General features: G+C 36.5%; 99 protein-coding genes, 3 rRNA genes and 1 riboswitch (2 of these 103 running past the window's edge). Of the genes, 45 read left to right on the top strand and 57 right to left on the bottom strand.

Translation table 11 applies throughout. The features are described 5' to 3' along the window. The 6 genes from glmS to I6760_RS06940 form a co-directional block, all read left to right on the top strand. On the top strand, positions 1-171 hold the final stretch of the coding sequence (glmS, locus tag I6760_RS06965; RefSeq protein ID WP_196593773.1) for a glutamine--fructose-6-phosphate transaminase (isomerizing). Its footprint begins 1,659 nt before the window's first position; the window shows 171 of its 1,830 coding nt (coding positions 1,660-1,830); its start codon lies off the left edge, out of view; the stop codon is at positions 169-171. Between the two features lie 108 nt (positions 172-279). Then, positions 280-918: an HAD family hydrolase gene (locus I6760_RS06960; protein ID WP_196593772.1), complete on the top strand. Its 639-nt coding sequence runs from the start codon at positions 280-282 to the stop codon at positions 916-918. Between the two features lie 290 nt (positions 919-1,208). After that, positions 1,209-3,326, top strand: a complete 2,118-nt coding sequence (locus tag I6760_RS06955) for a BglG family transcription antiterminator (RefSeq protein ID WP_196593771.1) — start codon at positions 1,209-1,211, stop codon at positions 3,324-3,326. Between the two features lie 143 nt (positions 3,327-3,469). Next, positions 3,470-5,359, top strand: coding sequence for a PTS mannitol transporter subunit IICBA (locus tag I6760_RS06950; RefSeq protein ID WP_196593770.1), 1,890 nt, complete (start codon positions 3,470-3,472; stop codon positions 5,357-5,359). A gap of 198 nt (positions 5,360-5,557) precedes the next feature. Next, positions 5,558-6,706, top strand: coding sequence for a mannitol-1-phosphate 5-dehydrogenase (locus I6760_RS12925; RefSeq protein WP_196593769.1), 1,149 nt, complete (start codon positions 5,558-5,560; stop codon positions 6,704-6,706). A 97-nt stretch (positions 6,707-6,803) separates the two neighbouring features. Then, positions 6,804-7,106 carry a hypothetical protein gene (locus tag I6760_RS06940; protein ID WP_196593768.1) on the top strand — a complete coding sequence of 101 codons (303 nt, stop codon included), beginning with the start codon at positions 6,804-6,806 and terminating at the stop codon, positions 7,104-7,106. 65 nt (positions 7,107-7,171) lie between these two features. On the opposite strand, the gene queA is transcribed toward I6760_RS06940, so the two are convergent. From queA to tsaE, 6 genes are all read right to left on the bottom strand, one after another. Continuing rightward, positions 7,172-8,194: a tRNA preQ1(34) S-adenosylmethionine ribosyltransferase-isomerase QueA gene (gene queA / locus I6760_RS06935; RefSeq protein WP_196593767.1), complete on the bottom strand. Its 1,023-nt coding sequence runs from the start codon at positions 8,192-8,194 to the stop codon at positions 7,172-7,174. A 24-nt stretch (positions 8,195-8,218) separates the two neighbouring features. Continuing rightward, entirely contained in the window at positions 8,219-9,511 is a 1,293-nt protein-coding gene (locus tag I6760_RS06930; RefSeq protein WP_196593766.1) for a SpoIID/LytB domain-containing protein, read from the bottom strand. Positions 9,512-9,591: 80 nt separating this feature from the next. Next, a complete protein-coding gene (gene lgt, locus I6760_RS06925; protein WP_196593765.1) occupies positions 9,592-10,419 on the bottom strand; it encodes a prolipoprotein diacylglyceryl transferase in 828 nt (275 codons plus the stop codon). A gap of 69 nt (positions 10,420-10,488) precedes the next feature. After that, positions 10,489-10,950, bottom strand: coding sequence for a ribosomal protein S18-alanine N-acetyltransferase (gene rimI / locus I6760_RS06920; protein ID WP_196593764.1), 462 nt, complete (start codon positions 10,948-10,950; stop codon positions 10,489-10,491). Position 10,951: 1 nt separating this feature from the next. Then, positions 10,952-11,653 (bottom strand): tRNA (adenosine(37)-N6)-threonylcarbamoyltransferase complex dimerization subunit type 1 TsaB, encoded by a 702-nt coding sequence (gene tsaB / locus I6760_RS06915; protein ID WP_196593763.1) that lies wholly within the window; start codon positions 11,651-11,653, stop codon positions 10,952-10,954. Further along, positions 11,635-12,120 (bottom strand): tRNA (adenosine(37)-N6)-threonylcarbamoyltransferase complex ATPase subunit type 1 TsaE, encoded by a 486-nt coding sequence (gene tsaE, locus I6760_RS06910; protein ID WP_196593762.1) that lies wholly within the window; start codon positions 12,118-12,120, stop codon positions 11,635-11,637. The genes tsaB and tsaE overlap by 19 nt, the downstream gene beginning before the upstream one ends. A gap of 376 nt (positions 12,121-12,496) precedes the next feature. Here tsaE and I6760_RS06905 point away from each other — a divergent pair, with 376 nt between their 5' ends. Continuing rightward, complete coding sequence (locus I6760_RS06905; RefSeq protein WP_196593761.1) at positions 12,497-13,741, top strand: pyridoxal phosphate-dependent aminotransferase; 1,245 nt, start codon at positions 12,497-12,499, stop codon at positions 13,739-13,741. A gap of 93 nt (positions 13,742-13,834) precedes the next feature. Here I6760_RS06905 and I6760_RS06900 read toward each other — a convergent pair whose 3' ends face one another. The 5 genes from I6760_RS06900 to pyrF all read right to left on the bottom strand — a co-directional run bounded on the left by I6760_RS06900 (position 13,835) and on the right by pyrF (position 17,953). Further along, complete coding sequence (locus I6760_RS06900; RefSeq protein ID WP_196593760.1) at positions 13,835-14,518, bottom strand: hypothetical protein; 684 nt, start codon at positions 14,516-14,518, stop codon at positions 13,835-13,837. Positions 14,519-14,542: 24 nt separating this feature from the next. Further along, the gene (gene pyrE, locus I6760_RS06895) at positions 14,543-15,118 is read right to left on the bottom strand and encodes an orotate phosphoribosyltransferase (protein ID WP_196593759.1); all 576 of its coding nucleotides are present in this window, start codon (positions 15,116-15,118) and stop codon (positions 14,543-14,545) included. A gap of 74 nt (positions 15,119-15,192) precedes the next feature. Continuing rightward, a complete protein-coding gene (locus tag I6760_RS06890; RefSeq protein WP_231036135.1) occupies positions 15,193-16,515 on the bottom strand; it encodes a PepSY-associated TM helix domain-containing protein in 1,323 nt (440 codons plus the stop codon). A gap of 148 nt (positions 16,516-16,663) precedes the next feature. Further along, positions 16,664-17,221, bottom strand: a complete 558-nt coding sequence (locus I6760_RS06885; protein ID WP_196593757.1) for a Maf family protein — start codon at positions 17,219-17,221, stop codon at positions 16,664-16,666. Between the two features lie 15 nt (positions 17,222-17,236). Then, positions 17,237-17,953 carry an orotidine-5'-phosphate decarboxylase gene (pyrF, locus tag I6760_RS06880; RefSeq protein ID WP_196593756.1) on the bottom strand — a complete coding sequence of 239 codons (717 nt, stop codon included), beginning with the start codon at positions 17,951-17,953 and terminating at the stop codon, positions 17,237-17,239. Positions 17,954-18,195: 242 nt separating this feature from the next. On the opposite strand from pyrF, the gene I6760_RS06875 reads away from it, so the two are divergent. Further along, positions 18,196-19,194 (top strand): NAD(P)-dependent oxidoreductase, encoded by a 999-nt coding sequence (locus tag I6760_RS06875; RefSeq protein ID WP_196593755.1) that lies wholly within the window; start codon positions 18,196-18,198, stop codon positions 19,192-19,194. 87 nt (positions 19,195-19,281) lie between these two features. Here the strand turns inward: I6760_RS06875 and trpA are convergent, their stop codons facing one another. Genes trpA through trpE form a run of 6 tightly spaced genes read right to left on the bottom strand, consistent with a single transcriptional unit; the run spans position 19,282 to position 25,704 of the window. Continuing rightward, complete coding sequence (trpA, locus tag I6760_RS06870; RefSeq protein WP_196593754.1) at positions 19,282-20,064, bottom strand: tryptophan synthase subunit alpha; 783 nt, start codon at positions 20,062-20,064, stop codon at positions 19,282-19,284. Then, entirely contained in the window at positions 20,057-21,244 is a 1,188-nt protein-coding gene (trpB, locus tag I6760_RS06865) for a tryptophan synthase subunit beta (protein WP_196593753.1), read from the bottom strand. Before trpB ends, trpA begins: the two co-directional genes overlap by 8 nt. Beyond that, positions 21,241-22,638 carry a bifunctional indole-3-glycerol-phosphate synthase TrpC/phosphoribosylanthranilate isomerase TrpF gene (trpCF, locus tag I6760_RS06860; protein ID WP_196593752.1) on the bottom strand — a complete coding sequence of 466 codons (1,398 nt, stop codon included), beginning with the start codon at positions 22,636-22,638 and terminating at the stop codon, positions 21,241-21,243. The genes trpB and trpCF overlap by 4 nt, the downstream gene beginning before the upstream one ends. A gap of 5 nt (positions 22,639-22,643) precedes the next feature. Beyond that, on the bottom strand, positions 22,644-23,654 hold the full coding sequence (gene trpD / locus I6760_RS06855; RefSeq protein WP_196593751.1) for an anthranilate phosphoribosyltransferase: 1,011 nt from the start codon (positions 23,652-23,654) through the stop codon (positions 22,644-22,646). Further along, positions 23,654-24,232, bottom strand: a complete 579-nt coding sequence (locus tag I6760_RS06850; RefSeq protein ID WP_196593750.1) for an anthranilate synthase component II — start codon at positions 24,230-24,232, stop codon at positions 23,654-23,656. Before I6760_RS06850 ends, trpD begins: the two co-directional genes overlap by 1 nt. Next, complete coding sequence (gene trpE / locus I6760_RS06845; protein ID WP_196593749.1) at positions 24,232-25,704, bottom strand: anthranilate synthase component I; 1,473 nt, start codon at positions 25,702-25,704, stop codon at positions 24,232-24,234. Before trpE ends, I6760_RS06850 begins: the two co-directional genes overlap by 1 nt. A gap of 706 nt (positions 25,705-26,410) precedes the next feature. Here trpE and I6760_RS06840 point away from each other — a divergent pair. The 3 genes from I6760_RS06840 to I6760_RS06830 all read left to right on the top strand — a co-directional run bounded on the left by I6760_RS06840 (position 26,411) and on the right by I6760_RS06830 (position 28,156). Further along, positions 26,411-26,722, top strand: a complete 312-nt coding sequence (locus tag I6760_RS06840; RefSeq protein WP_407947312.1) for an ArsR/SmtB family transcription factor — start codon at positions 26,411-26,413, stop codon at positions 26,720-26,722. A 20-nt stretch (positions 26,723-26,742) separates the two neighbouring features. Beyond that, positions 26,743-27,585: a C40 family peptidase gene (locus I6760_RS06835; protein WP_196593747.1), complete on the top strand. Its 843-nt coding sequence runs from the start codon at positions 26,743-26,745 to the stop codon at positions 27,583-27,585. A gap of 94 nt (positions 27,586-27,679) precedes the next feature. After that, the gene (locus I6760_RS06830; RefSeq protein ID WP_196593746.1) at positions 27,680-28,156 is read left to right on the top strand and encodes a hypothetical protein; all 477 of its coding nucleotides are present in this window, start codon (positions 27,680-27,682) and stop codon (positions 28,154-28,156) included. A 148-nt stretch (positions 28,157-28,304) separates the two neighbouring features. On the opposite strand, the gene I6760_RS06825 is transcribed toward I6760_RS06830, so the two are convergent. The 4 genes from I6760_RS06825 to I6760_RS06810 form a co-directional block, all read right to left on the bottom strand. Next, positions 28,305-29,486, bottom strand: coding sequence for an iron-containing alcohol dehydrogenase (locus tag I6760_RS06825; RefSeq protein WP_196593745.1), 1,182 nt, complete (start codon positions 29,484-29,486; stop codon positions 28,305-28,307). 273 nt (positions 29,487-29,759) lie between these two features. Then, positions 29,760-30,635 carry a CHAT domain-containing protein gene (locus I6760_RS12710; RefSeq protein WP_196593744.1) on the bottom strand — a complete coding sequence of 292 codons (876 nt, stop codon included), beginning with the start codon at positions 30,633-30,635 and terminating at the stop codon, positions 29,760-29,762. A gap of 13 nt (positions 30,636-30,648) precedes the next feature. Further along, positions 30,649-31,170 (bottom strand): hypothetical protein, encoded by a 522-nt coding sequence (locus I6760_RS06815; RefSeq protein ID WP_196593743.1) that lies wholly within the window; start codon positions 31,168-31,170, stop codon positions 30,649-30,651. A gap of 440 nt (positions 31,171-31,610) precedes the next feature. Continuing rightward, the gene (locus tag I6760_RS06810; protein ID WP_196593742.1) at positions 31,611-32,480 is read right to left on the bottom strand and encodes a LysR family transcriptional regulator; all 870 of its coding nucleotides are present in this window, start codon (positions 32,478-32,480) and stop codon (positions 31,611-31,613) included. 134 nt (positions 32,481-32,614) lie between these two features. Between I6760_RS06810 and I6760_RS06805 the strand changes: the two genes are divergently transcribed. From I6760_RS06805 to accC, 7 genes are all read left to right on the top strand, one after another. Next, complete coding sequence (locus tag I6760_RS06805; protein ID WP_196593741.1) at positions 32,615-33,832, top strand: MFS transporter; 1,218 nt, start codon at positions 32,615-32,617, stop codon at positions 33,830-33,832. 332 nt (positions 33,833-34,164) lie between these two features. Continuing rightward, positions 34,165-34,929: a LamB/YcsF family protein gene (locus I6760_RS06800; RefSeq protein WP_196593740.1), complete on the top strand. Its 765-nt coding sequence runs from the start codon at positions 34,165-34,167 to the stop codon at positions 34,927-34,929. A 369-nt stretch (positions 34,930-35,298) separates the two neighbouring features. Then, positions 35,299-36,483 carry an NRAMP family divalent metal transporter gene (locus tag I6760_RS06795; RefSeq protein ID WP_196593739.1) on the top strand — a complete coding sequence of 395 codons (1,185 nt, stop codon included), beginning with the start codon at positions 35,299-35,301 and terminating at the stop codon, positions 36,481-36,483. Positions 36,484-36,513: 30 nt separating this feature from the next. Further along, entirely contained in the window at positions 36,514-37,254 is a 741-nt protein-coding gene (gene pxpB, locus I6760_RS06790) for a 5-oxoprolinase subunit PxpB (protein ID WP_196593738.1), read from the top strand. Continuing rightward, positions 37,254-38,255 carry a 5-oxoprolinase subunit C family protein gene (locus tag I6760_RS06785; RefSeq protein WP_196593737.1) on the top strand — a complete coding sequence of 334 codons (1,002 nt, stop codon included), beginning with the start codon at positions 37,254-37,256 and terminating at the stop codon, positions 38,253-38,255. Before pxpB ends, I6760_RS06785 begins: the two co-directional genes overlap by 1 nt. A gap of 15 nt (positions 38,256-38,270) precedes the next feature. Beyond that, positions 38,271-38,699, top strand: coding sequence for an acetyl-CoA carboxylase biotin carboxyl carrier protein (gene accB / locus I6760_RS06780; protein WP_231036134.1), 429 nt, complete (start codon positions 38,271-38,273; stop codon positions 38,697-38,699). Between the two features lie 15 nt (positions 38,700-38,714). After that, positions 38,715-40,076 carry an acetyl-CoA carboxylase biotin carboxylase subunit gene (accC, locus tag I6760_RS06775; RefSeq protein ID WP_196593736.1) on the top strand — a complete coding sequence of 454 codons (1,362 nt, stop codon included), beginning with the start codon at positions 38,715-38,717 and terminating at the stop codon, positions 40,074-40,076. Positions 40,077-40,099: 23 nt separating this feature from the next. On the opposite strand, the gene I6760_RS12850 is transcribed toward accC, so the two are convergent. The 11 genes from I6760_RS12850 to I6760_RS06725 form a co-directional block, all read right to left on the bottom strand. After that, on the bottom strand, positions 40,100-40,222 hold the full coding sequence (locus I6760_RS12850; RefSeq protein WP_269140275.1) for a hypothetical protein: 123 nt from the start codon (positions 40,220-40,222) through the stop codon (positions 40,100-40,102). Positions 40,223-40,346: 124 nt separating this feature from the next. Next, positions 40,347-41,726 carry a radical SAM protein gene (locus I6760_RS06770; RefSeq protein WP_196593735.1) on the bottom strand — a complete coding sequence of 460 codons (1,380 nt, stop codon included), beginning with the start codon at positions 41,724-41,726 and terminating at the stop codon, positions 40,347-40,349. Between the two features lie 180 nt (positions 41,727-41,906). After that, the gene (locus tag I6760_RS12920; RefSeq protein WP_196593734.1) at positions 41,907-42,494 is read right to left on the bottom strand and encodes a TetR/AcrR family transcriptional regulator; all 588 of its coding nucleotides are present in this window, start codon (positions 42,492-42,494) and stop codon (positions 41,907-41,909) included. Between the two features lie 64 nt (positions 42,495-42,558). Continuing rightward, on the bottom strand, positions 42,559-43,935 hold the full coding sequence (locus I6760_RS06760) for a B12-binding domain-containing radical SAM protein (RefSeq protein ID WP_196593733.1): 1,377 nt from the start codon (positions 43,933-43,935) through the stop codon (positions 42,559-42,561). A 322-nt stretch (positions 43,936-44,257) separates the two neighbouring features. Beyond that, positions 44,258-45,196: an NAD(P)-dependent oxidoreductase gene (locus I6760_RS06755; protein WP_196593732.1), complete on the bottom strand. Its 939-nt coding sequence runs from the start codon at positions 45,194-45,196 to the stop codon at positions 44,258-44,260. Between the two features lie 296 nt (positions 45,197-45,492). Continuing rightward, positions 45,493-46,836: an adenosylmethionine--8-amino-7-oxononanoate transaminase gene (bioA, locus tag I6760_RS06750; protein ID WP_196593731.1), complete on the bottom strand. Its 1,344-nt coding sequence runs from the start codon at positions 46,834-46,836 to the stop codon at positions 45,493-45,495. A 22-nt stretch (positions 46,837-46,858) separates the two neighbouring features. Next, positions 46,859-47,536: a dethiobiotin synthase gene (bioD, locus tag I6760_RS06745; RefSeq protein ID WP_196593730.1), complete on the bottom strand. Its 678-nt coding sequence runs from the start codon at positions 47,534-47,536 to the stop codon at positions 46,859-46,861. After that, positions 47,529-48,506 carry a biotin synthase BioB gene (gene bioB, locus I6760_RS06740; RefSeq protein WP_196593729.1) on the bottom strand — a complete coding sequence of 326 codons (978 nt, stop codon included), beginning with the start codon at positions 48,504-48,506 and terminating at the stop codon, positions 47,529-47,531. Before bioB ends, bioD begins: the two co-directional genes overlap by 8 nt. 113 nt (positions 48,507-48,619) lie before the next feature. After that, positions 48,620-49,171, bottom strand: coding sequence for a biotin transporter BioY (locus I6760_RS06735; RefSeq protein WP_196593728.1), 552 nt, complete (start codon positions 49,169-49,171; stop codon positions 48,620-48,622). Between the two features lie 324 nt (positions 49,172-49,495). Then, the gene (locus tag I6760_RS06730) at positions 49,496-50,608 is read right to left on the bottom strand and encodes an aminopeptidase (RefSeq protein WP_196593727.1); all 1,113 of its coding nucleotides are present in this window, start codon (positions 50,606-50,608) and stop codon (positions 49,496-49,498) included. Between the two features lie 196 nt (positions 50,609-50,804). Next, positions 50,805-52,040, bottom strand: coding sequence for a dicarboxylate/amino acid:cation symporter (locus tag I6760_RS06725; protein ID WP_196593726.1), 1,236 nt, complete (start codon positions 52,038-52,040; stop codon positions 50,805-50,807). 240 nt (positions 52,041-52,280) lie between these two features. On the opposite strand from I6760_RS06725, the gene murA reads away from it, so the two are divergent. Both murA and I6760_RS06715 read left to right on the top strand, forming a co-directional pair. Then, positions 52,281-53,546: a UDP-N-acetylglucosamine 1-carboxyvinyltransferase gene (murA, locus tag I6760_RS06720; protein ID WP_196593725.1), complete on the top strand. Its 1,266-nt coding sequence runs from the start codon at positions 52,281-52,283 to the stop codon at positions 53,544-53,546. Between the two features lie 164 nt (positions 53,547-53,710). Beyond that, positions 53,711-54,781 (top strand): NADH:flavin oxidoreductase, encoded by a 1,071-nt coding sequence (locus I6760_RS06715; RefSeq protein ID WP_196593724.1) that lies wholly within the window; start codon positions 53,711-53,713, stop codon positions 54,779-54,781. Between the two features lie 78 nt (positions 54,782-54,859). On the opposite strand, the gene I6760_RS06710 is transcribed toward I6760_RS06715, so the two are convergent. Next, complete coding sequence (locus tag I6760_RS06710; protein ID WP_196593723.1) at positions 54,860-55,960, bottom strand: pyridoxal-phosphate dependent enzyme; 1,101 nt, start codon at positions 55,958-55,960, stop codon at positions 54,860-54,862. 141 nt (positions 55,961-56,101) lie between these two features. Between I6760_RS06710 and I6760_RS06705 the strand changes: the two genes are divergently transcribed. After that, the gene (locus tag I6760_RS06705; protein ID WP_196593722.1) at positions 56,102-56,752 is read left to right on the top strand and encodes a DUF3298 domain-containing protein; all 651 of its coding nucleotides are present in this window, start codon (positions 56,102-56,104) and stop codon (positions 56,750-56,752) included. Between the two features lie 220 nt (positions 56,753-56,972). On the opposite strand, the gene rrf is transcribed toward I6760_RS06705, so the two are convergent. The 3 genes from rrf to I6760_RS06690 all read right to left on the bottom strand — a co-directional run bounded on the left by rrf (position 56,973) and on the right by I6760_RS06690 (position 62,235). After that, positions 56,973-57,089 (bottom strand): 5S ribosomal RNA (gene rrf / locus I6760_RS06700). Between the two features lie 253 nt (positions 57,090-57,342). Continuing rightward, positions 57,343-60,262, bottom strand: a 23S ribosomal RNA gene (locus I6760_RS06695). A gap of 424 nt (positions 60,263-60,686) precedes the next feature. Further along, positions 60,687-62,235 (bottom strand): 16S ribosomal RNA (locus tag I6760_RS06690). Together the 16S, 23S and 5S rRNA genes form the textbook arrangement of a ribosomal RNA operon. 504 nt (positions 62,236-62,739) lie before the next feature. On the opposite strand from I6760_RS06690, the gene ybaK reads away from it, so the two are divergent. Beyond that, the gene (ybaK, locus tag I6760_RS06685; protein WP_196593721.1) at positions 62,740-63,222 is read left to right on the top strand and encodes a Cys-tRNA(Pro) deacylase; all 483 of its coding nucleotides are present in this window, start codon (positions 62,740-62,742) and stop codon (positions 63,220-63,222) included. Positions 63,223-63,393: 171 nt separating this feature from the next. Here the strand turns inward: ybaK and I6760_RS06680 are convergent, their stop codons facing one another. Together I6760_RS06680 and I6760_RS06675 are read right to left on the bottom strand one after the other, a co-directional pair. Beyond that, a complete protein-coding gene (locus I6760_RS06680) occupies positions 63,394-64,080 on the bottom strand; it encodes an MgtC/SapB family protein (RefSeq protein ID WP_407947299.1) in 687 nt (228 codons plus the stop codon). A 195-nt stretch (positions 64,081-64,275) separates the two neighbouring features. Continuing rightward, complete coding sequence (locus I6760_RS06675) at positions 64,276-65,538, bottom strand: Nramp family divalent metal transporter (protein WP_196593720.1); 1,263 nt, start codon at positions 65,536-65,538, stop codon at positions 64,276-64,278. A gap of 174 nt (positions 65,539-65,712) precedes the next feature. On the opposite strand from I6760_RS06675, the gene I6760_RS06670 reads away from it, so the two are divergent. Next, complete coding sequence (locus I6760_RS06670; RefSeq protein WP_196593719.1) at positions 65,713-66,348, top strand: HAD family hydrolase; 636 nt, start codon at positions 65,713-65,715, stop codon at positions 66,346-66,348. Between the two features lie 204 nt (positions 66,349-66,552). Continuing rightward, a complete protein-coding gene (locus I6760_RS06665; protein ID WP_196593718.1) occupies positions 66,553-66,984 on the top strand; it encodes an acyl-CoA thioesterase in 432 nt (143 codons plus the stop codon). 281 nt (positions 66,985-67,265) lie between these two features. Here I6760_RS06665 and I6760_RS06660 read toward each other — a convergent pair whose 3' ends face one another. The 6 genes from I6760_RS06660 to I6760_RS06635 all read right to left on the bottom strand — a co-directional run bounded on the left by I6760_RS06660 (position 67,266) and on the right by I6760_RS06635 (position 73,331). Further along, positions 67,266-68,063 (bottom strand): ABC transporter ATP-binding protein, encoded by a 798-nt coding sequence (locus tag I6760_RS06660; RefSeq protein WP_196593717.1) that lies wholly within the window; start codon positions 68,061-68,063, stop codon positions 67,266-67,268. Further along, positions 68,064-69,071, bottom strand: a complete 1,008-nt coding sequence (locus tag I6760_RS06655; RefSeq protein WP_196593716.1) for a FecCD family ABC transporter permease — start codon at positions 69,069-69,071, stop codon at positions 68,064-68,066. 158 nt (positions 69,072-69,229) lie between these two features. Then, positions 69,230-70,189, bottom strand: a complete 960-nt coding sequence (locus I6760_RS06650; protein WP_196593715.1) for an ABC transporter substrate-binding protein — start codon at positions 70,187-70,189, stop codon at positions 69,230-69,232. A gap of 13 nt (positions 70,190-70,202) precedes the next feature. Continuing rightward, entirely contained in the window at positions 70,203-70,901 is a 699-nt protein-coding gene (gene cobI / locus I6760_RS06645) for a precorrin-2 C(20)-methyltransferase (RefSeq protein ID WP_196593714.1), read from the bottom strand. A 267-nt stretch (positions 70,902-71,168) separates the two neighbouring features. After that, positions 71,169-72,167, bottom strand: a complete 999-nt coding sequence (locus tag I6760_RS06640) for a sirohydrochlorin cobaltochelatase (protein ID WP_196593713.1) — start codon at positions 72,165-72,167, stop codon at positions 71,169-71,171. A gap of 265 nt (positions 72,168-72,432) precedes the next feature. Then, positions 72,433-72,617, bottom strand: a riboswitch (cobalamin riboswitch). A gap of 267 nt (positions 72,618-72,884) precedes the next feature. Continuing rightward, positions 72,885-73,331, bottom strand: coding sequence for a hypothetical protein (locus I6760_RS06635; RefSeq protein ID WP_196593712.1), 447 nt, complete (start codon positions 73,329-73,331; stop codon positions 72,885-72,887). 183 nt (positions 73,332-73,514) lie between these two features. On the opposite strand from I6760_RS06635, the gene I6760_RS06630 reads away from it, so the two are divergent. Next, entirely contained in the window at positions 73,515-74,108 is a 594-nt protein-coding gene (locus I6760_RS06630; RefSeq protein WP_196593711.1) for a DedA family protein, read from the top strand. 29 nt (positions 74,109-74,137) lie between these two features. Then, positions 74,138-75,325, top strand: coding sequence for a nickel pincer cofactor biosynthesis protein LarC (larC, locus tag I6760_RS06625; protein WP_196593710.1), 1,188 nt, complete (start codon positions 74,138-74,140; stop codon positions 75,323-75,325). A 140-nt stretch (positions 75,326-75,465) separates the two neighbouring features. On the opposite strand, the gene I6760_RS06620 is transcribed toward larC, so the two are convergent. Next, entirely contained in the window at positions 75,466-75,924 is a 459-nt protein-coding gene (locus I6760_RS06620; RefSeq protein WP_196593709.1) for a hypothetical protein, read from the bottom strand. A gap of 101 nt (positions 75,925-76,025) precedes the next feature. On the opposite strand from I6760_RS06620, the gene I6760_RS06615 reads away from it, so the two are divergent. The 8 genes from I6760_RS06615 to I6760_RS06580 all read left to right on the top strand — a co-directional run bounded on the left by I6760_RS06615 (position 76,026) and on the right by I6760_RS06580 (position 83,397). Then, positions 76,026-76,256, top strand: a complete 231-nt coding sequence (locus I6760_RS06615) for an AtpZ/AtpI family protein (protein WP_196593708.1) — start codon at positions 76,026-76,028, stop codon at positions 76,254-76,256. Next, positions 76,253-77,116: an RluA family pseudouridine synthase gene (locus tag I6760_RS06610; RefSeq protein ID WP_196593707.1), complete on the top strand. Its 864-nt coding sequence runs from the start codon at positions 76,253-76,255 to the stop codon at positions 77,114-77,116. The genes I6760_RS06615 and I6760_RS06610 overlap by 4 nt, the downstream gene beginning before the upstream one ends. Positions 77,117-77,440: 324 nt before the next feature. Beyond that, positions 77,441-78,319: a Rossmann-like and DUF2520 domain-containing protein gene (locus I6760_RS12915; protein WP_330997949.1), complete on the top strand. Its 879-nt coding sequence runs from the start codon at positions 77,441-77,443 to the stop codon at positions 78,317-78,319. After that, positions 78,316-79,152, top strand: a complete 837-nt coding sequence (gene panB, locus I6760_RS06600; protein ID WP_196593705.1) for a 3-methyl-2-oxobutanoate hydroxymethyltransferase — start codon at positions 78,316-78,318, stop codon at positions 79,150-79,152. The genes I6760_RS12915 and panB overlap by 4 nt, the downstream gene beginning before the upstream one ends. A gap of 440 nt (positions 79,153-79,592) precedes the next feature. Continuing rightward, positions 79,593-80,402 carry an HlyD family secretion protein gene (locus I6760_RS06595; protein WP_231036133.1) on the top strand — a complete coding sequence of 270 codons (810 nt, stop codon included), beginning with the start codon at positions 79,593-79,595 and terminating at the stop codon, positions 80,400-80,402. Between the two features lie 295 nt (positions 80,403-80,697). Beyond that, a complete protein-coding gene (locus tag I6760_RS06590; protein ID WP_196593703.1) occupies positions 80,698-81,699 on the top strand; it encodes an ABC transporter substrate-binding protein in 1,002 nt (333 codons plus the stop codon). Positions 81,700-81,722: 23 nt separating this feature from the next. Beyond that, complete coding sequence (locus I6760_RS06585; RefSeq protein WP_196593702.1) at positions 81,723-82,610, top strand: ABC transporter permease; 888 nt, start codon at positions 81,723-81,725, stop codon at positions 82,608-82,610. Continuing rightward, positions 82,603-83,397 carry an ABC transporter ATP-binding protein gene (locus I6760_RS06580; protein ID WP_196593701.1) on the top strand — a complete coding sequence of 265 codons (795 nt, stop codon included), beginning with the start codon at positions 82,603-82,605 and terminating at the stop codon, positions 83,395-83,397. The genes I6760_RS06585 and I6760_RS06580 overlap by 8 nt, the downstream gene beginning before the upstream one ends. A 14-nt stretch (positions 83,398-83,411) precedes the next feature. Here the strand turns inward: I6760_RS06580 and I6760_RS06575 are convergent, their stop codons facing one another. The 5 genes from I6760_RS06575 to I6760_RS06555 all read right to left on the bottom strand — a co-directional run bounded on the left by I6760_RS06575 (position 83,412) and on the right by I6760_RS06555 (position 90,405). Further along, the gene (locus tag I6760_RS06575; protein ID WP_196593700.1) at positions 83,412-84,578 is read right to left on the bottom strand and encodes a DNA polymerase IV; all 1,167 of its coding nucleotides are present in this window, start codon (positions 84,576-84,578) and stop codon (positions 83,412-83,414) included. 55 nt (positions 84,579-84,633) lie between these two features. Continuing rightward, entirely contained in the window at positions 84,634-87,024 is a 2,391-nt protein-coding gene (locus I6760_RS06570; protein WP_196593699.1) for a transglutaminase-like domain-containing protein, read from the bottom strand. Continuing rightward, positions 87,021-88,172, bottom strand: coding sequence for a DUF58 domain-containing protein (locus I6760_RS06565; RefSeq protein WP_196593698.1), 1,152 nt, complete (start codon positions 88,170-88,172; stop codon positions 87,021-87,023). Before I6760_RS06565 ends, I6760_RS06570 begins: the two co-directional genes overlap by 4 nt. After that, the gene (locus I6760_RS06560; RefSeq protein WP_196593697.1) at positions 88,169-89,119 is read right to left on the bottom strand and encodes an AAA family ATPase; all 951 of its coding nucleotides are present in this window, start codon (positions 89,117-89,119) and stop codon (positions 88,169-88,171) included. Before I6760_RS06560 ends, I6760_RS06565 begins: the two co-directional genes overlap by 4 nt. 284 nt (positions 89,120-89,403) lie before the next feature. Further along, positions 89,404-90,405: a hypothetical protein gene (locus tag I6760_RS06555; RefSeq protein WP_196593696.1), complete on the bottom strand. Its 1,002-nt coding sequence runs from the start codon at positions 90,403-90,405 to the stop codon at positions 89,404-89,406. 320 nt (positions 90,406-90,725) lie between these two features. Between I6760_RS06555 and I6760_RS06550 the strand changes: the two genes are divergently transcribed. The 3 genes from I6760_RS06550 (at position 90,726) to I6760_RS06540 (ending at position 93,512) form a co-directional block, all read left to right on the top strand. Continuing rightward, complete coding sequence (locus I6760_RS06550) at positions 90,726-92,447, top strand: HAMP domain-containing methyl-accepting chemotaxis protein (RefSeq protein ID WP_196593695.1); 1,722 nt, start codon at positions 90,726-90,728, stop codon at positions 92,445-92,447. A 228-nt stretch (positions 92,448-92,675) separates the two neighbouring features. Then, positions 92,676-92,978 carry a hypothetical protein gene (locus I6760_RS06545; protein ID WP_196593694.1) on the top strand — a complete coding sequence of 101 codons (303 nt, stop codon included), beginning with the start codon at positions 92,676-92,678 and terminating at the stop codon, positions 92,976-92,978. A gap of 45 nt (positions 92,979-93,023) precedes the next feature. After that, complete coding sequence (locus tag I6760_RS06540; RefSeq protein WP_196593693.1) at positions 93,024-93,512, top strand: hypothetical protein; 489 nt, start codon at positions 93,024-93,026, stop codon at positions 93,510-93,512. Here I6760_RS06540 and I6760_RS06535 read toward each other — a convergent pair. From I6760_RS06535 to I6760_RS06520, 4 genes are all read right to left on the bottom strand, one after another. Beyond that, positions 93,488-93,781, bottom strand: coding sequence for a hypothetical protein (locus I6760_RS06535; RefSeq protein ID WP_196593692.1), 294 nt, complete (start codon positions 93,779-93,781; stop codon positions 93,488-93,490). The genes I6760_RS06540 and I6760_RS06535 overlap by 25 nt on opposite strands. A gap of 111 nt (positions 93,782-93,892) precedes the next feature. Then, on the bottom strand, positions 93,893-94,753 hold the full coding sequence (locus I6760_RS06530; RefSeq protein WP_196593691.1) for a menaquinone biosynthesis protein: 861 nt from the start codon (positions 94,751-94,753) through the stop codon (positions 93,893-93,895). Between the two features lie 55 nt (positions 94,754-94,808). After that, positions 94,809-94,964 carry an aminoglycoside phosphotransferase gene (locus I6760_RS06525; RefSeq protein WP_196593690.1) on the bottom strand — a complete coding sequence of 52 codons (156 nt, stop codon included), beginning with the start codon at positions 94,962-94,964 and terminating at the stop codon, positions 94,809-94,811. 526 nt (positions 94,965-95,490) lie between these two features. Further along, a complete protein-coding gene (locus tag I6760_RS06520; protein WP_196593689.1) occupies positions 95,491-96,783 on the bottom strand; it encodes a DAK2 domain-containing protein in 1,293 nt (430 codons plus the stop codon). A gap of 424 nt (positions 96,784-97,207) precedes the next feature. Between I6760_RS06520 and I6760_RS06515 the strand changes: the two genes are divergently transcribed. Next, on the top strand, positions 97,208-99,400 hold the full coding sequence (locus I6760_RS06515; RefSeq protein ID WP_196593688.1) for a cell division protein FtsA: 2,193 nt from the start codon (positions 97,208-97,210) through the stop codon (positions 99,398-99,400). A 200-nt stretch (positions 99,401-99,600) separates the two neighbouring features. On the opposite strand, the gene addA is transcribed toward I6760_RS06515, so the two are convergent. Continuing rightward, positions 99,601-103,254 carry a helicase-exonuclease AddAB subunit AddA gene (gene addA, locus I6760_RS06510; protein ID WP_196593687.1) on the bottom strand — a complete coding sequence of 1,218 codons (3,654 nt, stop codon included), beginning with the start codon at positions 103,252-103,254 and terminating at the stop codon, positions 99,601-99,603. Positions 103,255-103,477: 223 nt separating this feature from the next. Here addA and I6760_RS06505 point away from each other — a divergent pair, with 223 nt between their 5' ends. Both I6760_RS06505 and I6760_RS06500 read left to right on the top strand, forming a co-directional pair. Beyond that, positions 103,478-104,473 (top strand): Gfo/Idh/MocA family protein, encoded by a 996-nt coding sequence (locus I6760_RS06505; RefSeq protein ID WP_196593686.1) that lies wholly within the window; start codon positions 103,478-103,480, stop codon positions 104,471-104,473. A 439-nt stretch (positions 104,474-104,912) separates the two neighbouring features. Further along, positions 104,913-106,412 carry an acetyl-CoA carboxylase biotin carboxylase subunit gene (locus I6760_RS06500; protein WP_196593685.1) on the top strand — a complete coding sequence of 500 codons (1,500 nt, stop codon included), beginning with the start codon at positions 104,913-104,915 and terminating at the stop codon, positions 106,410-106,412. Between the two features lie 77 nt (positions 106,413-106,489). On the opposite strand, the gene I6760_RS06495 is transcribed toward I6760_RS06500, so the two are convergent. Both I6760_RS06495 and I6760_RS06490 read right to left on the bottom strand, forming a co-directional pair. Continuing rightward, positions 106,490-107,371, bottom strand: a complete 882-nt coding sequence (locus I6760_RS06495; RefSeq protein ID WP_196593684.1) for a diacylglycerol/lipid kinase family protein — start codon at positions 107,369-107,371, stop codon at positions 106,490-106,492. Between the two features lie 6 nt (positions 107,372-107,377). Further along, positions 107,378-109,054, bottom strand: a complete 1,677-nt coding sequence (locus I6760_RS06490) for a putative polysaccharide biosynthesis protein (RefSeq protein WP_196594789.1) — start codon at positions 109,052-109,054, stop codon at positions 107,378-107,380. Positions 109,055-109,244: 190 nt separating this feature from the next. Between I6760_RS06490 and I6760_RS06485 the strand changes: the two genes are divergently transcribed. From I6760_RS06485 to mqnE, 5 genes are all read left to right on the top strand, one after another. Continuing rightward, entirely contained in the window at positions 109,245-110,012 is a 768-nt protein-coding gene (locus tag I6760_RS06485) for a DUF4931 domain-containing protein (protein WP_196593683.1), read from the top strand. A 267-nt stretch (positions 110,013-110,279) separates the two neighbouring features. Then, positions 110,280-110,834, top strand: coding sequence for a ComEA family DNA-binding protein (locus I6760_RS06480; protein ID WP_231036131.1), 555 nt, complete (start codon positions 110,280-110,282; stop codon positions 110,832-110,834). Between the two features lie 50 nt (positions 110,835-110,884). After that, a complete protein-coding gene (locus I6760_RS06475) occupies positions 110,885-113,191 on the top strand; it encodes a DNA internalization-related competence protein ComEC/Rec2 (RefSeq protein WP_231036130.1) in 2,307 nt (768 codons plus the stop codon). A 15-nt stretch (positions 113,192-113,206) separates the two neighbouring features. Continuing rightward, entirely contained in the window at positions 113,207-114,235 is a 1,029-nt protein-coding gene (gene holA, locus I6760_RS06470; RefSeq protein ID WP_196593680.1) for a DNA polymerase III subunit delta, read from the top strand. Between the two features lie 302 nt (positions 114,236-114,537). Then, positions 114,538-115,343, top strand: the 5' portion of a protein-coding gene (gene mqnE, locus I6760_RS06465; protein ID WP_196593679.1) for an aminofutalosine synthase MqnE. Its footprint extends 280 nt past the window's final position; 806 of the gene's 1,086 nt are visible here — the first part of the coding sequence; its start codon is at positions 114,538-114,540; its stop codon lies beyond the right edge, outside the window.

Here is a 115,343-nt window from a genome sequence, read left to right as displayed (position 1 = left end):
GATCTTATCAAATATGTAGATCATGTTATAAAAGTACCTTATACCGATGAATTGTTAATTCCACTTTTAACTGTTGTACCTTTACAGTTGCTAGCTTATTATGCAGCAATAACACGCGGCTGTGATGTTGATAAACCTCGTAACCTGGCAAAATCAGTAACAGTTGAATAAATAATATTGTTGATTATCTGTTAAGACTGCCATCCCATTGTGGCAGTCTTTTCTTGTTCTGACCCATATATTCAGCTCATAACACCAAATTTTTAGGAGGATTCTCATATGAAGGCTTTCATTTTTGACATGGATGGAGTAATAATAAACAGCGAACCCTTTCATAATAAAATTATTTCAGAAGTGCTTGCCAAATATAATATCTACCCAGCTGATGACTATTTAGCATCCCTATGCGGACTTACTATAAATAATATTTTTACTAAAATAAAACAAGATTTTACCCTTGACATCTCTATAAAAGATGCTGTCAAAATTTACGACAACCGCTTGTTGGAAGGTATACGAACTACGCCGTTAAAACCTATAGATGGTATTCCAGAATTACTCATAAATCTGTACAATGCCAATATTCCCGCAGCTGTTGCCTCATCTTCTCCCATTGAATTTATAAAAGCGAGTATTTCCAACCTTCATTTAAATAATTATTTCAGTTTCCTTTTGAGCGGCAATGAGGTAAAACATGGTAAACCAGCTCCTGATATATACATTGCTGCCGCTCAAAGACTTTCACTTAAACCTGCTGACTGTGTTGTTTTAGAAGATTCTAATAATGGTGCTGCTGCTGCAAAAGCCGCCGGCATGATATGCATTGGCTTTCAAAATCCCAGTAGTGGCAAGCAAGATTTAAGTATTACTGACATGATTGTCACTAATATTCAAGATATTGATATAAACAAATTATAATATACATTATTAATAAAAAGACTGCTGTACACCCTACATTAATTTCATAAGCACATATTCCACCACTTTTCTTAAAAAATAAGAAAAGTGGTGGAACATTGCACTTTATGAAGGCGAAGGGATTATATACAACAGTCTTTTTTTATTATTCAGTTTTGTCCTAAACAGATACATACTTATCTATATGACTTTCAATTGTATCTATGCAACTTATACCTTATAATAAAAATAACTTATAAGTTATTCGTTGACGATTGATTTGCTTCTAACTGATCATTAGGAGGCTGAAATTGAATAATACCATATTAAGTTCGCGAATAAAAAATATTATCCTTATTTTATGTGAACAAAAAAGTTTTATAACTATCAGGGAAATTGCCGAAAAATTAAATGTAAGTACAAAAACAATTACACGTGAGCTCATGAAAATAGATAAACTATTATCCAGTTATAACGTTGCATTGGATAAAAAACAGGGTGTAGGCATAGCTTTAAAATGCAGCAAAAAAACTATTGCCAAAATAAAAACTGCTTTTATCTCTGCACCAGAGCAGCTTATTTATCAACCACAAGAAAGATACTCTTTTCTGACAGCACGCTTATTGCAAAATCAACAGCCCATAAAATTATTTGAGCTGGCCTCAGAACTAAATGTTGCAGAAAGCACAATAAGTACCGACCTGGATAAATTGGAAAAATGGTTTATAAGCCATGAGTTATCACTCATTCGCAAACCTGGATTAGGTGTTTATGTAAGCGGTTCAGAAAAAAATATCCGCAAAGCCATTTTGCATTATATTTACGAAAATATAAACGAAACTGACTTAATAGAAATTCTACATGATACCCTGTCCAATGGCCCAACAGAAAAAAGTTCCCTTATCACGTCTTCCCAGCGGCTGCTGCATCTTGTAGATACTCAAATTATATACAAACTGGAAACTGTTATTCATCATGTAGAAGCTGCTGCTAGATTTAAACTATCAGATAATGCTTATGCTGGACTTTTAATTCATCTGGCTTTAGCCATTCAACGAATGCGACAAAATGAGAAAATTACTTTTGATGATAAATTTTTCAAAGAAATCTCTAATAAACATGAATTTTCTATCAGTAAGCAACTTGCCCAGGAAATTGAAAAAGTATTTGACATCAATATACCCGATGCCGAAATTGGTTATATTGCTATGCATCTCATGGGTACACGAAATCAATATTATACAGGCAGCACCACATTTATTCCCAATTTCCAGCTTGTACAGATAGCAAAAAAAATAATAAAAATTGCTCAAATCGAAACAGGCCAATTGCTCGATAATAATGAAAAATTATTGATAGGTCTTGTTAATCACTTAGGGCCATCCATAAGTAGGCTGCAAATGGGTATGGAAATAAGAAATCCTCTTCTAAATGACATAAAAAAAGAATATGCGTCTTTAATGGACGTAAGCAAAATTTGCTGCAATGTTTTACATTCTATAGTAAAAGGCCCCATCCCAGAGTCAGAAATAGCTTATATTGCTATGCATCTGGGTGCTGCATTAGAAAATATAACACTGAAGCCAAATGATAAATATCATGCAGCAATTGCTTGTCCCACTGGTCTTGGCTCTTCAAAACTTTTAGCCTCGCGTATAAAACATGAATTTCCTAATATCCAAATTATTGATATAATTTCAGCATTGCGTCTTACTTCAAATGCTGAGGTTAATACCCAAATTGATTTCATCATTTCTACTGTTCCCATTCCCAATGCAGAAATCCCAGTAATTACTGTTAATCCTTTATTAAAGAATACTGATATTACAACGATAAATACTTTTTTAACTAATTTCAAGCGAAAAACCAAAAAGAAACTCACAGTAGCAAAAAAAAGTCTTTCTTTTAAAGAACAACTTTTACATTTAATTTATTATCAAAAAGCTATCTTAAACATATTAGATAATTTCATATTCCTAAATATTAACAATATTACCTCAATAAATGACATTATAAATGTAATAAGCACAAATATCCATGATGTAAAAGCTTCTCCTAATATCATAACAAAGGATCTTACTGCAAGAGAAGATTATGGGCATACTGTTTTACAGAAACAAAAAATCATTCTTCTGCACTGCCGCAGCAGTGTTGAATCTGCCCATTTTGCTATTATCCGTTTCAATGATAGCACACTTGAACTTGAGTCTGATTGTCACACTAAATTCATCGCTGCTGTAGTCATGATAATTCCCCATCATTGTACACCAGAACTTCCCGAAACAATGGGTAGTATTACAGAAGCTCTTATTGAAAACTGGTTATTATCTTCAACTATAGCCAACAATAATAAAACAGAAATAAAATATACTTTAGAAAATATTCTAAAAAATTTTTTAAAAGAAAAAATTAATACATTGATAAACTAAAATTAATTTTCAGTTTATCATGAAGAATACTGTATTTAATGGGAAACTTTTTATTTATCTTATAATCACTATTCTTACAATTAATTTGCAGGTTTTTACAGGAAAGTTTTAATAATTATATAATTTTATGGAGGTACGACACTATGAATGAAAACACAAATGCCAGTAACATTCAGGAAAAAGTCCAGGTATTCGGTCGTTTTCTAAGCGGTATGGTAATGCCCAACATAGGTGCATTCATTGCCTGGGGGCTTTTAACCGCCTTATTTATTCCTACCGGCTGGCTACCAAATGCCTATCTAGCTAAAGCTAGCGGTCCAATGGTTCAATGGCTGATTCCTCTTTTGATAGCCTATAGCGGAGGCCGGGCTGTCTATGGGCACCGCGGCGGCGTTGTCGGAGCAATCTCTACTGCTGGTGTTATAGCTGGTGCTAGTATTCCAATGTTTCTGGGAGCTATGATAATGGGTCCGTTTGGCGGCTGGTGTATCAAAAAGTTTGATGATGCATTTCAAAAGAGTATCCCCGCTGGTTTTGAAATGCTGGTAAATAACTTTTCCGCTGGTATCTTAGGCGCTATTCTGGCTGTACTGGCTTACGTAGTCATTGGGCCCGTAGTTATTGGTCTTAATAACATTCTGCGTTCGGCTGTTGAATTTCTTGTAAAAGTCGATTTAATTCCACTCGTATCAATACTCGTCGAACCGGGCAAAATTCTCTTCTTAAATAATGCCATTAATCATGGTATATTTACACCTATTGGAATCCAAGAATCACAACATTTCGGTAAATCATTGTTTTTCCTTATTGAAGCAAATCCTGGCCCAGGACTCGGTGTACTGCTCGCTTTCTGTCTATTTGGTAAAGGTGCTGCCAAGGGTTCTGCACCCGGTGCCGTGATCATACATTTTCTAGGCGGCATACATGAAATTTATTTTCCATATATTTTAATGAAACCATTGCTCCTTTTAGCCTTGATTCCCGCTGGAATGTGCGGTGTATTTACCCTTCATCTTTTACATGGCGGTCTCATCGCCCCTGCTTCTCCAGGGAGTATATTTGCCGTATTGGCAATGACTCCTAAAGGAGCTTTTGCAGCTAATATTGCCGCTGTAACCATTGCCGCAATTGTTTCCTTTGTAATAGCTTCTATAATATTAAAAGCTTCCAAAAATGATGATAGTGATGAATCACTAAAAGCAGCTCAATCTGATATGAAATCAATGAAAAATCTTGGTAAAACTACTTCTGGTAATGTAGTATCTGGTTCTGAAATAAGAAAAATCATCTATGCCTGTGACGCTGGAATGGGATCATCAGCTATGGGAGCCAGTGCTCTGCGTAATAAATTTAAAAAAGCTGGCTTCAGCAATATTGCTATAACCAATTGTGCTATCGAAGATATCCCGGCTGATGCCCAGATCGTCGTATCACATGAAAAATTAGCTGAACGTGCTGAAAAAGCATCACCACAAGCTGAGCATATTTTTGTTACAGATTTTTTGCAAAATAATGTTTTTGATATTTTAGCTGAACGCATCAAAAAAAGTTCCCATAATAAAATTTTAGATACTCCAGTAGAAGAACCAGCTAATTTTACATTTAACAAAAATATCCTAAAAATTTCTAACATCAAAACTGGTCTTAAAAGCATCTCTAAAGAAACTGCTATAAAAATGGCCGGACAAATTCTTGTTGACGGTAATTACGTAAATAAAAATTATATAGATGCCATGCTGCGGCGTGAACAGCAGGTAAGCACCTATATTGGCAAAGGTGTTGCCATCCCTCATGGTGACAATGCTGCTAAAAGTGATATAAAAGCATCTGGCTTGTGCATATTGCAATTTCCTGATGGCATAAAATTTGCTGATAAAACAGCTTATATTCTCATCGGTATTGCCGGTATTGGTAATGAACACTTAACTATATTATCAAATATTGCTACGATGCTTGATGAAAATGAAAATGCTGTTGAAATCTTAAAAAATGCTAAAACAGCACAGGAAATTTACGATTTATTTATAAAATAATCAACGAGGCTGCCGTATATAACCATTTTTATTTATAAATATGTATTTTTACCTTTTGTCATCCTAAAAAGGTAAAAGCGTATTAATATGCCTTGCATTTTTATCAACTTAAACTACTGTTTATGCGGCAGTCCCATCTAAGCTAACAGCAGATAATAATACAAATAATCTGCATTAATATTTTAGGAGGAATTTATAGTGAAAGCTGTACATTTTGGTGCTGGTAATATCGGCCGTGGATTCATAGGTGAATTATTGCATAATTCAGGATTTGAAATTACATTTATCGAAGTTGACAAACACACCGTAGATTATATCAACAAAAATAACAATTATACCATTTATATAATAAATGATAATTATCGCAAAGAACTCATTGACAATGTATGTGCTGTTTCTCCTATAACCGATGAACCTAAGGCCATTGAAGCTATCGTCAACGCTGATATAATTACAACATCTGTTTGTGTAGATAATCTGCCCAAAATAGCTTCTACTTTAGCCAAAGGACTCAAACAGCGTCTTTCCCAAAACAAGGAAAAAGTAAATATCCTATCTTGTGAAAATGCATTTTATGCTACTGATATGCTGAAAAAAGCCTTAATGGAATGTAAATCATCTCTTACAGAAAAAGAACTTGACTCTATTGGCTGCTTTCCCAATGTTGCCGTTGATCGCATTGCATTAAGTACCGAACAAGATGGCATCCGCATTCCTCAGATCGAAACATCATTTGAATTAGTCATTGAAAAAAATAAGCTCAAAGATCCTGCCAGCCAGCCGATAAAAGGTGCTGAATATGCTGAAAATCTGGGAATGTATCTTGAAAGAAAACTCTATGTATTTAATTGCGGCCATGCCACTGCCGCCTACCTTGGTTACTACAAAAAACTGCCAACCATTTATGATGCCTTAAATGACAAAGATATTTATGCCAGTGTCATAAATACTATGCGTGAATCAGCTGCTATGATGACTAAAAAATTCACCTTCACTATGGATGAATTAGAAACATTTATCCAAAAAATTCTAAAACGTATTTCTTTAAAAGAACTACATGACGAAGTAGTACGTGTTGGCCGCTCTCCTATAAGAAAACTTGGGCGCAGGGATCGCCTAGTAGGTCCCGCCGTATTAGCACAAGAATATGGTCTAAAAAATGATTACCTGGCAAAAGCTATCGCTTCCGGTTATCATTTTGACTATGAAAAAGATGAACAGGCTGTAGAAATACAATTATTTATTAAAAATAATGGCATAGAAAAAGCTGTAGAAAAATATTCTGCTATTACTTCCAATGACCCTTTATTTGCTAAAATAATAACAAATTACAAAAACATGCAGTAACTACTAATAATAAGCAATTTAACTACATCTTGCATATAACAAGACTGCGCTGTATAATTAAAATTATATTTATAGTGCGAAGGGATTTGATATTGTTATGATGAGTGATTCTATGCGTGAAATGCTTGACTTAAAGGCAACTGCTCAAATAGTAAATGGTGTCCATAATGATAATGCTGATGCTTATCGGATACGTCTGCAAAAGGAAATGGCTGCCATTCCTGAATATGCATATTTGAATTCATTGTGTATGGAAGATTTTAAAACATTAGATGATTTATATGCTGCTATAGCCACAATAAAAACAAAGGATGAATTAGAAGCTAAAATCATTCGTACTCCAGAAGTACAAAAAGGCACCTTTCGTCGTATTTGGGAGCAATTTCCCAAAACTGCTTAATAAGGTTAATATAGTAAAAGCCCTGCAATTAATTAAATTGCAGGGCTTTTACTATATTAACCTTATTACAAAATAAGCATTGCATCACCAAAACTAAAAAATCTATACCGTTCCTGTACAGCAATATTATACGCCTTCAAAACAAATTCTCTGCCCGCAAAAGCACTTATAAGCATAATAAGTGTGGACTTCGGTAAATGAAAGTTTGTTATAATACCATCTACTATCTTAAATTTATATCCAGGATATATAAAAATTCCTGTTTCGCCGCTTTTTGCCGGTAAAGTCCCATCTTCAAACGCTGCTGATTCCAAAGTACGTATAGACGTTGTCCCGACAGCAATTATTCTGCTGCCCCGTTTCTTAGCCGCTGTTATCCGCTGGGCAGTCTGTTCATCTATATGAAAATATTCCGTATGCATGACATGATCTTCAATATTTTTTTCATTTACCGGTCTGAAAGTTCCCAGTCCCACATGCAGTGTAATAAACTCCAGATTAACACCCCTATCTTTTAGTTCCTGCAACAATTCCTTCGTAAAATGCAATCCCGCTGTAGGAGCAGCAGCCGAGCCATTTTCTTTAGCATATACTGTCTGATATCGTTCCTTATCCTTGAGTTTTTCGTGTATATACGGTGGTAGTGGTGTCTGACCCAATCGGTCAAGAATTTCTTCCCAAATACCTTTATAGAAAAACTCTACTACTCTTCCTCCGAAATCTGTATGTTCCTTTATCGTACAAGTAAGTTCATCCCCAAACTTTATACAATCGCCAATACGCGCTTTTTTCCCTGGTTTTACAAGTGTTTCCCATCTATTTCCATTTAGGCGGCGCAATAGAAAGACTTCCACCTTTCCGCCGGTTTCAGCACGATGACCTATCAATCGTGCCGGTATCACACGTGTATTATTAAAAACTAGTGTATCTCCTGGTTTTAATAAACTTTTTATATTAAAAAAATGTTCATGCCCAATTGATTGTTCCTGCCGATTTAATACCATTAAACGTGAATGATCACGTTTTTCTGCCGGAGTCTGGGCAATAAGCTCTTCTGGTAAATCATAATCAAAATCCGTCAATAACATAAATTTCTCTTCAATCTCCTTTTATTATTTATACATATTCCCAATAGAAACATCTGTATAATAAGTATATATTATCTTTTGGTAATCATATCCTTTATCAGCAAGGGCTTTAGCCCCCCACTGTGACATACCCACACGATGACCCGCACCATATCCATCAATAAGCACCAGTTCCCCTCCATGGCCTGTTATACGGTGAATACTTTTAGGCCCTGTTATTGAATTAGGCACTTGATAGTCCGGCAGAGCAACAGCTATATCCTTACCATAACCCGAATACTTATCAATAGTAACTTTTAACTTCTTTGGTGACTGCACTATTACTGATATAGCAAATTTACTGCTTTTTAAGCCCAAAAGGTGTCGAACCTCGCGGCCTGTCAATTTAACAGTATCCTTATCTCCGGTAAATATTACAGTTTTAACCGCTCCTGCCGGGCTTCTATCTTCACTCCCACTGCCAAAAGCAGACAAAGTGACTGATTTTATTTTGCCTATATCGTAACCGTTTCTAGCCAATTTTTCTGATAAATTTTCTGGTGTCATTTTTATTTGCCAATGATAATCAGGTGATTTCTGATCATAATCCGTAACTGACTTTAAATAAGGAACAGGTGTCCCCCAAATATCTCTGCTGCTTTCCGTTTTTCCCCCAGAACTTGCATGAAAAGCTGCGAAAATAGGTTTATGTTCATAAAAAATAACTTTTCCTCTTGTTTCATCAACAGCTTGTTTTGCAATTTCATTTTCTACACCGCTGCCACCATAAATCTGGCAATGTATCATAGCACATACATCAAAGCCTTCATTTTCATGGCGATGCATACTGTATAGAGCATATGTTCTCGCTGCTACAGCTTGTGCCTTCAAAGCCGCCATTGGCCAGGAAGATGGCATTTCCTGCGGTACTACACTATATAAATACTGCTCCAATGGTAGATAATTTATCACTGTCATTCCCTTAACTGCTCTTTTTATTAGAATTATCCCACGATATGTTTTTCCATTAACCTGCGTACGGGATTCCTTTTCAACAGAAGATATACTAATTACCATACTTTTAACAGGCAGCTTATTGATATATAAACGATTATTTTTTTGCGTGATCAATACTTTATCACCCGCATCAAATTTGCCATACACATCATTAGTTCCCGGATCTTTTATTGTAAACACTGCATTATTCGAAACCAGTACACTAGATTGGTTAATCCAAATTCCCACCCGAATATTAGGTTCTGCTGCCGATACTGTTAAACTACTGGCAGCGGTTATCACAAAAGCCACCACCATTACAACATATTTTCTATAATCCATGTTTTAGTCCCCTTTATCATACTCCCCATCAAAACCTTTTAATTCTTATACTATGTATTTACTGAATCACATCATTATACCTATTTTTTCCCATGTCTAACAAATTTATTATTTCTATTCTGTTCAGACTCTGCCCCCTTATTCCTATCCCGCCAACCAAAATATATATACGCAAAAAATGCTATTATAAACGCAATTATGCTTGTCATTTGCGCCGAAGTACACAATCCAAAAACAGGTTCACTATAATCACCACGAAGGAATTCCAGAAAAAATCTAGCTACCGAATAAAGCATTACATAAAGGGTAAATGCTTGTCCTCTGCCATGTTTGAATGAGCGATAAATCAAAAGCAGCGCAAAAATAACAATATCCAACTGCCCTTCCCATACTTCAGCCGGCCATAAAGGCTGATTGCCATATACCTGATGAGCCAATGTTGTTACCGGATAAATCAAGCCAAACCCTGTACCGGTAGGCGCTCCAAATGCATCACCATTTAAGAGGTTGGCACATCTTCCTATAGCCTGACCTAAAATTATTGCCGGAGCCAGGATATCAGCTAATGCCAGCACATCTATTTTATGCTTTTTAGCATACAATATTCCAACAATAGTACCTAAAAAAACACCGCCTTGTATTGCCATACCACCCTGCCATACATTAAATATCTGTGTAATATGATGTCCGTAATAATCCCAGTCAAAAAAGAAAACATCCCATAATCTTGCCCCTAGAATACCCGCCAGACCGCAATATATTCCCATATCAACAATATACATATGCCATCTGCCATCTTGTTTAGCTAAAAAATAACCAACACCAACTGCGAGAATTATACTCAACGATAAAACTAACCCATATGATCTTATCGGAAAGCTGCCAATATAAAATAAATATTGGTGCATCTATTATCATCTCCATTCATATTTCCAATGACATTCATTACTGATATTGTGTACAGACTTCTTATGGTATTAAATATCATTGAAAATCAGCCACATAATCTCAGCATCTTCATTATTATTAAGATAATAATGCGGACGCCGTCCCACACTTTTAAAACCAAACTTTTTATATAAACTTATTGCTTTTTCATTAGAAGGTCTAACTTCCAAAGTCATAGAGTCTATAGCCCTTTTTTTTACTACAGAAATAATGTTCTTTATCATTAAGGAAGCTATACCCTTGCCTCTATACTCAGGTATTAAGGCTACATTTGTTATATGTCCCTCATTAAATATAAGCCAGACACCCACATAGCCAACAACTTTTTCGCGATCCATACTCTTGTCCACAGCCAATAAATAATATGCATCTTTTTTAGCCGCTTCCTCCCAAAAAGCTTTCCGCGACCACGGCATTGCAAAACATGCCTTTTCCACCAATTCTACCGCCCCGGCATCTGACGGCTGCATTTGCCTGAATATCATGTTCATATTATTCTTCTCTATGATGTTTCTCCCACAGTTCTTCCGCTTCCGAGCGTCTTATATACAGCGGTTCCATGTTCATTACATTACTCACCTCTCCCCTTTTCAGCTTTTCCAAGCCGGCAAAGGCAGTATTTGCAGCACATGGCATCACACGATACGGTGGAGCAACAACTGTATTACTACAATTAAGAAAAACATCCTGTTTTTTTTGTACTATATCTCCCATTGCGATTACCTGCTTATCTCTGCTTTCGCACTTTTGTACAGCTTCAGGCAGAGAAAGTACCTGCATATTTTCTACACATTGCAGTATTCCGCTACACCAATTATAAATAGCGAAATAAACATTGTTCTTCTGTGCATCAATGAATACCGCACTGTACAGATTATCCACAGGATAATGATAAGCCAGCACTTCTCCAATATCCACACCAATTATCGGGATTTTCAACGTATAAGCCATCATTTTCGCCGCTGCTAATCCGATTCTAAGTCCTGTAAAAGAACCCGGTCCCACATTCACAGCAATAGCGGTCAATTGTGTTTTATCTACATGCGCAATTTTCAGCGCACTTATTATATGGCCCATCAATACTTCCGATTGTGGTTTTTTCAGCTGCATAGTAACCTCTGACAACAATCTGTTTTCCACGGCCACAGCCGCACTTGACACCATTGTTGCTGCATCTATCGCAAGAATTGGCATAATTTTCTCAGCTCCTCATAAGCAGTAAAATACTTTTTCCCATTCAGCGTTATTATTATTTTCCGTCTGTTATTTTCCTGAGCATATATCTTTATATATAAATTATCTTCGGGCATTGCAGTTAAAAACCTATCCGGCCATTCGATAATTATTATATCCCCATCTTCCTGTGTATATTCATAAAAACCAATTTCCTCAAGATCTTCCTCACTATTTAAGCGATACAAATCAAAATGATATATAATTTTATCTCCCTCATATACATTCATAAGATTAAAGGTAGGACTTGCAGCATCAGTAATATGCAGAAAACCTGCCAATCCTTGTGTAAGAGTAGTCTTACCTGTTCCTAAATCGCCCTCCATACATATGACAATACCATTTCGTCCCGCTTTTGCCAGTAAAGCACCCAGCTGCTTGGTCTGTGCTGCTGAAGCCGTATATAAACTAAAATTTTTTTCTTCCATAAAGCACCTATCACTATTAAATTTATTGCAGATAACGCCGCTTTATCTTAAAACAACTATTATCCTTACTATAAAGTTATTCTGATTACAACCCTTAGTTTACTAATTATATCATAATATAAATAGAATTTCATAACATCACCAACACAGTAAATATATGATTTATAATAAATTATACAAAGTATACATGAATACACTTTGTATAATGGCAGGAATAAAAAGAAATATCCCGAAGTTAATAATTTCACAATTAGTTTAGAGCTATATCCTGAAAATAAAACTGCTTATAATTATAATTGTGTTTATGCTAATGCAGTTATATCTATTATTTATATGATAACTAATACTATATTTATTAAATTTGGGGGTAATTATTTTGACTACAAGTATGGCTGCTTCTCACTCAGTAGGAAAAGTAGCAAAAGATGTTATTTTCGGCGCAAGTGCCGCTTGTAAAGAGGCTGTTGCCAAATACGGCAGCGAAAAAGTAACCAATGCCACAATTGGAGCAATAATGGATGATAATGGGAACCTGGCATGTATTCCTATCGTTGAAAAAGTTTTACGGACCTTGCCAATAAATGATCTCATCTCTTATGCTCCCATTTCTGGTGTCCCGGAATATCTAGATATGACTACCGCACTTTCTTTTGGGGATCATCGGCCTGATGGATATACTGCAGCAGTTGCTACAGCAGGCGGGACAGGTGGCATACACCATACCATTTGGAATTATACAGAAGCAGGTGACAGCGTCCTGACTTCCGACTGGTTCTGGGGAACATATAACATGCTGTGCCGTGAAGCAGGCAGAAAACTCGTAACATATCCCCTGTTTGATGAAAAACAAAATTTCAACATAGCCGGTTTTACCGATAAAGTAGACCATCTTATGTCCAAGCAGGATTCACTGCTGATCATAATTAACACTCCGGCCCATAATCCAACCGGCTACAGTCTAAGCGAAACAGACTGGGAAAATGTTCTTGCTGTATGTAAAAGACATGCCAAGACTACTGGCAAAAAAATCACCATTATGGTCGATATCGCTTATATTGATTATGCTGGTGAAAAAAATGAAACCCGCCGTTTTATGGAACAGTTTTCTAACCTGCCTGATAATATACTGACTATTTTTACTTTTAGTATGTCAAAAGGTTATACAGTATATGGACAGAGATGCGGCTCAATGATCGGCTTATCCTCTTCCAAAGAAATAATTACTGAATTCGCTAACATAAATAAATATAGCAGCCGGGCTACATGGTCAAACATTAATCATGGTGCCATGGCACTTCTTGTCGCTATTAACAAGGATAAAACTCTGCAGAAAGAATTTGAAAAAGAACGGGATGCTCTTTATCAGATGACTCGCTGCCGTGGTGCCATCTTCATGGAAGAAGCAAATGCCTGCCGACTGAATGCTTTACCTTATAAGGCAGGATTTTTCTTATCTATACCAGCAAAAGATTCTGCTGCTGTATGCAATAAAATGCATGACGATCTCATTTTTGCCGTTCCGTTAAAAGCAGGCGTACGCATTGCCGTATGTTCCGTTCCTACCACCAAAATGAAAGGAATGGCTCAAAAAGTATTAAATGCTGTAAATGCTGTAGAATAATATCAGTTAAATTTCTCTTAATATAAAACACCTCGAAATTCCCACTGTTTTAATACGGACAGGAAGTTTGAGGTGTTTTATTTATATTTATGTTTATTTTTCTTCTATTCTTCTGCGCAGCTTTTCTAAGTGCGGAAGAAGCTTTATGTCCAGCTTATCAATTAATTCTTCCAACTCATGTGAATCAAAATCATAACTTACCTCAGGTATGTCAAAAACACGACTTTCCCCAAAAAATTCATCACGAAATACATTATAATAAATTATAAAATTACTTTTATTTAAGAAATCACTATAGTCAAAGATAATATACGAGCCATTTATCACCCGTACCGGTTCATTGGGTTTTATAAACAACTCAAAACCTTTCGACACAGCTGGCAGCTTTTTTCGGTAATCCCACTGCATAACTTTCTTGTCATGTACAATAGACGAAATATGTTTCGGATTAAAAACTGCCATGTCAAGTAATAAATTATTACAACGGCTTTCTAATATTTTCTGAAAATCCTCTAATCGGGCATATATGTATTCAATCACACAAAACTCCGTAAGGCCTATACGCATACGTAATTTATATTCACTCGTTTCCTCATGGTAATAAATTGTTATACTGCGATGCGCCTCATCATTTTCATAGCGATATAAATCCAACATATCTCCTTTTTCCCGCATAAGACGTACCAGCCTAAATCCATGGCATTCTTCCGGAAGTTCCTTCATATATTCCCAATTTTCCACTTCGGCAGTGATTTTGTCTTTTATTTCTTTCTTCATCTTATCACCGCTATAACTCTAAATTTATTTTCCCGTACGACCGCGCTTCGTCATCGGTACATTATTCTTGCAGAGCGGGCAGTCTTCCGGTTTATAAGTTTTTACATCCAAACTAAGCAGGGCCTTATGTGGTACTTCACCAAAATCAGCTTTACCCCCACTTCTATCAACAAGCAGGCCTATTCCCACCGGTATTGCACCTTCACTCTTTACAACGTCAACTACCTCTTTAACTGAGCCGCCCGTGGTAACTATATCTTCCACTATAAGGACTCTTTCTCCCTTTGACAGCGCAAAACCACGGCGAAAAGCCATTTTCCCATCAACACGTTCAGTAAAAATAGCCCGCGTTCCCAAAGCTTTTCCCACTTCATGTGCCAGCAAAATACCACCTGTCATTGGTCCCACTACAGTATTAATATTCTTATCAGCAAAATATTTTGCCAATTCTTTGCACAGTGCTTCTGTATATTCAGGATGCTGCAATACATTAAATTTTTCCACATACATAGGACTATGCAGACCAGACGTCAATAAAAAATGCCCTTCCATTATTGCCTTTGTTTTTATCAATAATTCTTTTACTTCCTGCTCAGTCATTATCTTATCTCCCCCACATTGTTTGTTCTAAATTATATCATTCACCAATATTTTTGTCATGCTGTAATCCCAATTTATCTGTTGCCATTATACCAATGCCATATACAAAGGAACACTATTATTATCCATACCACACTTCCTGCTACTATTCCCCCAGTTCCTAGCAAAGGAAGTACCATTCCCAATAAGCTCAAAATAAATATCACTATCGGCAGCTGCCATATTTCATGTTGTGATAAAACATTAATAGAAATCGTGGAAAAATTCACCGTATTCATTATAGATGCCGACCGTTTCCACCAGGCAATAAAGCCTGACAAAATAACGACTATCGTTGCAATATCTAAAGTAGCCCAAATCATTTTCAATACCAGTGAATTATGATTATGCACATGTAGATCAATTATATACGCTGCAAAAGAAAGATATGAAGGAAGCGATTGTGTAAAGTCTTTTATTTTTCCATTGTTATCAGTCCCGAGCAAAACTACCTGCCCTACAAAAGAATGATTGCTATCTTTTGCCTGCGTCAGATAAAAAACATATTTATTATCATTAAATGATTTATCTGGCATGTCCACTGATAAAATATTTTTCTGTGGATACTTCTTATCTATAAAATCTACTGCCTGTGGTAAAGGAAGTACAGCTGCATGCAAATTATGCGGCATATTCTCAGCCGCAGCCTGTTTAGTATCCTTAATATAGTATCCATATCCCATTGTAAATACTATTATCATTATGCCGCTCAAACATAATACCGCCGCCCATACAGCTGTTGCAATACCCAAAAACTTATGCCAGCCGAACCAACTGGCAGCACTAGTTCTTTTATCTATTTGCGCAAAATTGGTTCTTTTCATAAAAGGCGCGTACAGCACAATCCCAGAAATTATACAAATTAAACTTAATAAGCACATAATTCCCAAAAATATCATCCCATCGTGTCCCAGCCCCATACGCACATGCAGTACATGCATGTCATGCATAAAACCAGACAGAGCGGGATATTTTACCTTTTCCTTATGCCAATGATAAATTGTATGATCCTGCGGATAAAAAGAAATCTGGTTTCCGCCCATACTCAACCGGGCTTCAGGATTATTCCTGCTGTTTCTGCCTTGTATCCGGTAAAGTATCCTGCCATCTTCCGGTTGCACTGACACAGATCTTAAACGCTGCTTAGGATATTGTGTCATTATCATTTTTTCGCCCTCAGGTACCTGCTGCCAAACAGCTTTATAAGTCATTGCCGCATGAGCATAGTCAGCCTGTCCTAAATTATAATTATGTATTTCCTTCTTAAATATTAATGGTAGTCCCGTTATACATAAAAGCAAAAAAAATATCAAACAAATACAGCTTATCCATTTATGGATTTTATACCAATATACCAAATATATCCACTCCTTATAAATGATGACTATTTATTGAGTTTTCCATGCTGCCTTATAATCTTTTCAGCAGCTTTCATCTATAACTGAACCTACCACGACTAAAGTCGCAGGGCTCCTGCTTCGCGGATAGTTGCGCCAAAAGCACATCTTACATCAAAGAAAATCCCGCCTGCTGGCTCAGTTCATACAATTTATGCAATGGTAATCCCACTACATTAGAATAAGATCCATTTATCGCTTTTATAAAAACCGCACTCTTACCTTGTACCGCGTAGGCCCCAGCCTTATCCATCGGCTCACCTGTCTTAATGTATGATTTTATTTCCATATCAGTCATATCTGCCATACTTACTTCAGTAACAACAAAATCCTGCCACATTTTACCATTACAGACCAAGGACAGTCCCGTATAAACAAGATGCTTTTTTCCTGCTAATGTTCTAATCATCCTAAAAGCATCATCTTCATCCTGCGGTTTGCCATAAATAACACCATTGACTGCTACAATAGTATCTGCTCCTATTATCAGCGCATCTTTGTGCTTGACTGCTATATCCTGTGCCTTTATTAAAGAGTTCTTCAGGACTACCTTTTCAGGTAGTCCTGCTTTTACTTCTTCAACATGCGCTGTTTCACAGCAGAATTTGCAGTCTATCTGCTCTAACAATTCCCTACGGCGTGGTGAACCTGAAGCTAATATAATCATCGTAGATTACTCCTGTTATCCTATATCTTTAATTTCCTTCAATATATTGTCAGCAGCTTCCTTTGGGTCAGCAGCGGCATAGATAGGCCGACCGACAACTAGCTGACTGGCACCATTTCTCAAGGCCTGCGCTGGTGTAGCAATACGGCTTTGATCATCAGCTGCAGTTCCTGCCGGGCGAACCCCAGGTGTCACTATCATAAAATCATTCCCGCAAACTTCACGTATTAATCCTGCCTCCCCGGGAGAAGCCACCACACCATCAAGTCCGGCTTTTTGGGCTAATTTGGCCAAGCGCACCACTTGTTCTTTTATTGATGCAGTCATTCCCAATCCCAGCCAATCTGCTTCATTAATACTGGTCAATACTGTTACACCTATCAACTTGGGTGCAATAATTCCCATTTTTTCTGCTTCCTCATGAATACGGACGGCTGCTTTATGCATCATAGTAAAGCCGCCTGACGTATGCACATTAAAAATATCCACACCCAATTTCATCAGTGAAACCAAACCTTCTGCTACCGTATTGGGTATATCATGCAATTTTAAATCAAGAAATATTTTCTTGTTTTTTTCTTTTAAATAGACAATTATCTGCGGTCCAACAGCATAAAACAGCTCCATACCCACTTTATAAAAGACTACGCTATCTTCTAACTTTTCTATCAAGGTCTTTGCTTCATTAAATGTTCCCACGTCAAGTGCTGCAATGAGTCTATCATCAATCATCCAAAAATCTCCTTATAATAATATTGAATAAACTTTATCTTAACAAAAATCTTAATTATTTTCCTACTCATTATAACATAGGGCACATTACTCTGCACCCAGCTTTACACTTAAACCTTTAAGAACTATAATTACTGATATATTATATACAAAGATAATATAATAATTATTAATACCCGCCCTTGATTCTCCGGTAACAAAATACCTATATAATAATATACAATTTTAAGGAGCTGACTTATATGTCAAAAGAAAAAGTATGCGTTTTCAGTTATCGTGATTTCGATGAAGCTGAATATTTTCAAAAATTAAGCCGTGAATTAAATATTGAGCTTATCATTTGCCGCGACGGCCTGACACTCGAAAACATTGATATAGTCAAGGGTTGCCGGTATATAAGTATTATAACCACACCAATTGACAATGTATTAATGAAGGAGCTTCATGACCGCGGAGTAAAAATGGTTTCCACTCGTTCTATTGGATTTGACCACATAAATCTAAAATCTGCTGCTCAATATAATATGCACATATGCCATGCCTCATATTCAACCAACGGTGTAGCCGATTATGCCATAATGCTTATGATGATGGCTTCTCGTAATATGAAACGTATTTTGCAGCGTGCTGATATCCAGGATTTCTCTCTTCCCGGCCTGCAAGGACGGGAATTTCCAAAGCTAACAATCGGCATTATTGGTGCCGGGCGCATAGGTCAAACAGTAATAAAACACTTATCAGGATTTGGCAATCCAATATTGGTCTACGATAAATATCAAGTCGATGAAGTAAAAAAACATGCCCATTATGTTGATTATGATGAACTTATTTCCCAGAGTGATATTATCAGCTTGCATGCTCCGCTCAATGAAGAAAATTATCATATGATAAATGAACATACGCTTGCCCGAATGAAAGATAAAGTCATTATTGTAAACACTGCCCGTGGTGGTCTTATTGATTCCACTGCCTTAATCAATGCCATTGAAAGCGGTAAAATAGGTGCTGCCGCTCTTGATGTTGTCGAAGATGAATTTGGCCTTTATTATAATGATTTAAAATCGCAACCACTTACCAACCGCCATCTAGCCATACTGCGCAATTATCCTAATGTCATTGTAACCCCTCATATGGCTTTTTATACTGACCAGGATGTTCATGATATGGTTTATTCCAGCCTGAAAAGCTGTCTTTTAGAAGCTTCCGGCGAAAAAAACCCCTGGCGTGTATATCCACGGTAAATACTTCTATATTCATACTTATAAAAATGCCTGTATCATAAAATGTTAATCTTTTTATGATACAGGCATTTCTATACCAGTGAAATATTAATCAGCTGCCTTCATTACTGCTGCTTTCATTTTTTTAACATATTCTCCTACCGGGCCTGATGCATCTCGCCCGTACTCTCCGACCATTTTTACGATAGCACTGCCAACAATAGCGCCATCGGCTGATATAGCTGCCTTCTGTGCCTGTTCCGGCTTGGAAATGCCAAACCCGATAGCAACGGGGATATTCGTGTTGGCCCTGATTATTTTCACAATACTATCTAAATCAGTTTTTATCTCCGTTCTGACTCCTGTAACTCCTAAAGAAGAAACAAGATAGATAAAACCCTGGGCTTCTTTTGCTATCATCCCGATTCGCTGTGCAGAAGTCGGCGCTATCAAGGAAATTACATCAACATTTTCTGCCTTGGCATACTCTAGCAATTCATCTTTTTCTTCATAAGGAACATCCGGAATGATAACCGCATTTATATCAACTTCCCGGCACTTAGCAAAAAATTTCTGTTTTCCATAAACGAATAACAAATTTACATATGTCATAAATGCCATAGGAATGTGTACCGTTCGACGGACTTTTCTAACCATTTCAAAAATATTATCCGTCGTTGTCCCATTATCCAATGCACGTTTACTTGCCGCTTGAATTACCGGACCTTCTGCCACCGGGTCAGAAAAAGGGATACCTATTTCGACCAGATCTGCTCCATTTTCAGCCATCGCCGTAATAATTTTCCCTGTTGTTTCCAGATCAGGGTCCCCCGCAGTTATAAAAGGAATAAACGCCTTCTTATTTTTAAATGCTTCCTGTACTTTAGTCATGTATATCAATCCCCCTGTAACGTGCCATCGCGGCTACATCTTTATCACCGCGGCCTGATAAACATATAATTATAATTGCATCTTTTTTCATTTTTGGTGCTATCTTCATCGCATGTGCTACTGCGTGCGCACTTTCTATTGCCGGTATTATTCCTTCGATCTGTGATAAATACTCAAAAGCCGTCACTGCTTCCCCATCCGTAACGGGTACATATTCAGCCCGTCCAATATCATGTAGATGAGCATGTTCCGGTCCTATCCCCGGATAATCCAACCCGGCTGAAATTGAATATACCGGCGCTATCTGACCATACTTATCCTGGCAGAAATAGGATTTCATTCCGTGAAATATGCCTTCTGTTCCCGTTGACAATGTTGCTGCATGTTTGCCCGTTTCTATACCGCGCCCCGCCGCTTCACAACCTATAAGACGCACATCTTTATCACTGATAAAATTATAAAACATCCCCATTGCATTGCTACCGCCGCCTACACAGGCCATAACTGCATCAGGCAGTTTTCCTTCTGCTTCGAGTATCTGCATCCTGGCTTCTTTACTGATGACACTTTGGAAATCCCTGACTATCGTGGGAAATGGATGCGGTCCCATAACCGATCCCAGTACATAATGCGTATCATCTATACGTCTGGTCCATTCACGCAGTGTTTCATTAACAGCATCCTTCAGTGTCTGGGTTCCGCTCTTCACAACATGTACCTTCGCTCCCAAAAGTTCCATACGATAAACATTGAGTCTTTGTCTGTCCGTATCTTCCTTTCCCATAAATATCTCACATTCCATGCCCATCAATGCGGCTACTGTAGCCGTGGCTACTCCATGCTGACCGGCACCTGTTTCCGCTATTACGCGTTTCTTTCCCATCCTTTTAGCCAGCAAGACCTGCCCCAGTACATTGTTTATTTTATGTGAACCGGTATGATTCAAGTCTTCTCGTTTTATATATATTTTGGCTCCGCCCAAATCCTTAGTCATCCTGTCGGCATAATACAGCAATGATGGGCGTCCTGCATAATTTTTTAACAAATCATTAAGTTCATTAGTAAATTCTGTATCATTTTTATACTTATTATACGCTTCTTCCAATTCTATCACGGCATTCATCAATGTTTCCGGTATGTATTGCCCACCGTGAATTCCAAACCTGCCCTTTTTATTCATGCTAAACTCCTTACTATTGCCATTATTTCATTTACTTTTATACTATCTTTTCTGCCATTTGTTTCCACCGCGCTGTTTATATCAACACCCCACGGTTTAACAGACCTTACCGCTCTGGCGATATTCCGACTGGATACTCCGCCCGCCAGAACAAATGGCCGCTTAAATTTATCCAGCAACGTCCAATCAAAAATTCTACCTGTCCCACCAGCCTGACCTGAAGAAAAAGTATCAAACAATATCATATCCGCACAGGAATCCTGCCATTGCATTATCGTAGTTTCATCCTTTGCCCGAACAGCCTTCCATAAATCGCACTGCATATTTTTTTTCATTTTCTGCAAAAATGTTTCCGGCTCACTGCCATGTAGTTGTACCGCATCAAGCTGCACATATTCTACAATTTCCTTGATGTTTTCTATTGTTTCATCTACAAAAACACCTACTGTCCCTATCTGTGGATTCAGCATTTGTCTTAGTTCCCGCGCAGCTTTCCGGCTTACCTGCCTGCTGCTTGGAGCAAATATAAAGCCACAATAATCCGGCATTACTTCATTGATTATTTTAATATCTTCTACACAATGCATACCGCATATTTTTATTTTCGGCCGGGGTATTGTTCCATTTAATTTTGTAATAGCATCTGCCTTATTTTCGCTTTTCATAAAAGTCTCGCCAATAAGTGCCGCCTGGATATTATCCTGTCTGAGCAAATCTATATCCTGTACTGTTTTTATCCCACTTTCCGATACAAAAATAACATTTTCTGGTACATAGCGGCGAAGTTCCAGACTGTTTTTTATATTTACTGAAAAATCACGCAGGTCGCGATTATTAACTCCTATTACCCGTGCATCAGCCGCCAACGCCTTTTCTATCTCAGCGCTGTCATGAGCTTCCACCAGGCAAGACATCCCCAATGCATCAGCGGTCCTGCGAAAATAAACCAATTCATCAACCGAAAGCAACGCACATATGAGTAATACTGCATCTGCTCCCAATAAATACGCTTCATATATCTGGTATTCATCTATCGTAAAATCTTTCCGCAGCACCGGAATATCTACTGCTTGTGCTATCTCACGCAGATATTCATCATTACCTAAAAAGAACTCTGGTTCCGTTAAAACTGATATTGCCGCCGCTCCTGCCTTCTCATAATCCACTGCTATCTGTAAATAAGGGAATTCCGCTGCTATTATTCCTTTTGAAGGAGATGCTTTTTTTACTTCACATATAAAAGACATTTCCCTGCCACGCAGTGCCTGTTCAAATAAAAAAGCCGTTTTACTTTTCTTTTCCTGTATTTCCTGTTTCAATACTGCCAGCGGTTTTTTTTGCTTGCATTGCTCCACCCTGACTCGTGTACTAGCAGCAAGCTTATCCAATATCATGCCTATCACACCTCATTCGTAAATCTTATAAATTCTTCCATTTTTCTATAAGCATCACCATTATCTATCAAAGCCGCCGCCCGATTTATTCCCCTTGCAAAATCAGCTGTCCGGCCTGCAAGATAAAGAGCCATTCCTGCATTCAGCAAAACAGCATCTCTCTTAGGGCTTTTTTCTCCCTGCAGAATTTTTTTCGTTATTTCAGCATTTTCTGTACCGTCACCACCTATTAAATCATCTAGTGCCGCATATTTCATTCCATAATCATGTGGATCTATTTCATACTCAGAAAATTTTCCATCGTTCACTTCACATACTGTTGTTTTTCCGCAAGCTGTAATCTCATCAAGTCCGTCCCCATAAACAACGGCTCCTCTTATTACACCAAGATTAGCCAGCACCTGGGCCATCGGCTGCAGCAGCTTCTTATCATAAACTCCCATAAGCTGCATATTAGCTGCCGCTGGATTAGTTAAAGGTCCCAATATATTAAAGATAGTCCTTACCCCAAGTTCCCTTCTCACTGGAGCCGCATATTTCATAGATGCATGGTAAACCGGAGCATACATAAAACACATGCCCATATCGTCAAGCATTTTTTCATTCTGCCCAGCATCAAGCTCCAGTTTAGCCCCTAATGATTCCAGGCAATCTGCCGCACCACACTTACTTGATACACTTCTATTACCATGTTTTGCTACGACTGCTCCATCAGACGCCGCAACAAAAGAAGCTGTAGTTGAAATATTAAAAGTATTGGCTTCATCACCACCAGTTCCCACAATTTCCAGTAAATTCACATTATGGTGTTTTACTGGTACACATTTATCACGCATTGCCGCCGCACATGCCGTTATTTCATCAACAGTTTCACCTTTTAAACGAAGAGCTGTCAAAAAGCCACCTATCTGCGCATTAGTAGCTTTTCCCCCCATTATTTCCAACATAGCTTCCTTTGCCATGTCATAAGCAAGATTATTACCATTTATAATTTCGTAAATTGCTTCCTTTATCATTATGCTGCACCGCCTATCTGTAAAAAGTTCTGCAAAATTATTTTTCCGTTAGAAGTTAGAATTGATTCTGGATGGAACTGCAGACCAAATATCGGATACTTGTTGTGTTTTATCGCCATTACCTCACCATCGTCAGTTTCTGCCGTCACGACAAGTTCTGGCGGTATACTTTTCCTGATAACTGCCAGCGAGTGATATCTAGCCGCCGCAAATCTTACCGGAAGACCCTTGAATATCGGCATGTCACCAATAACATTTATCATACTTTTTTTCCCATGCATAATTTTTTTCGCATAACCAACTTCAGCGTTGAATACTTCCCCAATAGCCTGGTGTCCCAAGCAGACACCCAATATGGGTATTCTATTCCCCAAACATCTTACTATATCCTCGCAAATACCTGCATCTCTCGGCTTTCCGGGGCCTGGCGATAAAATAATATGTGACGGATTAAGCTGTTGTATTTCTTGCACACTCATAGCATCATTTCTTATCACTTTCACATCCGCACCTATTTCTCCCAAAAACTGATAAAGATTATATGAAAAGCTATCATAATTATCTATTAATAACAACATTAATCTTCTACCTCCTGTGCCTTTTCAATAGCTTCCATCATAGCTCCTGCTTTATTCTGTGTTTCCATATACTCATTACGGGGCACGCTATCATATACAATTCCACCACCTGAACGCACATAGACTTTGTTATCATGTGCCACTGCCATGCGTATACCTATGCATACATCCATATTACCCGTGAAATCAATATACCCTATTGCCCCTCCGTATATTCCCCGCATGCTCTTTTCCAGCTCATGCAATATTTCCACTGCTCTTACCTTAGGTGCTCCTGACAAAGTACCTGCCGGCAATGTCGCCTCAATAGCATCTAAAGCATCCTTATCTTTCCTAATATGCCCCGTTACCGTGGAAGCTATATGCATCACATGTGAAAAACGCTCAATTTTATGAAAATCTGTTACTTTTACAGTACCAAACTCACTAACTTTGCCTAAGTCATTTCGTCCCAGGTCAACAAGCATATTATGTTCTGCCAGTTCTTTTTCATCATGTGACAACTTTTCCTCAAGTTTTTTGTCCTCATCAAGCGTCTTCCCGCGAGGCATAGTCCCTGCAATAGGAAAAGTAGATAACCGCCCATCTTTCAACTTAACCAGTGTTTCCGGCGAAGCACCAGTAAGCTCTATCTCCCTGCCGCTGAAATAAAACATATACGGTGATGGATTTGTTGTCCTCAGCATTCTGTAAGCATTTAACAGGCTTCCCGTAAACGCTGCTTCCCGCCGGTTGGATGGTACCGCCTGGAATATATCACCTTCTTTTATATATTCCTTAGTTTTTCTCACCAGAGTTTCATATTCCATTTCCGATAATTCACTCTTAAACGGACTCATAAGTCTGCCTGATTTTTCCCGGCAGATCTTTCCATGCAATACCAAATCAGCTAGTTCGTCAATATCCTTCCGTGCCTGCTCATAATTTTTTTCAAGATCATCCGTTCGGATATTAACAATTAAAAATATTTTCTGCTTTAAATTATCAAAAGCAATTATTTTATCAAACAGCATCAGGTCAACATCATTAAGTTCTTGTTTTTTACCGGCAAAATCGAGCTTCTTTTCACTATAACGGATATATTCATAAGCGAAGTATCCTATAAGACCGCCCGTTAGCGGTGGCAGAAAATCAAATCGCGGACTTTTATAATCCTTTAATATCTGCCGCAATTCCATAGAAGGTTCATCCGTATGAAAAGTCTTTATCCCATCATTATTTTTTATCGTCATTTGATGATTCTTGCATTTTACTTCCAGTGACGGATTAAAACCAAGAAAAGAATACCTTCCCCATTGTGCCCCACCTTCCACACTTTCCAACAAAAAGCAGCAGTCACTTACAGACTTTACCGCCCGCAGGATCTCTATAGGTGTCTTCATATCAGAAAAAAGTTCCCTGCTTACAGGCAGTATCTTATATTCATTCGTCATCTTTTCTAATGTTTTCAAATCCGGCTTATATGTGACCATATCAAACACCCCTTAAAAATAAATAAAAAAATACCCGCCCTAAGACAAAATCATTTTGTCAAGGACGAGTATATTAATTCATTACTCGCGGTGCCACCTTGCTTGGAATAAAATTCCCTCTCACGCAGAATACCAACATATTCTTCACTGTTAACGCCTGTGCCGCGTCATAGAGTACTAAGCAAATAAACTCTGCTTTTAGCTATGCCCTCTGTGGTCCATTTAATACTCTGCGTTCTGCCACATCCCAGCAACCGTGGCTCTCTGTAAGTGCACGATGTATTTTTATCTCCACATCAATGGTTTAAATTAAGGCTGATATTTAATTTAGCTATAATCTTACTATTTACATGTAACATTGTCAAGTTTTTTTCACAAATTCTTTGTAGCTGTTTGCCAATTCTGATATACTATATATATAATTATGTTGTGTCCGTTTATACTGTTCCAAATTTTATTTTTATTCCATGATAATTTTAGTGAACTTATTTCCATTAATCATACTAGCAGCACTACTACTAAGCAGTAATGTTTCAACCAGCAAAATATAATTATTGTTTATCAGGACAACAGTCTTTTTTCTTATTGAAGACCAACAGCAGCCCGGTTGTCCTTTAACTATCTTTAGCAGTGAGGGAAAATAATGTCAAAAGAATTTTTAACTAAAGATTGTGATATGTGTGAAATTTACCACGTTCATCAGGATATGGTAAAAAAATCCCAATTACATTTATTAGATAACAATACTACCAATCATTTAGCCGATACCTTTAAAATATTAGGAGATCCCACCCGCATAAAAATTCTGACACTATTATCCAGCAATGAAATGTGTGTATGTGATATAGCAGCAACACTGCAAATGGGGCAGTCAGCAATTTCTCATCAGCTGAGGATTCTGCGGGGTGCCCGTCTGGTCAAATTTCGTCGTGAAGGAAAAGAAGCATGGTATTCCCTTGATGATGACCACGTCGTAACGTTGATGAATCAGGGACTCCAGCATATACTTCACGCCTGAATCAGAAAGGATTTTCTGCCATGAACAAACCTCCTAAACTAATTCATATACTCTTCATCTTTACCATCATATTTTATCTAGGCGGCACAGCGGCAGCTGCTCCTATACTAAGCCTTCATTCAGAAGGGCGCGAAGTAATACTTTTACAACAAATGTTAAAAGAACATCACTATGATATTAAAATCACTGGTATTTTTGACAACTCCACACAAGCAGCTGTTAAAGCTTTTCAAAAAAACAATGCCCTTGAAGTCACTGGTGTAACGAACCGCAAAACATGGTGGACCCTTACAGGCAAAAAACTTTCCCCAGGCTTTCCAACTCCCCATATAACTCCACCGCCGACAGCCATAAAGCCTGTTATTAAGCCAAGGATATTAGTACCAACTATTAACAAACACCGTTCTCCATCTCAGCCTCAACAAAATCCTGCTACTATTATCGCCGGAATACGCACACAAAAAGTAAGTCAGACTCCGCCTTTTGTTCCCTCGCAAAAAGTTTCGCAAATAATTTCTACCGCCAAAAAATACATGGGAGTTCCTTATGTCTATGGTGGAGAAACACCCAAAGGTTTTGACTGCTCCGGCTACTTACAATATGTTTTCAAAAAAAATAATATAATACTTCCTCGCACTGCCGATAAACAATATGAATTAGGTAAAACTGTTCCCGTTAAAAAACTGGAACGCGGTGACTTAGTTTTCTTTGCTACTGACCTAAAAGAAATCAGCCATTGCGGTATTTATTTGGGCAATGATGAATTTATCCATGCTTCAAGTAGTCATGGTGTAAGGATTGATCGTCTTGATAACAGTTATTGGCAAACATATTTTGTTGGTGGCAAACACATCGTCCACTAAACAACCACTGTACTTTCTATAAGCCTTGTTCAAATTCGGAAAAATGACATCAAAAATTATTATAAATTTGTCTTAACGAAAGGATTGCATTTAATTGGATAGCCTTGAGTATATCTGGCATCATACTGCTAACACTGGTTACGTAAAACGCTTTTTCCCCGCTGATACCAATAAAGACATTTATGCCATATTGACGAAAATATTTAAAAATAGTGTTGTCAATAACGATACAACCTTTAATTTCAATGGCAATACTTATCTACTTGACACAGTCTTAGATAATAAAGGTCTAATGGGGCGATTATCACAGTTAAGGGAAAACAGAGAAATCCCACTTGTAGAAATTGCCTGCAGCGATGTTGACCATACTGCCTTTAACCAGCTGAAATCTCTTGCCAAACATCTTAATATAGAGCATACCTTCGGACGTCCCAATCTGCCTTATATCTCCGAACTGCTCCTGCCACCAGTACTTGCAGATAAAAAAACGATCGATTGGATACATAAAGTTACCTGCTGTCTGGGATTAATGGGTATCATGGGTAATGATTTTTTGCTTAATTACAAATAAACAGCCTGTAAAAAAGCCGCTAAAATTGTTGTAACAATTTTAGCGGCTTTTTATCTTCCATATATTTTCCTACATTATCCAAAGAAAGTCTATCCCAGACAAGCTATATAAACTGCAAACTTGTACCACTCTTAACTCCCCGGCTTTTTTAAAAATTGATTTCCATACCATAATATACTGCATTCAACAGTCTTTTCATTTGTTCTTTATTAATCTGACGTGGATTACTCAGTGTACAGGCATCGCTTACCGCTGCTCCTGCTATATAATCAAGCTTTTGCAAAAATTCTTCCTCTCTGATACCGAATTCTTTTAAAGTATGCGGTATGCTGAGTTTTTCATTATATACATACAGTTTTTTACAAAAAGCTTTTACGTCAGCACGGACACTACCTTCATTTATTCCCAGCCGTCCGGCAATTGCTGCGTAACGTACAGCAGCGGATTTTTCCCTGGCATTATACGCAATAACATATGGCAGATAAATAGCATTCGCACAGCCATGCGGAATATGCCCCGTACTATAAGCTGGTCCTGTCTTATGAGCCATAGAATGAGTAATACCCAGCAGCGCATTACTAAAAGCCATGCCCGCCATGCATTGGGCATAATGCATTTGTTCCCGCGCCGCCTTATTTCCCGCATAAGATACTTCCAAATATTTATCCACCATTTCAATGGCCTGCATCGCTAATGGATCAGTAAATGGTCCGTTCATAGATGATACATATGCTTCAACAGCATGCGTCAATGCATCCATTCCCGTATAGGCAGTGAGTTTAGGCGGCATTGTTTCAGCCAGGGCCGGATCTACTATAGCCACGTCAGGTGTAATATTAAAATCAGCCAGCGGATATTTTATGCCTTTTTTATTATCAGTGATAACTGAAAAAGCCGTAACTTCAGTACCAGTTCCTGAAGTAGAAGGAATAGCAAGAAACTTAGCTTTTTTACGCAACTCAGGAAAAGAAAATGGCTGAATGATATCTTCAAATTTAATATCAGGATATTCATAGAATACCCACATTGCCTTTGCCGCATCAATAGGTGAACCACCGCCCATCGCAATGATCCAGTCTGGACCAAAATCCAGCATCTTTTTAGCTCCGTTCAGTACAGTTTCTACAGATGGATCTGGTTCTATTTTTTCTATAAGTTCTGTTTCTATATCTGCCTGTTTCAAATAAGCAAGAACCTTATCAACAAAGCCAAAGCGTCGCATTGAACCGCCGCCTAAAACCAGCACAGCTTTTTTCCCTTTAAGTTTTTTCAATTCTGCCAGAGAATCTTTTCCCCAGTAAATATCTCTTGGCAATGTAAATCTTTTCATGGCTACCCTTCCTTTACTAAAAAATCATTGTATTATATTGTGAAATTTTGCACATTCTTGTTTACATTGATTATTATACAATTTTTTTCGTTTATCAACAAGATATTTTCTTACTTTTCATATAAAAATAATTTATCTGATAATTTTTATGCCACCATGATAATCATTGCTGACACTATATTTCACTGTTCTTATACAGATACTTTTCTTTTGCCAAAAAGCAGCTAAAAAATAGCATATTACAAACTTAGTAAAAAACATATAGATTTTTTCTTATTTACCGCTTTTTTTATTTAACTGATCAATCATTACAATGTCTGAAGCTTTCATTCCTTCTTTTACATAAAGTACTGGTGTAGCTTCCTCTACTATACCACGCAATAAAAGGGCTGCTTTAGCCTGGTTGAAAGCAGTAGCAAGATCCTTGCCAAATCCGATAGAAGAATAAAACTGGGCAGCAAAAACTATTGCTGCTTCATCCGGGATCTCTTTGCGCATACCGATAGCAGCTTCAGTGTATTTTACAACAGCTTGTGCTTCCTGTTCAGAAAAGCAGGCATTGAAAAATATCAATCTGACATGCCCAGACATAGTAGCAATCGCTGCTGCCATTGCCTCCTTGCTGACTGGCTGGACGTTGCCAGAAGGATCATTAAGAAGAAGATTCCCATTCTCCATGCCATGCCCAGAAAAATGGATAATCTCTGGATCAAGTTCATTGATCATCTGCAGTATATCTGCCGCCTGTGTCGCCCAGCGGGTAAAAAATTCCATAGAGTCCCGATCTGCTGACATACGTATAGAATCCGTTATCGCATGAACTTCTTTATTCAGTGCCAGCTGTGGCATCTCGTTCGTATTAGCAGCAAGAAATAAAATGGTCAGTTTTTCCACAGGTTTCTGTGGAAAAGTCGTTTTGACGTTATTAGAAAAATCCTGTGTATGTTTCAGTAACAACTGCGATTCCCTATCCATAAGTCCCGCCAGCTGTTCTTCCAGCTCCAGCAGCTCTTTTTCTGCCGTAACTATTTTTTCTTCCACATCCGCAAGATTTTTATACATCCCGGCATGATCAGTTATCAAACACGCCAGCTGTTTCTTTTGACCCAGAATAGCCTTCCATATATTTTTTATATCATCCTTGCACACAGATAGCACCTCTTTATGATAATAATCCATTCCGCATATGGTTCCGGCATATCACATATACTGTATCCACTAATGTCTTTATCGGCACAGGAGAAAATTTTTCCGTTAATTTTTTATCGGCCAGCAAAACACCCTTTTTATTATAAATCTTCTCTTCTTCGATAGTATATTGACTTTTGTTAATTTTAAAGGCCATATAGATCTCACTATAAGCCACGTGATCGTTAGCAGTTAATTTCGCCTTATAAATTTTATCAAGTTTTTTTAATAATGCTTTATCTGTATATACTGCCTTTATCTCAGCTCTTACAATATCTTTATCCACTTTGTCCTGCTTCAAAGAAGTTGTATCCAAAAAGTATTCTGCTATATCATTTGTAAATAAGACCGTCCAGCGCATTGCCTCTGTTTCACTGGCCGATGGTTTTGGTACCGCAGATATTTCCCATATAGGCTGCGATGTTGCTGTTGCTGCCACTGCCTGACCGGAAAAACAGCCTAGCAGTAAGCAAATTATCACTACGTATTTTTTCATGTTACACCCTTCACAAACTGACAATCACTTCAGAGCATCTGACTACACAGGTAACTGTCATACTTATTTTATAAAATTATATCTATTAATTTTTTCTTTTTTCTGTTAATTTATATTATTTATACTGTAGTAAGTAAATAAAAAAACCGCATCTGCAATTATTCATAGCTATACATCATACACTTATGTGATTTCACAAATCATGAATTATTTTAGTTGAATAATTTTAATTTTATTTTTTCCATATTTAGTATAGCATTGACAAATATAAAGTTCAATAGCAATTACTTATCCCCCCATAATAGATATATATAATAATTACTGATGATCGGCATACTTTTTTTGTTTATTATAATTTCAGCTGCAATCGGATCATATCAATACATTAAATCCCATTTTCTATAATTTTTCTTTATATACATTTGTAAAAAAATTCTTTACTATTTTTCATTTATTATCCGCTGCGCACATTTTATAAATTTTTTCGCCGCTGGTGATGCATTTTTCAAAGAGGGCAGCCCTATCCCCAGCGTTATATAATAAGGAGGATCAAGCGGCTTTATCGCAACCCGCCCTGACCAGTTTATTGACATGAGCCGTTTATTGAGACTTATCCCCAGTCCGGCTTCTACCATGGAATAGGTAGTATAATTATCTATAGTAGTAAATCGAATATCAGGTGAAAGCTTTTTTTTGTGCAAAAATCTTTCTACATCAGTATTACGTTCAGGTAACGTTTTTATAAAAGGTTCTCCATCTATATCTTTTATAGGAAATACTGGCAGAGATGCTTTAGGGTGATTTTGTGGCAGCCATGCAACTAATTCATCACGCTTTAAAGGGATCCAGTCACCTTCTATTGGATACTCACTAAAAAAACAGCAGTCAATCCGGTGTTCTTCCAGCCAGCATGTCAGATCACTGTTTGCTCCCTCCATAGTGTGAACATATATTTGGGGATAATCCGACTGAAATTCTCTGATTATTTTAGGCAGCCAGCACGCTGCAATACTATAATAAGTTCCAATAGTAAGATTCCCTATGTCGAGGCCACGGATCTGCGCACTCAGCTGCAGTGTCTGCTCCTGAACATGTACCAACTTACGAAACAGCGGCAGCATTTTTTTACCATCCTTTGTAACTTTCACGCCTTTATAGTTTCTTGCCAGTATAGCAAAACCTATTTCTTCTTCCAATGAATTTATCATTCTTGTTACACCAGAAGGAGTATAACCCAGTTGAACAGCAGCAGCTGACAAACTGCCCATATCAATTGCTGTAAGCATTACCCTACATTTATTTATATCCATATAAAATATCCCCTATGCTCTTTTATCATAATCCATATGAAATTTTGCTGCTTCCTGCATATCTGTATCTATAGTATACTAACTTTATTGCTCATATAGCAATAATAATTATTCAAGAAAGGATTGTATATCTCGTGCCATCTGCTCATTTTATAAAAAAAGGTGACAAACAATACTGGCCCACTATTGCAGCCCTATTTTTTGGTAGTTTTGTCACTTTTGCTCTTTTATATTGTTTCCAACCTCTAATTCCGGTTTTTTCTTCCGAATACAAGATTTCTCCGTCTATCGCCAGCCTTTCAATTTCTATGGCTACTGGAAGTTTAGCCATAGCCATGCTGCTTACACCATCTCTATCTGATCATTTCGGCCGAAAGTTAATAATGTGCAGTTCTATTTTAGGTTCTACTATACTAATAGGCATTATTGCTTTTATTGATAATTTTTATGTGATTCTGCCCATTCGTATTGTTGAAGGAATATTTCTTGCAGGCTATCCTGCTATTGCCATGACTTACATCCAGGAGGAATTTGACCCTGGTATTACGGGAATAGTCATGGGTATTTTTATAAGCGGCAACTCTGTGGGCGGTCTTTTAGGACGGCTTCTTGTAAGCACTTTAACTGACCTTTTTTCCTGGCATGTTGCTATTGGCACGCTGAGTATTTTAAGTTTTTTTATAAGTATCTGGTTTTACAAAAATTTGCCCGTCTCGCAAAACTTTCAGCCGTGTAAACTCAGTTTGTATGATGTTGCACAACGCTTTACTATTAATTTGAAAGTTGGCAAACTAGTCGTTATATATATGATTGGGTTTTTAATCATGGGTAGTTTTGTCGCTCTTTATAATTATGCCGAATATCCTTTGCTCGCACCGCCTTATTCATTAAGCCAAACACTAGTAGGTTTTATTTTTATAATATACCTGGTAGGTACTTTCAGTTCTACCTTTATGAGCAGACTTGCCAGTCTGCACGGTGAGTTAAAGGTTCTTGACATGGGTCTTATGTGTATGCTTCTAGGAATAATAATCACTATATTACTACCATTATGGTTGAAAATACTCGGCATAGCATTATTTACCTTCGGTTTTTTTGGTAGCCATTCTATAGCCAGTAGTATGGTCGTAAAATACAGTCCCGTCGGCAAAGCCCAATCATCAGCTTTATACCTGCTATTCTATTATGCTGGTTCCAGTTTTATTGGTACCTGGGGTGGAAATTTCTTAATCTGGAAGGGATGGTCTGGCATAGTCATCCTTTTGAGTGGTTCTATATGTCTGGCTCTTGTTCTCTCAAATACTCTTCTAGTAAAAAACTACCATTCTTCAGTACGTAAACTACATGTATGATTATTACGCTATTATAAACCTGAATATAACTGGTATTTTATCCGCTTTTAAAAAATAGCTAAAATATCAGTTACATAATATATGACATAATTTAAACAACATAAGGCAAATTATACATTTTATTACCAACTTATTATTTTTATCATACATAACACTTAAATTATAATAAAAAATAAGTTTTTATTCTTTATTATTTGCTTTTTAAAATTTCATATGCTAAAATTATTTTGTAATTTTGTAAATTTAAAAAGTGTCATTAGTAATTTATAATCAATTTACTAGGTTTTTTTAATATTATTCACTAAAAAACTCATAGAAAGGACCGAGCTTATATGTTGTCGGTAGATTTAAATAGTGATTTAGGGGAAAGTTTTGGTATTTATACAGTCGGTAATGATGAGGCTATTTTAAAATATGTTTCTTCAGCTAATATTGCCTGTGGTTTTCACGCAGGAGATCCCCATGTCATGCATAAAACCGTCTTGATGGCTATAAAAAACAATACTGCTATTGGCGCCCATCCCGGTCTTATGGATCTGAATGGATTTGGCCGCCGCAACATGAATATAACAGCAGCACAAGCTTATGATATTACGATTTATCAAACAGGTGCACTGGCAGCTTTTGTCACTGCCTGCGGCGGCCATATGCAGCATGTGAAGCCCCATGGAGCTCTATATAATATGGCTGCTAAGGACACCATGCTGGCTGAAGCCATTGCTCAAGCTGTAGCAGATATCGATAAAAAATTAATTCTCTTCGGACTGGCGGGCAGTGAACTGATTAAAGCAGGAGAAAAAGCTGGCTTAAAAACAGCCAGTGAAGTTTTCGCGGATAGAGCTTACTTATCCGATGGTTCATTAATGCCACGCAGTGAACCTGGAGCTGTTTTATCCGATGATAAAGCTGCTATCAGACAGGCTCTGCAGATGATAAAAACAGGAACAGTAACAGCTTCAGACGGAAAATCTCTGACAGTACGTGCTGACACGATGTGTATTCACGGCGATAATGCTAAGGCACTTATTTTCGCGCAAAAAATAAATGCGGCACTGCATGAAGCCGATATTAAAATTAGCCCCTTCCAACGTCAATGACTTATAGTAAAAAACATATTATGTATTATTACAAATGCTATATTATTTTAGTAAAATTTATCTAATAAAATATTTTATAGTATGCTTCTAGCCAGTATAATGCAAGCTTATATACTATTCTACCAATTATTTTCTCTCTAAATACTTAGACATAATTAATATAGTAATACAAAAATAGTTTTTTATCCCTCATAGTTTGCTTTTTAAAATTCCATATGCTAAAATTATTTTATAGTCTTGTAATTTGTAGCAATGGTGCTAGTAAATTTATAATCAATTTACTAGCTTTTTTAATACCATTATTCATTAAAAATGACTAAAAATTATGGTATAATTGGAAATTTGACTAATAGTAAAGGGGCAGTAAGCATGAATACAAAAAAAGAAAGTACCTTTAGCATTCTCATGGGCGCGGCTTTTTTGATGGCAACATCATCAGTTGGACCCGGTTTTTTGACACAGACTACCGTATTTACACAATCATTGATGGCCAGTTTTGGATTTGTAATTTTATTGTCAATCATTCTTGATATTGGCACACAACTCAACATTTGGCGCATTATAGGAGTATCAGGCAAACGCGGACAGGATATTGCCAATATGGTATTTCCAGGATTAGGCTATTTAGTATCTTTTCTTATTATTATCGGGGGACTTGCCTTTAATATCGGTAATATCGCTGGTGCCGGTCTTGGTTTTAACGTTCTGTTTGGGCTAAGTCCTGTTACAGGAGCTATAATAAGCTGTATAATAGCTGTATCCATATTTTTAGTTAAAGAAGCGGGAAAATTAATGGACCGTTTTACACAGATTGCCGGATTTATTATGATACTTCTGACCTTATATGTAGCTGTTTCTTCATCTCCACCAGTTGGCCAGGCAATAACAAAAACTTTTATGCCAGACCATATTGATATGCTCTCCATCATAACACTGGTCGGCGGCACAGTCGGTGGATATATAACATTTTCCGGCGGACATCGTCTTATTGATGCTGGTATATGCGGGAAAAAAGCTGTCGGGCAAATTACCCGCAGCTCCGTAACCGGTGTATGTGTCACTGGAATAATGCGTATATTATTATTTTTAGCTACACTTGGTGTCGTAACTGGAGGTTTTGTTCTTGATAAATCTAATCCACCAGCATCAGTATTCCATTTTGCAGCGGGCATTATCGGCTATAAGATATTTGGTATTGTAATGTGGTCCGCAGCTATATCTTCTGTTATTGGTGCAGCATATACATCTGTATCTTTTATCAGAACTTACAGTAAAAAACTTGACACACATTACCGCTGGCTAGTCATTGCTTTTATAATTTTTTCTACTTTTGTTTTTGCTGTGATCGGTAAGCCTGTAACTATCCTAATATTAGTTGGTACCTTGAACGGTTTTATTCTTCCTATAACCTTAGGTGTTATGCTAATTGCTGCTTACAACAGTAAGATTGTCGGCGATTACAGGCATCCTGTATGGATGACCGTATTCGGAATAATAGTTGTATTAATGACCGCTTATATGAGTATTGTAGCAGCCATAAAACTTTTATCATAACTATTAATAATTATCTAGCGGAGGAAAATTTTGTCTAAATATCTTTATAATATAAAACCACTTGGTGAATCTGGAATTATTGTTACTTTTGGTTCAGAAATAAATCCGCAAATCCATAAAAAAGTTAAAAGTCTTGCTGATTATATCGAAGGACATCCTTTTAATGGTTTTTGTGAATATGTTATTTCTTACACCAGTGTAGCCGTTTTTTATAATCCTTTTATTATAAAAGCGGACTACAAACATATTAATACTGCTGCTGAAAATAAAACTGTATTCAAGCTCATTAAAGGCATACTAGAAAATTATATTTCTGCTGCTGACAAATTGCCTTCTTCTACTACCATGACTGTAGAAATTCCAGTATGTTATGGAGGAGAATACGGCCCTGATATAGACTACGTCGCCAAACATAATAATTTATCCATCGATGATATCATCGCCATACACTCACAGCCTGATTATCTTGTATATATGATAGGCTTTTGTCCTGGTTTCCCCTACCTTGGCGGCATGGATGAAAGAATCGCAGCCCCGCGTAAAAGTGAACCTCGTCTATCTATTCCTGCTGGCAGTATCGGCATTGCTGGCAGACAGACAGGGTGCTATCCTATAAGTACACCAGGCGGCTGGCAGATAATCGGGCGTACCCCTTTGAACTTGTTTCATGCTGACCGGCCAAATCCCAGTTTACTCAACGCCGGTGATTCAGTAAAATTTATTCCCATATCTCCAGAAAAATTCCAGGAAATAAAGGTGATGAATACGTAATGAGTTTAAAAATAATTCGTCCCGGTCTTCTTACAAGTATCCAGGACAGTGGACGACACGGTTATCAAAAGATTGGTGTACTTGTTTCCGGCGCTATGGATATTTACTCCATGCGCTTATCTAATATGCTGGTCGGTAATAATGAAAATGAAGGAACCATTGAAATAACCCTTTTGGGCCCGACTATAGAATTTACCGCAGATACGTTAATCGCAGTTACAGGTGGCAATTTTAATCCTATAATAGATGGTATGCCTGTCCCTTATATGCGCCCTGTAGCTGTAAAAGCAGGCGCCGTCATGAAGTTCAGCAGCAGCCAGCCCGGCTGCCGTGCTTATCTTGCTGCAGCAGGCGGCTTTGATGTGCCTGTAGTTATGGGCAGTAAAAGCACCTATCTGCGAGCTGGTATTGGTGGATTCAAAGGCCGTTCCCTGCAAAAAAATGATATACTTCATACCGGTAACCCCAATTCTTTCAGTCAACAAATTCTTACAACATTATTGTCACGTGGTGCTCAATCATTTGCTGAAGCCCGCTGGTTTATCGGCAGACCATTTTCTGCCGATAATCTGCACAAACCGATCCGTGTTACTTCTGGCATGCATTATAAATATTTTGACCAGCAATCAAAATATGATTTTTTCTCTTCTGATTATTTAATAACTAACAATGCCGATAGAATGGGCTATCGTCTGCAAGGACATCCCTTGAATACAGAAAAACCAATGGAAATAATCTCTGAAGCCGTAGGACTTGGCACTATCCAGGTTCCACCACAGGGAAATCCAATAATCCTGATGGCTGACCATCAGTCAGTTGCCGGCTATCCAGTAATTGCCCAGGCAATTACTGCTGATACAGCCCGCATAGCACAGCTAAAACCTAATGATCATATTCGCTTTAAGTTGATCAGCCATGAAGAAGCTGAGCAAATTTTCATTGAAAAAGAAAAAACCATGGAAAATATAAAAATAGCTATAAAAGCCAAACTACAAAATTAACAGGAGGAATCTATCTTGCTGCAATTAGAAGAAATAAAGGAATTAATAAATACCCTAGACCACTCTGCTTTGAATAAACTGAATTTAAAATTCAGCGACGGTGAAATAACATTAGAAAAAAGTTCTTCACTGCCTGCTGTGTCTTCCATCGATGATAAAAAGGCTTCTATTCCTGCTCCCCCTCCATTTACTGCTAATGAGAAAATAGAAGAAATCACCGCTCCTATGGTAGGTACATTTTACAGCTCACCTGAACCAGATATTCCTTCATTTGTGGAAAAAGGCAGCAAGGTTCATCCCAATACAGTTGTCTGTATCCTAGAAGCTATGAAACTTTTTTCTGAAATTGAGGCACAGACTGAAGGAGAAATAATTGAAGTTCTCGTAAAAGACGGCGATTTTGTGGAATACGGCCAGCCATTATTTAAAGTAAAAACTTATTGAGGATGAAATATTATTATGTTTAGAAAAATTTTGATTGCTAATCGCGGTGAAATTGCCGTACGCATAATTAAAGCCTGTCGTGAAATGGGAATATTATCTACTGCTGTCTACTCTGAAGCAGATAAAAACTCGCTGCATGTAAAACTGGCCGATGAATCATATTGCATAGGCGCTTCTCAAGCGAAAAAAAGTTATCTTGACATAACACGCATTATTACTACTGCCCAGCATGCGAAAGCTGATGCCATTCACCCCGGATATGGCTTTTTAGCGGAAAACCCTTCTTTTGCCAAAGCCTGTGTAAACGCCAATATAACCTTTATTGGTCCTTCAAGCACTGCTATGTCCAGCATGGGTGATAAGGCTATTGCCCGCCAAACAATGAAAAAAGCCCTCGTCCCCATTGTTCCGGGAACAGAAGGCTTGATAACCGATATTGGTGAAGCTAAAAAAATTGCTGGCGATATAGGCTACCCTGTGCTGATAAAAGCAACGGCCGGGGGCGGAGGAAAAGGGATGCGCGTTGTTGATAACGGCAACGAATTAGAAAAAGCACTTCACCAAGCATCACAAGAAGCTGAACGATCATTTGGAAACTCCGGTGTATATTTAGAAAAATATCTCACTCATTCTCGCCATGTAGAAATACAAATAATGGCCGACAATTACGGCAATGCTGTTTACCTTGGCGAACGGGACTGCTCTGTACAACGCCGTCATCAAAAACTGCTGGAAGAAGCTCCCTCCCCTGTAATTGATGAAACACTACGCAGTAAAATGGGGCTAGCTGCTGTTGCTGCCGCCAAGGCCGTTAAATACAGCGGTGCTGGTACTATTGAATTTATTGTTGATAAACAAAAAAACTTTTATTTTATGGAAATGAATACCAGAATACAAGTAGAACATCCTGTTACGGAAATGATTACTGGTACAGATCTCATAAAAGCTCAACTTCTTGTGGCTGCCGGAGAAATTCTTCCCTGGACGCAGGATGATATTCACATAAATGGCTGGGCTGTAGAATGTCGGATAAACGCTGAGGATCCTTATAATAATTTTATGCCCTGCCCTGGTACTATCGATATTTATCGCCCACCGGCGGGAAATGGTATCCGTGTTGACAGTGCTATGTACAGCGGTAATACTATCACGCCTTTTTATGATTCCATGATCGCCAAAGTTATTGTCTGGGCTCCTACACGTGATAAGGCTATAAAAAAAATGGCTGATGCACTGAAAAATTTCACTATAACCGGGGTAAAAACCACTATCAGCATGCATCGTAAATTGCTCGCCAGTAAAGATTTTATTGCAGCTAAAATAGATACCAATTATTTGGAGGAACATTTAGAAAAAATTTTAAACAAACCATTATAATATTAATCAGGCCATCAAAATATTCATTTTCCAGTAATTCCCCTAATAATTGAACCGGCAGTTTTTACATTTGTTACCTTCAAATACTCATTTATGTTAATACCTGCACTAAAATAATATGGGATTGTCACAAATAGCTTCATCATACCGAGTACAGTTGACTTCTATTTTACCAGAAATATATAAAATACTATGACTAATTTATTGTTGAAGCTATTGACAACCCCACTATTTATAGTACACTTCAATACGCTTTCCTAGCTTATCTGATTAACCCTTTGATAACCAATAATTACCCTTATCATGAAAATATTTTTGCCATGCCTTATCAGCTGCCGGACGATAATTCTGCGCCAATTCATCCAGTTCTCGCATAAACTGGGGATCATTAATCATTTTTGCTGCACTTTCATCCGTAGGATGTGCATGATCACGTTTTACTATATCACGTATTACATCTGTATTATCAATCATCATGCATGGCAGTAAAAGATTTTTATTATATGGTTGTTCCTGACGTAAATCTTTAAAAAACTGAGAACGAAAAATACTAAGCAATGGTTTTCCTTTAAGATTATCACAGGCATAATGCGCAAAGATGCATGGCTCAACTTCTTCTTTAGAGTTAATATGACAGTAATACTTTCCAGCAATACAGCCACCTATATAAGGAGCATCATTGAAAAAGTCAATGGCAAAATATGGTTTATCCGTACGAATATGACGGATACGCCGCCCCAGTTCCACGCGTTCTTCCGGCCTAAGCATCATTTTAATATCAGGTGATATACCTACCGGCATATAAATAAAGTAAAAACTCATTTTGGCGCCTTTTTCAATTAAAAAATCCACAAATTTATCTGAGCTTACAACCTCAAAATTTGCTCTGGTCGCAGCAGAAGAAACACCAAACAGCATACCTCTTTCTTTTAACAAGTCCATAGCATGAACTACTTTTTTGAAAACACCCTTACCTCTCCTAGCATCTGTTTGTTCTTCAAAACCTTCCAGAGAAAACATCGGTACAACATTTCCCAGTTTCTGCAGTTTATCTGCCAATTCCTCATTGAAAAGCGTTCCATTTGTAAAGGGAGTAAATAATACATCATTATATTTTTCATAAATTTTCAGCATATAATCTACGGCAAACGGTTCACCACCAAGAATTATAAAATAATATATTCCCAGTTCTCTAGCCTCTCCAATGATCCGATCTATCTCTTCAAAGGGTATATCATCTTTCTTACTATATTTAGCAGCATAACAGCCTGTACAACGCAAATTACAGCGCATCGATGGGCTTAATAAAATCACAAAAGGAATCTTTGTATTTTCTTCTTCCAAAAATTTTTCCCGCTTGGAAACACCAAACCATGTTGCATTAGCAAAAAAATTGATAAAAAATTTTTCCAAACTTTTTTTATTAGTAGTCTGCAAGAAATTCTGCATGTATTTCCGCGTCGCTGGATTATATTTATATAATTTATATAATCCATTAAGACCATCCTGCGATATTTTATTTCTCATAAATTTCTGCGCTAATTTAAAACCCCGATCTATATTTTTTTCGGGATTTTTATTTAGTAATTTCATTCCTTCATTGACAAATGTGTCTTTTATTTCTTTTTCTACCGTTTCAAATAATTTCATGCCGTACACTTCCATTTTAAAATAGAGTTTTTGATAAAAATTCGTCTTAAGTTATGATCCGGCTGATAAAAATCATACTAATCTAATCTGCTTTTTATAATAAAAAGCTCCATTTTTATTCAGTCTTGTCAACCGAATCTATTTATCACTGCTCCTTCCCTTATTTCAGTTATTTCAGCATTATCTTTTTTTCTGCAGAGAATTTACAAGAAAGGCTTTCCATATTATAGATAATGCTTTATCATAATCAAATTTGGGATGACACATCATACGAACAAGATATCCATCCAGCATACACCAATAAGCATGTGATAATTCTAAAGAAGATTCGTTAACAAAAATCCCTTCGTTAATTCCATCCTGAAATATATTAGCAATTCTGGAAATAAGTTTCCTGTTTGTATCCTGCATAAGGCGAAGAATATCTTCATTGCAGGCTGTCGGCGGAAACATCCACATACGCATCCAAAAATACATTTCATCACGATGATGAAAAAAATAATTTCCTACTAATAAAAATATGTTTCTTAGTTTTTCATTAGCTGACAACCCTGCCGTTTCACGAACGGCCTTTTCCCAGCATTGTAAATAATCTATCCTGACATCATGTAATACTGTAAGAAAAATTTCCATTTTACTTGTGTAATGTGCATAAATAGATGGTTTTTTTATTCCTATTACTTTTGCAATGTCTGCTAACGTAGTAGCATCATAACCCTTTTCTGCAAAAAGCTTTAATGCTGCTCTACTAATATCCTGTGCGGACATTTTTTTACCCCCATTATTAAATATACGCTGCAAAAAACATCAGCTTTAATATCATAAAACTCCATCATTCAGTCAAAGTCTTATTGTTCGAGCAAAATTTTTTTAAATTTGTATAATAATTATGTTTGCCAAACCATATATAAAAATAAGAAAAGGCAATACCTATTCTACTTATAAACCATAATCCCAAACGTCTTATACCCGAATCAAAACCAAAAAGCCTCATAATTTTAAAGGATGAAGTAAAATTGTAAAATTTTCGCACAGAATGAAAAAATTCTTTTTGCAGCTGCCATGCTGACATATTACGCGGTTTAAACGTAACATTCATCATATCAAAATACCTCCAGTTATCTGTAATCATTCTCTTTTCCTTAATAAATTTTTTGTAAACTGGTGTTCCAGGAAATGGTGTCAATACAGCCGGTTGCAATTGGTAAGCATTGATATGCCTGCAAAACTTTACTCCCCGCCGAATGTCTTCTATACTATCATCATCCAGGCCCAATACTAAACTAGCTATAAGTCTTATCTTATACTGTGCTAGACGTTTAGCACATTTTTCAATATCCACTATTTTTTGTTTTTTATTGATTGCATTTAATGATTTCTGATTTAATGATTCAATGCCCACAAGAACACGATTTAAATGTGCTTTTTGCAGTAGTTGCAGCAGTTCTTCGTCTTCAGCTAAGTCTGTGCGCCCAAAAAAGAAAGTTTCTTTAAAGACCAGATTTTCTTCGATCATCCTACGAAGCAATTTCTTAGTCCGTTTCTTATTAGCAGTAAAATTATCATCCTCAAAATTCATACACTTGAACCCCAACGATTTATAATAGCGCAATTCCTCTATGACATTTTCTACACTGCGTTCCCTATATGGATGAAACATACGAGAAGTCGTACAAAAGCTGCAGGAAAATGGACAACCTCTTGTCGTTATCACATTAGCGGCACTACATGATGTTTTCAATAATGAATAATCAGGAAAGGGAATTTCATCTAAATTATAAATAATCGGTGCTTTAATTATTTTATCTGTTATTTTTTTCTCCACAACATCCTTAATAACACTTTCGGCCTCACCAACAATTACCTGATCAGCATGCTTAATTGCTTCTTCGGGGACAGCACTGGCATGCATCCCACCAAGGATTACACGACAGTTATGCTGCCTAAACATATCCGCAATGTTATAGGCCCGCGGCGCACAGGAAGTCATCGTATAAATACCAATAACATCTGCATCCATACACTGAGAAAAATCTACATCTTCATTTAGTTCTTCATAAACTTCAACCTGATGTCCGGCATTTTTCAAAATATGTCCTAATACCAATGGCCCAGTGATGACATTTGAATATCCATAAATACTTCCTCCCAGGCGATAAACTGGTGTCCGCCGTATGGCATCAGTTGGTACAATAAATATCACCTTCACATTATTATCTCCTTAAAATTAATTAATCTGTTTTCCTACCTAACGTTAGTTTACTTTTTTTGTGCAGATTTGTCAAGGTGTTTTTTATATAGACAAAATTTTCTGTAACTTGTATTTTAAAAAATTATACTAAAATAAAACTACAGCTTATAATTAACTTCACAAGATGCAACCTGTTATGCTATACAGCTTAACAATATACATCACATCTTTATGAAGAAAATATTTATCTACTGCAGTTTCATTTTAATACAGATATTTTTTTATTTTATCAAACCAGTAGGCACATTATCCAATATTGCCTCATATAATCATAAAACTGTTACATCACATTCTGTGGCATCCCTTCAAGCCATTTAGCTACATTAGTAAACGCTGTTACTGCTCTCTTTTCTATAGCCTCTCTTGTGTTAAAACCAATATGAGGCGTTAAGATAACATTAGGAACATTAAGCAGCGGTTCATCTTTTGCTAATGGTGGTTCAGTATCAAATACATCTATACCAGCTCCAGCTATCCGATGTTCCTTAAGAGCTTGAGCTAAGGCATGCGCATCCACTACAGGCCCTCTTGCCGTATTTATTAAAATAGCATTTTTTTTCATTAATTTTATCTTATTAACATCAATTAATCCCCTTGTTTCTTCATTGAGCGGCGTATGCAGTGAAATAATATCACAAGTTTTCAGTATAGTATCCATATCGACAAACATATAATCACTTTTTCCTGATAAATGCCTTCTATAACAATATACCTCACACCCAAAAGCTTTTGCCAGTGCTGCGGTTTTTAATCCTATGGCACCTGCCCCGATAACCCCAAATTTTTTACCGGCAAGCTCACTGCCCAGAAAATTTTCATTGGTCTTTCCGTTGCGGACAGCTTCATTACTGGCAGCTATATTTCTATATAATGATATACACATACCTATTACTAGTTCACTCACAGCTTCATTAGCATAACCTGAACAATTGGAAACCACTATTTTATTTTTGCGGCAATATTCCATCCCTACATGATCAACACCAGTAAAAGCCACTGATATCATTTTTAGTTCGGGGCATTGCGATAGAATATTATCTTTATAAGGATTATTGGCTATCATTACTGCCTGTGCCCCTTGTGAACGCTTTATTTTCTCTTTATAATCTGCCGGACTATTATAATAACTAACTTCAATTTTATTCTTTAATATTGTTTCTGCCAATTCATGGCATTTTGCCTTATCAATTCCTATAGGTTCTACAATTGCTAATCTCATAAGCTGCCTCCCAATAAAATTATATCTGTTTACCCGTTTATAAAATACGGAATTTTCTATAAATTTATAACAATATCAATTCGAGTTTATTATACCACTATTTACTCATTTTATAAATATTTGTTGTAATGTCTAATAATTTTTATGGAAAACAAAAATTATAACTTTCTCTATTATTTATGACAGATATTTACTATAAAAATATCTGTCATAAATAATATTTTCCTCATAAAACTACTATACAACACTATATGAGGGAAGTTTCTACATATGATAAACCTACTTTTTACAATAATCTATTTTAATATTTCATCCATGGATGCCAAGCACCTGTCGATAGCTGTGTCCAGTGTACTTTCTTTAATGTTCAGTGCTGGATTAAAATATAATACATCTCCTAGAGGTCTGAGCAATAAACCTTTCTTGAGTGCTCTCTTGTAAATTTCATAGCCAATACGCAGTTTAGGGTCAAATGCCTCTTTACTATCCTTGTTCTTAACTAACTCAATAGCATTAATAAGCCCTATATGGCGTATTTCTCCTACATTTTTATGTTCATTAAGTTTTTCGCAGAGTTTTGTATTAAGATATTTTGCTGTTCCTTGTGCTCTTTCCAAAACTTTATCTTCCTGCAGTATTTTTTGTACAGCTAAAGCTGCACTACAGCCAAGAGGATTACCACTATAGGTATGGCTGTGCATAAAAGCACGGCCCTCATTATAATCAGCATAAAAAGCATCATAAATCTTTTGTGTTGTCAATGTCATTGACATTGGCATGTAGCCGCCAGTAAGCCCCTTGGAAATACACATTATATCTGGTGAAATCTTGGCATGATCACAAGCAAACATTTTCCCTGTACGACCAAATCCTGTTGCTATTTCATCAGCAATCAGTAATACGCCAGTTTTATTACAAAGCTCACGCAATTTTTTCAGATAAAGTGCCGGATATATGCGCATACCGGCACTTCCCTGTAATAATGGTTCTATTATGATAGCCGCTGTTTTTTCCCCATATCTGGCAAAATCTTTTTCCGCATTTTCAAAGCATTCACACTTACAGTTATCCCGAGTACAGCCATAAGGACAACGATAACAGTCAGGTGCCTGTATATGAATGGTATCCATCAGCATAGGTTTGTAAATTTTAGCATAAAGATCCATACTGCCGACGGATAAAGCTCCTATTGTTTCCCCGTGATAACCTTCACTCAAGCACATAAAACGCGTACGTTCAGTATTACCTGTCTGTGAATGATACTGGAATGCCATTTTCAATGCACATTCCACTGCTGATGAACCATTATCAGCAAAATTGAACTTAACTAATCCCTTGGGAATAACTTTTATGAGCTGCTGACATAATTCAATAGCCGGTTTATGTGATAGGTTAGCAAAAATAACATGTTCCAGCGTATCAAGCTGCTTTTTTATCGCTGCATTTATCACTGGATTGCAATGTCCCAGCAGATTGCACCACCATGAACTTATAATATCAATATATTCATTACCATCGATATCATATAAATACGAACCCTTTGCGTGGTCAATAACGATTGGAGGTAATGTTTCATAATCTTTCATTTGCGAACACGGATGCCATATGTATTTCAGATCTTCTTCAACTAATTTATTCATTTACAATAACGCCTCTTAACTTTTATTCGTAAAGTGCTGCCAGTTTCTCTACTGAAATATTGAGTTCTTTATCATCTTTTTTTACCAATGCAATAATTTCCATACCGGTCATATTTTCTATCATTTTTATATTATCATCCTGCATAACTCCGCCTGAGTAGTTATTCAGAATAATCCCTTTTATTATCAGTGAATGAGTTTTCATATACTCCACCGTAAGAACCACTTCATTTATTGTCCCTAGCCCTGCGTCAGCAACTATTAAACATGGTAATGACAATTCTCTTATGATGTCTTTCAAAAACATTTTTGCTTTTGCATCATAGCGAATAGGACATACTATCCCACCACTTCCCTCCATGGTTAAGTAAGAAAATTTTTGTGCATTTTTATAAAAACCGTCTTTCACCACGGACATTTCAACTGGATTTTTTTCCAGTTTAGACGCTAAATGTGGTGATACTGCTTCTTTATAAAGATATGGTACTAAGCTGTCGTCACTTTGACCTATCCCAGCAAACTGATTGACATATCCTGCGTCACTTTCTTTTACACTGTCGGCTCCGCTTATAGCTGCTTTATAATAACCGCAATTGAAGCCTGCATCACGCATTTTTTTTACGATCAATCCTGTAACATACGTTTTTCCTATGTCTGTCCCTGTAGCCGTAATAAAAAGACCTTTTGTTTTATTATTCATTCCATAGCCCCACTTTAAATCCTAATTCTTTTATCATATTCATATCTGTATCAATCGTTATCCCGGAAGTTGTCAGCATATCGCCTGATATTGCTGCATTGGCACCAGACTGAAAACACTTCTTACCTTTATCAGGCAGTAACCCACGTCCACCTGCCAGTCTGATAGATACATCGGGAAGAATAAACCTGTATATGGCAACAATACGTGCCATTTCATCATTTGTTAATACCTTATTATGTTCAAACGGTGTATACGGTATTGGATTAAGCATGTTTACCGGTACAGATTTCACCTTTAATTTTCTAAGTGATAATGCCATATCTATACGATCTGACATCGTTTCGCCCAGCCCCATTATCCCTCCGCTGCATACATTCATGCCCGCTCGCTGTGCAGCTTTTATTGCTTTAACTTTATCCTGAAAACTATGTGTTGTGCATATATTGGGAAAATAGTGTTCTGATGCTTCTAAATTATTATGTACCCGTCTTACACCAGCATCATACATTTTTTTATATTGTTCTTCATTCAATAATCCAAAGGACACACAAACATTTATTTTCCCCTGCTTATTAATAGCTTTTACAGTATTACACATTTCAGCAATTTCTTTATCATTCAAACTTTTACCGGCAGTAACTATTGAATACCGCAGCACACCTTTATCCTCATTATAACGGGCACCAGCAACAATTTCCTGAGTATCAAGTACTCCATAAGTATCCACTTTTGTTTTATAAAAAACAGATTGTGCGCAATATTTGCAATTTTCTGAGCACCTGCCACTTTTTCCATTTATGATCGTGCAAATATCAAAAATATTGCCACAAAAATGTTTCCTTATTTCATTGGCTGCCGCACAAAGTTCATCGAGTGGTACTTCTATAAGCATTTCTGCTTCTTCACGGTCTATCATTATTCCCTGCAGCACAGTAGCTTTAAGTTCTTTTATTATTCCTGTATTCATTTTTTATATCATCCCTTTATTATTTTTCTGGCATTGCTAAGAATAGTCCCTTGTTGCATCACTGCGCATTAAAATATACCTTCTTTTAAAATCCATTTCTAAATCTATTTATCTTATCTACTGTGTACAATAGGGATTACCTTCTTGCTTATAACCGCTGCTGCTATACATAAAAATATGTCTCCCGGCACAGCTAAAATAAATCCATACAGAAAAACGACCCACGCTGTTACCGCTTTTCCCAGATAAAAATTGCTAATAAAATAACAATATACCAATCCAAAAGTATAAACAATGACTAATCCAATAAAATCTGCTGCTAACAGTCTTTTATATGAAGGTTTTGCCACTTTATTAGCCAGTGAGCCAGTTACTCCGCTGGCGATTATGAAACCAATAAGATAACCAAAAGTAGGCTGAAATACATATCCTGGGCCACCGCCATCAGTAAAAATAGGCAGTCCTATCAAGCCTAATATCACATACGCTCCTACACTTATAGCCCCCAATCTCCCGCCAAGTAAAAGTCCCGCCAGCATTGTAAATAAAAATTGCAATGTGAACGGCACAACTGGGACAGGTATTCTGATAAAAGCACCTATAGCTATAAGTGCTGTAAATAGCCCGCACAAAACAATATCCCTTACTGTTAATTTTCTTGACATATCTTTAACATATCACCAGTCTTTCTTCAAAAATAGTAATTACAGGAGAAACCCAGATATTTTTAAAGCTGCAACCATGCTAATATAAGACTTTATACTGCTGAATAATTGCTGTTATCTGGTAAAATAATATATTTTCCTGTTTTAAATAAGTTATTACACCATTTAAAACCCAAAAACAATTTTATTTTACTTTTCCTGTTTTAAAATTTAACTAAAAAATCTATAGCAGATATTATTTTATCTTTTACTATTAAAGCACAAAAAACATCAATCGTCAACTTTATAATATATAAAGTTGACGATTGATGACATGTATAATATTTATTTTAAATTAACCGGATTAAGACATTGCAGATCCTTTGCAACAAACAAACCATTTTTTCTTATTAATTCATCATCAAGGAAAATTTCTCCTCCGCCATATTCTTCTGTCTGGATCAATACCAAATCCCAATGGATAGAAGAACGATTACTGTTATCAGCATCATCATATGCGCAACCTGGTGTAAAATGAATGCTCCCACTTATTTTTTCATCGAATAATGTATCCTTCATTGGCTTATTTATATATGGATTCAACCCAAAGGAAAATTCACCAACATAACGTGCACCTTCATCAGTATCCAATATTTTATTCAGCATTTCATTATTGTTAGCTGTTGCTTTTACTATCTTTCCATTTTTAAATGTCAGTGAAATATGTTCAAAAGTAACACCCTGATAAACTGCCGGTGTATTATAAGTTATTGTCCCATTTATAGAATCTTTTACAGGTGCTGTATATAATTCCCCATCAGGAATATTACATTCGCCTGAACATTTTACTGCCGGCAACCCCTTTATTGAAAAAACAATATCTGTGTCAGGTCCTTTTATATGTACTTTATCAGTATTTTCCATACGTTTTTTCAGCGGTGTCATTGCTTCACGCATTTTTTGATAATCAAGATTGCATACATTAAAATAATAATCTGTAAACTGTTCTGTACTCATATTGGCAAGCTGTGCCATCGCCCCATTGGGATAACGCAATACACACCATTTAGTATATGGCACTCTTATGTCACTATGAACCGGTTTTAACCAATCTTGTTGATATAACTTCATTTTTTCAGGTGGCACATCACTCATTTCACTTACATTATCGCTACCACGCACTGCAATATATGCATCCATTTGTTTCATGCGCATACTTTCATATTCAGCAATAATCTGCATTTGCTGCTTACTTGCACCTATAAGCAGTTCTCGCTGTAATCTTTGCTGTTTTACTGCAAGGAATGGAATTCCTCCAATCTTATACGTTTCTTTTACTAAAGCCCCTGCCAATTCCATTCCTGTGTCAAATATTTCAATGAGTATTTTTTCCCCTTTCTTTATATGTGTAGAATAAGTAATAAGATTATGCGCCAATAGTTCTATTCTTTTATCCATAAATATACCTCCAAATAATAAATTTTTTATACTGTTTATACTGTTCGTTAATTAAGTTTATTCCAATATAAAAATTTTTTCAATACAGTATAAAAATACTCTGCCTAAAATAAGAGGACCATTGCCAAGGTATTTTATAAATACACTTTAGCAATGATCCTATAATTTCAAAAAATGTCCATTTTATGAGTTGAACTTAACCCACCTCTTCATCACTGCGCAGACGGTCAACAATCGTAGCGCATGCTGCATCCCCCGTAACATTAATAGATGTACGCAGCATATCAAAAATACGGTCTACCCCAAATAAAATAGGTAACGCTGTAATTGGTATATTGGCTGCCATCAGCACAGCTACAACCAATAATGTAGGTCCTGGCACACCTGCCTGTCCAACAGCCCCTACCGTTGCGGTGAAACAAATAGCAATATATTGTGATATAGTGAGATCTATGCCAAACATCTGGGCAAAAAAACTGGCTGCAATAGCATAATAAGCAGCATTTCCATTCATGTTTATCGTGGCTCCCAACGGCAGCGCAAAAGCAGTAGTTTCTTTTGATACTTTTAATTCATCCACTGTTGTCCGCATATTGAGTGGCAAAGTTGCCATTGAAGAAGCCGTAGAAAAAGCAAACAACTGCACTTTATATATGCTCTTGAAAAATTGTTTGTATGAAGTACATTTAGAAAATAGTGCTACACTGCCTCCAATAACAGCATAATTCTGTATCATCAATACTACAATATATAATCCCAGTAAATATAACAATTTTATTAAAACATCAGAGCCAAAGGTTCCAATAGAACCTGCCATTAAACCAAATACACCAATTGGCGCAAAACACATAATAATATTCATAATTCCAACAATAGCTTCTGTAAGTGTATTAAATAAGTTTAAAAGATATGTGCGTTTTTTATCATCCATCGCAGAGATAGCAAAACCAAGAAACAATGCAAATACTATTATCTGCAATATGTTTCCACTAACTAATGCTTGAAACGGATTTGCCGGTACAAAACCAATAATTGTATCCCAAAATCCTGGGATATGCCCTTTATCCGCATATTTAGCAGCATCTGCTGCTCCTCCCAAGGATGCAATACTTATACCTGCTCCTGGTTTAAAAAATTCTCCAAAAAATAATCCTATTACTGTAGCTATAAGAGTGGTAACTGCATAATAAACAAATGTTACCAGCCCAATCTTTCCTGCCGATTTAGAGCCACCTAAGGATGCTGCCCCACCAACAATAGAAAAAAGAATCATTGGCATAACAACCATTTTAATAAGTTGCATGAACAGATCACCTACTGGAGCAAAGACTTTTGCTCCATCACCCATAGTTAAACCAGCTATAATGCCAAGAATCATTGCGACAAAAATATATTTGCCTAAGTTTTGCATGATATTAAATTTTTTTATCATTCGGTCCAGCCTTTCTTTAAAATATTTTATCTCTTTGAAATTATACATTCCCAAAAGACAATTTGCAATAAAATTTAATCTTTTACTAAAAAGCTTATTCTTAACTTCATTTTTTACCTATACATCAGATTAATTTACCATTCTTTTATTTTCTTTCCCAATAGGCTTAATATAACGCTTGCCAGATAGATTTTTAAATGGTAAACTATATGACATACAAGCATTTTCGGGGGATAAAAATTGGAAAAACTAGTTATAAACGGCGGCGTAAAACTCAAGGGCCGTGTAAAAATAAGCGGCGCTAAAAATGCTGTTTTACCTATAATTGCCGCTACACTATTAGGACAGGATTGTCCTTGTATACTGGAAGAGGTCCCTTGTTTGGACGATGTTGAAACAATCTCTGAAGTTTTATCAAAACTTGGAGTTAATGTACAGTTTGATAAAGGGAAAAATATTTTTACAGCTGACAGTACGAATATTAATTCCTGCGAAGCACCATATGAATTAATACGTAAAATGCGGGCTTCATTTCTCATTATGGGCCCGCTTCTTTCACGCTGCGGCCACTCTAAAATTTCACTGCCAGGTGGCTGTGCCATTGGTACTCGTCCTATTGACCTTCATTTGAAAGGTTTTGAGGCACTTGGCGCACAAATAGAAATTGGGCATGGTTTTATTAATGCCACTGTTCCAGATAAATTAAAAGGAGCTAAAATTTATCTGGATTTTCCCAGTGTTGGCGCCACTGAAAATATCATGATGGCTGCCTGTATGGCTGAAGGACAGACTATTCTGGAAAACCCAGCTCAGGAACCGGAAATTATTGATTTAGCAAATTTTCTTAATATGATGGGAGCAAAAATCCGTGGTGCTGGTACTAATGTCATAAAAATTGATGGCGTAAGGAAATTAACAGGCTGCAATTATACTATTATTCCTGACCGCATCGAAGCAGGTACCTATATGGTAGCTGCTGCTATGACAAGAGGTGATATTTATATTGAGAACGCGATCAGTGAACATCTTAAACCTATTATTGCCAAATTATCTGAAGCAGGTGCTGAAATCATCGAAGATGTAAAGGGCATTCGTGTAAGAAATAATAAAAAACTTAAGGCTGTCGACATAAAAACAATGCCTTATCCTGGTTTTCCCACTGATATGCAGGCACAATTCATGGCTATGCTTACCATATCTGAAGGAACTGGTCTTGTTACAGAAACTGTTTTTGAAAACAGATTTATGCATGTTGATGAATTAAAGCGTATGGGTGCCAACATTAAAATAGAGGGCCGTACTTCAGTGGTCGAGGGTGTAGATCATCTTTTAGGTTGTCAAGTTAAGGCTACTGATCTCCGGGCAGGGGCCGCAATGGTTTTAGCGGGCCTAGTTGCTGAAGGTGAAACACAAATAGGCTATATTCACCATATTGACCGAGGTTATGATAATCTTGTTGGTAAATTATGTAGTTTAGGTGCTCAAATTTCCCGTACAAAAAATTGAATTTATTATAATAATATACTAAAATAAAACCGTGAGACACACGGGGTTAGCCCGTCATACCACACCAGATACCATGATCTCTTTGTGACGACGAGAAACTTCTATTATATATTATTTATAGATAGAAGTATGCCACTAATTATTTTTTACAAAGGATATGAACTATGTTTCCTCTAAATACACCTATTCAATTATCACATATAAAATTAAAAAATCCTTTTATTCGCTCAGCTGTTCATAGTTTTTTAGGAACTGAAGATGGTTTTATGACTAATGAAGAATATACAATGTATGATACTCTTAGCCGTAACCATCTTGCCCTTATCATAAGCGGTCACTGTTGTGTTCTTTCAGGTGGACTCGCAAACAAAGAACAAATCCGTATTGATAATGATAATTATATTGCCCAATTTTCTAAAGCTGCTGATTTGATCCACAAAAATAATTGCTTATTTATTCCTCAAATCAGTCATGCTGGTCCTCGGGCTGTTGATACTGATGATCTTTATGATGTTACTGAATGTGAAATCAAAAAAAATCGTTATGCCAAGCGTCTTTCCATAGAACAAATTCAAATTATAAAAAAAGCTTTTATTGATGCAGCCTACCGCCTGAAACAGGCTAAGGTTGATGGTATCCAGCTACATGCTGCCCACAGTTACTTATTATCACGTTTTATTGATGAATCATTCAATACCAGGACAGATGAATATGGTGGAAGTATCGAAAATCGTTTTCGTCTCTGCACTGAAATAATAAAAGGCATAAAAAAAACTTGCGGTAAAGATTTTGCTGTTGCAATCAAAATAAATAATGATACTAATGCCGATAATCAAAAATATGCTGCTGACATGCAATATGTCATAAAAAAATGCCAACAGCTCGATGTTGAATTTATTGAATGGAGCGGTGTGGACTTTATCAATCAGCCCCGTACCAGTTCTCTGTATTATTTCGATAGAATAAACTCTTTTGCCAAGCTAAGTCACCTTCCTATGAGTATTGTCGGCGGAATAAAAAGCATGGCTGATATAGAAAAAGTATTATCCAGCAATATCAAATTAATATCACTAGGGCGCAGCTTAATATGTGAACCAGATATTTTAACAAAATTTGCCCAAGGCAAAACAACAAAGTCTTCGTGTCTTGCTTGTAATCGTTGTTTTGCCATTCCACATTTACACAAAAATATACGCTGCATACTTCACTGGAAAAAATTGCGTAAACAACAATAAAATTAACTATATTATTTTATTATTGTAAAAAAAATGCTGGGATCATAATGATCCCAGCATTTTTTACAAATAAAACTTTCACCATGGTTCAGATTTTAAACCCGCCCCACACATAGGAATAAGACAGTCTGACAGCTTGCCATATTTTTTGCTATATAGCAAGTATGCTGCATAATTTGCAGCTGTTGTATGTTCACAAAAGATTCCTTTAGCTGCTAATTTCCCCCGCGTTGGTAAAATCATTTCCTCTGGCACAGCAATTACTTTTATATTATACTTATAAATATATTCCAAAATTTCTTTACCACGCATAGGAATGCCAATTGCTATTCCCTCTGCCAATGTCGGTTTTATTTCAACTTTAGGCGGTACTTTTAATTTATTTTCTACTGCTTTAACAAAAGGATCACAATGTTCACTCTGTACTGCAATAATCTGCGGCATTTTAGAAATAATTCCCGCTGATAAAAATTCTTCTAATGCCTTTATAACACCTAAAAATAATGTTCCGTTACCTAATGGTATTATAATATTCTTAGGAATTTTCCCTAGTTGTTCATAAACTTCATATATATATGTCTTCGTACCCTCGTAAAAAAGTGGATTATATACATGATTAGCATAATATACTCCTTCTCTTTTTACTTTAGTACGACAAACTTCTGCACAATCATCACGTGATCCCTGTATCACATTACAAGTTGCTCCATGAGCACGAATCATTCCTATTTTCTTAGGAGAAGTATTTTTAGGAACGAATACTTCACATTTTATACCAGCCCGCCCGCAGTATGCTGCTACACTATCACCAGCATTACCGCTGGAATCCTGAACTACACTTTTCACACCAATGCTCTTACAATGCGATATTAACATTGCTGCACCTCTGTCTTTAAATGATAAGGTTGGCATGTAATAATCCATTTTAAATAAAATACCATCATCAAAATTGATAATTGGAGTCATACCTTCTCCTAATGAAATAGACTTCCATACATCTCCTTCAATTGGCATAAAATATCTATAACGAAAGATATTCCACAATTTTTTATCAACTTTACCTAAATCAAATTTAGGTGCCGTAAAATCTAGTTTCCATAAACCACCACATTTATCACATTTAGCTTTATAAGTATCTACGCTTTCACGATGTCCACAACTAGAACAAACAAAGTCCATATAAACTCCCCCATTATAATCCGCTCATTTTATTCTATTATATCACAAAACCCCAGATATAAATTAGTTCATGCTTAGTTGTAATACTTACTATGATTTTCTTGCATAATAAAAACTAAATTTTATAAGGAAGGATATCCCATGTATAAACATAAGTATACCTTATTACTGCTCTGTTCTATTATCTTCCTATTAACATTTACCCCAATTTTAACAGCTGCTGCTTCCATTCCTCCAAGTAATGTAATCAAAGGAATATTTTATATAGGCAGCGAAAAATCTGAATATCCTATTATACGCACTGACAACAGTGATGTAAACTATAAAATCAATCGCGATATTCAAAATTATATTGCCGACATGAGAGCTGCTGTAGACAGCACAAAAAATCCGACAACCAGTATCATGCAATATAAAATATATTACGAAACAAACACAATAATCTCTATAGTATTCAAAGAATATCGTTATTATTATCATGCTGCTCATGGTATGTATTTTATCCACGGTATAGTTTATAATAAATCTACCGGTGCAAAAATTCCTATAACCCATTATCTGAATATGACACCAGATGATTTACAAAATGCAATTAATAATCATACTGCAAAGGTTTTTGGTGGTAATGGAAATACTCCTATAAAATGCAATGACATATATAAAATTAAATATATATCTAAAAATTATTCATTATTAAAAAAAGATGGCCGACTCTATATCAGCTTAATTTATCCGCCATATGAACTGGCACCTTATGTCGTAGGAATAGTGCGCATAAATATTCCTCTATAAATCTGTTTCTTAATTATTTTTATAAAAATCACTGATACTGGAACTTTTATAAAACTGACTCCGCTGGGTATGAAATACGGCAATATTGTTTTTGAGGGTTTTCTCCTATAAAAAAAGCGCCGCTGACGGCGCTTTTTATCGTTTGACAAATTAATAATTCTAAAAAACAACATAAAAAAACGTCTATGACAATAGTTTAACTAAAATCATAGACGCTTTTAACCGGCAGCAACCTATCCTCCCAGGGGGCTGCCCCCCAAGTACTTTCGGCCTGTGGATGCTTAACTGCTGTGTTCGGAATGGGAACAGGTGGATCCATCCAGGTATCGCCACCAGATGCTTTAGCTCTTAGTGCTTTAGCAGTTAGAGATAAAGTACGCAGAGTGAGCAGCGCAAATGCGCTTCTTATTAATAAATCTTATCTTCCAGTACCCAGAAATAAACCACGTAAAAAGAACTGTGCGAACATGTTTTTTCTACCATACTTTCAATATCCTTTATATAATCTCTACTCTTTTGTATCTTTTTTAAGTGTTTGCACACTCAAAACTTCACAGAAGAAAATTAGACCAAGCAGTCAAATTGTTTTTTAAGTTAAGTTCTCGGCTTATTAGTATCGGTCTGCTTCATATTTCACAATACTTCTACTCCCGACCTATCTACCTCGTGTTATTCAAGGTGCCTTCCTAGCTTGCGCTATGGGAAACCTCATCTTAAGGCAGGTTTCACGCTTAGATGCTTTCAGCGTTTATCCTTTCCGAACGTAGCTACCCAACTGTACCCCTGGCGGGATAATTGGTACACCATTGGTTCGTCCACTCCGGTCCTCTCGTACTAGGAGCAGCCCCCTTCAAGTTTCTTTCGCCCGCGATGGATATGGACCGAACTGTCTCACGACGTTCTGAACCCAGCTCACGTACCACTTTAATGGGCGAACAGCCCAACCCTTGGGACCTGCTCCAGCCCCAGGATGTGATGAGCCGACATCGAGGTGCCAAACCTCCCCGTCGATATGGACTCTTGGGAGAGATTAGCCTGTTATCCCCAGGGTAGCTTTTATCCGTTGAGCGATGGCCCTTCCACTCGGTACCACCGGATCACTAAGCCCTGCTTTCGCACCTGCTCGACTTGTTGGTCTCGCAGTCAAGCTCCCTTCTGCCTTTGCACTCTTTGCGCGATTTCTGGCCGCGCTGAGGGAACCTTTGGGCGCCTCCGTTACTCTTTCGGAGGCGACCGCCCCAGTCAAACTGCCCACCTGGCACTGTCTTGAAGATCGTTACTCTTCCAGTTAGATGCCCGTTAAATAAAGGGTGGTATCCCAACAATGACTCCTTACATACTTGCGCATGTATCTCTAAGTCTCCCACCTATCCTGTACGTCATTTACCGAATATCAATGCCAAGCTGCAGTAAAGCTCCATGGGGTCTTTCTGTCCAGTCGCGGGTAACCTGCATCTTCACAGGTATTTCAATTTCACCGGGTCCCTCGTTGAGACAGTGCCCAAGTCGTTACACCTTTCGTGCGGGTCGGAACTTACCCGACAAGGAATTTCGCTACCTTAGGACCGTTATAGTTACGGCCGCCGTTTACCGGGGCTTCAATTCAAAGCTTCGGATTGCTCCTAACCTCTCTTCTTAACCTTCCGGCACCGGGCAGGTGTCAGCACCTATACGTCAGATTTCTCTTTCGCAGGCACCTGTGTTTGTGCTAAACAGTCGCTTGGGCCTCTCTTGTGCCACCGCCTGCTGCTCCATCCGTTCGGACTTCACTGCCTGCGGCTATCCTTTTCCCGAAGTTACGGATATATTTTGCCGAGTTCCTTAACGAGGGTTGTCCCGCGCACCTTAGGATTCTCTCCGTGCCTACCTGTGTCGGTTTTGGTACGGGCGCTTTATTTCTCACTAGAAGCTTTTCTCGACAGTGTAGCTCATTTGAATTCGGCTCATCCGTAGATTTACCTATCTATCACTTCTCGGCTCTTATGCAGCGGATTTGCCTGCTGCACAGCCTACCGGCTTCGACGTACTCTTCCATCCGTACGCTCAAACTGCTTGCTGTGTCACTCCATCATTCAAACAAAATAAAACGGTACAGGAATTTTTGCCTGTTGTCCATCGCCTATGCTTTTCGCCTCGGCTTAGGTCCCGACTTACCCTGGGTCGACGAGCGTTGCCCAGGAATCCTTAGGCTTTCGGTGGAACAGATTCTCACTGTTCTTGTCGTTACTCATACCGGCATTCTCTCTGCTGTACACTCCAATGCTCCTTACGGTACATCTTCAGTCGCATACAGTATGCTCCCCTACCCAGAATGTACTGCTACATCCTGCCACGGCTTCGGTTCTGTGCTTGAGCCCCGGATATTTTCGGCGCAGAGCCTCTCGACCAGTGAGCTATTACGCACTCTTTTAATGATGGCTGCTTCTGAGCCAACATCCTGGTTGTTTATGAAGTCCTACATCCTTTTCCACTTAGCACAGCATTTGGGACCTTAGCCGGTGGTCTGGGCTGTTTCCCTTTCGACTATGGGTCTTATCACTCACAGTCTGACTCCCAAGTATTTTATTACAGCCATTCGTAGTTTGACTAGGGTCGGCAGGCTTTACGCCCCCTTGCCTGATCAGTGCTCTACCGTCTGTAATCTTCCCTTGAGGCTAGCCCTAAAGCTATTTCGGGGAGTACCAGCTATCTCCGCGTTCGATTGGCATTTCACCCCTATGCACACCTCATCCCAAAGTTTTTCAACACTCACGGGTTCGGTCCTCCACGCATTTTTACCTGCGTTTCAACCTGGGCATGCATAGATCACTGCGGTTTCGGGTCTACACCATATTACTTGCCGCCCTATTAAGACTCGCTTTCGCTTCGGCTCCATGTTTTCCATTTAACCTCGCAATATAATGTAACTCGCCGGTTCATTCTTCAATAGGCACGCCGTCGCTCTCTTACGGAGCTTCGACTGCTTGTAGACATACGGTTTCAGGTTCTATTTCACTCCCCTTCCGGGGTTCTTTTCACCTTTCCCTCACGGTACTATGCGCTATCGGTCGCCAGGTAGTATTTTGCCTTGGAGGGTGGTCCCCCCAGCTTCTCGCAAGGTTTCTCGTGCCCCGCGATACTCTGGATACTGACCATGCTGCCCCACTTTTTGCCTACCGGGGTTTTACCTTCTATGCCTGACCTTTCCAAGTCATTTGGCTAAATGTTTCAGCATTTTTGTCAGTCCTCAACCCCATATTACCGAAGTAATATGGTTTGGGCTTTTACCCATTTCGCTCGCCGCTACTTTGGGTATCTCGTTTGATTTCTTTTCCTCCGGGTACTTAGATGTTTCAGTTCCCCGGGTTTGTCTTCCTTTCGGATGATAGAACTTTTTCTATCGGGTTGCCCCATTCGGATATGTACGGATCAATAGATGCTTGCTCTTCCCCGTACCTTTTCGCAGCTTACCGCGTCCTTCTTCGACTCCTGGCGCCAAGGCATCCACCATATGCCCTTGTTCACTTAACTTATCAGTATTGCTTGGTTATTATTATCCCTGCTAGTGCTTTAAGCTCTGCCTGGTATCATAATAACTGCCGCAATCTGTTTTTGCATTTCATAATCTTACTTATAAAATGCCACCTTTGCTATAAGTTCATACGTTTTATCTTGGCGTATTTCTTTATAATCCTTTGTGCTTGGTCCAACTATTCCCTCGCCATTCTCATTTTCACAAGTTTGGCATTGGTGATAATTGTTCTTTGCTTTTCTTCTGTGTAGTTTTCAATGTGCAAGATTAATTTATTTTAAACATTACTGTTTTATAAATCAATTATTCTGAGGGAAGAAACCCTCAAAACTAAACAATACATCAAGCTTCCCAGTTGCAGCTACCTGCCCCTGATATGCTTGTTTCCAGATGCACTCGACAGATTTTATTAAAAATCCTTAGAAAGGAGGTGATCCAGCCGCACCTTCCGATACGGCTACCTTGTTACGACTTCACCCCAATCATCGCCCCCACCTTAGACGGTCGGTTCCATAAGGCCCTTTCCCGGCTTCGGGTGTGAATGACTTTCGTGGTGTGACGGGCGGTGTGTACAAGGCCCGGGAACGTATTCACCGCAGTATGCTGACCTGCGATTACTAGCGATTCCAACTTCATGCAGGCGAGTTGCAGCCTGCAATCCGAACTGGGGGATATTTTTTGGGTTCCGCTCCAGATCGCTCCTTCGCTTCCCTCTGTGTATCCCATTGTAGTACGTGTGTAGCCCAGGACGTAAGGGGCATGATGACTTGACGTCATCCCCGCCTTCCTCCGCGTTGTCCGCGGCAGTCTCATCTGAGTTCCCACCTTGACGTGCTGGCAACAGATAATAGGGGTTGCGCTCGTTGCGGGACTTAACCCAACATCTCACGACACGAGCTGACGACAGCCATGCACCACCTGTTTTCTTGTCTTCCGAAGAAGAAATATCCATCTCTGGATACGTCAATCAATGTCAAGCCCTGGTAAGGTTCTTCGCGTTGCGTCGAATTAAACCACATACTCCACCGCTTGTGCGGGCCCCCGTCAATTCCTTTGAGTTTCAACCTTGCGGTCGTACTCCCCAGGCGGGATACTTATTGCGTTAACTCCGGCACAGAGGGGGTCGATACCCTCTACACCTAGTATCCATCGTTTACGGCTAGGACTACCGGGGTATCTAATCCCGTTCGCTACCCTAGCTTTCGAGCCTCAGCGTCAGTTACAGTCCAGAAAGCCGCCTTCGCCACTGGTGTTCTTCCCAATATCTACGCATTTCACCGCTACACTGGGAATTCCGCTTTCCTCTCCTGCACTCAAGATTGCCAGTTTGGACCCCATCACGGGGTTGAGCCCCGCACTTTTAAGATCCACTTAACTATCCGCCTGCGCTCCCTTTACGCCCAATGATTCCGGACAACGCTTGCCGCCTACGTATTACCGCGGCTGCTGGCACGTAGTTAGCCGTGGCTTTCTAACAAGGTACCGTCATGCATTACCGATATTAGCGATATTGCCATTCGTCCCTTGCAACAGAACTTTACGATCCGAAGACCTTCCTCGTTCACGCGGCGTTGCTCCGTCAGGCTTTCGCCCATTGCGGAAGATTCCCCACTGCTGCCTCCCGTAGGAGTCTGGGCCGTGTCTCAGTCCCAATGTGGCCGTCCATCCTCTCAGACCGGCTACTGATCGTCGCCTTGGTGCGCCGTTACCGTCACCAACTAGCTAATCAGACGCAGGCCCATCTCCAAGTAATAGCCAAAGCCATCTTTGATAAAAGCTTCATGCAAAGCTTTTATAACATTCGGTATTAGCACCCCTTTCGGAATGTTGTCCCCATCTTGAAGGTAGGTTGCCTACGCGTTACTCACCCGTTTGCCACTAGGCTCTTACCGAAATAAAAGCCCCGTTCGACTTGCATGTGTTAAGCACGCCGCCAGCGTTCGTCCTGAGCCAGGATCAAACTCTCCATTAAATTTATCGGAGAGCCAATTTGGCTCTTTCATTTGTTGTTTAAAGAATTGTTTCAGGTTTATATTTAAACCGCACATCTGGTATATTTTAGAAAACATATAATGATGTATTGTTCAGTTTTCAAGGTGCCTGCCTCAACGAGTCAGCTTTTATATTCTATCAAAAACCTTTTCGTTTGTCAAGAACTTTTTTAAGTTAAATTTCTTTAGCCCTCTAAGTCCCGGCCGCTCTCTCGAGCGCAGAAATTATTATATCTAATCCTGTATATTTTGTCAATACTTTTTCTTATCTTTTTTCTTCCTTTTTTATCTTTTTCCCTGTTCTATTTATCATAACACTGCCGCCAAGCTTTATTTTACAGCCTTGTAAACCAATTTTATCTGTTCATTATATGCACTAATTATAAAAGAATGTAATTATAAATCCTTATTTTGACACTTTTAAGTTTGCGAAATACAATATAATTGTATTGATTTATCAATAATTACAAAGGAGCCTTGTTTATATGAAAAAAACTAATGCTGCACGTATTCTGGATGGTTTGGATATAAGTTATGAAATAAAAGGATATCCAGTTGATCTTTCCGATCTCAGTGCTGTACATGTTGCTGCTGAAACAGGAATGAATATAAAAACTATATTTAAAACATTGGTGGTCCGTGGCGATAAGACAGGAATTTTAATGGGCTGTATACCAGGTGATGATGAACTCGATATGAAAAAACTAGCTGCAATAAGTACTAATAAAAAAGTGGAAATGGTTCATCTCAAAGATGTACAGGCTCTAACCGGTTATGTGAGAGGCGGCTGTTCTCCCTTAGGTACAAAAAAAAAGTATCCTGTATTCATAGACCAATCAGCTTTAAAATGGACACAGATTGCTGTCAGTGCCGGTAAACGTGGTGAACAGTTGCTATTATCTCCTGCTGACTTAATAAAAGCCGTAGCTGCCACACCTGCTGATATTATAAAAGTCCATAATTCTTAATAATAATTAGATAGCGACCACCATTATTGTTAATTTTTTTATATAAAAATTAAAATTTACTCAAATACACTACGGGCTTAATAAGCATGATTTATTTAAGCCACTTCTATATATTGCTATTGACTATAGGAAAATAATATTTTCTCAGTTAAAACAGTCTATTTTGTCAGCTCAGCTAACTTCTACATTAATGACATTTTCCAGCTCAGCCAATTCACAATCTAACTTATCCATTGTAATATTTTTTTGCGTATGAATAATCAGTTCCAGCCTGAGCAAATTATTGGGAAGTGCTATGATCTGTATGCTTTTTATAACTATGTGATTATCATGTAGATATGTATATACTTTCATAACTTGCCCAGGAATATCCTGCATAGTTATTACTATACTAAGTTTATCATGATCCATCCATCGATCCATACGTGATAATGTTACCAGTACTATGAATACTATCACCGATGTAATACCAGCGCCACTATAATACCCGGCCCCAACAGCAAGTCCTACACCAGAAACTACCCAAATGCAGGCGGCCGTTGTCAGCCCAATAATATTTACACCTTCTTTTATTATGGCTCCTGCCCCTAAAAATCCTATACCACTAACAACCTGCGCTGCCAGTCTCGCTGGATCAGCATTTGTCCGACCTTCTACATTACTATATAAAAGCTGTGATAAAAGCATAATGAGGCATGATCCAACACAAACTAAAATATTTGTCCTAAGTCCTGCTGATTTATGTTTATACTGTCTTTCATAACCAATAAGACCTCCTAAAACAGCTGATAAAACAAGTCTCATGCAAGCTTCCCATTCTGGCGGCATAAATTCATCATCCTTCAGCAAATGTATCATTTTTTACTACATTCATTACATTTTATTATCTGCATTGTATAGACAGCAGCTATCTTTCCTGTGGTCATGTATAAAAGTTATCCACATTTTTGTATATTATGTTGATAAATATGTGGATAACTTTTTTTTTACAAAAATGACTATCATTAATACTTTTTTATTGGTTTACACTATTATATTGCTCTGTTTTTTTTATCACCAAATACCGAACATTTCACCAAGAAGCATTATATTGAGCACTGCAACTATAGCGGCAATTATTCCTAATAAAATTTTCTGTCTTAGATTATTGGCATATTTCCCCATTATTTTCTTGGATGATGTAAGATAAATCTGCAAAAATATAGTAAATGGCAGCTGCATACTAAGTGCCATCTGGGAATATATTAATCCATCAAAAGGATTCGTTATAAAAAACAATATGACTAATGCAATTGCATAAGTTATAACTACGCCATGCCAGGAATGACGATCTTTTATATCATATGGTTCTTTAAACAAACCTGCATATATGCTGCCGCCGGCCATTCCAGCCGTTGTTGTTGAAGACAACCCCGAAAATAAAAGTGCTACCGCAAACAAAACAGCTGCATGAGAACCTAATAACGGCTTTAAAATATAAACAGCCTGTGCTAAATCATCTACGATAATATTATGGGTGAAAAATACACTAGCAGCAATTAAAATCATGGCACTGTTTATAGCCCAGCCTATTATCATAGAAAAAAAAGTATCCATAAATTCATATTTCAGCTGTCTTTCAATAATTTTTTCATTTTCCAGATTCCATTGCCGGCTTTGAATTATCTCTGAATGTAAGAAAAGATTATGCGGCATTACTACTGCCCCTAATACGCTCATCACCACTACCAACGATCCATGCGGCAGCGCGGGATATACCCATCCTATCGCTGCTTTAGTCCATTCTATAGGAACTATGTATAGTTCAGCAATAAATGACAATCCGATAAGTGACACAAAGGCAATAATAATTTTTTCCATTTTTCGATATGAGTTTGAACGCAATAAAAAAGCACAGAAGATTGCCATAAAAATCGATCCATACATTATTGGGATCCTGAATAAAAGTTGTAAAGCTATTGCCCCTCCTAATATTTCTGCTAAAGCAGTCGATACGGCAGCAGCCATTGCCGAGAACAGCAACCCCCCAGACAACCACTTAGGCAGATAATATACGGCAGCCTCAGAAATGCATAGTCCGCTGGCTATTCCCAAATGGGCTGCATTATGCTGCAAAATAATTAGCATAATGGTAGAAAGTGTTACCATCCACAACAGGTCATAACCATATTGAGATCCGGCTGCTAAATTGGAAGCCCAATTACCAGGATCTATAAATCCAACTGTGATCAATATTCCCGGGCCAATATATCGTAAAAAATCCCGCGCACTTTTTCGGGTTATTTCGGTCTCGAAATATTTACGTAAATTTACCATTCAAATGCCTCCAATATGATATTTTAAAAGAATCATATATAAAGTATAACAAATTAATTGTGCAAATATAATATCTCGCTTATAATAATTTTAGAGTTTTCAATATATGCTCATTATAAAATTAACACAGAAAGGAAAATATGATATTATTTCAACTATCATATAAAACATATTATGGAATATAAGACATATCTTTTCGACTTTGATTACACACTTGCCAATTCTGAGGCAGGCATAGTAATGTGTTTCCAAAAATTACTGGCAAATCACGATTATCCTCCACAAAACAATTTTTCTATAAAAAAAACTATTGGTCTTTTTATGCCTGAAGCAATTACCATTCTAACGGGAGAAAAAGATACCAAATTTGTAAAAAAATTACAGGAAGAATACAGTTTATATGCTGATGAATATATGACTGAAAATACATACTTATATCCTGAAACTATTCCCTTGCTGAGAAAATTGAAAGCTGCGCATTATAATCTGGGTATTATTTCCAATAAAACAAAACATCGCATTCTGGAAACTTTAGCCAATGAAAATATAACCTCCCTCATTGATATTATTATCGGCACAGAAAATGCCAAGCAGCCTAAGCCTTCTGCCACACCTTTATTACAAGCTTTGGCTTTTCTACAGGCAGACCCTAAGTCCGCTATGTATATTGGTGATAGCTTAACTGATGCTCAGACAGCTCAAAATGCTTCTGTAGATTTTACGGCTGTTCTCACTGGACAAACCTCTTATGAAGAATTTATCAAACATCCTCATGTAAAAATTGTCCATACACTAGCCCAAATATATTAATTACTTGACATCAATTTAAAACATTGTAAAATATATCTATGTTATATTTATATCAATTATGTTTTTACTAATTCCAATTGTTTTTATTTATATTAAAGACTTGGCAAACCGCTTGTATATAACACCCAATTGATATAATTTAACAAATAAAATGTAAAGGAGTGTAAAACTTTGCAGGAAAAAAATTTAATTATCTCAGAAATAATGATGCCCAGCCAAGCCAATGTTGAAGGTAATATTCATGGCGGAGAAATAATGAAAATCATGGATTCGTGTGCTTATGCTGTAACACGCCGCTACGCCCGGACTAATGTAGTAACCGCAAGAGTTGATGAACTCCAGTTCCACCAGCCGATAAAAGTAGGCGATCTGGTGATCTGTTCTGCCAAAATAGTTTTTGCCGGTAATACGTCTATGGAAGTCTATGTCAATGTTCAAGTAGAGGATTTACGCTCTCATACACCACCGCTCCCTGCTCTATCTGCCTATTTCACTATGGTTGCTTTAGATCGTAATTCTAAGCCTGCCCATATTCCACCTTTGGAAATTAACACTAATGAGGAAAAGAAAGATTTTGAAGCGGGAAAGGCACGTTATGCTTCATACAAAGCTAAACGACAGCACGAAAAAAAATAAAGAAATTATTATAATGGTTTTTATTTAATATAGAACTAATAAAAATTGCTGATGTTTTCACACATCAGCAATTTTTATTTTCTCCAGTGTATTGCGAATACAGAAAATCTGACATTATTATACAAAAGCGGCCCAAAACTTATGCCCTATTATACCACATAAAAACTTTTATTCGTATGAAGTATTTTCCTATTTTTAGAATACCAAAGGGCCTTATAAAAGTTATGGACTGTTTTATAATCTAGTAAAAATTATTAATTTTTACTTGTACAAACTCAATTTTATTTATCATGCGATAAAGCAATAGGAAAAATTATTTCTTGGTTTATTTCATTTTCTTTATTCTGATAAAGCATGGCTTTTACGTTAAAAACCCTGTCAAGAAGTTCAACAGATAATATCTTATAAGGATCTCCCTGTGCAGCAATAGTATGTTTATCTATAATTACAACTTTATCAGCATACATACGGGCATGATTTATGTCATGCAAAACCATTACCACTGTTATCTGCTGTTTTTCATTGAGCATTTTTATTATTTGCATTATTTCCAGCTGATGTTCTATATCCAGATACGTGGTAGGCTCATCAAGAATAAGTATTTCTGGCTGCTGGCAAAGAGCCATCGTAATCCACGCTCTTTGTCTTTCGCCGCCAGACAGAGTTGTAAGCTGTCTTTGTTCTAAGTTTACTATACTGGTTTGCTGCATTGCCCAGTTAATTATTTTATTATCATCAGCATTATTATTGCTAAATAAATTTTTATAGGGAAACCGTCCATAAGCAACAAGCTGCCTGACTGTTAAATCAGGGGGAACACTAACTGTTTGAGGTAGCACGGCTATCTTTCTGGCAATAGTTTTCGCCGATAAATCACGTAATAATTTATCATCTAAAGTTACCTGTCCTTGATAATCATGCGAAAAGCCCGTGGCAATTCTTAACAATGTTGATTTTCCGCACCCATTAGGTCCTAGAATAGCAGTTATTTTTCCTTCCGGAAAAGAAAGACTTATATCTTGTAATATATTTTTATGCTGTATAGTAACAGAAATATTTTTCATTGATAATCGTGCCATTTATAACTGCCTCCTTAACAAAAAGAGGAAAAAAGGTGCCCCCAGAGCTGCCATAAAAATGCCTACAGGAAGTTCTAATGGTGCAAAAGCGCATCTAGCTACAGTATCACTTAATATTACAACAATACTGCCGAGAAGTATTGATGCAGGCAGCAAAAAACGATAGTCACTGCCAATTATAAGTCTGGCTGTATGAGGGATTATCAATCCTACAAATCCCAGTAGGCCGGCAACTGCAACTGCGCTAGCTGCTAATAAAGCCGCTATAGCTGTAAGCAGTATTCTGATAACTTCTACATTCATCCCCAATCCTTTAGCAATTTCATCTCCCAGCTGCAGCACGTTAAGATGCCGGGTAAACATCAATGCAGCTATTATGCCTACAATTGTGTATGGTAATATTAATTGCACATGTATCCATGACCTGGCAGCAAAACCACCAACCATCCACATTAATGCTCCATGAACTCTATCACTATACAAAATCAATAATGCAGATATCCCCGCCCCAATAAACGAAGCTACTGCTACTCCTGCCAGAATAATACGTAATGGTTTTATGCCATTTTTCCACGCCAAAATATAGATACATATAGCGGCTGCCATTGCACCGATAAACGCTGCTGGTGTTATCAAAAAACTATACTGTGGCAATACTATCATTATAAAAATACCCGCTATCCCCGCCCCTGATGAAATACCTATTATATGCGGATCGGCCAGCGGATTCCTCATAACAGCCTGTAAAATTGCCCCCGAAACAGCAAGATTCATTCCTACAAGTGCTGTTAATATTGTACGTGGCAATCTGATGTTCATCATTATTTGCTGGTCAACACTAGCTCCTGAACTAAACATTCGCATAATTTCTCTAAAAGGAATATTTACTGCCCCTTGTGATATACTTATAAAAAAACTTACTAGCACTAGTATCGCTAACATCACTAAAATAAATATTCTCCAGACAAAAATATTCATCCCCCATTTTTTATTTTTCCCGGTTTCCATTGCTTCCCCCCTGCACGAAAAAATTAGAGCCGCTGTACATGCCATCCTAAAGCAAATCCCCTAGCTAATCACGACTTTATTAGAGACGAATAAGTTTTAGGTATATGCATTAATTCAAACGATGCTATGTACAACAAGCCCTTATATTTTAACAACTATTATTTATCCTTTTTAGGAAATATTTCAGGATAAATTTTCTGTGCCATTATCTTTACCGCTTCCGGATAATGCAGTCCCGGATTCAGCAGAAATAAATGTTGCGGCAAATAATATATATGTCCTTCTTTTACTGCGCGCAATGTATGCCATGCAGCATTATTTTCCACATTGTCTTTCATTGCTTTTTTTATCGTCTTAAGATCTCCCATGCTGGTAACAAAAATAACATCAGGATCTTTTTTCACTAAAACTTCTAAACTATATGGTGCCGATTCATTGCCGCCATCAGGTGACTTTATATCTGAAGCTACATTGGTAAAACCAAGCATTTTTGCTACTGATCCTGCTATGGAACCATCAAGTTGGACTGTAACATCCTGCGCTGTGCTATGCAGTATGGCTACTTTTTTCGTTTCTTTAGGCAGTTTATCTTTAATCAGCTTTATTTCCCGATCCATTTTCTGATTCACTGCTGTGCCTTTTTCTTTTTCTCCTGTTATCTGAGCAAAAAGAGCTACACAATGTTTTACCTGATCATAACTTTTCATGTCCAGCACAATCACTGGAATGTTATTACTTTCCAGGGTAGAAACAAATTTGTCATTCATCCCCTTCATAGCTATAACCAAATCAGGTTTCAAACCAACAACTTTTTCTATATTTATGTTATATACGGCCCCAACTTTAGGAAGATCCTTATAATATGCCGGCACTCCCATTTTTGATGACGGACAGCCCACAACTGGTGCCTTTACTGCATGCAGTGGTTCTAAAAAAGAAGTGGATAATGCCACTATCCGTTCAGGTTTTTTGTTAAGTGTAACTGTGCGATTAGCATCATCAGTTATTGTTAAATATGACGATGTTTTTGCATTTTGCGAATTATTATTCGCACAGCCGGAAAAAATCCCTGCCATAATAAACACACACGTAAATAGAAATACTATTTTTCTATTCATTCAAAATCCTCTCCTATTTTCTACGGCGCGTTAAAATCGTCGATAAATAATTAGGAACTTTTTTTACTTTTTCAATATCATCAATGCATTCTTCATCCGGGAGTCCGCATCTGCTTACCATTACAGCATTTTTTACCAGATTTTTATCTTTCAGCGTAGTCACTATATCATCAAAGTTCTTATAAACCTTCATAATAACTGCATTATCTGAAACAGATAATACCTTATCGATTTTTTTTGGTTCTGCTGTAGCGGGAATGATGCTTATTATATCATTTCCTTCTACCAGAGGATATTCTAGTCTTCCTGCAATAGCACAAAATGCGGGAATTCCCGGAATAGTTTCTATTTTCGGCCATTCTGCTTTTAATAATCTATAAACATAAATATATGTACTGTAGAACATTGGATCTCCTAATGTTAAAAAGGCTACATTTTTACCCTTGTTCAACAATGCTAATATTTCCGTCTTATTTTTATGCCAGCTTTGAGGAGATTCTTCAAAATGTGTAACCATAGGAAAAACCTGATAAACAATTTCAACATCTTCTTTTAAATATGGTCCAGCTATCGATAAAGCTACACTACCATCTTTTTTTTCTGTTTTTGGCGCAATTATAACGTCAACTTTTTCTAATGTTTTTATTGCCTTCATTGTAAGCAAATCAGGATCGCCTGGTCCAACACCTATACCATAAAAAATACCTGTCATTAATAACTCTCCTCAAATATAATAATTTATACACACAATATAGAATTATACAAAATTTTTCTCTTAAAGGCAAAAACTTTTTTAGCACAATGAGGCTGTCGTACGAACAATATCAGCTTTATAAAGATGCAGTTACCTCCATGTATTCCTACTGTTTTAAGCCCAGATAGGAAAACGGGATATTGCAATATTATAATCGAAAATGTTTACGTACTACAGCCCCATTATAAAGTTATCATATATATTTATGAGCAGACGGTTTTTTTATTATTTTGCTTCTAATGCATTCCATGCTTCATTAGCACGTTCTACAAATATATTGCGTACTGCTGCATTTTCGCCTAATCCATGAATATAAGTCTTTACTTCAAATCCTTCTTTTTCCAAAATCGATTTATGAGATTCAGCAGTATTACCCGCCATATCATTATGAGCATGATCACCTGCTACCATCATCATCGGCATAAGGGTTACTTTTTTAATTCCTTTTGCCTTTAACTGAGGAATAATGGTTTCCAAGCTAGGCCATCCTTCTACTGTGTAAATATATACATTGTGCATGTTCAACATGTTCATATGATTCTGGATAACGGAATAATATGCATTATTAGGATTCGGAGTTCCATGGCCCATTACTAATACAGCTTCATCAGCAGCTATATTTTTAGGGAACTGCGTCGAAAATGCTTTCAAGAATTCTGTTACATCATCACGCTGATGTTCCTGTCCCATCCAATACATTGCAGGTACACCAATAGTCATTTTTTTGAAATCTTTTTTATACAGATCATATACTGCTGTGTCATATGAATATTCCATCCCGGGAATAACATCCAAAGAAGCTATAGCTATACGGGTATAACCTTCTTTCTTCAGTTCTTTAAGAGCTTTTTCCGGATCTGGAATTGTAATTCCTTCATGTGCCTTTATTCTATCTATAATGATATGTGACGTAAATGATAAAATAACTTTGGTATTAGGATGAGCTGCCTGAATTGCCTGTACAGTTCTTTCAATCGTCTTCTTACGTGAATCTTTGTATGTAGTCCCAAAGCTCATTACCAAAATAGCATCCTTGTTTTTTACATTTACCATCTGTGGGTTGTTATAAGTACGCACTCCAATTTCAGCAGCTTCTTTCAATGCTGGTGTAGCATCTTTAACTTCTGGATTCAATTTGTAGCTAGCGTAAGAAGTAGCCATGAATCCTGTCATCGCCATGCAGGCCACTGAAGTAACTAACATTTTTTTCCAACTAAACTTCATTTTACAACACTCTCCTAAAAATTTTGTTAATTAACAAATTTTTCAGTGCTCAATCACGTACTCAGGCAATGAATATCCATCAACCGTCTGAAAAAAATGCCTTCTATTGTAGTAACAATCACAACAGAAAGCATTTACTGACAAATATCAAAAATATTGTCCGAAAATACCACCTACCTATCTCTCGCAGGTACTACATAATTGCTTATATAGACAGCTTACCCTAAAACAAACAGTAAGTCTGCCTTATAGATAAAATTATGTAACGGTGATCGACAAACAGGCAGTTCTCCTGGCTCTGAGTCATAGCTATCTGTGCCTTCCCATGCAGTTATAACTGTCACAGTGACATTCGTACAGATTTGCTCGTCATTACAGTGGCGGGACCGCGTTGGCTTTAAACCTACTTCTCTTTTAAGTCTCTAGGACACCTGTTTCACTGATATTAAATTTTGTCTTGGCATATTCTCACAACTAAAGTCAAAGAATTTTGAGATATTACCGAACTATGCCTGCTAAAATAACAGGTCTTGCAAATTCTCTCTACAATGGACAATGCCCTGCCCATAAACCATCCACACTTGAACTATAAATCCGGTGAATGTCTCGTAAAAATATATGCCCAAAAGCAACAGTTTTACGGTTTATTCTAGTAACTTATGATACAATTAATTAGCTGTATTGTCAATAAAAGTACCTTATATTTTTATTTACTTATTATATCTTAACATCTATTTGGGCAGAAACACCGACTCCCTGCACCCGAGAAACGTTTGTTATCCTTTTAGCATTTATGGGGATAAGACCTTTTATCCTGAATCTGCTATCAGCAAAATCGCCTTCAACTTGTAAAACTGCTTTTGTTTTATCAATAGCATCCTGTGGTCCAGTAACCTGTGCTGCCCCAACATATGAACCATTGCCAACTGAAATTATTGGCACCACTTTGGTAGCATATGAAGTTCCCATACCATTTTGAGATAGCAGCTTATTTATCCCTGTATTTAAAGGAACTGCAAATCTATCTACCAATATTGATATTCCACTAATTTTTAAAGCACTGCCTAACAAACTGCCCAAATTAAACGCCTGTGTTGTCTGCACAACGGTAGTCAATGTTCCCATGACAATTGCTGCTACAATTATCGTTTTCTTTATTTTCATTCTAATCCCTTCTTCATATAAATTACATTTTTTTATTATATCATAATCCCTAACTAGTATATTAACTAGATTAGATACTTAAGCCATATAAATCTAAATAAACTTATACACTAGAGCTATAGAATAAAATATTGTATAATCAATATTATAATACTATTTAAAAAAAGAAAAGAGAACTATTACATGGAACAATATTCAACTTTATTTTTACAGTTCATCACTTCCTGGGGATATTTAGCCATAGCTCTATTGATGGCATTGGAAAATGCATGTATTCCTATTCCTAGCGAACTTATCCTGGGTTTTGCCGGATATCTTGTTTTTGCTGGAAAAATGAATTTTGCTGAAGCTGTAATTGCTGGTATAATTGGTGGCATGATTGGCTCAATAATAACATATTACATCGGTTTTTTAGGTGGCCGGCCTTTTGTGGAGAAATATGGCAAATATTTTTTTATGAAGAAAGACCATGTTGCTGCCGCTCAAAAGTGGTTTGACAATTACGGTTTAAAAGCCGTTTTTTTCAGCCGTATGCTCCCTGTCGTTCGCACATTTATTTCTTTGCCAGCAGGCTTTGCTAAAATTAATATTAAAAAATTTATTGCCTGTACTTTTGCCGGCTCCCTACCCTGGACTATCTTAATTATATATATAGGTAATTTTCTCGGTGAAAACTGGAAAAAAATGCTTGCCGTTGGACACGATTTCAGCCTGTTAATATGTGTTATTATTATTGCCGTTATTATTATTATTTATATACATCAGCATAAAAAATAACATAAATTTCTAATATGGAGCGTGGTTTTATGAAAAATATATATCTTGATTGTTTCTCTGGTATAAGTGGTAATATGTTTATCGGTTCATTTCTCGATGCAGGCGTACCAGAAGAATATCTTAGACAGGAATTACAAAAGCTCAACTTAAACAATGAATATACTTTAACTATAGATAAGGTAGATAAGCAAGGTCTGCACGCTGTTTATTTCAATGTTAATTTAATAAATAAATCGCATTCCCACCGCTGTCTAGATAATATAAAGGACATAATAAAAAAATCCTCCCTAGATCCTATAGTGAAAAAAACAGCTCTTACTGTATTTACTAAACTAGCTAGTGCAGAGGCAAAAGTTCACGATGCTGATATAAATAAAATACATTTTCATGAAGTAGGCGCTGTTGATGCTATCATAGACATAGTTGGTACTGCCATCTGTATGAAATATCTTGATGTAAAAAACATTTTTGTTTTTAACCTACATACTGGAACAGGCTTTGTTGACTGTGATCATGGTAAAATGCCAATTCCTGCTCCTGCCACTGCCCAATTATTACAGGGATTTAAAATAATGACCGGAACTACTGCCAAAGAGTTGGTCACTCCAACTGGAGCTGCTCTTATAGCTGCTCTGGCACAAAAGCAGTATTTAAAACAAACTGATTTCTCTTTCAATAATATTGCTTATGGTGCGGGAACATGGGATCTGGACTATCCCAATGTGCTTAGAATGTATATAGAAAATGTCACGGAAACGCCCCTGGAAGAAGACCTGCTACTTATACATGTCAATATAGATGACATGAATCCGCAGATATTTAATTATGTCAGCGAGTCATTATTTACTGCGGGAGCATTAGATGTCTGGGTAACTCCTATAATAATGAAAAAGAATCGTCCGGCTCAAATGCTCTGTGTACTGATAAATAAAAATATCTGTAAAACCTGCTGTGATATTATTTTCAAAGAAACCACCACCTTAGGCATACGAATAAACCATACTACACGTGTTTCTCTGCAAAGAAAAACAAAACTTGTTTCTACAGTTTATGGACAGGTACACTGTAAAATAAGCCAATATCATGGCAGTGTAAACAATATTTCTGCGGAATACGATGACTGTTATCGTTTAGCAAAGAAAAAAAATGTTCCACTAAAAGAAATCCAGCATGAAGCACTGCGTCTTGCCTATTATCTAATTGATAACAATAAATAAAGCTATTGCTGATAACATTGACCTCATAAAAATGCTCCTGTAATTCATAGAAAACCTCCAGGGAAAATGTTCTACTGCATATTTATGAATGAAAATATTAATGTGCAACAGCTTCTTTTTACTACAAAGGATATTTTATATTACTTTACTTTTTCCGGATTATTTTTTACATAATCAGCTACAGCATTATACCGTGTTTCTCCTATGGTTCCTGGCTTTACTACATACCACACAAGGTATAGAGGTTTTTCACTCCACCGCTTTTCTCCATCTTTTTTATAAAAAGTTTCCTCTCCCAACATCAGAGATTTATCTGTCAAATTTATTTTACATTGCGTAATACTATAAAAGCCTTCACTTAGTGTTGCCGTATTCCGATTAATCTTTTTCTCCTCATAAACAATGACATTTTTATGTATTTTACCATTTTCATCAACATCATAATGTAACGAATTAACATTAAAAAAGTAGACGTTATCGTTTCCATTACCAAGTTTTATTGCTACCCAATCAGCCGTTTCCTGATGGGATCTTGCTAAGACAGCACCAGAAAAAAATACTGTCATTACACATAACAGCAAAATTATTTTTTTAGTCATAAGACACCTCTTTTCCTTATTCATCTACAAAATATTCAATAATACTAACGACATTATATCATATATATATTAAGTATGCTAAAATTGTAATTGGTGATCAAATGAAAAAAAATAATTTTGCCAACAAACAAAAAACAACCTTACAGCTTTTTGGCCGTGTGAGTGGTTTGGGCATTACTTTTGCAATTATTATCTGCATGGGTACTTTTGCCGGCTATAAAGCTGATATTTTTTTTTCCTCCAAGCCTGTGTTGACTTGTATAGGTACTATATCGGGTTTTATTATCGCACTTATCAGTATATATAAAATAATAGAGAAAGATATTTTATGATAACTTTTACTGTTCCCCCTGATTATCCAGAACAAAAAGTCCGTTATTTTTTAGCTTCTCAGGGGAGGGTTTCTTCTACTTTATGGAAGAAAATAAAATGGCACGGGCAGCTTTTCATTAACGGACAATATATAAACAATGCTGCTAAGGCAATTGTCAGAGGCAATGACATAATAAGTTATGAATTAGCCGCAGATTCCAAACTTATTCCTTGCAATAAACCGCTTAACATTATTTATGAGGATGATTGGCTTTTAATAATAAACAAACCTGCTGCACAAATAATTCACCCCACTAATAAAGCTTGCTGTGATACTACGGTAAATATTATTGCCGGTTATTATATAAAAACAGCACAAAAGACAGGCTGCCACCCCGTCTATCGTCTTGACCGCAATACAACAGGCCTTATTATTGTCGCTAAACAGCCTCAAATCCAATATTATCTTACAAAAAGTCATGATAAAATATGTCGTTTTTATAAAGCTTTCGTATCAGGTCATATGCATCCTAAAGAAGCTATGTTTTGTGAACCCATTGCCCGAAAAAATACCAGTATTATAGAACAAATGGTCAGTCAAACGGGAAAACCGGCCCTTACCCGCTATAATGTATTGAGTGAAAAGGACAATTATTCTCTGTTGAATATAAGATTATACAGTGGCCGTACACACCAAATACGCGTTCATTTATCGCATGCCCATCATCCCCTCCTGGGCGATGATTTATACGGCGGAGACTGCACCTTGATAAAACGGCAGGCTTTGCATGCTTATCGCATAATTTTCATACATCCTATTACTAAGAAAAAATTTGACATATCAATTCCTTTGCCTGAAGATATGCTACAATTGCTATAAATCACTCAATTGCAAAACAACATTTATTTCTGTATATTTCCTTGCAAATGACTTGATTATATCATATACTTTTAACATATATGATATCTAATGACAACATCCTCGTGAGTTGTACATAAAATAGTATCTAACAAACTGCACTACTATATCATATATAAAATCATTTTATTACAATTTGCTTTGATCCGTGGTGACAAAGACTATCATATTCAGCATTATAAATAATAATGCCTTTTTCCTCTGCAAAAATGTCTTGCCCTTTGGTCAAAGTCGTATATGCGCAGATGAAACGGGCATTTTTTTGTGTATATACAAACATGGGAGGTGTACATTATAAAAATAGGTTTTATCGGTGCTGGGAAAGTTGGTACCACACTCGGCTTGTATTTCCAAAAGCATGCTCTTCCCCTCGCTGGTTATTACAGCAGATCACAGCATTCCCGCTGTAATGCTGCTGCTATAACCGCTTCAGCTCATTTTTCTTCAATTAAGCCTTTAGTTTCTGTATGTGATGTCATATTTATAACTACACCTGACAATGTTCTGCCTGACATTGATAATGAGCTGCCCTGTCTTGTCCCGGTAAAAAATAAGACATGGCTGCATACAAGTGGTGCCCATTCTTCGAGTATACTAGCACAAATTGCTGCACATGGGGGAAATATAGGCAGTATTCACCCGCTGCAAAGTTTTGGTGAACCACATACAAGCGCAAAACAGCTTGAAAAAACATTTTTTACTATTGAAGGAATGCCTGAAGCAATAACAGTCTTAACGGAAATAATGCATTTTACAAATGGTACTTATTGCACGATACCAGCAGCCAACAAGGCTCTATACCATGCAGGAGCATCTATACTTTCTAATTACCTGACAACATTAATTAATTTTGGGATTGAATGCCTGCAGACAGCCGGAATAAACAAAAAAACCCTTTTAAATGCTGTGCTGCCTTTAATAACAGGGACGTTGGCTAATATAAAGGAAGAATCTCCTGTCAATGCACTGACAGGTCCGATAGTACGCAATGATATCAATACTATAACAGCCCATATAAATGCTATTAATGCTAGTATTCCTGACAAAAACAACTTTTACCAGTGCCTTGCTTTGGAAACAATTTCCATGATCGAAGGAAAAAGATTAACACATGTCCAAGCAGACAAACTTCGTAAATTATTTGGAAAGAAGATAACACCATGAACAATACAAAATTTACTACACAGTCATTTTTTATGGCTAAACAAAATAAAGAAAAAATAACCATGCTCACTGCTTATGATTATTCCATGGCCCAACTAGTTGACGCCAGTGGCATAAATGCTATTCTGGTAGGTGATTCACTAGGCATGGTCGTACAAGGCCACGACTCTACTTTAAAAGTCACCGTTGACGATATGGTATACCACTGTAGCTGTGTATCACGTGGGATAAAAAAAACCATGCTTGTTGGTGACATGCCATTTCTATCTTACCATATCAGCCCGCAGGAAGCAGTACGCAATGCCGGCAGACTTATCCAAGAAGGAAATGCTGATGCCGTAAAACTCGAAGGTGGAAAAAATATGGCGGACGTAGTAAAAGCCATTACCAATGCTCAAATTCCTGTAATGGGACATATCGGCTTAACCCCACAATCGATAAATATTTTTGGCGGCTTTAAAGTACAGGGCAAGGAAGAAAAAACAGCCCATAAGCTAATTGAAGATGCCCTGGCTCTTGAAGATGCTGGTGTTTTTAGTATTGTATTGGAAGCAGTACCAGAAGATCTCGCCAAAATAATCACAGAAAAAATTCATATTCCTACCATCGGAATTGGTGCTGGCCGCTATTGCGATGGACAAATTCTTGTAATAAATGATATATTAGGAATGTATTCTAATTTCACCCCTAAATTTGTTAAACAATATGCAAACTTAAAAGATATTATTGAAAAATCAATAACCTCATATGCTGAAGACGTTAAATCAGGACAATTTCCTGAAAAAAAACATACTTTTACTATTAACGAATCTGTCTTAAAAAAATTATATTAAAAAAGACTGCGACCGCTTCTACTAAGAAACGGTCGCAGTCTTTTTCCTTACAATAAATTTAACAAAGGATCTGGATAGTACGGCGACTATATCTTGCCCGATAATGTCAACGGGAGGGGGTATAACATGTGATATTCCAAAACATTATCTATCGCCTTAATAAAATAAACTTTCCTTGAACAAAATCAGGTTGATTATTTTATTAATACATTGCTATCAACATTATAAGTATTATAAAACAAGAAAAAGCCGCTAATCTATCCATATCTATTATAACATTTATATACTATTTTGTGAATAATATAATAAATGAGTATTTTAATTTTATAATGAATTTTATAAGTAATTTATTTTTTATCAGATTATTGTCCCATATTGGCGTTAATGTTAATATTTATGTAATTATACTTTATAAACTGGAGTAAAATTATATGCCAACTATGAAAATCTACCCAAATATTATGCATAATAAAAAATTTTTAGTTCTAAGTATAATCATATTTCTACTTATAGCATTAGCAGTAAGCTGCCTGCATTGTTTCTTTAATTATATATTTCCCCCTGGTACTCATCACCATATTCAAACGATTTCTGTAAGATCAACAATGAAAGCCCGTCTTATCGAGATAAATGTTAAAAATGGTACTATTGTAAAAAAAGGAATGATCCTTGCCCGGCTTGATTCTACAAAACTCCGTTCAGAATTGGCAACTGAACAAAATAATTTTTCTACTATACAAAGAAAACTTGTTGCTGCAAAGCAGAGTAACAGTATCTCCAAAATCACTCAGACAGAAAAGGCACTTGACCTAGCAACAGTTAACTTAATTAATGCACAGAAAAACTATAGCAACGCCAATAATCTTTTTTTGCATAACTATATTTCCAAGAGGAAATTTACTGTTGCCAAGAACAATCTTGCAACAGCTCAATCAGTGCATCATACTGCAGAGGAAGCCTATATTTTAGTCACTGCCGGCAGCCGGCCTGCTGATGTTTTATACTATGAAAAACAGCTTACTGACACCACTATACTTATGCAAAAAATCAATAAAAAAATAGCTGAAACTGTCATACGTGCTCCTTCTAACGGCACTGTAACCACAATATTAGTTAAAACGGGGCATATTACGATCCCTGGGGAAAACCTCTTCAATATAAGTCTAAATATGAGTTCAAGTTCTTCACCGGCACGCAGCAACAGAGCAAAATTTATCTGCTCTATAAAAGACCTTATCAGTTTATTATAAATATGCATATAAGCGTATTATTCATTATCTTCAATAATATTTTAGCAAAACTTTTATGCTATTTTTTTACTATTTCACTTTATTAATATCAATGTTAATAATATGAAAGAATCAAAATATTATTTATTTATTATATATATCCTATATGTGCAGTAGATTTTTTTTTGTTAATCTTGTATAATGTATTGATATTAATAGTTTGTAACTATGTGATTCATTGATAAGTTTCGCATGCATCGCAAAGTTATCTGTATTTATAATGTTTAACATTAATTTAGAAAGGTGCTGCTCTCATATGTTTATAATGAAAAACTGGAAATTCACTGTATTAGCTCTCGCTGCTGTTTTTGCCAGCAGCCTTATTGCCGGATGTGGTTCCCAATCAGCCAACAACAGCCAAAAAAAATCTTTTAAAATAGGAGTAATCCAATTAGTAGAACATAACGCGCTTGATGCTGCTAATAAAGGATTTATCCAGGGACTTAAAGATCGCGGTTATGTGGAAGGAAAAAACATCACAGTCGACCAGCAAAACGCGCAGGCAGATCAGTCCAACCTGCAGAATATTGCCCAGCGTTTTGTTTCCAATAATGATGATTTGATCTGTGCTATTGCTACTCCTGCTGCTCAAACAATGGCTAATGCTACAAAAAAAATTCCCATTGTAGGTACAGCCATAACTGATTACAAGGCAGCCCGTCTCGTCACTTCTGATGAAAAACCGGGCGGCAATGTAACAGGAACCAGTGATATGAGTCCGATAAAAAAACAAATCGATCTTTTAATAAAGTTATTTCCCAACGCTAAAACAATAGGTACTGTATATTCTTCCAGCGAAATTAATTCAGAAATTCAAGTAAAAGCAATGACTCAATATGCCGAATCAAAAGGCCTGACCGTAAAAACTGCCACTGTTTCGACTGTCAATGATATCCAGCAGGCTGCCCAGAGTCTCGTAGGCAGTGTTGATGTATTTTATGAACCAACTGATAATATTATTGCCTCTGCAATGCCTACACTCACTGCTATAACTGATGCTGCTAAGATTCCTGTTATATGTGCAGAACCAAATATGGTAAAAAAAGGTGGACTGGCTACATATGGCATCGACTATTATAAACTGGGGATACAGACAGGCCACATGGCAGCAGACATCCTGGACGGAAAATCAAAACCCGCTGATATGCCTATCGAAACGGCCAAGGATCTAAAAATAACTATAAATAAAAAAGACGCCGCTACTCTTGGTATTACTATTCCAGCTGATCTGGAAAAAAATGCGGATATCATTGAATAATATCTAACCTTAGGAGAATTAATTTGGACTTAATAATTTCTACTATTTCACAGGGACTTTTATGGGCCGTAATGGCTATTGGCGTTTATCTGACATTTCGTGTTCTTGATATCGCCGATCTTACAGTTGAAGGCAGCTTTCCTTTAGGAGCTGCCACTGCTGCCTCATTGCTGACAGCCGGTTACAATCCTGTGTTGGCAATAATTATTGCTTGCATCGCTGGCATGCTCAGTGGTGTTATAACTGGAGTTTTACATACAAAACTAAAAATCCCCGCTCTTTTGGCAGGAATTTTGACGATGATTGCTCTTTATTCTGTCAATCTCCGCATAATGGGCAAAGCTAACATTTCTCTGCTGCAGATTGATACTATTTTTACTATTTTTCCCTCATCATTAAGCAGACAAATGACGATTTTAATTATTGGTTTTATAATCGTGCTTGTCGTCAGCATTATAAACTACTGGTTTTTCGGCACGGAAATAGGCGCTGCTGTACGCGCTACTGGATTTAACCAAAATATGATACGTGCCAATGGTATTAATACAGATCTCACAATAGTATTAGGATTATTATTAAGCAATGGCTTGGTAGCAATTTCCGGCGCACTGGTAGCCCAAAGCAACGGCTTTGCTGATGTGGGTATGGGAGTAGGCACTATCGTTATTGGTCTTGCTTCTGTCATTATTGGTGAAGTTTTATTTGGCACAAAAAGTTTCAGAAACTGCCTCATTTCCGTTATTTTAGGCTCTATTGTTTATCGCATAGTCATTGCCATAGTATTGCAACTTGGTATGCCTCCGAATGATCTAAAGCTTTTTACTGCTATTTTAGTTACTCTTGCTCTCTCGTTACCGTTATTCCAAGCTAAAATCAATGAAAGAAAAAGGAAGGCGGCAAATCATGCTTGAAGTAAAAAATATATCAAAAACTTTTAATCCCGGGACTATTACCGAAAAAATTGCTTTAAGTGGGCTATCGCTTCATCTGTATCCCGGTGATTTCGTCACTATTATCGGTGGTAATGGTGCTGGTAAATCAACATTAATGAATTCTATTGCTGGTACTTTTCCTATAGATGAAGGAAAAATAATTATTGCTAATACTGATATCACAAAATGGGCAGAACATAAACGAGCTCGATATATTGGCCGTGTTTTTCAAGATCCCATGATGGGAACAGCTGCTGGTATGATGATAGAAGAAAATCTTGCTATTGCTTCCAGACGCGGCAAAACACCATCCCTGCGCTGGAGTGCCCGTAAAAGTGAACGTAATAAATTTAAGGAATTACTTCAAACTTTAAACCTGGGACTAGAAGATCGACTAGAAAGCAAGGTGGGACTTTTATCTGGTGGACAAAGACAAGCCTTAACCTTATTAATGGCAACCATGGGTGATCCTAAGCTGTTGCTTTTAGATGAACATACAGCTGCTCTTGATCCCAAAACAGCTGAAAAAGTTCTTTCCATGACTGATAACATCATTACCAGCAGACACCTTACTACCTTGATGATCACTCATAACATGCGCGATGCACTCCGCTTTGGAAACCGCCTGATTATGATGTTCAATGGAAAAATCATCATTGATGTAAAAGGCAAAGATAAAAAAGACCTTACTGTAAATGATCTTTTATCTATGTTCGAACAAGCTTCGGGCAGTAAAATGGATAATGACCGCATGCTGCTCAGCTAGTTCCAGGGAAGTATTTATTGTTTATTTTTTTGTTTTTCCTCTAGTAATTGTGCTTTGGTTATTGAGTTTATCCCAAATCGTTTTTTTATTTGATCAATTGTTTTGTACAATTGGTCTTTTTTTTCATCATTTACAAACAATGACTGCTCTTCAAATGCTGATAAATTACTACCAGTCAACCCCAGTAGCCGAATGCGCCCCTTGAAACTTAATCCCGCAAACAGCCGCTGCGCGGCATGATATAAAGTTTCGTCAAAATTAGTAGATTTACTCAATGTAACACTGCGTGTATAAGTAATAAAAGAATCTGTGCGAACCTTAATACTTATTGTTTTCGCTTTGACTTTTTTCTGGCGCAACCGCCAGCCGACTTTTTCTGCTAATTCCAAAAATTTTTTATTGATAATTGATCTCTCCACTATATCTTCATCGAAAGTCTGTTCATTCCCTATTGATTTTACTTCTCGCCCAGTTTTTACTTCACGCTCGTCAATACCGTTGGCCAGCTGCCATAAATGTACTGCCGTTTTTTCACCAAAAGTATTTTTCAGCAATTGCCGATCCACCTGTAAAATATTCTTTACTTTGCTACATCCCATATTATACAATTTATCTGCTGTTTTGCTACCAACACCCCATAATTTTGTAATAGGAAGATTGGCAATAAAATTTTTTTCCTGTCCATGATCAATTATAACTAATCCATCAGGTTTATCTAGATCAGACGCTATTTTTGCCAAAAATTTATTAGGTGCTATCCCTACAGAAGCATATATACCCGTCTGTGCTAAAATACGCTGTTTAAGATCAGCAGCGTATTTTTTCAGGTTCCCATATATTCCTTCCATTCCAGTAATATCAAGAAAAGCTTCATCTATGGATAAGGGTTCTACTATTGGAGAAAATTCCTGAAACAATAAAAAAATCTGTTGTGATATTTCATGATACCGCTCATGCCTAACTGGTAGAAAAATCCCCTGAGGACACAGTTTATGGGCCTTTACCGATGACATTGCTGAATGAACACCATACTTCCGTGCTTCATAAGATGCTGTACTAACTACGCCGCGTTCTTTATTACCACCTACAATAACTGGTTTTCCTTTTAGCTCAGGATTATCCACTTGTTCCACTGAAGCAAAAAACGCGTCCATATCAACATGCATTACATATCGTTCCATTATCTTCCCTCCTTATCAAACCAGAATGTATATTATTATACGAGCCCATACGATCCTATAATCCGTAAATATATTTAAATAAAACTTTCTGCCATATATTCAACTTATCGTAAATGGTCATACGCATATTTTTTACAACAGTAACAGCCGTATCCCATTCTTCATATGATATTTCATCTTCACTAAACCGGGCTTTTAACACAATAACCATAAAATCTTTTATAGGAATATTACACCATTGTATTTCTTTTTCAGACAAATATGACGCATATTTTAAATATTCCATATCAGGTACATGTATAATTTTTCGGTAATAAACCAATTTTTCCATATAATCATACAGCTTTAGTATATGCTGGTGCCTTTTTATTGTAATATTATCTGGATAAAATATTTGTTTTATTATCATATTATACTTTTTTATCCTATACACCAGCAATAATAAAATACATACTAACAATATTCCTACTACTGATTTTATATTTACTTCCATATGGCTTCCATCTGTCTTATCAATTTTCTTTACTACCTGTTTTTGTTCATTTTTTACTCTATTTTCACCATTATTCTGCTGCCCCACTGACGGTTTATGCACAGAAGTGTGATTTTGAGTTACTGACGAAGATTGTTTTCTTACAACATCCGCCGGCGTAAAGTCTACCGGTCGCCAACCCCAACCATCCTGATATATTTCTACCCAGGCATGAGCTTGTTTATCAATTACAGTAAACGAATGTATATTATCATTACTACTGTCTATCCCTACAATTTCAGCTCGAGCAATAATTTTATTGGGAACTGCATATCCAACAACATACCTGGCTGGAATTCCTGCCTTGCGCAATATCAGCACCGCTGCTGAAGCAAAGTAAGTACAATAACCTTCATGGGATTTATTCAAAAAATAGCTGACAAAATCCTGACCCGGCGGCAATTTCCCCGGTGCTGTCGTATATTTATAATTTTTTTGGAAATATGCCTGCAATGCAGCAATAAACGCATCTTTTTGTTTTGGCGTAACAGCCTCAGGTATAGGGAACTTTTCAGCAAATTTATCTAAAATTCCCGGTGGCACCTGCCTGTAATATTCATAAACAAATTTTCTATATTCCCTTTCGGTATGATAATAATAGTTGATAAATTTATTGCTGCCGCTATACTGCTGCAGGAATAAATCAACTCCACTATAATCTGATGGCATATTATATGCGGTAACCTGATAAATTCCCTTATTATTTCTGACAGACAGCTTATCATATTTAAAAATACTGCTGGATACATCAGCATTATATGGTAAAAAAATTTGCCTGACACCATCATACAATCTTGTTATCTTAAATTGGTGTGCTAGAAAAATGTTGCCATTAGTGTCTGTCCCCTGTATGTATTTTTGCAGCAGATCCTGTCCATGCTGATCATTTTGCAATGCACTAAAAATAATTACACTCTGATCATACCATGCACCAGCTGAATAAGTATCAAAGATATGACTGTTCCACTCATAATCTTTCTCTGGCAAATCATACCATGAATTATTTTTATATATTGCCCCTGAGTAATTTCTCAAGTATAAATTTCCCTGCACTGCCTGCAAAGACGTTTCAACCTGCATCATTTTACGTCCAGTTTGGGTCAGACTGTCCATGTCTCCAAGCTGCCCCCGCCCATTGATACCATGGAGTATATCATCCATAGCTGTAGCCCTGCCACTAGGTGATAGATATTCATTAAGCAGATTTGTTATACTCTGTGGTATATATTGTGCAAAATTTGGATGTTTATACTCACTTTGTGGTATTGTTCTCTGAATTACCGCTCCGGCAGCAAATATCATTATTACAGCAAAAACTGCATATATATATGTTTTTGATGTAAAATTTCCATTTATATATATTCCCATTGCTGTCCAAAATGAAACCATTCCTGCTATACCGCTCATGCTAGGAAATACATCAAAATATAGACCCATCATATATAACGGTGCTGTTATCAGTAAGAGTAGTATACAACCTCTTTTACTGGACATAAATACTCGAAAAAATATTGCCATGATAGCCAAAAGCAAGAATGCTGCCTGTATCTGTGCGATATGTTCCACATTATATGGCACTTTTAAGCAAATGAGATTAAGATGATACGGTTCTTTAAAAGAATTTATAAAAGCATTAGCTGTATACAGCAGACTTATATATAACTGCTGATTATATCTATAAATAAAATATATTCCTATCCCCAGTAATATAATACATGTTATAAATTTTCTTGACTTGTTATCAATAAAGTTTAGTAAATATAAAACCAGGCAAATTATTAATGAAAAAGTAATTTCTTTAATCGTCAGCGAAAATCCCGCATACGAGTAAAGGCAGTTTAATATAGTAATCAAACCCCACCACAATAAAAAAGTCTGTCCTATTCTACTGTAATATGATTTTTCCTTTTTCATAGTGTCCATACCCCTGCTATATCTTCCGACAGATAATTTTTATTTATATATATAATATCAGCTTCATGCGATCTAACAGATGTCTTTTGTCCATCGTTGATAATAACTAATTTTATATTATTACAATAATTGCTCTCATTTAAAGAACTTCTAATCTTTTCTTCTTCTGCCGAAACATAAACAGCTTTATATCTATAAGTTGTTTTTTTAGCTATAAATAAACGCCAATTGACCATATTTTTTTGAAAACAACTGTTTTCCATATATTCAACCATTGAAACATCCAGCATCTTTTTATTTGTTATTTTACGTATAAGGAACCTGCTGTTTTGTCCCAAGTAGGCCAAAAAGAAATTTCCATATTGTTCTATAAAGTGCAGTCCTATATTATATACACTGGTAAAAACAGCGTTATTTGCTGCTGTATCACTATCATCAGAAAGGTCAAACAATAATATCCTTTCTTCTTCATCATTTAAAAATTCATGTTCCTTTACATAAAACTCATCATGAGCCAATGATGCTTTCCAGTGAATAAATCGGCTGTTATCGCCAATTTTATACAGTCTAATACCAGATACATTACCTAAGCTATTATATGAAGTATGTCTATATACCTTATTATCAGCTGTAGTTAATGAATCATTACTTTTTTCATATATCAACGGCATAACAAATACCATCCATTGTCTATCTATATTTTTAGTATAAGTAAAAAGATTTAATAATGCATAAAATTTTATACTCCGTATATTGATTTCTGTTTTTCCACAACACTCTGCATCGTATATATAATTTCTTTGTTTCTTGTTAAAAATAATTTCATTGTTATTTATAACTTTTCTGACAAGAATTTCTCCCCAGCCATTTTTTTCCTCTGCAATGATACAAAAATCTGCTAATGGCAGTAATGACTTATATTTAATCATATATGGCAATTTTAGCTTTTCTCCATTATTTATGGTAAAAGTTTCATTATGAAAATATACCTTCACCGTTTTTACTCCTATCAACAGACTAATAAAAGAAAGCAACGGAATTGCCGCAATCAGTGCAAACAGCATAAACGCCTGATACTGAGAATACATTACATATATAATAAATGAATACAACAACGCAAAAAAATATATTATCCATCTTATTATCATTTATCCTGCTCCGTTATCTGTGGTAATGGTATCGCCTGTACTATTTTGTTTAATATAATCTCAGTTGATAGATGTTCCAATCCCGCTTTGCCGTTAATTAGCAACCTGTGACTGAAAACAGATTGAATACTTGACAGGACATCTCCCGGTTGCACATAAGATCGCGCAAAAAACATAGCTCTGGCCTTAGCCATATTTATCAAAGCAATACTTCCCCGCGGACTTACTCCCAATGAAATATATTTAGATTCCCGTGTGGCTTTTGCCAATTTTGCAATATACTCATAAATACTGTCATCTACATGTATTTTTTTTGTTTCCTGCTGCAACTCAAGTAATTCCCTTACTGTTAAAATACCTTTTAGCTGTTCTTCTGTATCATTATATGTTCCCTTTAATATTTCTATTTCTTCACTAATACTAGGATAGCCTAGTGTTAATTTTATTAAAAATCTATCTATCTGCGATTCTGGTAATTCCTGCGTTCCTGCAAAACCCAATGGGTTTTGTGTTGCTATTGTAATAAATGGTTCAGGTACCCTTCTTGTAACAGAATCAACGGTAACAGTACCTTCTTCCATTACTTCAAGAAGTGCCGACTGTGTCCGTGGAGATGTCCTGTTGATCTCATCAGCTAACAATATATTAGTCATTGCCGCTCCGGGCATATAGTGAAATTCGCCGGTTTTTTTATCATACATAGAAAATCCCGTTATGTCAGATGGCAAAATATCCGGCGTGAACTGTATGCGTTTTTGTGATAAGCCCAGGACTTTAGCCAAAGTACGCGATATAGTAGTTTTACCCACACCTGGTATATCATCTATCAAGATATGTCCACCTGCTAATACAGCCATTAATATTTTTTCTAATACTTCGTCTTTGCCTACCACTGCTTTTTTCATTTCGTCTATTATCTCACGCATTTTTATATTATTAACTTTCATTATTTTCACCTTTACTTTAAAATTATGTGCTGATATATAAACATCAGGCAGTTTTTTATTTATCATAAAAAAGGGAGCTGTCACAAGTAACCTTTGTATCTATAAATATGCACAATTCCTTCCCCTTATTTCCTTTCTTAACAGAAAGAGCCGCACAGCGGCAGTGGATTGCATCTTTATAAGGTCAATGGCATTCATGCGACAGCCCCTTTAGTTTTATCACGGCAGGCATAAAACTTTTTAAGCTAAATTATACATCATTTTATTCACAATGCAGGATTTGGCTATTTCATTAAATCTACTTTTTTTGCCATTTTGCGAATACTATTAGGAATAGCCAGTTCCATTATATTATTAACAGGTTTTACTTTTACTGATATTTCTGCTGTTACTGACTCCATCATTTGTTTAAAAGCTTCCTGATCAGCCTGTGTTCCCACTAATGACTTGTTTTTATCCATATCCATAGTATTTATCATTTTTAAGGCAGAATTGGCTAATGCTCTTATCTGTGGAGTTACATCAACATTCATCGCCGTTATCCTATGAGTCTGTTTATCTATAACAATAGTTCCTTTAATATTCCCGCTATCCTGCAAGGCTTCAAACATTTGCATCATTATAGTCCAGATCTGCTGCTTCTGATCAGATGGTAAATTCATCATGAAAGATCTTGCCTTAATCATATTTGCATAGCTGAATAATTTTTTACTATCAAAGATCACTTGTAATTTTTGAGTATTTTCATCCTCACCTGTTATATATATCTCTCTAACAGACTCCATTATTTTTTGTGTTTGTTCTCTGTATTTTTGGTCCGGTGCGGCAACATCACGCAAATACATTTCTAAATCATTTGACATAGGCACTTCGTTAACAATCCAGTGTCCGTATTTACCGTCTGCCCCTTTCAACGCAACAAAACTTCTTAAATTATTTCCATCTGTTTCTGTATATTGCAACATAGATAAAATATTACGAGGAACTTGTTGATTCATCATATTCAGCAGAATACTTATATCTTGCTTCATTAAAAACGGACTTTGCTGATATTTTATATCATCAACAATATTTATTTCCCCCATTTTATTATTTACATTTATATTCACCAAATAATCAGCACTTGATGTATTCATATTGGAAAGAGCCTCTTCATAGAGCAACTTGGCTTTTGGATCATCAATATGCCCACTATTTATATCTAATGACTGGGCATAGCCCCTTATGCCTAAAAATCCCAAAAATATAAAAACAGCAAATATTATCTTTAGCAGTTTTTCCTTCAAAATTTATTCCCCCATATTATTTCATTAATTATATATAGTTCCATATAATATAATTAATATTTTATATTAATCCTTATTATACTCAATAATATCCTTTACAACAATATAATATTTTTAAAATTAATTTCATCATCTACCCATATACTAAGTAAATTTAGCCAAATTTTGACCGCCTGTTACAAAACGCTTTACATTAATTGATCAAACAATCATCCTGCAATAAATTTTTCACTTAAAGGAATTTTCTATATTTTAGAGAAGTATTTTACTAGGTTATTACCAATAGTTTATTTCTAATATTAGAAAGGGGTTGAGTTTCCTTGAACTGGATTAACAATTTAAAAATCATGCAGAGACTAGTTTTACTTGTCACACTACTCTTAATCGGAGTAATTTGTGTAGGATTTACCGGTTTTTATTTTCTTAACAAGACCAACACCGCTATGGATAAGATGTATTCTGAAAAACTGGCTGCCGTTGAATTAACTTATGATAACCGCACTCATGGGCGAAAAATTGAAGCTGATATCAGTGAATTGATCCGAACAAAAAATATATCTGAACAAGACAAGCTATACAATGATATCAACGCTCGGAGTCAAACTATAAGTGATAATTTAAAAAAATTTGAACAGTTACCTATGACCAAAGAAGAAAAAACTAAACTTAACAATGTATATACTCCCCTGGAAAACTATCGTAATACACGCGAAATTATCACCTCATTAGCTAAACAAAATAAACATGATGAAGCAAGTACGATCTTTGATCAAAAAGGTAAAGCTTTATCAGAAGATTTTTCTCATACATTGAGTGCCTTAGCGACATCAACTATAAATTCAGCTAAAGAAATGAATGAACAAAACAAACATGATTTTGCTATTGCCAATACTTTATTTGTGTCCATTACACTCGCAACTATTATAATAGGTATATTATTAGGATTATTTATTACACGACAAATAAAATTTCGACTTGATAATTTTGTTAACTATATAACATTCTTAGCCGATGGCGATTTTTCTAAAGATATTCCCAAAAGCAGTCTGCAAGATAAAAGTGAATTTGGAATCGTTTCACAAGCCCTTGACACAATGCGCGCTAACATAAAAAAACTCGTCACACATTCTTCCCTGCTTTCTGACCATCTTGCCTCAGCATCAGAAGAATTAACTGCCAGTGCTGATCAATCTGCACAAGCTGCTAATCAGATTGCTACATCTGTAACTGAAGTTGCTAACAGTGCCGGTTCACAATTACAATTAGCTGGAAATGCTGATAATCTTACTCAACAGATTTCTGGTGCTATTGACCAAGTTGCTCTAAACATACAAACAGTATCCGGTGCAGCAGAAAAAACAGCCAATACTGCTAATAACGGTGAAGATGCTATAAATCATGCTGTAACCCAGATGAAAACCATAGAAGAAAAAACTAACAGTACAGCTGATGTTATCGGTGATCTGGAAGAAAAATCAAAACAAATCGGCCAAATAGTAGATGTTATTTCCAATATATCAGGACAAACTAATCTGCTGGCCCTGAATGCTGCTATAGAAGCAGCAAGAGCTGGAGAAGCGGGCAAAGGTTTTGCTGTTGTAGCCGAGGAGGTAAGAAAATTAGCTGAACAGTCACAGGATGCCGCTAAAAAAATAACTGAACTTATCGAGCAGGTTCAGGCTAAAACAGACAATGCTGTATCCTTCATGGATGCCAGCAAAAAAGAAGTAGAAACAGGCGCTGCCGTTATATCTAATGCTGGCGAAAGTTTTAAAGAAATACTGCATATGATCAGAAGCATTACCGACCAGATACGTGATATATCCGCTGCTATAGAGGAAGTAACCGGTCATACACTCAATGTTGTCGATGCCGTACAGAAAATCGATACTGAAAGTAAAAAATCTTCCGAAGAAACGCAGACTATTTCTGCTGCCACTGAAGAACAATCTGCTTCTGTGGAAGAAATCGCTTCTGCCAGCCGCCATTTGGCAGAAATGGCAGAAGAACTTCAGCATGCTATTAAAGAATTCAGGATTTAAATCAAGACAAGCTGTAAAAAAATTTAAAATATAAAAGGGGCTGTGAAATAACGCCCTGACAAATAAAAAAGGAGCCGTGGACAAAATGATTTCTCATTTTGTCACAGCCTCTTTTTTTATATCGGTACCCCGCCATACTAGACTATCTATAATAAAATATGCTATTCTTAATATATAAACTATTTATTTCAATTATAAAATCTTTATTATTATAAGAGGTCTTTAACTATGAAAATAAAACTTTCCGGCTATTATAAACTTCCTGATTTTTCACAGCCTATATATTTTAATTTCGAAAATGTTTTTGATATTGGTTTTATGAAAAAATACACCCATTACAAAAATTTTGACCGCTTTCTTGCTAATGGGCAATTTTCTATTACCTGTCAAAGAGATTTTGAAAATTTATCTGAAAAAATCATGGATAAGCACGTTGCTAAAAATACTAAATTTTCTTCATGGCAGGAAATGCTGGATTTTGCCACAGATCGTTATATAAAAAAAATGTCTAGCCATCATTTAACTGACTGACACGACAAATATAATACGCTAAGTTGATGCTTGGAGGAGCCAATTATGCATAATACATTATTTTCTTCAATTTACCATGTCACCTTACATGACGGAAAAAATGAAAATTATACTAAACAAGATCTCACTGATGAAATGTATAATATCATATTGAATTTATTTCCCCAAACCATAAGTCCTAAAGGAGCAGAAATTAAATTATGCAATAAAACATATCACATACAAACAATGCTTGATAGTGACGGCGGCATTACCAAACTATATATAAAAATGCAAAATCCCTCCTGGGCCCAAGCACATTTAATGACCTGCGGCTACAGTCAGATAAATTATACTATTTTCAGCAAGATACTCGCGGGAAAATTAGGTGAAAAGTGTACCATTGAACAACCCCGACTGCCCTATCTTATAAGCAGAGTAGAACCCGGCGTTATTATGGATAAAAAATGTCTAGAATGGCTTTCGCCCTTCGCCCGTTGTATTGCATGGGCTGCACTTGATCCCCAAAATTATTTTCGGCTTTTTTCCAGATAAGTCCCTATCTTGTATATACTGGTCTGCCTGCATTCTGCATTATGGCAAGTACACTTCAAAACACTATATGGACCAATATTTAAATCTCTTATAATAGATATATCACCTTCATCATATGGTGTTCCACACAAAGGACACTGTCCGATAAATGCATTGACTGCCGGAGTAAAAAATTTATAATAATTTGAATGTTTACATCCCGCACAAGGATAACAATACTTGGAATAAGAATTATATTTACATTTATCACAAATAAGATATTCGCCCATAAATATACCTCGTTATAATTAAATATTATTGCATTGTATATTAGTCTGCCTAATATACAATATTGACGTATTCCTGCCAAATAATCACACAATACAATAAAACATGTATTTTTACCTGGATATTTCCCGAACATTGGTTATACTCATCATTTCCATTGAAGGTATTACTGATAATAATCCACATTCAACAGCATACTTATAAAAAACTGCCAAAGCTCGTAATTCTTTCTGACCTACATTATACATTATAACATCAAAATAATTAAAAAGCTGCTGTCGGGAAAAAGGCGTTTTTGTTTCTGCCCAGTTTACTACCTGTAACTTATTTTTTATTCCATTATCAAATCCACCTCTTAATTTTATATATATTTTTTCAGCCTGTTTTTTATGTGACTGCAAAAAACTGCTATTAACTGCCCAAACAGCATAAACCATTGGCAGGCCCGTTAATTTTTTCCATTCACTTCCTAAATCATAATAATACAAATTTTTCATTCTGTTATGATTTACATACAGCGCATCATCGCCAATTAACAATATCGCTGAACTTTCATCATTTTCAGCAAATAACTGTACTGGATCAACTTTTGCTGTTCTGTATAGAGGACTACAATTATATCCTTTTTGCATAATTATTTTTAACAGACAGTGCGATGTTGCCGACTGTGCTGTGAGAATAATTTTTTCTCCTTCCATGTTTTCAATCGGTTTACGTGATACTAAAATGATACTTTGTACGCTTCCATCAGAAACAATCCCTATGTTTGGCAGCAGTAAAAGCTTATCTGACATTCTGGCATAAGCAATTGATGACATTGGGCTTATGTCCAATTTTTCTTCCAACATAGATTTATTTAAAACAGCTGGCACTGCCAATGCCAGTGACATGCCCTTATGATAACCACATTGCAATAAACTATACGTCAATGGCAGGCAATTAAGAAAATTTATATGTCCCACACGTGGCTGCATTCTTTTATCTCCCTACTATTTTAATATTACTACTATAAATAACATGAATTTGCCTTCATGTATTTTTTTTGCCACTGTTATCAAGTATTTGCTGTAAATCACGCATTATATGTAAATGTGTTTCATATTCAAGATCATTTGCATCATAGTTCATTCTTTTTTTCAGTTCTTCTATTCTTTTTTGAATTTTTTGTCTTATTTCGTCTGCCATATAAGTTTATACCACCTCCTATGCTTATAGTATTGTTGTTTCTGAAAACTATACTAATTATAACAAATACATTTTTTTCCCACAAGCAGCAAAGTTTATACTTACTCCTGTCAGGATAATGCTGCAATTCTATTTCAATCAATACAATACAAATACATATTTTGCATAAAAATTCAACAAACATAAATATATAGTTACGCACAATTTTATCCACAAATATAATAAAATTGTGGATAACTTCTATATCTTTTATAATTAAAGCTTTTTTTGTCCACAGGTATATTCTATTTATTCACAGTATATAAATTCACAAGCAAAAAACTTTATCTCTGCTAATGATGCCATCCAGACTTATATTTACAAGGTTTTTATCACAAAGGACTTTTATTAAATACAAAATATAGGATTTTTTTTCTCTCTACCACAATATAAGCCTGTGGATAAGTACAAAAAAACATTTCAATCTTTATATCAGGCTGAAATGTTTTTTATGTATATTTATTACAATAAACGTTTATTTATTCATTTATTTGTCATTACTACGTTGCTTTTCTACAGCATTTTGCATTTTTCTAACATTGTTTTCCAGCGAATCTTCAGCATCATATTCATGCAATGCCCTTATCTGCTCTGTAAAGTCACTAGTATAAATAATTTCAACACGTTTTCCCAGCAATCGCTTTGTTTGATATAGCATAAGGTTCATACTAACATTATCAGGCAGAAAAATATATTTTTCTGCTATATCACTATGCACTGTATTCACAAAATTTCCTACAGTCAAGCCTTCACCGCTTTCTGCCAGAATAGTAGTTGCTCCATATTCCTGCAAACATGCTGCTTTTGCCTCATTTTCCGCTACTGCCAACACAACCAATTTATTGGCTGGCTGTCCTAAAATCAGTGGTTTGTGCAATTCTGCCATATTATCAATGTGAATTTCATAAGAATTTCCCCAACCCACTATCTGTTCAACAATTGCTCCTGGACATTGTGTATGCAAATGCATCAATACATCATGCATTTTTTTCTTAACTACAACCATATTTCCATATTTTGCCAATATTTCTTTGGCATCACTAACATGCACTTTACAATTATATATTGTAATCTGAATACAATAAGGATGCACTATATCATGAATTGGTTCAGGAACTGTATGCGATTTCTTAGTTCCTGACGAAAACACTACTGCTGGAGAAACAAAATTTCCATCCAACCCAGATTGACATCCCTGCAGCAATACCATTAAAGCCTTAGCTCCTGCATCAATAACCCCTGTATCATCATCTTTTGTATTTATTAAAGCTCTTTTTCCTGCTTTTATCGCTTCCGCTAAAATCTCTGAAATGGGCCTATTTTCGCGTACAGCCTTATATGCCCCCTTAGCTACGGCTTTAGCTGTGATAATAATAGGTCGCTCTACATTTTCCGGTGAAGTACGGTGTGCATATAAAATACCATATTGAAACGCCTTTCCGAATACCGATGAATTTACCTCATACTTTCCTGCCAGTCCTTTGGCTATTCCCCGAAAGATCTGCGCCAAAAGTACACCTGAATTACCACGTGCGCCCAAAATAGCACAGTTACTTACCGCGCAAGCAATTGCCCCTATGCCTTTATTACTATTATCTTTAACAGCCATCGCTGCTGCTCCCATGGTCCGAAGCATATTTGTACCTGGACAAACTTTATCCGAAAGTGAATCACCATTCAGGCTGTTTATATTTTCATATTCAAGCAAAAAAGCACTGTATGCACCGGCGATCATACGTTTAAAATCGCTGCCTGTTATAATTTCCCTATTTTCGCCCATATATACTGCCTCCGTTTAATTCCATTTGATACTGCCTCCATTCTACTAAATTATATAGTAAATTACAATCTATACTTACAGACTTTATTGTTCATTTATTCTCTGCCTTATCAATTACTATCATTATAAAAAAGTAAATATATTTTACTATATTATTATGTTATAATAAAAATAATATTTTATTATAATAGCTGTTATTTTTTCTATACAAACAGCTACCTATACCAGTCAGGAAATTCCAAAATCAGAAACTATTATTATTTTTAATCGTTTCTCTGCTCCAAAACAAACCTGATTTTTTATTATTCACCAATTATTATTCTCCTGTAATTCAATAAAAAACGTTTATAAATAAAACAACGAATATTCCCACAATATTATAAAAAGAGGTGACATACCACGCTTTACACGTGGTTCAAAATTTATGACAACACCAATTTCTGGGCAACATTCTCCTAACAACACAACTACTGAAAATATTGTTTTCGCTTTAGATATCGGAACAAGAAGCGTAATAGGTATTGTTGCAAAAAACACCAAAACTGCATTAAAAATAATTGACACTGAACGCCAGGAACATAAAACTCGCTCTATGCTCGATGGGCAGATACACGATGTCCCACAGGTTGCTAAAATAATATCTATAGTAAAAAAAAATCTAGAACAAAGAACTTGTCCACTGAGAAAAGTATCGGTTGCTGCAGCTGGCAGAGCATTATATACAATGACCGCTTCAGCCGAAATAGAAATTAATGGAACTATTTCAGCTGAGCAGCAGAATCATCTTGATTTTATGGCCGTACAAGCGGCCCAAAAAAAACTGGCTGATTCCCATATAGTCGAAGACACTTCATTCTATTACTGTGTAGGCTATAGCACTGTATCTTATACACTTGACGGCACGAGAATAAAAAGTCTTATTGGTCAGCGCGGACAAAACGCAACTGCCAATGTTATTGCTACTTTTCTACCACGTCAGGTTGTTGATTCAATGCAGTCTGCTCTCACTGCTGCGGGACTTGAAATGCAGGCCCTGACCTTAGAACCTATCGCAGCTATAAGCATCCTTATCCCAACTACAATGCGCCACTTAAATCTCGTGCTTGTCGATATAGGAGCCGGTACTTCTGATGTTGCCATAACTAAAGACGGTGCAGTTGTCGCTTATGGGATGGTACCAATGGCCGGCGATGAAATAACTGAAGCTATATCAAAACAATATCTGCTTGATTTCAACGTTGCAGAAGAAGTAAAACGAAAATTATCAACTAAAACTGATAATGAAATAAAATTCAATGATATTCTGGGCATGGAATATTCCCTAAAAAGTGAAGAAATCATTAATAATGTAAGTAAAAATATTTCTGGTCTGGCACAGGCAATTGCCAAACAAATATTAACTTTAAATACAACAGCTCCTCAGGCTGTCATGTTAGTTGGTGGTGGGGCCTTGACCCCTAACCTGGCAACAGAAGTAGCCAAAGAACTTAGTCTACCCGCCGCTCGGGTAGCTGTTAGAAAACCAGATAAAGTGGATACCATTACTGATATTCCTGATACTTTAAAAGCCCCTGATGCTGTCACTCCACTTGGTATTTTAAAAACGATATCAAACCAGACTTTAAATTTGATTTCTGTCTATATAAACGAAAAAGAATATAATATGTTCAATTTTAAAGAACTTACTATAGCTGATGCTTTTCTAAATTCAGGAATCAACCTTCATAAATATAACGGTCGGCCCGGTATGGGCATAATGCTGAGCATAAACGGTAAAAATAAAATTATAAGCGGTTCTATGGGAACATTGGCAAAATTAAAACTCAACGGACAGGACGCATCTCTTAATGATAAAATAAAAGAAAAATGCCATATAACTATTGAACATGGTGACGATGGAACATCTCCCTGTATACATTTAGGTGATATAGTAAATACTATAGAAACAATTTCCCTATATATAAATGGTGAAAAAATAAATGTCAAACAGCTTTGCCTAATAAATGATATTCCTTCCCATAATCTTGCTACTATACTACACGATAAAGATGAAATCATCCTCACTTCTTCAATCAGTATTGCCAATGCTTTAGAATATGCCGGCTATGCTATAGACAATACCATATATCATTACACATTAAACGGTTTAGAAAAAACCGCAGAAAGCTCTCCCAAAATAAAATTAAATGGTACAAATGCTTATTTATCCGATAAAGTAAAAGAAAATGATGAAATAGATTTTGTAGAACCGGCCAGGATTTCTTTAAAAACAATATTGAATCACATGGACATTTCTTCTGTCATCACTGTACTGTTCAATGACAAACCATGTACTGTACATACCTCAGCTTCGGCGGCAATTTCTGTTAACGAAAAGCCAGCAGCTCTTGATTACTTATTAAAAGAAGGCGACAATATTATCTGTACTCCGGGGAAAAAATCACCGACTATTATAAGTGATGTACTTTTAGCTGCTGATTTTACTCCACCAAAGCCGGACAGTCGTGTGACCTTCCAAATTTTAAAAAATAATATTCCGGCAGAATTTACTGCCCCTGTAAATGAAAATGACAATATAAAAATTGTATTGACTCCGCTTAACGAAAATAATATATAATTCTTTTATATTATATTTTTCTGCAAAACAAAGCTCTGTTTTTCTCATAAAAATACTGCCATCTGAATGACATTACTTCATAATATGCATCCCACTACTATACTTCTGTGAACAAACAGGAAAAAGTAGCATATTGCATGATCATGAGGGAAAATGCCTACACATGGCAGTTTTTTATTTATTTTTCCTGCATCCCCCGTTCAAATTCTGATAATCTCACCACTATGGAACAAGTATAAATAACGTTCCTTTACTTTTTCTTTTAGGATATCAGCCACAGCTTGACTATACAGATTCAGCTGGACATTATACCTGCGTACAGCATCTCCAACTGTACAATTATCTGTTTTATAATCTACCAGGACCAACCCATCATCCTCACTAAATAACAAATCAACTACTCCTTGGATAAATATCTTCTTATCAGAAGGGACATCATAAAACCTAGCTGCTGCAAGCATACGGGAAAATTGCATTTCCCGCCGTACGTTATTAGAACACCGCATCCGTTTACCTATAGGAGAATAGATAAACTTGCGAATAGATTGACAGTTGACATAGGCAATATGACTTGGCAATATAATTTCATCAGCAGCCATCTTATTCAACTGTTCTTTTATTTCTTCCTCGGTAAAAGATCCTGTTAACGCTAAATGCTGCATTACACTATGCATAAGCGTACCATATTCAGATCCTGTCATAGCTGAACTTTTCTGCAGAAACTGTGGCCGGACATAATCATTATCGGCAAAAAGATTTACTGCATCATCTACTGGCTCAAGCCGATGTTTTATTTCTGTTACCGATAATTTTGAAGGTATGTCTATATTAAACTGCTCTGGATAATGCCAGCTTAAACGTCTATCTACCCAATCCTTACTAGTTGTAGCAGGAAAAAACTGCTTCTTTTTTATCATTTTAAATACATTCACTGCATCAACAGCTTCTTTTTTTGTTTTCGCAGTGAAACTTTCTTTTATCTTTATCTTCCATGAAGAATTTTCATATGGCAGACTGATATTCTTTTCCGGCTGTAGCTGTTTACATAATTGAAAAAAGACCTGTCCATCTTTATGCCTCGATAATGCTGGACATATCCAATCGAGATAAGTGTTGGCATTGAGAACTTTGTAAGCTGGCAATGTCAGCGCATCGGCCAAATTTTCACACCAGCCCGCTGCTGCCTTTTCTATATTTCTGACCGTTCCTGTCAATATAAGTTTCTCCCTGGCTCTTGTCATTGCTACATAAAGAACACGTAACTCTTCAGCCTTGCTTTCTTTAATTATCTGGCGGGCAATAGTTTGTCTGGCAAAAGTAGGATACCTCACATTATATCTATTATCATATACATACGGTCCCAATCCATATTTTTTATGAATGAGCAATGCCTGCCGGCTGTCTGCTAAATTTATTTTTTTCCCTAAATCAGCAATTATTACTACTGGAAACTCTAAGCCTTTGCTCTTATGGATTGTCATTATTCTGACTACATCTTCATTTTCTCCCAATGTCCTGGCTACAGAAAGATCATTACCGTTTTTTTTCATCTTATCTACAAACCGCAGAAAACGAAATAATCCCCGGTAATCTGTTTCTTCGTAGTCCGCGGCTCTATCATAGAGCATGCGTAAATTAGCCTGGCGCAATAAACCGCTCGGCATGCCGGCGCAATAGTCATAATATCCGGTATCATCATATAACTGCCATATAAGTTCAGGTACACTGCATTGCCTGGCCAATGACCGCCACTGCTTCAAATGCTGTAAAAATTCAGCCAGTTTATCTTTTAATTCAACATCCACCGTTACACCAGCCTGACAAGCTTTCATTAACGCACTAAATAAGTCACTGTCAGCATCACACAGCCTTATCTGTCCTAATTCTTCTGTTGTTAAATTTACTATTGGTGAATATAATACTGCGGCCAAAGGAATATCTTGATGGGGATTATCTATTATCTGTAACAACGAAATCATAATCCGCACTTCTGTTTCCGCAAAGTAACCGCTGTTTACTGCTGCATATGAAGGGATATCATTATCGCGCAAAACCTCTAGCAATTTATCAGCCTTACCTACCACTGATCGCATAAGAATAACTATATCCTTATAGGTTAAAAGCCTGTATCTGCCGCTTTTTTTATCAAAAACTTTTTTCCCTTCATTAATTAATTTTTTTATGCGTTTAGCTATACAGTCAGCCTCCACCCCGAACCCTGTTAAATTTTCATCATCATCTTCTCCTGTTTCCGTGCAAATGGACAACAACTTTTTATCTTTCTCAAGCAAAATAAGTTCCACAGGCCCTGCCAACGAATTATCATCGTCAGGATACGGCAAACCACAGGATAAAGCTTCTTTTTCTCCATAATTTATTTCCGCTGCTTTTTCTGTCATAGTTTGAAAAAATATAAAATTCACAGCCTGCAGGATATTTTCCCTACTGCGAAAGTTTTTTATCAAATCTATTCGCTGATGGAATTCAGGCTTTTGCGGATAATTGTTGTATTTCTCCAGAAACAGCCTAGGTTCAGCCAGACGAAAACGATAAATACTTTGTTTTACATCCCCTACCAAAAACTTATTATGATTTTCTCCCGCAGCCAAAGATATAATTGCCTCTTGTACTCCATTGGTATCCTGATATTCATCTACCATTATTTCCTTATATTTCTTATGCAGCTCTTTCGCCTGTTCTGTAGGCAAAAGTTTATGTGCCGTAGATTCCGGGGCTGCAAGAATTTGAAGCGCAAAATGCTCTAAATCATCAAAATCAGCAATCGTTCTTTCATGCTTAGCCATCCCAAAATTCCGCATGAATTCATTTGTCAAAGCACATATAAATTCTATATTAGCCTGCTGTCCCCGCAGATCCTGCATCAACTTTTCAGGCGGCATCTGAAAAAAATCCTTTGTCAAAGAGAAAATTATATCTTTTATTCTTTTTCGTTTACTCTTCAGCCATTCCTTAAGTTCATCAGGTATATCTTCCGGCAGGCGCATCACTGAAAATTTCAGTTCACTCATAACAATATATAAATCTTTCCATGATGACAACAACACATCACTTATATCCGTCAATAAAACAAAATCTTCAGCAATTGCTTTCACTTTACTGCCCGCCTGTGTTACTGCTTTTTCCATTGCTGAATTAAGGCAAAAACATTCTTCCAATCCCTCTTTTATATCAGCTTTTGCTATATCCATCCATATAGTATCTTCTATTTTACCATTAGCTGCGAGCATAAAATGACGTGGTAGTTCATTGAGCCATTGCTGTGGAAAAGGTTGGCTTACTGCATATTCATAAACATGCAGAATTATTTCATATACTGCATCATCGCCGCGTTCACTACCATAAGAATCAACAAATTGCAGAAACAACTCGTTGTTGTCCCGCTCATACTCTTCCTGCAGCAATTCTGCCAATACATCCTGTTTCAACAGCGTTATTTCCTGTTCTCCTGCCAAACGAAACTTAGGATCAACATCTATCTTATGAAAATTTCGTCGTATAATACTTTGGCAAAATGAATGAAGTGTAGATATATCTGCTGCATTAAGCAATATAAGCTGGCGCTCTAATTTTTTAACTATATCCACATGCCCATCCTGTGCTGCCAGAGATAAATTTTCCTCCAGTTTTTTCCCTATACGATCCCGCATCTCAGCTGCTGCCGCATTTGTAAATGTAACAACCAAAATTTCATTTATATCCATCTTATCATATAAGAGCAAGTTCATAATTCTTTCCACTAAAACAGCTGTTTTACCCGACCCAGCTGCTGCTGCTACAAGAATATCTTTCCCGCGTACTGTTATAGCCTCCTTTTGCTCTTTTGACCATGGCATAATTTTTCCTCCTTAAAAATATGTCTACTACTAAAATAATTACGTTTATTATAACATCTGCCATATTATTTTTAAAACAACTGAAAATACTTTTTAATTATTTGTATTTTGTATACTTATATTCATTCATTGTAAATAATATAAAAATTATATATAATTTTTATATACATAATCTTTTATCATAAATGAATATTGCTGTAAACCGAAATGGAAGGTGACTCATTTGAATTTAGGAATAGTAGGTACTGGTGGTATTGTTGTAACATGCTTAGATGCATTACATAATGTAGACACTATTTTTCCCTGCGCAATATGCGCACGCCCTAAAAGCAGGCAAAAAGCCTCTTTACTCGCTGACAAATACAACATCAAAAGTATTTTTACTGATTATGACGCCATGCTCGCAGATAATAGCATTGATTTTATTTATATAGGTATTATTAATAATATGCATTACAAATATGCTAAAAAAGCTCTTATGGCCGGAAAACATATTATATGTGAAAAACCAGTTACTTCGCATATTGATGAATTAAATACTTTAATAGCTATGGCAGAAAAAAATAATTTATTCTTTTTTGAAGCTATAACTTTATTATATTCTCCCAATTACCAATTTATCCGCAAACATTTACCAGACTTAGGTCCTTTAAAAATTATTCAGGCCAATTATTTTCAATATTCCAGCCGCTATGATAACTTTCTTAAAGGAATTGTCCTTCCGGCATTTGATCCTAAACTCTCTGGTGGATGCCTATACGATTTGAATATATATAATCTGCATTTCGTCATCGGCTTACTGGGAATGCCCTTGTCAGCAACATATTACCCCAATATTGCCAGTAACGGTATTGATACTTCTGGTACAGTCATTTTAACTTATAACGATACCATTGCCACTTGCAGTGCCGCAAAAGATTCTGAAAGTATCAGCGGTGTACTTATCCAGGGAGAAAAAGGTTATATTCATTTAAATGGTCCCACTAATATCTGCCGCAATACCATATTAAAAACCAATAATAATTATGAAGCTTTTGATGGGGAACAATATGATAATCGCATGACAGATGAATTTATTGCCTTTAACCAAATATATAAAGATAATGATTTATCTTCCTGTTATAAATTACTTAAACATTCACAGAATGTAATGCGTGTCCTGACCAATGTAAGAATTAACGCTGGTATTAAATTTGCTGCTGATAATCATAATTTATGAGTAGTATATCATTTAATAAATTTTTTCCTGTGATAAATAAATTTTTGTAAAAAAACTTTTTTTGTAAAAATATTTATGATATTATTAAAACTTTCTTTTTTGTATATCAAAAAGCTTCTTGTAATAAACATTTTCCAATTAATACTATCTGCAAAACAAGAAATTTACATTATTTATCGCCAAAATTATTTTTATACATTACTAAATAAATTTATATAGCTTTTGTTTTTTGGTGATAGACATAAGTACTGTTAAATATTATATTACTATTTATTAATAATATCATTAACTTGACTTATGTTCATCAGTGATATAGAATAAATTTGTCCTGTATAGAACAATTATTCATTATTGTTTATACAGGTTTCATTAAAATAAAAAAATACCTTACTAAGTTTTGTTTTTCACAATATATACTGTATAACTAGGAGTGATATTTTTGTTTAAACGCATTTTAATTGCTAATCGTGGTGAAATTGCTGTCCGTATCATCAGGGCTTGCAAAGAAATGGGCATTCAATCTGTTGCCGTATATTCCGATGAAGATAAGGACGCTATGCATGTCAAGTTGGCCGATCTAGCTTATAATATTGGTCCGGCTGATGCTGCCTTATCATATTTAAATTATAATGCTTTAATGCGGGCAGCCCTTGATACCGAAGCTGATGCTGTACATCCTGGTTATGGTTTTCTATCTGAAGATGCCGATTTTGCTGAACGTGTAACAAAAGCCGGTATGACTTGGATAGGACCTCACCCAGAAACTATCCGGCAAGTTGGCGACAAAGATATTGCCCGTGCCGCAATGGTTCCCTCTGGGATTCCCATGTCTAAAGGCAGTGATCCACTTATTGATGAAGAAGATGCTATAAAAAAAGCTGCTGAAGTAGGTTATCCTGTAATTTTAAAACCTGTTGCTGGCGGTGGCGGTAAAGGAATGATCGTAGCTAATAGTGAAGATGATTTAAAAAAGATATTACATATCACCAATTTAAAAGATATTAAATATTACTTTGAACACTATATCAATCATTCACGCCATATAGAAGTGCAAATCATAGCCGATAATTATGGCACGGTCCTTCAATTAGGTGAACGGGAATGTTCTCTGCAGCGCCGTAACCAAAAGCTACTGGAAGAATCGCCTTCGGTGGCCTTAACTCCTGATATGCGCAGACGTGTAGGAGATTTAGCTATAAAAGCTGCTAAGAGTGTTCATTACAGTAACATCGGTACAGTAGAATTTTTACTAAATCTGCATGATAATGACTTTTATTTCATGGAAATAAATCCACGTGTACAGGTAGAACATGCTATAACTGAAGCAGTTACCGGTATTGATCTAGTGCGTACCCAGATACGTATTGCTGCAGGTGAACCACTTGATATTAAACAATCTGACATAAAAAATACCGGGCATGCTATTGAATGCCGTATAAATGCAGAAGATCCAGAAAATAATTTTCTTCCATCACCAGGAAAAGTAAATTTCTTTATTGAACCAGGCGGTCCGCGTGTGCGCGTTGACAGTGGCGTATGTGCCGGTCTTAGTATCTCTCCATATTATGATTCCATGATAGCAAAAATCATTGTACATGGGCGGACCCGTGGCGATGCTATTAAAATCATGCAACGTGCTTTGGACGAATTTACCATTGATGGGATTAAAACAACTATTCCCCTGCATAAAAAAATATTGCGTGACCCTTACTTCCGTACTGGCAATATTGATACACGCTTCATAAAAGATCATTTTTCTAAATATCATTATACCAAGCCAATTTCTAAAGAAACCATTTCCAAATCTGAGCCGCCTGTTTTACCAAATACTCAGACAAAACAAGAAGATGAAAAACATGAGGATCCTTCTGAATGGTCCCAGGAAAAAGTAGACAATGATATGCGTATCGCTATAAATTCGGGATTATATTATATGTAATTAATGCTTAAAAATAAATAAAAATAAAAAGGTTATGATTTCGCATGCGGAATCATAACCTTTTATTAAGTATACTTTTATTTTATGTATATATTAATTGCCAATGGTATTGTTTTTATATCTAACGGCAGCACTGGTCCCGGTTCTCCGTCTATATCGCTTTCAACAATTTTATTACTACTAATCTTTATCGCCGCTGCCTGAATATATTCAATATTTTTATTACCAACCACAGCTTTACCCGCAACCGTTTCTGCGGTAAAAGCCACTAATTCAGATAGTTTACACTGTTTAAGCATTATCAGATCGAGCTTACCATCGTTCAATTTAGCATTTACTGAAACATTTTTTAGTCCAGCTACTACATTACTATTAACTATAAGCACAAAAAATGCGCTTACCCTTTTTATTATTCCATCAGTTTCCACCATCATATCAAGTGCCCGAAATCTCGGCAACTCACCTATGCCCCGCAAATAATATGCCAACTTACCAAAAGTCATTTTCAGCCTCCGGTCAACGTCATGCGCCACAGAAGTAAGTGTTCCTGCACTTGCCACATTTATGAAATATTTATCGCCAGTATAACCAACATCCACAGACATAGTATTCTTCGCAATAATTGCATCCAAATATAATTCAAATTCACTTAAATTCAATGACAGCCCCGAAGCAAAATCATTTGACGTCCCACTTGGTATAACCGCAATAGGCAGGTCTATCTTATTTTTTAGCATTATATTTATAATTTCGTTGAGAGTTCCATCACCGCCAGCAATTATAATTCCTTCTGGCTTTATCATACTGACAACTCTTACAAAATCTTCATTATGTAACCCCGTTCTATATGGTACCAGAATACAATATCGTTCCTGGAACACTGCAATCAGCTGATCCAGTTTTCGTTTAAACATAGCATCTCCTGACACCGGATTATAGGCAAGAACAAATTTTTTCATTTCGTATTACTCCTGAGATGCTTCTTTAAACACACCTATTTTCCGCAGACCCTTTATAGCAAATTTACCAACCACTGGGATGGCTTCCATATCGCTTTCCAAAATTCCTCTCACTAATAAAAGAACTACTATATAGGCAACAGCACCTACAAATACAGAACTTAATGTTGCAATAGCATTACTAGACAGCTTAAACATGATCAGATGATAGGTCGCATAAATTATCACTGCCATTACCGCCGCGGCCATGATATTTTTTGCTACCTGTTTAAACTCTATTTTATACCCTATATATTTATGAAGAAAATATAAATTAATAAGTGCGGCAATTCCTATATCCGCAGCTGTTGCCCATGCAGCTCCCATAATTCCCAGCGAAGGCTGCGCTGTGAGCGTCCAATTCAAAATGACTTTGGCAATTGCCGCAATAATCATATTCACCATGGGAACCGTAGGATGCCCCAGTCCCTGTAAAACAGCTGTGGTAATCTGGTGTAGACCTAGTAGAACTATCGAAAAAGCCGATACCCATACAGCTGGTCCAGCTCCAGGAGCATTATAAATAAGACTAGCTATTGGTACTGCTAATATAAAAACAATTACAAAAGCCGGGAAACAAATAAAATTTGCTATGCGTATCGCACCAGCAGTCTGTTTGAAACAGCTATCATAATTTCTCAGCATCCGTGCTTCTGAAATAGCCGGCACAATACTTATTGCTAGTGCCGCTGTCAATATCGTGGCCAGATTGACCAGCGGCACCGCCATCCCTGTCAAATACCCGAATAACTTAGTTGCTTCATTGACTGTGTAACCAGCCACTTCAAGTCTTTGCGGTACTATCATCAAATCAAGATTAGCCACAATCGGCAGCATAATACTTGTTGCTGAAACAGGTAATGATAATTTGAATATTCTTTTCATTATCCGGCCAACCGATTCAACTTTCGTATTAGGTGGAGGAGCAAGATGTGTTCCATATTTCTTACTGATATCTTTGTTTAACTGCCAATGAAAATATATTAAGACAAGCAGACCAGCCACAGCTCCAGCTACAGCTCCCAGACTCGCTCCAGCAGCAGCATATTCCAAGCCATAAGGCAGTAAAAGCTGTGCAAACAATATCATCGTTATAACACGAAAAATCTGTTCTACGATCTGCGATACCCCTGTTGGTGTCATTCGTTGCCAGCCTTGCAGATAACCACGTGAACTTGCTAGAATAGTAACAAAAAATATTGCTGGAGACAATGCCACAACCGCATAATAAGCACGTGGATCCCGGATAAAATGCCAGTCTATAAGCCATTGCGCACCAAAATATGTTAACAAACTGCATAAAATACCTGTAAAAAACATCAATGTCATAGATATATGAAAAACCCGTTTGGCACCCCATATATCCTTTAGTGCCACATGTTCAGCTGTAATTATAGAAATAGCAATTGGCACTCCAGCAGTAGAAATATTAAACGCCAAAAAGTAAATGGGAAATGCCATTTGATATAGCCCTATTCCCTCTCCACCCAAAACACGTGACACAAATATCCAGTTCAATGACCCTATAACCTTAACAACGATTCCGGCTACTGTTAATATAAGTGTTCCTTTTAGAAAGGATTTATTTTTATCATTTTCTTTTTCAGTAGTAGTTTGTGTATTTATCGTCAGCACCTGCTTCATTTTAAACAAAACTTTTATTTTCCTTTTTTACTGAAATTATATATAATATATTCAACAGCAAATTCATTCATAATTATAACCTTTAAATGTTAACTTAAAAATTATAGCATTTATCTTTAAACTACGCTAGTATAATTTATATTTAAAAATATTACCGCTGTTAGAAAATTATTATTCCGAGGGACTTGTAATGGAAAAAAATATTATAGAATTTAATACATCAATAGGCAGAAATAAGCCAGAAACAATTATTAACAAAAATGCTAAATGTCCCTTTTGTGATTATACTCATCTTGAAAACATCATTGATACCTGTGGTGAATTAACATTACTAGAAAATAAATACAATGTTTTAGAAGATGCTTATCAGACAGTCCTTCTAGAAACACGCTATTGTGGAAGTGATATTCCTGATTACAGTAGGGAGCATATGCACAGACTCATACATTTTGGCATCAGACACTGGTTTGCTATGCTTGATTCAGGCAAATATAAATCTGTACTATTTTTCAAAAACTATGGTCCATTATCTGGTGGTACCATGCGCCATCCCCATATGCAGATAATCGGTCTAAAGCATACAGAGGCTTCACTAATGTATGAAAAAGACGAATTCATTGGCATTCCCGTCGCTAAAAGGCGCCATGTAGAACTCAATGTATCTACGCAACCGCGCCTGGGTTTTTGTGAGCTAAATATCCTTACAACAAATAACAGTGAAACTGATACTATTGCTGATTTTATAAAAATATCGGTCGACTATATAATGAATCATTTTAACAAACGTTGTAAAAGTTATAATATATTTTTCTATCGAATTGATGGCTATATTACTGTGAAAATAATGCCTCGGTTTCCTACTTCACCACTTTTTATTGGCTACAATCTACGGCTGCGCCCTAATAATCTTCATGTAATAGCAAAAGAAATGCAAAAATTATATTCCAATGTTTTATAACAACGACTAATTCTCTTGTCATAAACAGTCCCATAGATGTTACAATGGTAAGTTATCCCTATGGGACTTCACTTCGGATATGGCATTGCCCGTATAAAAAATATTCCACCTCTCTACAATGGGCAAAAAACTATATTATTAGGTACTTCGGTATACAGCAGTCTTCGCATACTGCTAAAATTAAACCATAAATTTAAATTTGGTCTGTATAATTAAGATTGAATTTTCGTTATTTTTTGTTTATTTTCAAAGGATTTTATTATGCCTATGTTTAAAAAACAACTTATTATACTACTTCTCATAACCGCCGCAGCAACTGTATCCATATTTTACACTCATTACCATACCAGCAGTGTTTCCCTGGAAAACAAAACTTGTATCACTCCTAGCGGAGAACAAAATAATACCATTGTTGTCTATGTAACAGGTGCTGTAAATAAACCCGGTGTCATTACTCTGCCCGCTGGAGCGCGCATCGTTGATGCAGTAAAACAGTGTGGGGGTTTGAGCGAAACAGCTGATCCACAGGGTATTAATTTAGCCCAAAAAATACAAGACGAAATGCAGATAAAAGTTCCGGTAAAAACATCTATTGAAACAAACAGTGTTAATTCCTCCGACAAAAACCAGGAAAAAGTTAACATTAACACTGCCGATGCCACTCAGCTCAGCAAGCTTCCCGGGATTGGCCCAGCTATGGCCTCCCGCATAATTCAGTACCGCCAAAAAAATGGTGCTTTTAAAACTATAGAGCAACTGAAAAATGTACATGGTATAGGTACTGCCAAACTGACAAAAATAAAAGACAGGATTCTGTTATGAAATATGGCCAATATCCTCTATTTCTGGAAAACACTATTTTTATAAGTCTTATGTCCGGAATCATTTCTGGTACATATTTTCTCTTTTCCCTGAAAATTATTTCTATTATAGTGATTATATTATTTATCCTTTCATTTTATGGTACCATAAAAAAAAATAAATATACTTTCTTAATTATAATTTTACTATTTTTTACCATTGGTTTAGAGCGCTGCCTTCTATATCAGGACATTCCTACTGATAATATTTCTATGCTCATAGGTCGGCAGCAAGAAATAACCGGTATAGTACAGGATGAACCTCAGATACATAAAGATGCTGTTGGCTTTTACCATATTACATATAAAATGTCTGCATTAAGTAGCAATGGCAAAACCACCAGTGGTGGTTATTATCTATATGTCCGGCAAAAAATTCTGCCCACAGCATCAATCGGTGACAAAATAGCTTTAACAGGAAAAATATGTAAATTATCTTCCTATAAAAATCCTGGACGCATTGATACCATAGCAACAGCCCGGCAGCAGAATATATTTGCTGCCGTAACAGCTCACAGCAACATGAAAATAACTAAACTAGATATCCTGCCTTTTGCCAAGAAGATGGCTGAAATCCGTGAAAATATCCGTGCTTCCATGAAAAAAATAATGCCAAACGCTGATGCAGCAGCTATTTTTGCCATGTTATTCGGTGGTTATGCTGGAATAGATCCTGACCTTTTGGATTCATTTACCACCACCGGCATAGTTCATATATTATCTGTTTCCGGCTCGCACATTACACTTTTAGCCGGAACCATTATCGGATTTGGACAAATATTCCATTTAAAAAAATGGCTAATTTTTATTATATTATCTTTTATAATAATTGTTTATTCTTTTCTTTCTGGGATGGTTCCTCCCGTTGTAAGATCGGCCTCAATGGGTATACTTTCCTATGCCGCCCTTACTTTTGGACGGGAAAGTCACTCCCGTTATTTGCTCACCCTTGCCGGCCTTTTTATGCTCATTTTTTCGCCAGGTCTTCTATTTGATGTGAGTTTCCAATTATCCTTTGCCGCTACTGCCGGTCTTCTTTATGGTGCCCCTTTTTTCCGAAAATTACTTTGCTTTATGCCACCATTTGCAGCACTACCATTATCCATAACTTTAAGTGCTCAATTATTCTGTCTGCCATTTCTATCATGGTATTTCCATACCATATCACTGAGTTCCTTACTTGCCAATATTGTTGCTGTTCCCATCGTTGATGGTATTATTATATTAGCTTTATCCGCTATTATCTTAAATATTTTTTTCCCTTTTCTCAGCAGTATTATCTTGATAATATGCAGTCTGCTGCTTGGATTTGTTCACGAAACAACCAAGTTTTTATCTATTCTGCCGGCAAGCAGTGTTTATCTGCCTTATCTTACACTGCCCGGCAGTTTATTATATTATATTGCTTTTCTTATTCTTTTATATAAACCGTACCGCGTTTTCTGCATTAACAAAATAAAAATGCATAGCCTTATTTTCTCCATATTTCTTTGTATCTTAACAACTATTTTTATTTACAATATCTTAAAACCACATGAACTTACTATTCATTTTATTGACGTGGGCCAAGGTGATGCAGCCCTCATAATAACACCACATCAAAAAACAGTGATGATTGATACGGGAGGCAATCCCCGTGGGGATTATGATCTTGGCAAACGCGTAGATATTCCTTATCTCTATCACTATGGTGTAACTTCTCTTGATTATATATTTCTAAGTCACATCGACAGTGACCATGCCAAAGGAGCTGGCAGCATCATTCAAAAGCTTCCAGTAAAAAACGTTTTTATCGGTCACGAAAATCGTATCCAATATGCTGCCTTGTGGCATATTCCACCCCAAAGCGATATAATGAATAAAGTAATTCCTGTAACTACTGGCCAAACATTTATTGTTGATGATGTAAAGTTCACGGTACTTTATGCCGGAAAGCCGCAAAATAAAGATACTACTAATGAAACTTCTGTTGTCATCAAAGTTACATATAAAAATTTCAGTGCCCTTTTTACCGGTGATTCACCAGCAGAAGAAGAAAAAACTTTAGTTAAACAAAATACAGCTGATCTATCTTGTACAGTTTTAAAAGTAGCTCACCATGGTTCAAATACATCTAGTAACATGCTCTTTTTAACCAAAGTGCATCCCAGATGGTCTGTAATATCAGTCGGTGCTGATAATAAATACGGTCATCCTGATATAAATGTATTAAAGCGGCTGCATGCTGTCGGCAGCAAAATTTATCGAACTGACAAGAATGGAGCTGTTGTATTTTCCACAGATGGTTACAGATGCAGTATTCATCCTTATATTAATTAAAAGGACGTGTTCTATTTGCAGTATAAAGATGCTCTGAGAACTTTACAAAAAAATGACTTAAAAAGATTGTATTTAATTGCCGGTGAAGAAAAATTTCTTACAGATAAATTTTTCCGGGCGTTAATTCATAAACTTTTACCTGAAAACAGCAATGAAAATAGCCAAACTTCCATAAGTAAATTTGACGATACAGTTTCTATAAATAGTATTATTGAAGCTTGTTCTACCCTGCCTTTTTTTAATAAGCAAAATATTATACTGGTTCATAATAATAATCTGCTCAAAGACAAAAAAAGCAAAACTGCTGAAAATCGAGAAAAACAATTGCTTAGTTTATTAGCAAATATTCCCGACTTTACCACCTTGATATTAGAAACAGATGAAAAACCTGATAAGAGACGTAAAATATATAAAGCTATAGACAAATACGGCTGTGTTGTAGAAACTAATCCTATACGTGCCTATAACATAAGTGAATGGCTCAACGACAAATTCAGGGAAATGCATAAACGCCCTGATACCCAAGCATATCATTATTTATTATCTACTATCGGACTTATGCAAAAAATTTCTTTGGGATTTCTCGACAAGGAACTTGACAAGCTTTCCCTTTATACAGACAAGCAAATTATAACCAAAAATGACTTGATAAACATATTATCTGGCCTACCGGAAATATCCGTCTTTGCTCTAGCTGAAGCCGTGGGAAACAAAAATGTAAAAGAAGCTTTATTTTTGTTAGAAAAAGAGAAAAATGCTGGAGCCAATCTCATAAAGATTTTAGTAATATTAACACGCCATATCAATCAATTATGGAAAATTAAATATTATCTATTGCAAGGCTTAAGTAAACAAACTATTGCCAGAAACATCGGCCTTGTTCCGTTTATTGCAGAAAAATTAATGAACCAGGCTCAACATTTCGATATAAAATCACTGCGGACTGCTATAGTAAACTTTGCCGATGCTGATTATAAAATAAAATCTGGACAAGACACACCCATTTTATTTGAAGATATAATAATCAGATTATGTGAAAATTAAATTTTTCCCGGTAGAAATATATCTTATTCTAAGAAGCAGCAGCCCAATTTGACAATTTGTCTATTTTCTCCTTATGTACTTTGTAGTATAATTTATAGGACAAGCAGCATTCGATAGATCTTTATTATCTGACTGCCAGATATTTGTAATTATTCTATCGTTTAAAACTTAAGGATTTATCTGCCGCTCAGCATAAAGAATCATGATATATTCACATTCATGCCACCTAATTTCATTATTATATGCATATAGTAGGGCAATACTTAGATCCTTTAGTAATTTTTTTAGAGGAGTACTATATTTTGAGTAATACCTTAGATAAAATAGAAAACAAACTATTAAATAACGTACGATTGACAAAAGAAGACGGCTTAGCACTTTATGCTTCTAATGATCTAGCCAGAATTGGGTATCTTGCTGATACCATGCGAAAAAAAATAAGCGGCGATTATGTATACTACAATATAAATCTCCATGTAAACTTAACTAATATTTGTGTCGGACAATGTAAATTTTGCGCTTTTGGTTGTAAAAAAGGCAGCAAAAATGCTTATGCCCTCACTAAACAGGCTGTTATTGCTATGATAGATAAAGCTGCACAAAATCCCGCTATGAAAAACCTTCATATTGTCAGCGGACTGCATCCTGACTGGCCTTACGAATATTATCTGGATATAGTAAAAACTATCAAAAAAACTTTTCCTGCATTACATTTAAAAGGCTTTACCGGTGTAGAAATCATGCATTTTGTAAAAATCAGCGGTAAATCTATACGGGAAGTTTTAACTGAGCTTATTGCTGCCGGACTGGAAGCAATGCCCGGAGGAGGCGCGGAAATTCTTGATGACAATATACGCCAAAAACTCTGCCCTAATAAAGCCACTTCCGCTGAATGGCTGGAAGTAGCCCGTACTGCTCATAAATTGGGAATAAAAACAAATGCCAGTATGCTTTATGGTCACATAGAAACTATAGAGCAACGCATAAATCATTTAATCACACTACGCAATTTACAGGATGAAACTGGCGGCCTACAGACTTTTATCTGCTTTCCTTTCCAGCCTCATAATACTGCCTTGGAAAAAAGCATAACACGAACCAGTGTCTG

The organism is Pectinatus sottacetonis, assembly GCF_015732155.1.
GTDB lineage: Bacteria > Bacillota > Negativicutes > Selenomonadales > Selenomonadaceae > Pectinatus > Pectinatus sottacetonis.
Note: the sequence above shows the minus strand (reverse complement) of the source record. Positions and strands in the feature narration are given on the sequence as shown.

Excerpts from the sequence above, each read along its gene's own strand:
- I6760_RS06960 (WP_196593772.1), top strand. The coding sequence starts at position 280 with ATGAAGGCTTTCATTTTTGACATGGATGGAGTAATAATAAACAGCGAA.
- I6760_RS06950 (WP_196593770.1), top strand. The coding sequence starts at position 3,470 with ATGAATGAAAACACAAATGCCAGTAACATTCAGGAAAAAGTCCAGGTA.
- I6760_RS06940 (WP_196593768.1), top strand. The coding sequence starts at position 6,804 with ATGATGAGTGATTCTATGCGTGAAATGCTTGACTTAAAGGCAACTGCT.
- queA (WP_196593767.1), bottom strand. The coding sequence starts at position 8,194 with ATGTTATTGACGGATTTTGATTATGATTTACCAGAAGAGCTTATTGCC.
- I6760_RS06930 (WP_196593766.1), bottom strand. The coding sequence starts at position 9,511 with ATGGATTATAGAAAATATGTTGTAATGGTGGTGGCTTTTGTGATAACC.
- lgt (WP_196593765.1), bottom strand. The coding sequence starts at position 10,419 with ATGCACCAATATTTATTTTATATTGGCAGCTTTCCGATAAGATCATAT.
- rimI (WP_196593764.1), bottom strand. The coding sequence starts at position 10,950 with ATGAACATGATATTCAGGCAAATGCAGCCGTCAGATGCCGGGGCGGTA.
- tsaB (WP_196593763.1), bottom strand. The coding sequence starts at position 11,653 with ATGCCAATTCTTGCGATAGATGCAGCAACAATGGTGTCAAGTGCGGCT.
- tsaE (WP_196593762.1), bottom strand. The coding sequence starts at position 12,120 with ATGGAAGAAAAAAATTTTAGTTTATATACGGCTTCAGCAGCACAGACC.
- I6760_RS06900 (WP_196593760.1), bottom strand. The coding sequence starts at position 14,518 with ATGAAGAAAGAAATAAAAGACAAAATCACTGCCGAAGTGGAAAATTGG.
- pyrE (WP_196593759.1), bottom strand. The coding sequence starts at position 15,118 with ATGACTGAGCAGGAAGTAAAAGAATTATTGATAAAAACAAAGGCAATA.
- I6760_RS06885 (WP_196593757.1), bottom strand. The coding sequence starts at position 17,221 with ATGATTATATTAGCTTCAGGTTCACCACGCCGTAGGGAATTGTTAGAG.
- pyrF (WP_196593756.1), bottom strand. The coding sequence starts at position 17,953 with ATGATTGATGATAGACTCATTGCAGCACTTGACGTGGGAACATTTAAT.
- I6760_RS06875 (WP_196593755.1), top strand. The coding sequence starts at position 18,196 with ATGTCAAAAGAAAAAGTATGCGTTTTCAGTTATCGTGATTTCGATGAA.
- trpA (WP_196593754.1), bottom strand. The coding sequence starts at position 20,064 with ATGACTAAAGTACAGGAAGCATTTAAAAATAAGAAGGCGTTTATTCCT.
- trpB (WP_196593753.1), bottom strand. The coding sequence starts at position 21,244 with ATGAATAAAAAGGGCAGGTTTGGAATTCACGGTGGGCAATACATACCG.
- trpCF (WP_196593752.1), bottom strand. The coding sequence starts at position 22,638 with ATGATATTGGATAAGCTTGCTGCTAGTACACGAGTCAGGGTGGAGCAA.
- trpD (WP_196593751.1), bottom strand. The coding sequence starts at position 23,654 with ATGATAAAGGAAGCAATTTACGAAATTATAAATGGTAATAATCTTGCT.
- I6760_RS06850 (WP_196593750.1), bottom strand. The coding sequence starts at position 24,232 with ATGTTGTTATTAATAGATAATTATGATAGCTTTTCATATAATCTTTAT.
- trpE (WP_196593749.1), bottom strand. The coding sequence starts at position 25,704 with ATGGTCACATATAAGCCGGATTTGAAAACATTAGAAAAGATGACGAAT.
- I6760_RS06840 (WP_407947312.1), top strand. The coding sequence starts at position 26,411 with ATGGTAAAAAAATCCCAATTACATTTATTAGATAACAATACTACCAAT.
- I6760_RS06835 (WP_196593747.1), top strand. The coding sequence starts at position 26,743 with ATGAACAAACCTCCTAAACTAATTCATATACTCTTCATCTTTACCATC.
- I6760_RS06825 (WP_196593745.1), bottom strand. The coding sequence starts at position 29,486 with ATGAAAAGATTTACATTGCCAAGAGATATTTACTGGGGAAAAGATTCT.
- I6760_RS06815 (WP_196593743.1), bottom strand. The coding sequence starts at position 31,170 with ATGAAAAAATACGTAGTGATAATTTGCTTACTGCTAGGCTGTTTTTCC.
- I6760_RS06810 (WP_196593742.1), bottom strand. The coding sequence starts at position 32,480 with ATGGATATAAATAAATGTAGGGTAATGCTTACAGCAATTGATATGGGC.
- I6760_RS06800 (WP_196593740.1), top strand. The coding sequence starts at position 34,165 with ATGTTGTCGGTAGATTTAAATAGTGATTTAGGGGAAAGTTTTGGTATT.
- I6760_RS06795 (WP_196593739.1), top strand. The coding sequence starts at position 35,299 with ATGAATACAAAAAAAGAAAGTACCTTTAGCATTCTCATGGGCGCGGCT.
- I6760_RS06785 (WP_196593737.1), top strand. The coding sequence starts at position 37,254 with ATGAGTTTAAAAATAATTCGTCCCGGTCTTCTTACAAGTATCCAGGAC.
- accC (WP_196593736.1), top strand. The coding sequence starts at position 38,715 with ATGTTTAGAAAAATTTTGATTGCTAATCGCGGTGAAATTGCCGTACGC.
- I6760_RS12850 (WP_269140275.1), bottom strand. The coding sequence starts at position 40,222 with ATGATGAAGCTATTTGTGACAATCCCATATTATTTTAGTGCAGGTATT.
- I6760_RS06770 (WP_196593735.1), bottom strand. The coding sequence starts at position 41,726 with ATGAAATTATTTGAAACGGTAGAAAAAGAAATAAAAGACACATTTGTC.
- I6760_RS12920 (WP_196593734.1), bottom strand. The coding sequence starts at position 42,494 with ATGTCCGCACAGGATATTAGTAGAGCAGCATTAAAGCTTTTTGCAGAA.
- I6760_RS06755 (WP_196593732.1), bottom strand. The coding sequence starts at position 45,196 with ATGAGATTAGCAATTGTAGAACCTATAGGAATTGATAAGGCAAAATGC.
- bioA (WP_196593731.1), bottom strand. The coding sequence starts at position 46,836 with ATGAATAAATTAGTTGAAGAAGATCTGAAATACATATGGCATCCGTGT.
- bioD (WP_196593730.1), bottom strand. The coding sequence starts at position 47,536 with ATGAATAATAAAACAAAAGGTCTTTTTATTACGGCTACAGGGACAGAC.
- bioB (WP_196593729.1), bottom strand. The coding sequence starts at position 48,506 with ATGAATACAGGAATAATAAAAGAACTTAAAGCTACTGTGCTGCAGGGA.
- I6760_RS06735 (WP_196593728.1), bottom strand. The coding sequence starts at position 49,171 with ATGTCAAGAAAATTAACAGTAAGGGATATTGTTTTGTGCGGGCTATTT.
- I6760_RS06730 (WP_196593727.1), bottom strand. The coding sequence starts at position 50,608 with ATGGATAAAAGAATAGAACTATTGGCGCATAATCTTATTACTTATTCT.
- I6760_RS06725 (WP_196593726.1), bottom strand. The coding sequence starts at position 52,040 with ATGATAAAAAAATTTAATATCATGCAAAACTTAGGCAAATATATTTTT.
- I6760_RS06715 (WP_196593724.1), top strand. The coding sequence starts at position 53,711 with ATGTTTCCTCTAAATACACCTATTCAATTATCACATATAAAATTAAAA.
- I6760_RS06710 (WP_196593723.1), bottom strand. The coding sequence starts at position 55,960 with ATGGACTTTGTTTGTTCTAGTTGTGGACATCGTGAAAGCGTAGATACT.
- I6760_RS06705 (WP_196593722.1), top strand. The coding sequence starts at position 56,102 with ATGTATAAACATAAGTATACCTTATTACTGCTCTGTTCTATTATCTTC.
- ybaK (WP_196593721.1), top strand. The coding sequence starts at position 62,740 with ATGAAAAAAACTAATGCTGCACGTATTCTGGATGGTTTGGATATAAGT.
- I6760_RS06680 (WP_407947299.1), bottom strand. The coding sequence starts at position 64,080 with ATGATACATTTGCTGAAGGATGATGAATTTATGCCGCCAGAATGGGAA.
- I6760_RS06675 (WP_196593720.1), bottom strand. The coding sequence starts at position 65,538 with ATGGTAAATTTACGTAAATATTTCGAGACCGAAATAACCCGAAAAAGT.
- I6760_RS06670 (WP_196593719.1), top strand. The coding sequence starts at position 65,713 with ATGGAATATAAGACATATCTTTTCGACTTTGATTACACACTTGCCAAT.
- I6760_RS06665 (WP_196593718.1), top strand. The coding sequence starts at position 66,553 with ATGATGCCCAGCCAAGCCAATGTTGAAGGTAATATTCATGGCGGAGAA.
- I6760_RS06660 (WP_196593717.1), bottom strand. The coding sequence starts at position 68,063 with ATGGCACGATTATCAATGAAAAATATTTCTGTTACTATACAGCATAAA.
- I6760_RS06655 (WP_196593716.1), bottom strand. The coding sequence starts at position 69,071 with ATGGAAACCGGGAAAAATAAAAAATGGGGGATGAATATTTTTGTCTGG.
- I6760_RS06650 (WP_196593715.1), bottom strand. The coding sequence starts at position 70,189 with ATGAATAGAAAAATAGTATTTCTATTTACGTGTGTGTTTATTATGGCA.
- cobI (WP_196593714.1), bottom strand. The coding sequence starts at position 70,901 with ATGACAGGTATTTTTTATGGTATAGGTGTTGGACCAGGCGATCCTGAT.
- I6760_RS06640 (WP_196593713.1), bottom strand. The coding sequence starts at position 72,167 with ATGAAGTTTAGTTGGAAAAAAATGTTAGTTACTTCAGTGGCCTGCATG.
- I6760_RS06635 (WP_196593712.1), bottom strand. The coding sequence starts at position 73,331 with ATGAAAATAAAGAAAACGATAATTGTAGCAGCAATTGTCATGGGAACA.
- I6760_RS06630 (WP_196593711.1), top strand. The coding sequence starts at position 73,515 with ATGGAACAATATTCAACTTTATTTTTACAGTTCATCACTTCCTGGGGA.
- larC (WP_196593710.1), top strand. The coding sequence starts at position 74,138 with ATGAAAAATATATATCTTGATTGTTTCTCTGGTATAAGTGGTAATATG.
- I6760_RS06620 (WP_196593709.1), bottom strand. The coding sequence starts at position 75,924 with ATGACTAAAAAAATAATTTTGCTGTTATGTGTAATGACAGTATTTTTT.
- I6760_RS06615 (WP_196593708.1), top strand. The coding sequence starts at position 76,026 with ATGAAAAAAAATAATTTTGCCAACAAACAAAAAACAACCTTACAGCTT.
- I6760_RS06610 (WP_196593707.1), top strand. The coding sequence starts at position 76,253 with ATGATAACTTTTACTGTTCCCCCTGATTATCCAGAACAAAAAGTCCGT.
- panB (WP_196593705.1), top strand. The coding sequence starts at position 78,316 with ATGAACAATACAAAATTTACTACACAGTCATTTTTTATGGCTAAACAA.
- I6760_RS06595 (WP_231036133.1), top strand. The coding sequence starts at position 79,593 with ATGAAAATCTACCCAAATATTATGCATAATAAAAAATTTTTAGTTCTA.
- I6760_RS06590 (WP_196593703.1), top strand. The coding sequence starts at position 80,698 with ATGTTTATAATGAAAAACTGGAAATTCACTGTATTAGCTCTCGCTGCT.
- I6760_RS06580 (WP_196593701.1), top strand. The coding sequence starts at position 82,603 with ATGCTTGAAGTAAAAAATATATCAAAAACTTTTAATCCCGGGACTATT.
- I6760_RS06575 (WP_196593700.1), bottom strand. The coding sequence starts at position 84,578 with ATGGAACGATATGTAATGCATGTTGATATGGACGCGTTTTTTGCTTCA.
- I6760_RS06570 (WP_196593699.1), bottom strand. The coding sequence starts at position 87,024 with ATGAAAAAGGAAAAATCATATTACAGTAGAATAGGACAGACTTTTTTA.
- I6760_RS06565 (WP_196593698.1), bottom strand. The coding sequence starts at position 88,172 with ATGATAATAAGATGGATAATATATTTTTTTGCGTTGTTGTATTCATTT.
- I6760_RS06560 (WP_196593697.1), bottom strand. The coding sequence starts at position 89,119 with ATGAAAGTTAATAATATAAAAATGCGTGAGATAATAGACGAAATGAAA.
- I6760_RS06545 (WP_196593694.1), top strand. The coding sequence starts at position 92,676 with ATGAAAATAAAACTTTCCGGCTATTATAAACTTCCTGATTTTTCACAG.
- I6760_RS06540 (WP_196593693.1), top strand. The coding sequence starts at position 93,024 with ATGCATAATACATTATTTTCTTCAATTTACCATGTCACCTTACATGAC.
- I6760_RS06535 (WP_196593692.1), bottom strand. The coding sequence starts at position 93,781 with ATGGGCGAATATCTTATTTGTGATAAATGTAAATATAATTCTTATTCC.
- I6760_RS06530 (WP_196593691.1), bottom strand. The coding sequence starts at position 94,753 with ATGCAGCCACGTGTGGGACATATAAATTTTCTTAATTGCCTGCCATTG.
- I6760_RS06525 (WP_196593690.1), bottom strand. The coding sequence starts at position 94,964 with ATGGCAGACGAAATAAGACAAAAAATTCAAAAAAGAATAGAAGAACTG.
- I6760_RS06520 (WP_196593689.1), bottom strand. The coding sequence starts at position 96,783 with ATGGGCGAAAATAGGGAAATTATAACAGGCAGCGATTTTAAACGTATG.
- I6760_RS06515 (WP_196593688.1), top strand. The coding sequence starts at position 97,208 with ATGACAACACCAATTTCTGGGCAACATTCTCCTAACAACACAACTACT.
- addA (WP_196593687.1), bottom strand. The coding sequence starts at position 103,254 with ATGCCATGGTCAAAAGAGCAAAAGGAGGCTATAACAGTACGCGGGAAA.
- I6760_RS06495 (WP_196593684.1), bottom strand. The coding sequence starts at position 107,371 with ATGAAAAAATTTGTTCTTGCCTATAATCCGGTGTCAGGAGATGCTATG.
- I6760_RS06490 (WP_196594789.1), bottom strand. The coding sequence starts at position 109,054 with ATGAAGCAGGTGCTGACGATAAATACACAAACTACTACTGAAAAAGAA.
- I6760_RS06485 (WP_196593683.1), top strand. The coding sequence starts at position 109,245 with ATGGAAAAAAATATTATAGAATTTAATACATCAATAGGCAGAAATAAG.
- I6760_RS06480 (WP_231036131.1), top strand. The coding sequence starts at position 110,280 with ATGTTTAAAAAACAACTTATTATACTACTTCTCATAACCGCCGCAGCA.
- I6760_RS06475 (WP_231036130.1), top strand. The coding sequence starts at position 110,885 with ATGTCCGGAATCATTTCTGGTACATATTTTCTCTTTTCCCTGAAAATT.